The following is a 113,770-nucleotide window of genomic DNA, read 5'->3' as shown; positions in this document are numbered from 1 at the left end:
GGCGCGCTGCTGATCCTCAGCGTGATCATGTCGATCCTGCTGCTCGTCCCGATCAACAACCGGGGCAAGACGTGGACCCCTGACAACCGGCCCGCCGACTGGAAGCAGCAGATGAACCGCTGGGACCGCTTCCACTACGTCCGCGTCGCCGTCATCATCGCCGCCTTCACCCTGCTGGTGACCGCCCTCACCTGAGCCCGCGGGCCGACACCGCGTTGGTGGCGCACAATCCCCACCCCCGGGCAGTGGCGGGCCCACCGAAATCCCACTCCTCCGAGGGACGCGCCGGCCGGCCTTCGACCTGATGAACACCCCCGACGAGGTGACTCACGCGTACCGAAAGACGTTGGGACTGTTCACCCACTACGACCTCGGCGGCAAGCAGCCGCCCGTCGGCCGCACCGCCCCCGACCTCCGCTTCGGGGGCGGCACCCGCCTGGGCAACCTCGAGGCCATGTTCGGCGAGGACGGCCTCGTCCTTGAGACGTGAACCGCTTGGCCACGGTGAGACGGATCAAGGAGCGAGTGGGAAACGGGCATTGAGGGTCATAAAGCTTCACCGCACGGAGCCCCGAGTGCCCGCGCCCACACCGCCAGACGCACAGGGATCAGAAGCAGACACTCAGCTCAGGCCCGGAGCATCAGGACGAGCCCGGAGACCAATGCGAAGACCAGCACGAACAGACGCATCCTGCGGGCGTCCAGACGGTGGTGCACCAGGCGGCTCAGCCACGCGCCGACGGCGATCGCGGGCAGCAGCGCGGCTGCCTGGCCGAGCTCGGTGACCTGCGCCTTCCCTGTCGCGAACAGCAGCGCCAGGGAGGCGACTTCCCCGATGAGGAAGCACGCGGCGACCGTGGAGCGCAGTTCGGCGGGCGGCCGGTGCTGGTAGACCAGCGCGAGCGGAGGCCCGCCGACGCCGGTCGCGGTCTCGGTCAGCCCGGTCACCGCGCCCGCGCCGACGTACGCGGCCCGCCCGGGCGTGAACGCGGGCACGGTCAGGCTCGCGACGGCCGCGAGCACAGTGGCGCCGCCCACGAACAGGCCGAGGCTGCGTTCCGGGATCAGCCAGAGCACCGCAAGACCGGCCGGGGTGGCGGCGAGCCGCGCCCCGGTGATCCAGCCCGCGCCGCGCAGGTCGAGCGAGGACCGTTCGCGCCAGGCGACGTACAGGTTGAGCGGGATCATCGAGGCGAGGACGAAGACCGGGACCAGGCCGGGATCGAGGATTCCGGCCACGGGCGCGACGATCAGCGCGAAGCCCAGTCCACTGCTGCCCTGGACGAACGCGGCGATGGCCACCGTCACGGCAAGGACCGCCAGTATCTGCGTACTCACAGTGCCGTGCTCCGCTCCTGTGATCGGATCAGCGCCCGTGATGCCGTGGAGGTGGGGTGCACCCGGGTGACGTTCGCCCTGGCGACGGCAGCGCGGGCCAGTTCGGCCGCCCGTCTCACCAGCTCGGGCCCGTCCCAGCCGACCGGCAGGCCGTGCCACATACGCAGTCGCCCGGCGACGAAGACGGCGGCGATCTGGTCCCGATTGCCGCGTCGCACGAGTTCCCACGGCAGGTCCCAGGAGAGTGCGAGCTCGGGGGTGTCGACATTGACGAGAAGGAAGTCGGCCGCCATGCCCTGGGCGACGGTGCCGGTGCGGGCGCCGAGCCCGACGGCATCCGCACCGCCCCGGTTGGCGCGCTCCAGCCACGTCCACCCCGCACCGCACGACGAGTCACCGGTCGCCAGACCGTACGCGAGGCGCTGCGCGAACTCGGCGGCCTCCGCGAGCCGGAAACCGTCGCCGCGGGTGCCGTCGGTACCGAGCCCGAAGCGGATACCACGCTCGGCCATGGAGGTCGCGGGCGCGACCGCGTTGCCCTTCCACGCGCTGGCGACGGGGTTGTAGCTGACGGCGGTCCCTGTGTCGGCGAGCAGGGTCAGCTCGCGCGGCGTGAGCATCGTGGCGTGCGCGGCGAGCAGTTGGGGGCCGAGCGCGCCGACGCGGTGCAGGTGTTCGAGGGGCCGCAGCCCGTGTCGTACGAGGGAACGTTCCACGCCGGCGAGGTGCTCGTTGACATGAATCTGGACGACGGCCCCGGCCTCGGCGGCGAGGCGGGCGGTGGCGTGCAGGGTGCGTTCGGTTGCCGCCTCGGGGATGGAGACGGCCAGGGACGGATGGACGAGCGGATCGCCGTCGTAGCGGGCGAGGTGCTTCTCGGCGTGCTCGACAACGGCCGGGGGGTCCGTCGCGTCCTCGTGGTCCGCGTCGTTGCAGACGAGTCCGAGGACGCAGCGGATTCCGGCGTCACGCGCGGCGGACGCGACCACGTCGACGTCGACACCGGCGCGCGTGCCGGCGTCGGTGACGGTGGTGAATCCGCCGCGCAGCGCTTCGAGGGCGGCCAGCTTGGCCGCGGTGTAGGCCGATTCCTCGTCCAGCGCGCCTTCCAGCGGCACCCAGACCCGACGGAAGATCTCGGAGGGCTCCCCGAAGGCGAGTGCGGAGCCGAAGCTCTGGGTGAGGTGGTGGTGGGCGTCGACGAATCCGGGCATCAGCAGATGGCCGGGCAGCCGTACGGCCGGCAACTGCGGGTGCGCGCCCTCCAGTTCGTCCGCCGGTCCGACGGCTTCGAAGCGACCGTCGTCGATCGTGACGGCCCAGCCGTCGGCAGGGCCTTCGGGCAGCAGGACCGCGTCCGGTACGACAAGGAGCGGGCCGGGGCCGGCGAGGAGATCGCGGTCGGATCGGTTCATCGGTCGCCTTCTGCGCGCGCGGTGGTCAGACGGGCGGCGACGCCTGGCCTGACATGGTGGAAGAGGATGTTGAGAACTGCGGCGGTGAACGTGCCGACGGCGACGCCGCTCTCGAGGAGGATGCGGACGTTCGGCGGGAACGCCCCGTACACGCCGGGGACCAGGACGGGCAGGAGCCCCAGTGCGAGAGCGACGGCGCATATGAAGGTGCTGGTGTGCTTGTCGAGGTCGGAGCGGCCGAGCATCTGGATGCCGAGCACGGTGATGACGGCGAAGACGACCATGGCGGTGCCGCCGACGACGGCGGTCGGGATCACGCTGATCGCACGGGTGACGGGTGCGAGGAATCCGATGATGACGAGTACGACTCCGGCCGCGGCGGTGACGAACCGGCTGCGGACGCCGGTGACGCGGACGATGCCGATGTTCTCCCCGCTGGTGACCATGAGTGGCAGGCCGAAGAATCCGCCGAAGAGCGAGGTGAGCGCGTCACCGCGGACGGTCTTCGGCACGTCGGTCCGCTTGTCGATCTTCTTGCCGACGGCCTCGGCGTTGATGACGGTCTGGCCGGTGGCCTCGGCCATGGAGGCCAGGCTGTAGAGCATGAGCGGCAGGGCGGCGACGAGGTTGAACTCGGGTGAGCCGAAGGGCATCAGGTGCGGCAGGTTCACCAGTGCGCCGCCTGTGGCACCTGCGCCGTCGATCGCGCCGACCGTGGCGGCGAGCGCGGTGCCGGCGAACAGGCCGAGCATGACGGCCAGTTGGCGCAGGATGCCGGTGAAGAGCAGGTAGAAGACGACGGTGAACCCGATCGTCGCCATGCCGAGACCGAGGTTGGTGGGATTCGCGAAGCCGGGCGAGCCGGGCTGTCCCGTGACGAGGACCGCGCCGACCTTCACCAGGTTGACGCCGACGATGACGATCATCGTGCCGATGACCAGGGCGGGAAAGTACGCGAGCAGCCGCGAGAAGACTGGCAGCACGACGAAGGAGAACACGGCCGTCAGGACCACCGCACCGGTGGCGATGCGCACGCCGTGCTGCTCGGCGATCGCGAGGAACAGGATGAGCGGAGCCCCGCCCGGCAGCATCACGAAGGGCAGCCGCGGCCCGAACTTCCAGGGCCCGAGCGACTGGATCAGCGATCCCACGCCGGAGAGCACAAAGGCCGCCGAGAGCAGATCGACGGTGAGACCGGCGCTGAGCCCGAGGGTGGCGCTCATCAGGAAGATCGCCGAGATGGGGGTGGCGGCCATCACGAGGACGTGCTGGATCCCGAAGAGCAGGATCCGCCCCAGGGGACGCGACTCGTCCACGGGGTGCACGCCGAGTGGGGCACCTGTGCCGGCCGAGGACCCGGTGGTGTCGGGACGGGCACCCTCGGGACGGGCACCCTCGGGACGGGGGCGCTCATCCGGGTCGACTGGCTGCGTGAGCTGGGAGTTGACGGTCTCGGAGGTCCCGGAGGTGTCGGAGGCCTCGGAGGTGTCGGAGACCTCGGAGGGATGGGCGGTGGGCTCGCCTGCCGGGTGCGTGGCCGCACGACCGGAGGCCGGCGGTTGACCGGCCGGTGGCCGGCTCTGGCGGGGACTGGACATGTTCGGGCTCCGTTCGGGCGTACGGCACGCTCGGATATCAGCCGCGATCCGGCCCTGGACGGAGAGCCAAATCGATTTGGCCAAATCGATTTGGCCGCCAGTATGAGAGCCCTCGGATCCACCGTCAAGAGTGGCGGCACCGAGGGGTTTCGGGACGGTCGGGGCAGTCGGCAGCATGCGGCCCACGACCTCGGAGGGCGTTTCATGAGCCTTCGTCACCCTCGGATGCGCACTCATCTACTGGAGACGCCTGAAGTCATTCCGACAGGAGTTCCAAGAACGGTCAACCATGGTCAACAGCGGTGCGATCCCGCATTCGAGCGCCGCGCCGGAGCTCAAATGGCCAGGTCGGAGGACGTACGCTTCCAGAAGCGCCATCGCTTCCCAAGCTGAGAGCGCGAGTTCGATTCTCGTCACCCGCTCCCAATGAACCCCCAGGTCATGGACTCGGGGGTTGTTCGTTGTCCAGACCGGTGGACGGTGCGCGCCACAACCATCAGGAAGCGGCTGGGACTGGTCCGGGCGGTCACGTGCGAAGGCCGATGCTGAAGGCCGAGGACGGCAGCCGGTCCGGTGGACGGCTCTCGCTCCGAGAGCTTCCCTCCGCACCGAGCAGGGCAGGCCCCCTCGTCCCCTCCTGCGAGTGATCTCGTCACCCGTCCGGTCGGCACGGTGCCGCACATGACTGTGTCCGAGTGCGGAGATACCGGACCGCACTCACGCTGGGACCGTCGGAGTCGTAACCAACGGTGAGGGCCATGATCGTAACGATGGTGTCAATGCCGGAGGCAACCGTCACCCGTACGGACATGTCTGAGGCGCGTGAGCGGCTCGCCGTGGCCCGCTTTCTGATCGTCGACATCGAGCTGCCGGAAGAAGCGCCGGCAGATGGCGAGTCTGTGGCCCGTCAGCTCGGCCTGGAGGCTGACGACCTGGACTGGTTCGGCAGGAAGGACGAGCCCGCGCGGGCCGATTTCCTGGGGCACAAGGCCGGCTTCGTCGTGCCCGTGATCCACGACGAACAGGTCGCCTACATCCACGCGCTGGTGACCGAGCAGTTCCTGGTCACCGTTCACCGTGGCCCGGCGGGCCTGGCGTCGAACATCTCCGCGCAGCTGCGGCACGAGAGGCCCCCCGACGTCGTGGCCGTGCTCTTCCTGCTGCTCCAGGAGGCGCTGGCTACCTTCCGCCGGGCCGCCGTGCAGGACCTGCTGCTGGTGGAGGAACTCGAGGACGACATGTTCCAGGAACGGCGCCCCGAGCAGGTCTACCGCCTGTCAATGCTGCGACGGCGCTCCGCCCTGCTGCACCACTCGCTGCTTCCCTACCTCCAGGTGCTGGACGAGGTCTTCACCCGTCGGATGCTGAACCCCAGGTTCCCGGAAGAGCGGCAAAGACTCGCCCAGGAGTTCCAGCACGCGGCGAGGCTGGTTCTGTCGAACATCGAGTCCCTCCAGGATGCCTCCCGCCGCGCTTTCGCCAGCTACTCCTCCCTCGCCGCGGGCGAGCAGAACGGCGTGATCAACCGGCTGGCCATCGTGTCGACGATCTTCCTGCCGCTGACGTTCCTGAGCGGATTCTTCGGTATGAACTTCACTTTCCTGACCGACGAACTGGAGAGCAAGGTCGTCTTCTGGCTGCTCGCCGTGGGGCTTCAGGTGGCCGTCCTGTTCGTGGCCTTCTACGTACTGCACCGCACCCGCATCTGGCGGCGGCTGCGGGACGAGGACTAGGACTGGGGCCGTCCGGCCGGTCATGTGGCTACTCCGCAGTCTCGCGGCGCACCAAGGTCATCAACTTGCCCACGCAGAGCGGGCTCAGCCCGGTGAACGGGGTTGTCCAGGGGGGCTCCGACGCTGTGATCACACCAGCCACATCAAGATCATGTCACCCGTGACCGGGCGTCGCGGGACAGCTCTTGGCCCCAACTCGGGAGGGAGCAGCAGGGTGTCATCCCTTCTCTTGCGTGGGTATTCCCGGCTTTAGCCGGGGCGGGAAGCGCATCTCGGGGCTGCTGTGACGGGTCATGTGTGCATGGGTGTTCTGTCTGCGGAGGGGTTGTCAGTGGCCTCGGTTATGTTGCTGACAAGAGCCGAAGGGGGTGGGCTGGGTGATTCGTGCGTACAAGTTCCTCATGCGGCCCACCGTGCGGCAGACTCAGGCGCTCGGTGAGATGTTGCGTGATCACTGCTCGCTCTACAACGGTGCGTTGCAGGAGCGCCGTGGCGCTTACCGGCACGCCTCGAAGACGAGCATCAAGTACGGGCAGCAGTCCGTGCAGCTGAAGGACATCCGGGCGTTCGACCCGGAGCGTCAGGGCCGTTGGTCGTTCTCCAGTCAGCAGGCCACGCTCCGGCGGTTGGACAGGGCGTTCGCGGCGTTCTTCCGCCGGGTGAAGTCCGGTGAGAAGCCCGGCTATCCGCGTTTTCGTGGGGTGAACTGGTTCGACACGGTGGAGTTCCCGAAGGACGGGGACGGCTGCCGGTGGGACTCCACGCCGCGCGACCCGGTGACTCGAGTCCGCCTTCAAGGTGTCGGGCACGTCAAGGTGCACCAGCACCGGGCGGTGGCCGGCAGGGTCAAGACTGTCAGCGTCAAGCGTGAGGGCCGTCAGTGGTTCGTCGTGCTGAGTGCCGAACAGGTCCAGCCCGAACCGCTGCCCGCGACGGGTTTGGTCGTCGGGATCGACCTGGGCATAGCCAGCTTCCTCGCTGATTCCAGCGGCGGATTCGTCCCCAACCCGCGCCACGGGGCGAAGAGCGCCGCGAAGCTCGAAGCCGCACAGCAGGCCCTGTCGAGGTTTTTGCGTGTGCGCCGCGACAAGCGGACAGCCAACCACCGGCGTGCGGTCGAGAAGGTCGCGAAGCTGCGCCGCAAGGTCCGCCGCCAGCGCCTGGACCACGCACACAAAACCGCCCTTGATCTCGTATGCGAACACGATTTCATCGCGCACGAAGACCTCAAGATCCGCAACATGGTCCGGCGTGCTGCGCCGAAGCCCGACCCTGACACGTCGGGAGCCTTCCTGCCCAACGGGGCCGGCGCGAAGGCCGGACTCAACCGCTCGATCGCGGATGCCGGATGGGGGGTGTTCCTGACGATCCTGGCCGCCAAGGCTGAAAGCGCCGGACGGGAAGTGATCGCCGTGGACCCCCGCAACACCTCCCGCCAGTGCCCCGAATGCGGGCACACCGGCGCGGAGAACCGGCCCACACAGGAAAAAGTTCCACTGCGTCTCGTGCGGCCACACAGCGCACGCTGACACGGTGGGAGCCACCAACGTTCTACGGGCCGGGCTGGTCCGTCGCGAAGCCGCACCGGCGTAGCGAGAAGCCCCCTCATTCATGAGGGGGAGGAGTCACGTCGACGGATTCCTCGCCCCCGCTCTCGTCCACCGCGGCAGTTCACGTCCGCCGAGTTCGAGGTGGAGGCCAAGATCCTCTCCCACGACGGCGCAGTCCGCCCGCTACCGTGAGGGGCAAGCCGACGGCGAGATGCCCTGGGGGCGGGGCCGCACCTCCAGAAGGTGTTCCGCGTCCGTGGATCTGCACGAGTACCTCGGCCTGCCCACCGACGAGCCCTCGATCAACGTCACCCGCTCCCGCCTGGGACGACCCGTCCACCAAGGACTCCTCGAACAACCAGCACGCGTAATATCGGAGACGGACCCAACGCCCTCTCAGATCGCGTGGCGCTGCCGGCCGACCCCTCTCCGCCGAACGCACGGAAGCCTCCTCAGCGTCCGGATGCCGCAGCCCCAGACGGTCGGCCATTTCCGGTCACAGCAGTGATATCCAGGTCAGTCCTCGTTGCCCATGACATCGGCAACGTGCGGCTTAGAGGCTCCGCCAGTAGGTGCGGATCGAGCTGAGCGCGGGGGCCCTCGGCGGACCAGTCCCTGGACCTCAGTAGGGTCGTGCAGGGGAAGGGGGGACCACATGGGGCGGGCCCGAATCCTGCTGCTGGACGCGGCTCCTGGAGAGTTGCTCGGCCGGGAGCTGGAGCGTCTGCTCGGCCACGGGCTGGACGTCACGCTGAACCTCCGGCGGGTGGCCGATCACGCCGGGGCGCGGGCTGCCTGTGCCGGCCGGGTGGACTTTGCCGACTTTGACGCCTTCGACGAGTCCGCGCTGCTCGCCGAGATCGTCCGGGATGGACTCGGCTACCACGCGGTCAAGTCCCGTGCCGGTGTGCCGCTGCGCGCCGCGTTCCTTGCGGCGGCGACCGACGCCATGCTGGCCAACCGGCTCCGCGTGGTCGGGCGGGCCGGGGCGGGCACCGATCACGTCGAGTTGGCAGCCGCCGCCCGTCACGGGGTCGCGGTCACCCATACCCCGGGGTCCAACGCGAACGCGGTCGCCGAGTTCACCCTGGCCCAGCTACTCGCCCTGATCCGAGATCTCCCGGCACACAACGAGGCCTCGCATGACGGTAATTGGCGCGCACCGGCCGCACCGGCGATGGAGCTGTCGGAGCTGACCCTGGGCATCGTCGGGCTGGGCCGGATCGGCCTAGCACTGGCCGAGCGGGCGACCGTCCTGGGCATGGAAGTCCAGGCCCTCTCGCGGCGTCCGGCCGAGGCGTCGGTGCCCCGGGCCCACTCCCTCACCGCACTGCTAGCGACGAGTGATGTCGTCTCCCTGCACGTGCCACTCACTGCGCAGACCCGAGGGCTGGTCGGGCGGGCGGAGCTGGCGCTGATGCGTCCGGGGTCGATCCTGCTCAATACCGCCCGGGGCGGGATCGTTGACGAGCAGACTCTTGCCGAGGCGCTGCGCGACCCCGCACATCCTCTCGCGGCTGCCGCCATCGACACCTTCGAGCACGAGCACGCCGCCTTCGCCTCGCCGCTTTTCGGCCTGCCGAACGCCCTGCTGACCCCGCATGTCGCCGGGATGACCAGGAGCGCCATGGCCACGGCCGCCCTACGTTGCGCGGACTACATCGGGGCTCTGCTCGCCGAGCGCCCGGACGGCGTACCCGTGGTGACCGTATGACAGTGAGCTCTTTCCAACCTGCCGTGCTGGTCCGGCAGTTGACGTGACAGATAAGTGAAGCCCCTGGTAGACGGGTTCACGACGAAGATCACCCGTTTCAACCAGAGGCTTCACGTGCTTGTCTACCCGTCTGGACTTGACCTGTCCACCTCGCACCTTCGCTTCCTCACCTCCCGCATACGCGACCGCCGCCGCGCGATTGGGAGCCGATGGCGCCGGCTCAGCGCCGGCCGACAAGCCCTGCTCACCCTCGCTCACCTGCGTAACGGGCGCCCCTACGCCCAGCTCGCCGCCGGGTTCGGCATCGGCACGGCCACGGCGTACCGGTACATCACCGAAGCCATCGACCTACTGGCCGCTCTGGCACCCACCCTCGAACAAGCCGTGCGTGACGCATCGAGCAAGGCATTCGTCCTGCTCGACGGCACGCTCCTGACCATCGACCGCATTGCCGCCGACCGGCCCTTCTACTCGGGCAAACACAAGAAGCACGGCATGAACGTCCAAGTCCTCGCCGACCCGGCTGGACGCCTGCTCTGGGCCTCACCCGCCTTGCCTGGGGCCGTTCATGACATCCGCGCCGCACGTGAACACGGCATTCTCGACGTACTTACCGCAGCGGACCTCAACTGCTGGGCGGACAAGGGCTACCAGGGCGCCGGCCGGCTGCCCGCGTCCCCTGCCGAGGCCGCTGGGAGAACCTCTCCGGCGGCCAGCAGGCCGTGAACCGGTCACAGGCCAAGATCCGAGCCCTGGTCGAACCGGCCATCGCCACCCTCAAGACCTGGCGCCTCCTGCGCAAGCTCCGATGCTCGACCACACGCATCACCAGGGTCGTTCAAGCCGTCCTCACTCTTCACCTGACCTGCTCAAACTGAGGATGGAAAAGGCTCAGTCGCCATCAACGCGACGAGGCTCACCGCCCGGCAGAGTCGGGCGACCGGCTGCCCGACTGCGTCCGCCGCGTGGGTCATCGGATGCTGAGGCTCCGAGGGCGAGTGTCCCAGCGGTAGAGGGTCCAGGCGCGTCGGAGCAGGCAGCGGACGATGATGATGGCGCTGGCCAGGGCGATGAAGAATTTGATGGGATCTCTTCGTCGCTCGGTGCATCGGCGGAGCTTGCCGAAGTTGTTCATCCAGGAGTTCGTACGCTCGACCACCCAGCGTCCGCCAGTCTGGCTCGGGGTCTTCGCGCCGCGCGGCGCAATCCGGCCGATGATCCCGCGGGCCTTCAGGCCGAGGTGGACCATGCTGTAGTCGTACCCGGCGTCCAGGCTCAGCCGCGGATGGTCGGGCGGCGGCCCCAGAGAAGCTTCCAGATCGGCGAATTGGTCGAGGGTGGCGGGCAGCAGCATGTGATCGCGGGTGTTGGCCGGTGCCGGTTCGGTGACCAGCGGTATGCCGTATCCGTCGGTCAACTGCGAGCGTTTGATGCCCTGTTCGGCTCGGTCGACGGGACTCTTGCCCGCGCATTCGCCGCCGGAGGGGGCCTTGGCGATGCAGCCGTCGGCGGAGAGCTTGTCGAGTTCAAGACCGATCATCCGGTCATAGCAGGCGAGTACAAGCAGCCTCCGGGTCTCCATCACCCCAGCTGCGATCCACTCATCCCGGCGGCGGCGCAAGGTGGTGGCGGAGCACAGATGATCGGCCACCCGCTCGTATCCGCAGCCGAAGACCAGGACCTGCACCAGGCGGTCGAAGACCACCCGGTCACTGATGCGCGGGTTGTGGCACCCCCATGGATGCCGGTCCTCCCGCACCGGCAACAACACGAGGAACTGGTCACGAATCGGGTCCAGAATGCATGACGGGACGGCAGGCACGGATCCCCCGGTGATCACGAAGCGTAGAGAACTCATGATCGGGTGAACCGTGCCATTGCGGTTACGCTCACTCAGATTTTCGGCACCTACTGGCGGACGCCCTTACTAAAGAGAAAAGACCCCCGACGCCACTCAGAAGCAGGGGAGCACTGACCTGCCCCTCCCCTCGTAGCGTGAAAGCCATGGCGGCAGAAGAAGTTGGGAGTCATGGCGGAGAAGCGACGGAAGCTCGAGCCGGAGTTCCGTGAGGGGCGGCACGGATCGTGGCGGCGGCTGGGAAGTCGATCGCCGAGGTCGCCAAGGACCCGGGGATCAACGAGACGACGCCGGCCACCTCGGTGTCGCGGGCCCGGCAGACCGGGACCGCGCCCGCCGGCGGGAGCGGGCTGCGGCAGTGGGCTCCCCGTGCCCGCCGGGATTGTCCCCCGGCGTCGCGATCGAGGCGGGCGACGATCGCGGTGCTCCCCGTACCCGCGGGGATGGTCCCGGCACCAGATCAACCTCGGACCCCGGCACCAGGTGCATTCTGCCCACGGGCCGGAGCGTCCAAGGCGTGAACATTTCTACCCAATTGGGCAAGCCTGAGGAGGGACTCCCGGCATGGCTCGGCGCCACGCCCCGGAGTGCAAATATCTCTCTCGGTCATACCGCGAGGCCATCACGGCCGCGTCGTCCGGTGAGGCTCCGGAAGGGGCAGCGAAGCCGAATTCGATCTTGGTCTCAGGGCTAGGGTGAGGGCTTCCCGCGACCCCTTCGGAGGTGCCTGCCCGGTGGCTGACAGCTTTGTTCACCTGCACAATCACACCGAATACTCGATGCTTGACGGGGCTCAAAAGCTCAAGCCGATGTTCGGCGAAGTCGAGCGTCAGGGCATGCCCGCAGTCGCGATGAGCGACCACGGCAACATGTTCGGTGCCTACGAGTTCCATCAGGTGTCCAAGGGCTTCGACGGCGTCAAGCCGATCATCGGGATCGAGGCGTACGTCGCCCCGTCCTCGCGTCGCAACCGGAAGCAGGAGTTCTGGGGGCCCGGTGGGCAGCGGGCCATGTCCGACGACGGCGAGGGGTCCAAGGACGTCTCGGGCGGCGGCCGCTTCACGCACATGACGATGTGGGCGCAGAACGTGAGGGGCCTGCGCAACCTCTTCTACCTGTCGACGGAAGCCAGCTATACGGGGCAGTTCCCGGCCGGCAAGCCCCGCATGGACATGGAGCTGATCAGCGAGCACGCCGAAGGGATCATCGCGACGACCGGCTGCCCCTCGGGTGCGGTCCAGACCCGCCTGCGGCTGAAGCAGTACGACGAGGCCCGGCAGGTCGCGGCCTCCTATCAGGACATTTTCGGCCGGGAGAACTACTTCCTCGAGCTGATGGATCACGGCCTGTCCATCGAGCGGGACGTCCGGGACGGGCTGCTGCGCCTGGCCAAGGACCTGAACATTCCGCTCCTGGCCACCAACGATGCGCACTACGTCCACGCGGACCAGGCGGACGCGCACGACAACCTGCTGTGCATCGGCGTCGGCAAGAACAAGGCCGACGAGAAGCGGTTCCGGTTCTCGGGGAACGACTACTACCTCAAGACCGCCGAGCAGATGCGCGGTCTGTTCTCCGAGATGCCCGAGGCGTGTGACAACACCCTGTTGATCGCGGAGCGCGTCGAGTCGTACGGCGAAGTCTTCGACAACATCGACGAGATGCCGCAGTTCCCCGATGTTCCCGACGGGGAGACTCAGGAATCGTGGCTGCGCAAGGAGGTCATGAAGGGCCTCGTCATGCGGTACGGGGACCCCGTCCCGGCCGAGGTCCTGGAGCGGTTCGAGACCGAGATGACGATCATCGGGCCGATGGGCTTCTCCTCCTACTTCCTCGTGGTCGCCGACATCTGCAAGTACGCCCGCGACAACAACGTGCCCGTGGGGCCGGGCCGTGGATCGGCCACCGGTTCGATCGTGGCGTACGCGACCCGCATCACCGAGCTGTGCCCGCTGGAGCACGGCCTGCTGTTCGAGCGGTTCCTGAACCCTGAGCGCATCAACCCTCCGGATGTCGACCTCGACTTCGACGACCGCCAGCGCGACTTCATGGTCCGCTACGTCGTCGACAAGTACGGCGACGAGTACACCGCCATGGTCAACACGTTCGGCAAGATCAAGGCCAAGAACGCGATCAAGGACAGCTCGCGCATCCTGGGCTACCCGTTCCAGCACGGTGAGCGCATCACCAAGGCCCTGCCCGACGACATCATGGGCAAGTCCATCCCGCTGGACGGCATCTTCGACTCGGCTCACCCGCGCTACGGCGAATGTGGCGAGATCCGGGCGCTGTACGAGAACGAGCCCGACGTCAAGAAGGTCATCGACACGGCCAAGGGCGTCGAGGGCCTGACCCGCGGCACCGGAGTGCACGCGGCCGCGGTCATCCTCTCCAAGACCAAGCTGACCGACCGGATCCCGCTGCACATGCGGGCCAAGGACGGCGTCAAGATCACCGGCTTCGACTACCCCAGTTGCGAAAACATGGGGCTGGTCAAGATGGACTTCCTGGGTCTGCGGAACCTGGGCGTCATCGACCACGCCATCCAGAACATCCGTGAGAACCGCGGTATCCATCTGGCCACCGTCGACCCGGGCAACGGCGACGTCACCGACCAGGTCGTCATCCCTCTCGACGACAAGAACACGTACGAACTGCTCGCCTCGGGCGACACCTTCGGCGTCTTCCAGCTCGACGGCGGCGGTATGCGCACACTGCTCAAAGCCATGGAGCCGACCCGGTTCGAGGACATCGCGGCCGCCCTCGCCCTGTACCGCCCCGGCCCGATGGCCGCGAACGCCCACATGAACTACGCGCACCGCAAGACCGGGCGCCAGGAGATCCAGCCCATCCACCCCGAGCTGGAGAAAGCCCTCGAGCCGATCCTCGGGAACACCTTCCATCTGCTCATCTACCAAGAGCAGATCATGGCAATCGCCCGCCAGCTCGCCGGCTACACCCTCGGCGGCGCCGACCTGCTGCGCCGCGCCATGGGCAAGAAGAAGCCCGAGGTCCTGGCCGCCGAGTGGGAGAAGTTCCACGCAGGCATGCAGGGCAACGGCTACTCGGAGGAGTCCATCAAGGCTCTGTGGGACGTCATGCTCCCCTTCTCCGGCTACGCGTTCAACAAGTCCCACACCGCCGGATACGGGCTCGTCTCGTACTGGACCGCGTACCTGAAGGCCAACTACCCGGCCGAGTACATGGCCGCGCTGCTGACCTCCGTCGGCGACGACAAGGACAAGGCCGGCATCTACCTGGCCGACGCCCGCAAAATGGGGGTCACCGTCCTGCAGCCGGACGTCAACGAATCCGTCGCCGAATTCGCGGCCATCGGCGACGACGTCCGTTTCGGCCTGCGCTCCGTCCGCAACGTCGGCGACAACGTCATCGAATCGATCGTCGCAGGCCGCAAGGCGAGCGGTAAGTTCGGCAACTTCGCCGACTTCCTGGACAAGGTCGACCTGCCCGCCCTCAACAAGCGGGCGATCGAATCGCTCATCAAAGCCGGCGCCTTCGACTCACTCGGCCATACCCGCAAGGGCCTCACCGCGGCCCACGAATACGCCATCGACGCGGTCGTACCCGTCAAGAAGGCCGCCGCGTACGGGCAGGACGACTTGTTCGCCGGCCTGGGCGCAGACGAAGGCGACGACGACACTCCGGCCTTCGGTGTCGACATCAAGATCGACGAAGGCGAATGGCCGCGCAAGCAACTCCTGTCGACGGAGCGGGAGATGCTCGGCATGTACGTCTCCGCACACCCCTTGGACGGCACAGAAAGCATCCTGGCGGGCAATCGCGACACCACGATCCCCGACTTGATCGCCTCCGGCCGTACCGAAGGCGTCGTACGGCTGGCCGGACTCATCACCAGCGTGCAGCCGAAGATGACCAAGCAAGGCAACCCGTGGGCCATCGTCAACCTCGCAGACCGAGACGGCCAGCTGGAAGTACTGTTCTTCCCCGCCACCTACCAACTCGTCATGGGAGCACTCGTCCCGGACAGCGTGGTCTCCGTCCTGGGCCGCCTCAACGACCGTGACGGCACCATCAACCTCGCCGGCCAGGAGCTCCAGGTCCTCGACGTGACCTCCGCCGAACGCAGCGGCGCCGCGCCCATCCAACTCCACCTGCCCTACCACCGGGTCAACGATCCCTCAGTACGGGAACTCAAACGCATCCTGCTCGCCCACCCCGGCCCCAACCCGGTCCGCCTGGCCATCCAAGGACCCCGGAAGACCACCGTGTACGTCCTGCAGGAAACGGTCAACGCCGGCACGATCGCGTCCGACATCAAGGGCAGCTTCGGCCAGGACACCTGGCAGGGCATCGCATGACCGCACCGGCTGACGAGAACGACGTCATCATCCAACTCGACGACCTGGACGCGTGCCGGGCCTGCGGTGAACAGAGCCTGCTCAAAGCCAGCTTCGCGCAGACATGGATGAACAAGCGCGGCGAGGCCATGTCCGGACTGCGCGAGGCAGTGCTGTGCCCAGAGTGCGACCGGGGAACCCCGGCCGCGGACGAACTCCTCGCGCTGTTCGCCGTCGACGAGACGCTCGGCATCAACAACATCGAAACGTTCGCCGGTCTCGTCGCGGCCTGGGTCGAATCCGTACGACACCAACGAGTCGACGAGGCGCGACTCGCCGAGGAACACGAGCAGTGGAGCGGTGAGTTGTGAGCCGCTCCCCCACACGCGACTCTCCAGTCCCGCATCTCCGATCTACCTCTGATCTTGGCCAGTGCTCCGCCGTTTACGGCGGGGGTGAAGGCCATCTCAGAGCTGCTCTGACCCGCGCGGTTCGCACGGGTCTGCGGTGTTGTTCTCAGTCGATGGGGCGTTGCTGGTTCTCGATGTACTGCTTGACGACGGTCAGCGGTGCCCCGCCGCAGGATCCGGCGAAGTAGGAGCCGGACCAGAAGTGTCCGCCCCACAGGTAGCGGCGCACGTGTGCGCTGTGTTCCTGGCGGAGCCTGCGGGAGGAGACGCCCTTGAGGGAGTTGACCAGTTTGGAGAGCTGGACCTTGGGCGGGTAGTGCACAAGCAGGTGGACGTGATCCTGTTCGCCGTTGAACTGCTTCAGGTCGGCTTCGAAGTCCGCGCAGACCTCGCGCATGATCTCCTCAGTGCGCGTCAGCATGGCGTCGGTGAATGCCTTGCGCCGGTACTTGGTAACAAAAACCAAGTGGACATGCAGGTTGTAGACGACGTGGCGCCCGGTGCGCACGTCAGGATTCGGGTTCCATCGTGGTGACATAAGCCAACCGTAGTAGGCTGATCGTCATGAGCGAACTCGTGTGGGAGAAGCGGCAGTTCGGGCATCGCGCCCGGCTGGCGCTGACGCCTGCACAGGTCCGGCTCATGGACGACCAGGCGCACGCCGCGCGGGCGATGTGGAATCAGCTCCACGACCTGTGGCGGATGACGCCCAAGTGTCAGCGCTCTGCGACCCGCATGGATCAGACGCTGCGGCAGGCCCGCAAGGAGATCGACTGGTACGCGGTGCTGCCCGCGCAGGCCGCGCAGGCGGTCCTCAAGACGTACTTCCAGGCGTGGCGGAACTGCTGGGACGGGCGTGCGGACGAGCCGAACTTCAAGGCCCGCTTCCGCACCGTCATGTCCGTGGACATCCCGCAGGGCCGGGATCTGCAGATCAAGCGGGTGCACCGCCGGTGGGGCATGGTCAACATCCCCAAGGTGGGCCGCGTCCGCTTCCGCTGGACCAAGGACCTCCCGGTCGGCAAGCACGCCAACAAGGAGAACCGGATCACCGGGGCACGGCTGGTCAAAGACGGACTCGGCTGGCACATCGCCTTCCGCCTCCAGACTCTTGAGGTCAAGCCCGAACCGCACACCGGACTGGAGGTCGGCATCGACGCCGGGGTGAACCTGCCCCTCGCGCTGTCCGACGGCAGCCACCAAGACCACGGACGGCCGCCCCGGCTCCCGGACGGCACCGCCGACCGGGACAAGTGGCTGAACCCGGACGAGAAAGCCAGACTGCTTCGCCTGGAACAGCGGGCCGCGCACCGCAAGTCCTTCCGCAAGCCGAAAGAGCGCAGCTCGAACCGGCTACACCGCACCTACGACCAGATCAAGCAGCTCCGCGCAAGAGCCACGCGCCGAGCCACTAACTGGCAGCACCAGGCCACCACCGCCATCGCCGAGCAGTACGGCACGGTCGTGGTGGAACAGCTCAACATCACGAACATGGTCAAGTCCGCCAAGGGCACTACCGACCAGCCGGGGAAGAACGTCGCGCAGAAGTCCGGTCTGAACCGCTCCATCAGCCAGGAGGCATGGGGTCGCACCGTGACGATGCTGACGTACAAAACTGCCCGCAACGGCGGCACCCTCGCCAAGGTTCCCGCCCCGAACACCTCCCTGCGCTGCTCCGCCCCCGCCCTGCGGTTTCATCACGCCCGGCAGCCGGGAAGACCAGGCCACGTTCGTATGCAAGAACCCCGACTGCGGATGGTCCGGCAACGCCGACTGGAACGCAGCCCGGAACATCTTGCACCTGTACCGGATGGGCCACACGCTCATCCCGGCTGCCGGGAGGGCAGTCGTCAGGCGCACCCGTGGCGCCAAGCCCGCCGCCGCAAGGTAGGCAGGAATCTCCTTCCTGAGCTTGCGAAGGGAGGAGAGCACTTCAAGCAACGCCTCGGCACGGACTCCGACGTCAGCCCTTCTTCCCCCGGGACCGCACCGGCACCTACCTACCGCCTCGCCCCCAAGGTGCGACTGGACCCTGCTCACTCAGCTCGCCGAACGCGGGCTCGCCAGTTGCACAGACGTGGCTGGCCATGTGACGCCCACCCCATCACCGCTCTCCGGGGTCCATCTCATGGCTTCCGTTCGGCTGCATGGTTCGGTTCCTCCTGCTCAGCGCAGTTGCTCGGCCAGTCCGACGATGATGCCCTCCGGGCCGCGGAGGTAGCAGAGCAGGTAGCTGTCCTCGAACCGGGCGATCTCGCCGACGAGTTCGGCGCCGTGAGGGCGCAGGCGGGCAACGGTGTCCTCGATGTCGTCGACGGCGAACATGACGCGGTGCGTGCCCAGAATGTTGTGCGGCCGGTTGCGCGGCCCGGCGCTGATCACCGCGGGGCTGCGGTACTTCGCCAGCTCGAGCCGGCTGTGACCGTCCGGGGTCCGGACCATCGCGATGTCACAGCGGACGCCGTCGAGTCCGGTGCACTGGTCGGCGACGAGGCCCTCGACCTCCGCCCTGCCCTCCAGCTCCATACCGAGTTCCACGAAGAACGCGACGGCGGCATCCATGTCCTCGACGACGATGCCGACGTTGTCCATCCGCTGAATCGCCATGCTGCTTTCTCCTTCTTTCGTCGTGCGGCCGGTGGTGGCCGCTGATGTCCCTGGGACGGAGCCGATGGCACGTTCTCGACATCCCCAGACCGCCGGACTCCGAAAAATCTGGATCGCGCCTCAGGTGAGATTCATCTGGATGCACCAACCCACCGCCGGCACGATGAGAATGGCTCCCACGAAGGGCGCCCGGACGAATTTCCGTTACCGATACTGCGATTCTCGATCGCTGTGCAGAATGCACCCAGCGACGTTCTCACGCCGGCTGCGCGAGATCGACGCCAAGCGACGCATCATCGGCATGTACGCCACCGCTCTGGAGGACCGCGCGGCACTCCGTGTCCGCATGCGGGAGGTCATCGATTCGGACGCCGATGAGTTCGGTCGGCTGCACCTGCCGGAGAGCAGGCTGATCGACGAGGCGCAGGGCTTGAGCCCGGCCGCGCGCTTGCTCGCCCCGCCGTACGCGGACCGGCCCGGCCCGGCCACCACGAGGAGTGGCGGCCGTAACCGCACGCGATCGAGCCCCCGACCAATCTGGACGGGGGCTTCGCCGTGAGGCGTGTGCGGCAGGCGTTCACACGCCACGCTTCGCGCTTCCGTACAGGGATCACCCCTCGCTATCCAGCCCTGAACAGGGCAATCATCAATCCCGTGAACAGTGCAGCCGAAACCACGCTAATTGCGAGGTAAATGATCCTGGACCACCGCTCAGGACTCACTGAGCTCCCCCTCCCCGGACAACCAAGCCCGGTAACTCTAGGGCGGCGTCAGACCAGATGCACGAGCGTCATAAGACGTCGTTTCTTTTGGTGCTTCTCGGGTCGAGCTGTGCGGGGATACTGCTGTGGTGCTGTTGACGTGGATCGCTGAGGTGGCGAACGAGCCTCTGGTGCTGGAGCCGGCTGACCGGCGGGTGGAGTGGGAGACCAACACCTGGTCGCTGGGTGCGGCTGACGAGGACAGGAGTTCGTTGTCTGTCGCCGAGGTGGTGGCTGCCTTCGAGCGGACTGCTGCTGCCATCCGGCAACACATTCGCGACCTGGGCGTTTCTGGGGTGGCGACGTTCTACGTGTGGCACGACGAACAGGCAGGGCAGCTCCGATGCTCCACCGGTTCTGTGCCCCCGGATGCGTTGCCGTTCAGCGGTACCTATGTGGCTTCTGACGACCTCGGTCCGGTCGTCGAGGGATTTCTGGCCGACAGTGAGCCAGGCTTCATCGCGGTCAGACCTGGACGACGCGCGGAGCCTCTCGGAGCGGACCGAGACCGAGCCGGAGATCAGGCCCTTCGGTGTCTGGGTCAGCAGTGTCGGAGCCTCACACTGACTGGTCATGCCCGTCCACACTGACGAGTCGGCGGTGGCAGATGTCGGTGGCGAAGAACGGGGCTGTGCGTTCGGGCAGGACGCCGACTCCCTCTCCACGAAGGCCTTCTCGACCTGGTCCGTGGCGAGTTGCCGGCGCAATTTCGTCGCCGTCCAGTCGGTCACGTACGTACTGCGGTCGCCGGCGAACGGCGGCAGCCACTGCGCCGGATCCTGGTCCGCCTCGGACCGGTTCGTCTTCGCCGACACCGCCGTCAGTGGGCGCGGGTCCCCGAGCGCTGATTCTCAGCCTCGCCGGAGCCGAGCGCTGCGGACGCTCTCAGACGTGCCGCCGTCCGGTCCTGGCAGGTCATGAGAGAGGCATTGAGAGAGGCGTGTCGTGACTCGATGCCCGCCCTGGGCCGCGTCGGCGAAGATGGACCTGTCCACCGTCCACGCCAGCGAGGAGTCCTTGCGCAGATGGCTACTTCCGCCCCCGGCCCGAGGCCGCCGACGATCGCCGATGTCGCGCGCGTCGCCGGCGTTTCGCGCACGACCGTGTCGCACGCCCTGAACGGGCTCGGCAAGGTCGATCCCCGGACGAGGGAGCGCGTCAGGCAGGTCGCGGCGGAGCTGGGCTACCGCCCCAACCTTCGGGCGCAACGGCTGCGGCGTGGACAAGCGAAGGCCATTGCGCTGGCCTCCTCGATGCCGTTCGCGGTCGCGGGCGGGCCGTCCCGGCTCGGCTTCTACATGGAGGTCGCGGCGGCGGCCGCGGAGAGCGCACTCCTTCACGACTACGCACTTGTACTCGTACCGCCCGTGCAGTCAGGTTCCGCGCTGTACTCCGTCGACATCGACGGGGCCATCGTGGTCGAGCCGGAAGTCGATGATGCCGCGGTCGCCCAGCTGCGTGAACGCGGGCTGCCGTACGTGACGCTCGGCAGGCCGGTGTCTGCCGAGGAGGACGCGCCGTACGTCGACCTGCGCGGTGAACTGGTGGTGGAGCTGCTGCTGGCGCACCTGCACGAGCAGGGTGCGGTGAGGCCGGCGCTGATCGTGGGCTCCGGTTCGCGGCATTCATCCGTCGATGCGCTCACCGCGTACGCGCGCGTGGCCGAGCGGCACGGCTGGACGCCGATCGTGGCGAGGGTCCCGGAGTCGGGCGGTGAGCAGGCAGGGTACGAGCGGTGCGCCGAACTGCTCGCCGAGCACCCGGACATCGACGCGGTCTGCGCGCTGGTCGATGCCTTCGCGGTGGGCGCGGTCCGGGCGATCCGGGACAGCGGGCGGACCGTACCGGACGACGTCATGGTCGTCACCCGCTACGACGGCCTGCGCGCCCGCACCTGCGAACCGCCTCTGACGGCGGTCGACCTGCACCTGGACAAGGCGGCGTCCGACGCGGTGGACCTGTTGCTGGGGCGGCTTCGCGGGGACACCGCCACGCCGTCGGTGGCGGTGTCCCCGAACCCGCGGGTGATCGTCCGGGCTTCGTCGGCAAGAGTCGGCCGTAGCTGAACAACGTCATGCCCGGCCGGGTCCAGGTCGGCGGACCCTGCACTGCGGGGCGCGGGCCCCACAGTCGTGCTCGGATACCAGCGGGTTCGCGCACGCTGAACGTCGTAGTTCGTGACCCCCGCGGGCGGGTGGTTCGCTCAGCCCGTACGGGCGAGGTTGTGCAGGCGTGCGATGCCGAGCATCGCGTGGTGCACACCGGCGCCCTCGAGGCGGCAGTCGCGCAGGATCTTCCCGGGACGGCTCCGACGCTGTGATCACACCGGTGCGCACCGAGACCATCTCACCCGTGACCAGGCGTCACAGGGCAGCCCTTAGGGTATGCGGCATGACGCTGCAACTTGTTCAGGTGAACTTCAAGGCCCGGGACGACTCGGCGCTCGGCCAGTTCTGGGCGGAGGCGCTCGGCTGGGGTGTTTCCAGCGAAGGGCCCGGCGTCACCAACCTGGAACCCGTGGGCTTCGACTGGCCGGACCCGTCCGCCGTCTGCGTCGATCTGGTCCGCGTCCCGGACCCGGAGACGGTGAAGTACCGCGTGCACATCGAGCTCGCCACCACCTCCGACGCCCATCAGGCGGAGTTGGTCGCACGTCTGAAGGACCTCGGGGCGACGACCGTGGATGTGGGCCAGGGCGACGTGCCGTGGACGCTGATGGCCGACCCGGAAGGCAACGTGTTCAGCGTCCTGGAGCCCCGAGAGCTCTACCGGGACACCGGGCCGATAGCCGCCGTGGTCGTCGACTGCGCCGAACCACGGGCCATGGTCCGGTTCTGGGGCGAGGCAATCGACTGGACCGTCCACGAACTGACCGACGACCGCGCCCTGCTGCGCTCCGTCAAGGGCGTCGGGCCGTACCTGGAGTTCCGCCGCACGCCGGACGACAAGGTCGTACGGAACCGCATCCACCTCGATGTGATGTCCAACCCGGTCGAGGACCAGGCGCGGGAGGTCACCCGGCTCGAAGGTCTCGGCGCGACACGGGCCGACGTGGGGCAGGGTGACGTCTCCTGGGTCGTCCTGGCCGACCCGGAGGGCAACGAGTTCTGCGTCCTCGGCCGGAGCTGACGCGGAACTCCGTCCGCTCCCTCATGGCGGTGCGGCAGTACGCAGCGCTGACGATCCCGGCGGGCCTTGCGTGTGCTGGTCGCGGCGACTTCGATGAGCTCTCGCATCTGCGCCACCGTGGCGAACCACGCGTTCTCATCGACCTCGGTGCCACCCAGCTCACGCAGCCACGCAGTGACTCCTCCCCCTCATGAATGAGGGGGCTTCTCGCTACGCCGGTGCGGCTTCGCGACGGACCAGCCCGGCCCGTAGAACGTTGGTGGCTCCCACCGTGTCAGCGTGCGCTGTGTGGCCGCACGAGACGCAGTGGAACTTTTTCCTGTGTGGGCCGGTTCTCCGCGCCGGTGTGCCCGCATTCGGGGCACTGGCGGGAGGTGTTGCGGGGGTCCACGGCGATCACTTCCCGTCCGGCGCTTTCAGCCTTGGCGGCCAGGATCGTCAGGAACACCCCCCATCCGGCATCCGCGATCGAGCGGTTGAGTCCGGCCTTCGCGCCGGCCCCGTTGGGCAGGAAGGCTCCCGACGTGTCAGGGTCGGGCTTCGGCGCAGCACGCCGGACCATGTTGCGGATCTTGAGGTCTTCGTGCGCGATGAAATCGTGTTCGCATACGAGATCAAGGGCGGTTTTGTGTGCGTGGTCCAGGCGCTGGCGGCGGACCTTGCGGCGCAGCTTCGCGACCTTCTCGACCGCACGCCGGTGGTTGGCTGTCCGCTTGTCGCGGCGCACACACGGAAACCTCGACAGGGCCTGCTGTGCGGCTTCGAGCTTCGCGGCGCTCTTCGCCCCGTGGCGCGGGTTGGGGACGAATCCGCCGCTGGAATCGGCGAGGAAGCTGGCTATGCCCAGGTCGATCCCGACGACCAAACCCGTCGCGGGCAGCGGTTCGGGCTGGACCTGTTCGGCACTCAGCACGACGAACCACTTCCGGCCCTCACGCTTGACGCTGACAGTCTTGACCCTGCCGGCCACCGCCCGGTGCTGGTGCACCTTGACGTGCCCGACACCTTGAAGGCGGACACGAGTCACCGGATCGCGCGGCGTGGAGTCCCACCGGCAGCCGTCCCCGTCCTTCGGGAACTCCACCGTGTCGAACCAGTTCACCCCACGAAAACGCGGATAGCCGGGCTTCTCACCGGACTTGACCCGGCGGAAGAACGCCGCGAACGCCCTGTCCAACCGCCGGAGCGTGGCCTGCTGACTGGAGAACGACCAACGGCCCTGACGCTCCGGGTCGAACGCCCGGATGTCCTTCAGCTGCACGGACTGCTGCCCGTACTTGATGCTCGTCTTCGAGGCGTGCCGGTAAGCGCCACGGCGCTCCTGCAACGCACCGTTGTAAAGCGAGCAGTGATCACGCAACATCTCACCGAGCGCCTGAGCCTGCCGCACCGTGGGCCGCATGACGAACTTGTACGCACGAATCACCCGGCCCCCCTTCAGCTCTTGTCAGCAACATAACCGAGGCCACTGACAACCCCTCCGCAGACGGAACATCCATGCACACATGACCGGTCAGAGCAGCCCCGAGATGCGTTTCCCGCCCCGGCTGAAGCCGGGGATACCCACACAAGAGAAGGGATGGAAGGGGACGGTGCCGTGCGGGGCGGAGTTGCTGCCGAGCACGGTCACGTCTCTACAGTTGTTGAGTCATACGTCGATCTGCTCGAAGATGTGCGGGTACGACACGATATCGTCGGGGAACTCGGCCGCCATGCGCTGGAACTCCGGGCTGCCGAGCGCCGTGGCGAGCGCCTCGGTCGACTCCCAGACCGCGACGTTCATCAGAAGTTGACTGTCCGCTGTTCCCTTGTGTATCCGCAGGGAGACGAATCCCGGCTGAGCCTTCATGAACTCGGCCTGCTTCTGAAAGAGGGCCAGGAACAATTCAGTCCTCTCCTTCGGGACGAAGAAGGTGTTGGCCAGGACGATGGGCCCGGTCTGCTCCTTGAACTGCGCGAACATCGGCGTGTGCGGGTCGAGACTCTGCAGCTTGGCCATCTTCGGTACTTCCTCTCGCTATCGGTTGTTCCACGGCACCGAGGCCGGCCACCGCCGTACTGGAATCCGGTGACGCTCACGACGCTCGCTTGTCCGTGGGGGTACTGCTTTCTGGGGACCGTTCCATCGTCGCGGCGTAAGCGGGCCGTGAAGTCAGCCGCAGTTCCCGTTCCGATGGGCGACTTCGGTCGGACCGCGTGAAGCCGTGTCATACCTGGGGCTGACACCGGACCCTGAGCGGGCGCGGGCTCGCGGCCGACACGGGCGGAGGTGAAATTCCGTCAATCCGCAGGAGCGCCGCCCCGCATGTGGAAGGGGCTCCGGAAAGTGCGGACAGCCACTGTCGTGGGCTGATGCACCCTCAGAGGGCGTCAGGTCCGTTTCTGATATTGGCCGCGTCAGGGTTGCTCAAGGAGTCCCTGGCGGACAAGCCGTCCCAGGCGGGAGCGGGTGACGTTGGTCGAGGGCTCGTCGGTGGGCAGGCCGAGGTGCTCGTGCAGATCGCGGACGCGGAACACCTTCCCAGGGTGCTCGTTGAACGCGGTCACGATGCGCCGGCAGACGGTGGCGGGTTCCGCGGAGGCCGGTTCGGGGCCGGGCGGGGCGAGGCCGTCGATGACCTTGCGGCTGGCGGCGATTTCGGCCAGGCGGGCCTCGGCCTCGGCGAGGGCGGCGGTGAACTGCTCGATCTGCCCGCGCAGATGGTCGGCACGGGCGACGCTCTCATCGTGCTCGGCCTGCACAGCCGCACGAGTTCGGAGACGTTCACGCGGCCGGCTCCATCTCGTCCCGCCAGGCCGGGCTGGGACTGGTGAGGCGGCGGAGCATGCCGGCGGTGGAGGCCCAGTAGACGCGGGAGGTTATGGAGTTCTCTTTGCTCGGTCGTCACACGGGACGGCCAGGCCGCTCTGCCGTTTTGCGTGCCTGATCCCTCCCAGATGGCAGTGCAGGGTGGGGGCGGCGGAACCTCTGACATCACCAGACGGCCTGGAAGTCCCGGATGGATGCCCGCACCCGGGAACGGCTTCCTGTCGCGGCAATTGATGCGAGGGGCCTGGGTGGTGATGCGCCGGCCGACTCGGCTTCCTCGCTTCCTCGCTCAGTTCGTCCAGGCCCTCCGCAGCGATCAGTTGAAGAAGACGTAGCAGGTCGTGGGCTTCGTCGAGCGTGAGCAATTCCAGACGGTTCGCCCGGGAGATTGCCGCACGCATCCCCTCGGAGAACTGAAGCGCCCGTACTGTGCTGCACCCGCAACGGGCCACAGCGATCAAGCGATCAACGGACCCGCGACCTGGCAGGCGGGCAGAGCACGGCAGGGCCGTGCGAACCACACGCACGCGGTCGTCGCGATGACCCGTGAAAGAGCCCGCCCCGCACCGTAGCGATGTACGTCGCCCACCAGCCCGTCTCCCTGCTGGCCTCGGGGAACCTGACCGTGACGCAGCCTCGCGAGATGGCCGTGTCAGTGGTGGCGGGTGGCGGGTGGCGTCGTTGGGTCGTGGGGGCGGCAGCCCGTGCGGCTGGGCAGGAGCAATGCTCAGGACTTGTGGATCAGAACCTTGCCACGGCCGCCGTCAGGTCAGTCCTCCGCGAGGCGGATGGCCTGGGCCGGGCAGGCCGACCGGGCCTCCTCGAGGGCGCCCTCGTCAGGCCCCTCCTCGGATCCGGCGCCGGCCCGGACCCGGCTCAGCCCCTCCTCGTCCTGTTCGAACACCTCGGGTGCGTTCCAGGCGCAGAGCCCCGCGCCGATGCACGCCTCGCGATCGACCTCGATCCTCGCCATCTCCCTCGTCCCTCCTCACCGCTGTCCTTCGCCGGGATCCGTCACCATGTGACCGGGAACTCGATCAGGCCCTGGATGGTGTTCCCCGGCTTGATCGGCAGCTCGTCCGCATCGATGGCCGACCGCAGTTGCGGCAGCCGCCGGAACAGGCTTCCGAGCGCCACTTCGAGTTCCAGCCGCGCCAGGTTCTGCCCCAGGCACTGGTGCACTCCGAATCCGAACGCCACGTGGTGCTGCCCGCTCCGGTCCAGGCGCAGCGCGTCCGGCTCCGGGAAGTGGCCCTCGTCGCGGTTGATCATCGAGGTGTTGAAGACCACGCCTTCGCCCGCCCGGATCACCTGTGCGCCGCAGGGGATGTCCTCGGTGGCCACCCGCAACAGCTCGTCCACGACCGAGAGATGGCGCAGCAGTTCATCGACCGTCTGCGGCAGCAGGCCCGGATCGGCGCGCAGTGCGGCCAGCCGGTCCGGACGCTTCAGGAGCAGCAGCGTCCCGAGCGAGATCATGTTGGTGGTGGTCTCGTGCCCGGCCACCAGCAGGTTGAGCGCGAGCCTGGCCACCTCCTCGCGATCCGTCTGGCCGGGAAGCAGTCGGTCCCGCACGAGTTCGTCCAGCAGCCCGAAATGCGGGCCGGGTTCGGGCTCGGGCCGGTGACGCTGATGCTGCTCCTTGTCGAGGAGGAGCCCCTCCAGGTACGCCAGCATCTTGGCCCGTGCGGCAGCGGACTCTTCCGGCCCGGACCCTCGCATGACCAGCCGCGACAGCTCCTCGAAGGACGTGTGATCCTCGTACGGCACCCCGAGCAGCAGGCTGATCGCCATCGACGGCACGGGCAGAGCGAATGCCGAGACCAGTTCGGCGGGCGGGCCCTGCTCGACCATCGCGTCCAGCAGCTGATCGACGTTCTGCTGTATCCGGGGCCGTAGCGCCTTGATGCGCGGCACGCCGAATCCGGGGATCAGCATCCGGCGCTGCCGGCCGTGCTCCGGCTCGTCCGCGTTGAACAGCAAGGGGGGCAAGTAGCGCAGAGCCGTCAGCGCATGGCTCGTCATGGGGAAGCCGGGCTTTCGCCGGTCGGCCGACAGCCGGGGGTCGCCGAGCAGCCTCCGGGCCTCGGGGTGGCCGGTCACCGCCCACGCGGTGCTGCCGTCGTAGAGCGTGATGCGGGCCAGCGGGCCCTCCTGCCGCAGGGACTGGTAGCCGGCGGGTGGTTCATAGGGACAGGAGCGGTCCTGAGGGAAAGTGGTCGGACGGGTCACCGGGCCTCCTCTGGTGTGGTGGGGGTTCTTCGTTGTGAGCCGGCCGGGATGGACGGCGATGCCGTCCGGCAGCCCCCTCAGCGCCCGCGGTGCGTGCGGCAGGTGACGACCGTGCGGTGCGTCCAGGGCCCGCTGCCCGCCAGGGCACGGGCGGCGTGCGGCGCAGCGCCGATGGAGAACGCCGGCCGACAGCCCCCGGTGCCGGGCGCGGGCCGAGACCGCCTGCGCCGCGTCCTCGTACCCTGCCGCGACGACTTGTCGCTTCGGGACACGTCGGTGCCCGGGTCGATGTGCAAGAGAGGTGTATGGCGCACCGGTTCATCCGGGGAAGGTCTCGGTGATGTGCGATGCGCCGTGCTGTCCAGGCAACCGTGCACCGATGGAGGGGTACCGGATTCTCGATGGACCGGGGGCGTCGGGACCGGGCCCGGCCTCGCTGCCGGCCCCGGTGGTCCGCGCGATGACGCCGGCCGGCCACGACTCGCTCACGGCGGCGGCCGAGTGGTGCTGCGGGGCGATTCTTGAACACACGGGCACCACACGGGGGTGGTGGCACGGGCCGCCCAGGTCGGCGGGCACCTCTGCGCGTGCCACCCTCCACAGCCCGGCCGTTGCACGTTGGATCGAGGCTGAATCGAGCGGCTGCGCGGATAGTGCTCCCCGGCAGGAAGAGCGGGCGTCACTCCGGTCGACCGGCAGCCGGGCATCGTACGCGGTTCTGCCGGATTGCCGAGTGCTGCGCCGGGTAATGCGCCGCCGGCTCTCCGATGGCAGACCGGACCCAACGCTGCCCATTTGGCGCCGATATCAGTGAGGTCCGATTCACCGACTCCGACCAGGGGGTGTATATGGCTCCGATGCCTTCAGGCACGCAAGGTCTGAACGAGGCCGGACCGGTCGCACCGGACGCACTGCGATCTGTCTGCGGAAACTTCGTTACCGGCGTTGCCGTCATTACCAGTGGACGCGGGGAGGAAGCGGTCGGCACCACAGTCAATTCTTTTACGTCGGTGTCGCTCGAACCACCGCTTGTACTGTTCTGCTTGCACACCAAATCCCGTCTGCTCCCCGTGGTGCAGAAATACCAGGCTTATGCGGTCAACATCCTCTCCTCACAACAGGAAGAGCTGGCCTGGACCTTCGCCTGCAAGGACACCGCTGGACTCGACGGCGTGGCTCACCGGTCCTCGGTGACGGGCGTGCCCGTACTCGACGGCACCCTGGCCTCTCTTTCCTGCCGACTCGTCAACTCTTTCGAGAGCGGTGACCACACGGTGTTCGTGGGCGAGGTGGTCGAGGCCGACCAGTCCAGCCCGAGACGGAATGCACTGGTCTTCTTCCGCGGCGAGATGGGATCGATCGGTCACGTGACCGCACGTGTCCGGGAAACCGCCGGGGTGACGTCATGACCCGGGCATCGGGTGTGGTGGCGGCGATTCCGTCCCATGCCCTGATCGTCCTGTTCCTGCAGGTGGGGGTGCTGCTCCTGCTGGCGATGGTGCTCGGCCGGCTCGCGGTGCGCTGCGGCATGCCACCGGTCGCGGGCGAGCTGACCGCGGGGGTCGTCGTCGGGCCGTCACTGCTGGCCCACATCGCTCCCGGTCCGGGTGGCTGGCTGTTTCCGCAGGAGCCTTCGCAGATGCACCTGCTCGACTCCCTCGGTCAGCTCGGGATCATCTTGATGCTCGGATTCACCGGCATGCACCTGGACCTGAAGCTGCTGCGCCGGAAGGGAGCACGCGCGGCGCGGATCAGCGCATCGGGCCTGGTTCTGCCGCTGGCCCTCGGTGTCTGGCTCGGCTTCCTGCTCCCCGCGAAGCTGCGCGCCCCGGGGGCCGACGCCACCGTCTTCGCGCTCTTCGTCGGCGTCGCGATGTGCGTCAGCGCCGTACCGGTGATCGCCAGGACGCTCCTCGACATGCGGCTCATCCACCGTGATGTCGGTCAGATGATCGTGATCGCGGGCACCGTCGACGACGCCGTGGGGTGGCTCCTGGTCTCGCTCATCACCGCGATGGGCACCACCGGGCTGCACACCGGTGACGTCTCCCTCGCGCTGGCCCGGATGGCGCTTCTCCTGGTCTTCACGGCGACCATCGGCCGCGCCGTGGTGGGCATGGCGATGCGGGCGGCCGCCCGCGCTGCGACCCCGGGACTCCCGGCGGTGACTGCGGTGGTGCTGATGCTCCTTGGCGCGGCCGGCGCCGGCGCGCTCCAATTCGAGCCCGTCTTCGGTGCCTTCCTGTGCGGCATCGTCATCGGGACCGCGAAGAGCGTCGACACCCGGGCACTGTCACCGCTCAACACGACGGTCATGACGGTCCTGGCGCCGTTGTTCTTCGCCACCGCCGGCCTGCGGATGGATCTCACCGCGCTGGCCGACCCGCAGGTCGCCCTGTGGGGCCTCGTGGTTTTCGGCCTCGCGGTCTTCGGAAAGTTTCTCGGCGCCTTCGTGGGAGGGCTCACCAGCCGGATGACGCGCTGGGAGTCGCTTGCTCTGGGCGCCGGCATGAACGCCCGCGGAGTGATCGAAGTGATCATCGCGATGGTCGGCGTCCGGATCGGCCTGCTCACCGTGGAGATGTACTCCATCGTCGTGCTGGTCGCCGTCCTCACCTCCCTGATGGCCCCGCCCCTGCTGCGTTTGGCCATGAACCGCGTCGAACTCACGGCTGAGGAAGCGATGCGAAAGACGCGCATGCTCACGCACCAGGACACCGCGGACGGCGTACGAGACGCCGTCGGCGACGGCAGTCCCTCCCCTCTCCCCGAGCCCAGCGGCCCGGTTCTGCACTCCTGAAAGGTGACCACAATCATGAACAAGTCCGACGAAGTGCTGCGGAGCGGCAAGCCCGCGGACCGCTATGACGTGGCCATACTCGGCGCCGGCATGGCCGGCGGTGTGCTGGCGGCCGTGCTTGCCCGAAACGGTGTGAAGGTCCTGCTCATCGACGCGGGTCTGCATCCCCGCTTCGCCGTGGGCGAGTCCACGATCCCGTACACCTCGGTGATGACCAGGCTGATAGCCGAGCGCTACGACGTACCGGAGCTTGCCGCGCTGGCGTCCTTCCGCGGCATCCAGGACAAGATCTCCCCGATGAGCGGCCGCAAGCAGAACTTCGGCTTCGTCTACCACCGCGAGGGGCAGCCGCAGAACCCCGAGGAGATCAACCAGCTGGTGATTCCCGAGTGGCAACGCACCGAGAGCCACCTGTTCCGCCAGGACACCGACGCCTACCTCTTCAATCTCGCCGTCAGCCACGGCACGGAGTCGCGTCTGAACACCCGGATCCAGGACATCGAGACCGGCCCCGAGGGTGTGGTGCTCCGCTCCGAGCGCGGCGAGGAGTTCCACGCCGCGTACTTGGTCGACGGCAGCGGCTTCCGCTCCCCGGTCGCCGACAAGTTCGGTCTGCGCGATCAGCCGACCCGGGCTCGCCACCACTCCCGCACGCTGTTCACGCACATGGTGGGTGTCACGCCGTTCGACGATGCCGAAGCGGCCTCGGCGCACAAGAATCCCAGTCCCTGGCACAACGGCACTTTGCACCACGTCTTCGACGGCGGCTGGCTGTGGGTCATCCCCTTCGACAACCACGAGGGCGCTCTCAGCCCGCTGTGCAGCGTGGGACTCACCTTCGACGAGCGGGTCTTCCCCAAGCCCGACGGCGTTTCCCCGCAGGAGGAGTTCGAGGAGTTCCTGCGCCGCTACCCGCAGATCGCCGAGCAGTTCACCAATGCCAGGGCAGTCAGGCCGTGGGTCGGCACCGGCCGGCTCCAGTACTCGGCGACGGACACGGTCGGCGAGCGGTACTGCCTGACGGCGCACGCGGCCGGGTTCATCGACGCGCTCTACTCACGCGGCCTCACCAACACCTTCGAGGTCGTCAACTCCCTGGCGTGGCGGCTCATCGAGGCATCGCGCGACGGGGACTGGTCCACCGAGCGGTTCGCCTACATCGACAGCCTCCAGCAGGGGCTGTTCAGCGTGCACGACGACCTGGTCTACAGCTCCTTCGTGGGCTTCCGTGACTACGACCTCTGGAATGCCGTGTCGCGCGTGTGGAAGGCGACGAGCATCATGCCCACCATGACGCTGGAGCGGGCCTACCGCACCTATGTCGAGACGCGCGACGACCAGGTCCTGCGCGACCTGGAGAAGACCGACACACCTGGCCTGCCGGCCCCTGTAGGGGAGGAGATCAGTGCCCTGCTGACCTTCACCAGGGAGACCTGTGAAGCGGTGGAGGCCGGCACCGTCCCGGCGGCGCAGGCGGCGCAGCAGATCATGGCCCGGATACGCGACACCGAGTCGCTGCCCGCGCCGTTCGCGCTCGGCGACCCCGACAACCGCTGCTTCGACGCGACCGCCGAGCTGATGAAGCAGACGGCGGTGTGGGCGAAGACCGAGGCACCCGAGCACATCAAACCGCTGTTCGGCGGCTGATTTCCTGAGCCGGCCGAGCCCTTGAGCGGGAGATCCGGTGGCCGGTGGCGGCCCGCCACCGGCCACCGGATCTCCGAGCCGGGGGCCAGCGGGGGCTGTCGCGTCTGCGGGTTGTTCGACCAGGAGGGTCCGTAGCGGCAGCACGCCGTCCACCACGTAGGAGGAGCCGCGCTCCTCCGGCGGCGCAGGCGTCACCGCTGCAATGACGCCGCAATCAGCTCACGGCACACATGGTTGGCGGGGCCCATCATCGTGACCGCACGGGCGTCGGCGAGCAGCGTGCCGAGCCGATGATCGGTCACATGGCCGACCGGTCCCAGCAGTCGGGAGGCGTCGAGGGCGATCTGCTCGGCGGCCTGGGAGGCGAACAGCTTGCTGTGCAGGGTGGTGGTCCCGGGCCCGGCGGATCCCCGGCGGCCGGCGCTGGCCACCACGGCCCGGGCGGCCTCCACCGAGGTGGCCAGCTCCACCAGGCGGGCGGCCCGCGGGGACCCGGCGGGCAGTCCGGCGCGCCCGAAGTGGGCGAGGGCGAGGTCCAGCACCGCGCGGGCGATCCCGGCGGAGACGGCCCCGAGGGTCGACCCGGTCTCCCGGACCCCGGCGATGATCTCGGTGGCTCCGCCGAGCGGGCCCAGCCGGTCCCCGTCCGCCACTCGGCAGCCGTTCAGGGCGACGCAGCCGGTCGCCGAGCCGCGCATTCCGGTCGGGTCCGGGCTCGGCTCGGGCGTCAGTCCGGGATTGTCCGCGGGGACCAGGAAGAAGGTCTGCCCCCGGGAACCGCGGCGGGCGCTGCCGTCCTCGGCCTCGGAGGTCTGGACGAGCACCAGGTAGAGGTCGGCGATGCCGGCCCCGGTGGTGAAGGACCCCACCCCGTCCAGCGTCCATGACCCGTCCGCGCCGGCCCGCGCGGTGGCGGCGAGCCGCTCTTTCGCCGCCCCGGCTCCGGTCTCGCTCCAGGCCGAGGCGGCCAGCACCCAGCCGGCGGCCATCCGCGGCAACAGCCGCGCCTGCTGAGCGGGGGTGCCCCACTCGCCGATCCGGGCGCTCACGGCGAAGTGCTGGAAGAGGACGGTCGCCATCGACGGATCGACCCGGGCGACCTCCTCGAGCACGGCGTTGACGGTCGCGGCGCTCCCGCCGGCGCCGCCGAAGCCGACCGGCACCGCGAGTCCCAGCAGACCGGAGGCACGCACCGCCCGCAGCGCCGCCTCGTCGGCGCGCCCGGTACGCGCGGTGCGGACGGAAGCCTCCCGCAGGACGTCGAGCAGGGCGGAGTCGAGCGCTGGTTCCATATCTGCTCGGGGAGTTTCGACCGACACGGTCACTCGGGGACCCCTCTTTGCGTCTTTGAATAGCGGCGGGTGAGGAATTGAGTTGCGCGCGTATTCTGCAATTCGGCCCTCCAGGATGCCTGATGGCAGTAGCGGCGCACTGGAGGCGAAACGGAGGCGCGGTAGAGAATTGCCGGACGGAAATCGGGCGTTGACATTCCGACAGGCTCGGTGCCACCCTCATTCACAGCAGGACCGGTGTGCCCGATGTATTCGAATTCCTCGAATTGATGGCGCTGTCCTTCCGTAATTACCCGCAGCATCGTCGCTGCCCGCACCACCACCTTTCCTGTCCGCGGCTGCCTGCCGCGATTCCCGCCTGCCAAGGAGGCGCCATGGACGCTCCGGTGATCATCGTCGGCGCGGGCCCCGTGGGGCTCGTGCTGGCCGCGGAACTGCGCCTCGGCGGAGTCGAGGTGCTCGTCCTGGACCAGCTGGAGCAGCCCTCGGGTGAGTCCCGGAGCCTGGGCTTCACCGCCCGCGCGGTGGAACTGTTCGACCAGCGCGGCCTGCTCCCGCGCTTCGGCGATCTGGGGATCAGCGCGTCGGGGCACTTCGGCGGAATCCCGCTCGACTACAGCGTCCTGGCGGACGCCCACTTCGGGGCGCGGAGTGTCCCGCAGGCCCGCACCGAGCAGGTGCTCGGGGCGTGGGCGACGGAGCTCGGCGTCGACATCCGGCGTGGCTGGACCGTGGTCGGCCTGCACGACGACGGCGACAGCGTGCGGGTCGAGGCCGAGACCCCCGACGGGCCGCGCCTGCTGCGCTGCCGCTACCTGGCCGGCTGCGACGGCGGGCACAGCTTTGTGCGCGGCGCCGCCGGGTTCGAGTTCGCCGGGACCCCGTCGACCCGGGAGATGTTCATCGCCGATGTGGCCGGGTGCGCCCTGCGCCCGCGCCGGATCGGCGAGCGGGTTCCGTCCGGGATGGTGATGTCCGTCCCGATCGGCGGTGGCGTCGACCGCATCGTGGCGTGCGAGCACGGCCGCCCGCCGCGGCGGCGCACCCGGCCGCCGGAGTTCGCCGAGCTGGCGGACGCCTGGGAGCGTCTGACGGGGGAGGACCTGCGCGGCGGCACCGCGCAATGGATCAGTTCCTTCGGCGACGCGACGCGCCAGGCCACCGAGTACCGCAGGGGTTCCGTGCTGCTGGCCGGCGACGCCGCCCACACTCATCTCCCGGTGGGCGGGCAGGGACTGAGCGTCGGTGTGCAGGACGCCATGAACCTCGGCTGGAAGCTTGCCGCCGTCGTGCGCGGCACCGCCGGGCCGGATCTGCTCGACTCCTACCACGCCGAGCGCCACCCCGTCGGCGCCCGGCTCCTGCTCAACACGCTCGCCCAGGGCGTGATCTACCTGAGCGGAGCGGAGGGCGAGCCGCTGCGCGAGGTGATCGCGGACCTGATGGAACTTCCCGAGGTCCGCCGCCATCTGGCCGCCATGGTCAGCGGTCTCGACATCAGCTACGACGTCGGCCCCGGCACGCACCCGCTGCTCGGCGCCCGCATCCCCAAGCGGGAGCTCCTCGGACCGGACGGCCCGACGACCACCGTCGCCGGGCTGCGGACCGGCCGCGGGGTGCTGCTGGACCTGGCGGACGATCCGGAGCTGCGCCGCACCGCGGCACCGTGGGCCGACCGGGTCGACCTCGTGACGGCGGCCCCGCACCGCCTGCCCGACGGGTGCCCGCTCGCCGGGACGTCCGCCGTGCTGCTTCGCCCCGACGGCCATGTCGCATGGGCGACACCCGGATGCGGGCCGCTGCCCGACGCGCTGGCCCGCTGGTTCGGGACGAGGCGTCTCGCGACGGCCGGTCAGTAACCGCAGTCGAATGAGGAGAAGGACTGATGCACAGCACCTTGATCGTTGCTCGTATGGACCCGGCGTCGCAGGGCGAGGTCTCTCGCATCTTCGGGGAGTTCGACACCACTGAGATGCCGGGGCTCATGGGCACCCGCCGCCGTCAGCTGTTCAGCTATCGCGGCCTCTACTTCCATCTCCAGGACTTCGACTCCGACGATGGCGGCGCGGCTATCGAGGAGGCCAAGAACCACCCGCTCTTCACGAACGTCAGCGCTGATCTGAAGCCGTTCATCGACGCCTACGACCCGGCCACCTGGCGGTCGCCCGCCGACGCGATGGCCGAGCGTTTCTACCACTGGAACGCTCGATGAACGAGCGGCGGGTCGTGATCACCGGCATCGGGGTCATCGCGCCCGGTGGGATCGGCACCAAGGGCTTCTGGAGCCTGCTGAGCGAGGGCCGCACCGCGACGCGCGAGATCAGCCTCTTCGACGCGAGCGCGTTCCGGTCCCGGGTGGCGGCGGAGGCCGACTTCGACCCGGGGGAGCACGGCCTGACCCCGCAGCAGATACGGCGGATGGACCGGGCGGAGCAGTTCGCCGTCGTCACGGCGGCGGAGGCGATGGCCGACAGCGGCCTGGAGTCCGATGGCCTGGATCCGTATCGCACGGGTGTCACCGTCGGCAGCGCGGTGGGCGCCACCATGTCCCTGGACCGCGAGTACGAGGTCGTCAGCGACGGCGGCCGGCTGGAGGCCGTCGACCACGAGTACGCCGTGCCCCATCTGTACGACTACTTCGTGCCCAGCTCCTTCGCGGCCGAGGTGGCCCGGTCGGTGGGCGCCGAGGGGCCGGCCGCGGTCGTCTCCACCGGCTGCACCTCCGGCCTCGACTCCGTGGGCCATGCCGCCGGACTGATTCGCGAGGGCGGCGTGGACGTGATGATCGCGGGCGCCGCCGAGGCGCCGATCTCCCCGATCACCGTGGCCTGCTTCGACGCGATCCGGGCCACCACGCCGCGCAACGACGACCCGGAGCACGCCTCCCGGCCGTTCGACCGCAGCCGCAACGGCTTCGTCCTCGGCGAGGGCGCGGCGATGCTGGTCCTGGAGGAGTACGAGCACGCCAGGCGGCGCGGCGCCCGCATCCATGCGGAGGTCAAGGGCTTCGCCACCCGGTGCAACGCCTTCCACATGACCGGGCTGAAGGCCGACGGCCGGGAGATGGCGCAGGCCATCGCCGGCGCCATGGACGAGGCGCGGATCAACCCGGAGGCCGTCGGCTACATCAACGCGCACGGCTCGGGCACCCCGCAGAACGACCGCCACGAGACCGCGGCCTTCAAGCTCGCTCTGGGCGAGCACGCCTACCGGACCCCGGTGAGCTCCATCAAGTCGATGATCGGCCACTCGCTCGGCGCGATCGGCGCCCTGGAGATCGCGGCCACCGTCCTGGCCATCGAGAACGACCTGGTCCCGCCCACCGCCAACCTGCGGGAGGCCGACCCCGACTGCGACCTCGACTACGTGCCCCTGGAAGCCAGGCCGCACCGGATCGACACCGCGTTGACGGTCGGCAGCGGTTTCGGCGGCTTCCAGAGCGCGATGATCCTCGGGAGGGTGTCATGACCGGCTCCGTCGTCGTCACCGGGCTCGGGATCACCGCGCCCAACGGCCTCGGTACGGAGGACTACTGGCAGGCGACGCTGGCCGGGAAGAGCGGCATCGCCGAGATCACCAGGTTCGACGCCGACCGCTACCCGGCCAAGCTCGCCGGCGAGGTGCCGGGCTTCGTCGCCGAGGACCACCTGCCGAGCCGGCTGATCCCACAGACCGACCACATGACCCGGCTGGCCCTGGTCGCCGCCGACTGGGCGCTGGCGGACGCCGACGTGGTGCCGAAGGACTGGGAGTCCTTCGACATGGGCGTGGTGACGGCCAGTTCTGCCGGCGGCTTCGAGTTCGGCGAACGCGAACTGCGGAACCTGTGGGGCCAGGGCGGCGGCTATGTGAGCGCCTATCAGTCCTTCGCCTGGTTCTACGCGGTGAACACCGGCCAGATCTCGATCCGCAACGGGATGCGCGGGCCGTCCGGCGTGCTGGTGGCCGACCAGGCCGGCGGCCTCGACGCGCTCGCCCAGGCGCGCCGCCAGATCCGCAGGGGCACCCGGCTCGTCGTCGCGGGCGGCGTCGACGGGTCGATCTGCTCCTGGGGCCATGTGGCACGGCTGGCCGGCGGCGCGCTGAGCACCGTCTCCGACCGGGACCGCGCCTATCTGCCCTTCGACACCGCCGCGTCCGGCCATGTCCCGGGCGAGGGGGGCGCGCTGCTGGTCATGGAGTCGGCCGCCACGGCCCGCGCCCGCGGCGCCCGCCCGTACGGCGAGATCGCCGGGTGCGCGTCGACCTTCGACCCGAGGCCCGGCAGCGGCCGCCCGCCGGGCCTGGAGCGGACCATCCGGCTCGCCCTGGACGACGCCCGCATCGCCCCGGGCGCGGTCGACGTGGTCTTCGCGGACGCCGCCGCCGTGCCGGAGGCGGACCGCATCGAGGCCGACGCCCTCTGCGCGGTGTTCGGACCGGGCGCCGTCCCGGTCACCGCCCCCAAGACCATGACCGGACGGCTGCTGTCCGGCGCGGCACCACTGGATGTGGCGTCGGCGCTGCTGGCCATCCGGGACGGACTGATCCCGCCCACCGTCAACGTCGCACCTTCTCCGGGCTACGGCCTCGACCTGGTGTGCGACGAACCGCGGGAGGCACCCGTCCGGACCGCCCTCGTGCTGGCACGCGGACACGGCGGCTTCAACTCCGCCGCGGTCGTCCGCCGTGCCGTCGACCCGTCAACTGAATCGGGAGATTCGTGATGATCAGCCAAGAGTTCACCCTGGACCACATCCGAGAGATTCTGCGCCAGTGCGCCGGCGAGCCGGAGCACCTCCCTCTCGACAGCGAGATCGCCGTGCGCACCTTCGAGGAGATCGGCTACGACTCGCTGGCCCGGCTGGAGGTATGCGGCCGCATCGAGCGCGAGTACGGCGTGCGCCTCGACACGGAGCTGCTCAGCGGCACCTCGACCCCGGCGGACCTGATAGCGGCCGTCAACGGCCAACTCGCCGAGCGCCTCGCGGCCTGAGCCCGACCGATCCCACCAACGGAAGGAGAAGTGGCATGACCGAACACGACGGCCGGGTCGCGCTGATCACCGGCGCCACCTCGGGGATCGGACGCGCGACGGCCAGGTGCCTGGCGGAGCAGGGGCACCGGGTCTTCATCTGCGCGCGCTCCGCCGAGAACGTGACCACGGTGGTGAAGGAGCTGCAGGACGACGGCTTCGAGGCCGACGGCATCGCCTGCGACGTGACGGACCCCGAGCAGATCCGCACCTTCGTCGCGGCGGCGGTGGAGCGGTACGGCCCCGTCGACGTCCTGGTCAACAACGTGGGCCGGAGCGGCGGCGGCATCACCGCCGACATCGCCGACGAGCTGTGGTTCGACGTCATCAACACCAACCTGAACAGCGTGTTCCTGATGACCCGGGAGGTGTTGAACGCGGGCGGCATGCGGCGCGCCGAGCGCGGACGGATCATCAACATCGCCTCCACCGCCGGCAAGCAGGGCGTCGTCCTGGGCGCCCCGTACTCGGCCTCCAAGCACGGCGTCGTCGGCTTCACCAAGGCACTCGGCAATGAGCTGGCGCCCACCGGGATCACCGTCAACGCGGTGTGCCCCGGCTATGTGGAGACGCCCATGGCGGAGCGCGTGCGGCAGGGGTACGCAGCGGCCTACCGGACCAGCGAGCAGGCCGTCCTGGAGAAGTTCCAGGCCAAGATCCCGCTCGGCCGCTACTCCACCCCCGACGAGGTGGCGGGGCTGGTCGGCTATCTGGCCTCCGACCGGGCCGCCTCGATCACCGCCCAGGCGATGAACGTCTGCGGCGGGCTCGGCAACTTCTGAGGACTCGACAACTTCTGAGGCCCGATCGGGGCCTCCGTCCACAACGGACCGAACCGGGAGGAGATCCGGCGATGACGAAGCCGGGCCACCGCGAGGTGGAGCACGAGATCACGGTGGGCGCGCCCGCCGACGCTGTCTACCAACTGATCGAGAAGGTCGCGAACTGGCCCCGGCTGTTCCCGCCGACCGTCCATGTCGAGCAGGTCGAGCTGGACGGCTCCGCGGAGCGGATACGCATCTGGGCCACCGCCAACGGGAGCGCCAAGAGCTGGACCTCGCGCCGCGAGCTCGACCCGCAGGGGCGGCGCATCACCTTCCGCCAGGAGGTGTCCGCCCCGCCCGTGGCGGCCATGGGCGGCACCTGGCTGATCGAGCCGCTGTCCGACACGGAGTCCCGGGTGCGGCTGCTGCACGACTACCGTGCCGTCGACGACGACCCGGACGGCCTCGCCTGGATCGAGGCCGCGGTCGACCGCAACAGCACCGCCGAACTGGCGGCGCTGAAGGCGAACGTCGAGCTGGCCACCGCCCCCACGGACCGCGACGACGGGCTGGTGCTCTCCTTCGAGGACTCGGTGCGCATCGCCGGCACGGGCAAGGACGTCTACGACTTCCTCAACGAGGCCGACCGCTGGCCGGAGCGGCTGCCCCACGTCGCGGCCACGACGCTGACCGAGGACGACCCCGGCCTGCAGGTGCTGCGGATGGACACCCGCACCAAGGACGGCGCCACCCACACCACCGAGTCGATCCGGGTGTGCGTCCCGCACAGCAGGATCCTCTACAAGCAGATCACGTTGCCGAAGCTGATGACCCTGCACACCGGCTGCTGGACGCTCACCGAGGTCGACGGCGGGGTGGAGGCCACGTCCCAGCACACCGTCGTCCTCAACCCCGCCACCGTCGAGGAGGTCCTCGGAGCCGGCGCGGGGCTGCCGGAGGCCCGGACGTACGTCAGGAACGCCCTGAGCGGCAACAGCCGCGCCACCCTGGGGTACGCCAAGGAATACGCCGAAGGCCGGGGCTGACATGGGCAGTCGGGTCATCGTCGTCGGTGCCGGGCCCGTCGGGCTGGCGCTCGCCGGTGAACTGCGCGTCGGCGGGGCCGAGGTGACGGTGCTGGAGCGGCTGGCCGCACCGACGACGGAGTCCAGGGCCACCACCCTGGACGCCCGCACCATGGAGCTCCTGGACGAGCGCGGCCTGCTGGCGCCGCTCGGCACCGTGCCCCGTGAGCCCCGGGGGCACTTCGGTGGTCTGCCCCTCGACCTGGACGGCCAGCCCTCCCCGTTCGCGGGCCAGTGGAAGGTGCCGCAGGCGCGGGTCGAGGCACTGCTCGGCGACCGGGCGCGCGAGCTCGGCGCGGACATCCGGCGCGAGCACGAGGTCCGCGCGCTGCATCCGGCTGCGGACGGAGTGGCCGTCGACGCCGTCGTGCGCTCCGGGCGGCGCGTGCGGCTGACCGCCGAGTACGTGGTGGGCTGCGACGGCGAGGAGAGCACCGTCGGCGCCCTGGCCGGCTTCGAGTTCCCCGGCCGGGACGCCCGCCGCGAGTTGCTGCGCTGCGACGTCCGCGGGGTGGACATCCCCGACCGCCGCTTCCAGCGGCTGCCCGGCGGCTTCGCGGTCGCCGCGACCCGGGAGGGACTGACCCGGGTCATGGTGCACGAGTACGGGCGCACGCCCGCGGTGCGTACCGCCGCACCCGGCTTCGACGAGGTCGCGCAGGCGTGGTCGCGGGTGACCGGGGAGGACATCAGCGGCGGCACCCCGGTGTGGGTGAACGCCTTCGGCGATGTCAGCCGCCAGGCCGCGCACTACCGCCGGGGGCGGGTGCTGCTGGCCGGAGATGCCGCCCACCGCCACCTGCCGGTCGGCGGACAGGCCATCAACCTCGGCCTGCAGGACGCCTTCGACCTGGGCTGGAAGCTCGCCGCCGAGGTCGCGGGCACCGCGCCGGCCGGGCTGCTGGACTCGTACCACGAGGAGCGGCACCGGGCCGGCCACCGCGCCATGGCGATCATCGACGCCCAGACCCTCATCATGCTCGGCGGCCCGGAGATCGAGCCGGTGCGCTCCTTGTTCCGGGAACTCCTCGGCCACCGGGCGGTGCGCGAGCTGCTGGCCTCCCGGCTCGGCGGTCTGGACGCCGACATCAGGGGCCTGCCCGAACCGGCCGGACCGGCCGGGACACCGAACCGCAGAGAGGAAGTCCCCTCATGATCACCCGTCGGGCGCTGCTCGGGGCCGGTGCGGCGGGGGCCGCCGCCGCGGCGGCGGCCCCCGCCACCCGTGCCCTGGGTCTGGGCGCCGTTCCCTGGAGCCGACTGGGCGGGCACCTGACCGGGGACCTGGTGCTCCCCTCCGATGCCCGGTACGCGACCGCCAAGCAGCTGGGCCTGATGCAGTTCGACGCCATCGCCCCGCAGGCCGTCGCCTACTGCGCAGATGCGCGGGACGCGGCGCTGTGCCTCGACTTCGCACAGCAGAACGGACTGGCTCCGGCGGTGCGCAGCGGCGGCCACAGCGCCGCGGGGTACTCCACCGGCACCGGCCTGGTGGTGGACATGTCCCGGCTGGACTCGGTGCGGGTCGGCGGCGGTTCGGTGACGCTGGGCCCGGGCGCACAGCACGTCGACGTGCTGAACACGCTGGCCGACTCGGGTCTGGTTCTCACCGGTGGCGCGTGCCCGACCGTCGCCGCCGGCGGGTTCGTCCAGGGCGGCGGCCTGGGGTTCCTCACCCGGACGCTCGGTATGGCCTGCGACGCACTGACCTCCGCGACGGTGGTGCTGGCGAGCGGACAGATCGTCACGGCCTCCGCGCAGGAGTACCCGGACCTGTTCTGGGCGCTGCGTGGGGGCGGAGGCGGCAACTTCGGCATCGTCACGTCCTACACGCTGACGCCGACCGCCCTGTCGCAGGTGGCCACGGCGCAACTCGGCTATACCTACGACCAGGCACTCGACATGCTCGACGGCTACTCCCGGTGGCTGGCCGAGTGTCCCCGCACGATCGGCTCGGCGGCGGTGGTCACCCTCGCCGACGCGGCACCGGGCAATGTCCCGACCCCGTCGGTCATCGTGGTCTCCACCGGAACCCCGGCCGAACTCGACGCGGAGCTGGCCCGGTTGGACTCCCTGACAGGCAGGCCGGCCTCGCGGCAGACCTCGGTGCTGCCCTACCGCGACCTGATGACGGGGATCTTCGGCTGTGCGGAGAAGACCACCGAGGAATGCCACCGGTCGGGCGCCTTCCCGCGGGGGCAGCTTCCCCGGACCGCGTTCGCGCTGGAGCGCAGCCGCCTGATCCGTGATGCCGTGCCCCGGGACGGCTGGGCGCGGATCCTGGCGCTCTTCGACGACGAGCGGGTGTCCGGCGGCCAGACGCACGGGCTCCAGGTGCTGCCGATCGACGGCGCTGCCCGGGACCTGGACCGCACCGCGACGGCGTTCGTGCACCGCGACAGCCGCTTCTCCGTGAACTTCCAGGGCTTCATGGCGCAGGGGCCGGTCACCGACGAGCTCCGGACCGCCGCGAAGGTGTGGGTCGACGCGGGCTTCGCGGCCATCGACCCGCTCTCCTCGGGCGAGACCTACCAGAACTTCATCGACCCGGAACTGGCGGATTGGAAGACCTCCTATTACGCGGAGAACTATCCGCGGTTGGTGAAGGCCAAGAACAGGTACGACCCGAACGGCCTCTTCAGCTTCGCGCAAGGCATAGGCCGACGCGAAGCGGCCTGATGGGGCGCCATTGAATCAATATCGAGAGGAAGAGTAAAAAATGGCCAAGCAGGAGAACCTGGACCCGACCACGTCGATGTTCGCGCAGTTCAAGGAGAAGACCGGGCCCATCGTCCTGGCCAACACCTTCATCGTCCCGAAGGACAAGTCCGAGTCGTTCCTGGCCCGCTGGAAGATGCATGCCGAGTTCATGAAGGCGCAGCCGGGATTCGTCTCACTGCAGATGCACCAGGGCACGGCGGGGAGCCAGTTGTTCATGAACGTCGCGATCTGGGAGTCGACCGAGGACCTCGCCAAGGCGCTCGGCAACCCGCAGTTCCAGGCCATGTCCGTCGGGGTCCCCGACGACATCGTGTCGTATGCGCACATCTTCGAGAAGATCGCCGTCGAGGGCCTCTGCGAGGCCTGACCCGGGGATCTCGTTCCGCAGAAAACCCGGCGAGCCCGGCGCCCCCTCCGGAGGCGCTGTGCTCGGCCTCCTCCTCGGCGTCCTCTCCGCCGCCACGAAACACGCGGTCAACCCCTCGCCGTCCTACGCGACGCCTTCACCGGCACCAGCTGGCACCCACCCGCCGCCGCACTCGCCTGACCGCACGCCCCCGCACCGCCGCTGACCAACAGTCATATCGACGAATCGGGCTATGAGTTCACGTTCTTTTTCTGACATGATTCTTCTTCTTTCACCACTGCCCTTGGCGTGTCAGCGTGGTTGAAGGGTCGTTTCGGGTAACTCCAGCTGCGCTCCGGCCGAACTCCCGCCCCGTTCAACCCCCGCTCAATTCATTTTCTATTTCCACCCCGGTGCCCGACAGGAAGATAGACGGTAGGGCGGACCGCGTTCCTCCCTCGCGGGGAGGGAATTCTCACCTCCCCTTTCGAGGGGGAGGTGCCATATGCCGGAAGCTGCTACGGTCCGTCAAAATCGCTCTATGAATGGGGACTTCACAATGGATGTGGGACTTCTCTTCGACCTGCGGAACCCGGAGGGTTGGAAGCGCCCCTGGGCCGACCACTATGCGCGGAGCCTGGAATTCTGCGAGGAAGCGGACCGGCGGGGCGCGGGCGGGCTGTGGTTCACCGAGCACCACCTCTTCGAGGACGGCTATCTGCCGCAGCCACTGACCTTCGCCGCCGCCGCCGCGGCCCGCACCCGCCGCGCCCGGATCTGCACCTCGGTGGTGCTGCCCGCGCTGCGCAAGCCCGCCCAGCTCGCGGAGGAGGCGGCGATCGTCGACCTCGTGAGCGGCGGACGCCTCGAGCTGGGCATGGGCGCCGGCTACCGGGTTCCCGAATACGACCTGATGGGCGCGGACTTCACGCGGCGTTTCCGGCGGACCGAGGAGCACATCCGCGAGGTCCGCCGGCTCTGGGAGGAGGGCGGCGTCACCCCGGGCCCGATCCAGGACCCCGTTCCGCTGTGGGGCGGCTTCTACGGACCCCGCGGCGCGCGGATCGCCGGCCGGCTCGGCATCGGGCTGCTGCACATATCCCACGAGCTGTTCCCGCACTACCGCGAGGGACTGGTCGAGGGCGGCCACGACCCGGCGACCGCCCGGGTCTCCGGCCTGCTGCCGATCATCCTCGCCGACGACCCGGAGGAGGCCTGGGCGCGCGTCGCGCCCTGCCTCGCCCACCAGATGAACAGCTACCGGCAGTCTTCCGTGGAGGGCACCGACAAGCCCCGGCCGCCGATCATCCACCCCGACGAGTTCCGCAACCGGACCTCCAACGCCCCCTGGGGCGCCTTGAAGATCCTCACCCCCGCGGACGCCGCCGCCCAGATCAAGGAGACGACCGAGGGGCTGCCGGTGGAACACCTCATCTTCTGGGCGAGCATCGCCGGCATGCCGGACGACCTGACCGCCCGGAACATCGAACTGGTCAGTGAGGAGCTGCCGCCGCTGCTGGGCCCATGACGGCCGCCCGGCGTCAGCCGCTCGGCCGCGCGGGGATCAGCGAGCGCCTCGATCGTCTCCGTGTCGTGCGCCCGTAAGGCCCCAAGAACCTTGCTGAGGGAGTCGTAGGAGTTCGAGACCAGCATTTCCCGGCCCTCCTCGCCCGGACCGAGAAATACCGGAACCACCAAAGCAGCGAGCTCTCCCTCACCAGGCCGAATACGCAGAGCACGCCCAACCATCTGCACGATGTCCACCATCGAACCCCGCGCACCCACAAAAGCGACCGCATCACAGCGAGCCGTCTCGACCCCTTCCCCCAGCACCCCTGCATGGGCACGTCCGCACCTTCGCCGTGATCCGGGACGAATAGGCGCGATCCGGCAGGACGACCGCAGGGCGGGTTCCTGGCCTCCCGAGTCCGCTGCGTGGGATCCGGATCCTGGCCATGACCGCCTCAAAGGCCGGTGCGTCACCGGCCTGACCGGCGGTGACATGGATGCCCGGAGGCCGAGCCCGGCTGCCAATGGCCAAGTGGACCTTCGTGCTCAGGCCGCCGCGGGAGCGTCCGAGCGCGTGATCCTCGGGCTCGGACCGGTCAGGCGCCCCCTTTTCCTGGCTCCGGCCGCATGCTGGTGAGCCCGGCAGACGGTGGAGTCCACCGAGACTGTCCGGCCCACATCGTCACCATCATCCGCCGCAGTAAGAACGGGCGCGAGGATGCGTTCCCACGTGCCGTCCACGGCCCACCTGATCAGGCGCTTGTAAGCGGTCTGAAAATCCCCCCGTCTCAGGCCCGCAGGGCGTAGAAGACGAGGTCACGGGAGTCAGTCCAGCGCTGGACCAGTTCCGACCTGCGGTCGAGCCGGGCGGAGATGTGCTGGGTGCCGAAGAAGGTGGCAAGCAGAGTGTGCGCCGCGGCCTCGGGCCTGATGCCGGCGCGCAGCTCCCCAGCTTCCTGGGCCTCCGTCAGCAACTGTCGCAGCAGGTCGATCCAGCCGACGTAGGGCGTGGGGAGGGTGCCCGGCGGCAGCGGCTGTTCCATCTGCAGCCGGGCACCGCCCCGGACGATCGGATCGTCCTGGAAGGCGACCGCGGTCTGGTCGAGCAGGTCGATGAGGGTGTCGAGCGAGCCGAGCCCCTTGCTCTGTGAGGCCTTCAGCAGACTGGGCCAGCGGGCGTAGTGCGCCTCGACGACCGCGATGGTGAGCGCTTCCTTCGTGGGGTAGTGAAAGTAGACCGCGCCCTTGGTCATGCCCACCTGCTCGGCGACGTTCTTGATGGACGTGCCCGCGTATCCGCGCTGGTCGAACAGGGTCGCCGCAGCCTCCAGGACCTGCAGGCGGGTCTGGACGGCACGCTCCTGGTGCAGTTCCGGACTGCGTCCGGCGCGGGCGGCCTCGGCGGTGGAGCGTTCCGCCTGCGGGAACGCTGCCCGGCTCTTCCTGTGCTCCATGTTGCTCGGTGTGTTCACTGGTGAGCCTCCTCGCAGCTCTCGCCGACTGGGCGGATCAGTGCTGCCCGGGCTCCGAACAGCCATTGCAATATACCTTCCCGTAGGTATATTTTCGACCTGCCAAGTAGTCGGTGATCAAGAGAGTTGCAGGTCACCAGCTTCTTACAGGGAGGGGAAAGACGTGCAAGACGTTGCCAAGCGGGTGCGTGTCCCACGAAGAATGGTGCACAAGTCCGCGGACCACGAGGTACTGCTGGAGTCCGCCACGCGCATCGGCGAGGATCGCTTCGCCGTGGGGATGCACTGGCCGGACAATCACCTGCTCCACCACCGCCGCGCCGACGGGACCCGGGATTCCCTGCTCGTCGCAGAGACGATGCGGCAGTCCGGGATCTACCTCTCGCACCGCTTCCACGACGTACCCGCCGACTACGCGTTCGTCCTGCACCGCTTCGACTTCCAGCTGAACGAGCCGGTCCGGGACCGCGAAGAGGGCGCCGACGCCATCCTCGACATCCAAGTGCGCCGGGAGCCGGGCAACCCGAACCGCTTCCGGATGGCGTCCTTCGCGACGCTCGAGATCGCCGGCCGCCGCATCGGCCGCGCCGCGATGCGCTGGGACGCTTACGCGCCCCGGCAGTACGCCAGCATCCGGCGGCGTGGGGCCCGCCCGGACACCGAGCAGCCCGTCACGCCGGCCTCGGCCGGGCACATCGCGCTGCCCGCAGCCCTCGTGGGCCGGGATCGCGACGATGCCGTGCTCCTCGCCGACGGCCCGGCCGCCTCGCAGGGCTGGCGGCTGCTCATGGATACCGGGCACCCCGCCCTGTTCGACCACGCCAGTGACCACGTCCCGGGGATGGTCATGGTCGAGGCGTTCCGGCAGGCCGTCCTCGTCCGGATGGCCCCGCAGGCCGCCGCCGGCTGGATGATCCGTCAGATGGACACGTCCTTCCACAGGTTCGGCGACCTCGGCCTGCCCGTCACCATCACCGCCGAGCCCGTGGGGGAGGGCGCGTTCCAGCTGGTCGCCCGGCAGCGAACGCAGCCGCTGGCCACGGCCCGCGTGGCCGGCTGCGCCGACGAGGCCGGCCCGGTGCCCGCCCTGGCCGGTGCTGCCCGATGCTGAACGACCTGCAGCGCACGCTGAGCACCGCCCGGGCGGACCACGACCTGCTCGAGCAGTCGCGCCGGCTCACCGACCGGGTCGCCGACGCCCTGGTCGTCGACGGCTTCGCCCGGCACTTCGTGCCCGAACGCTGGAAGGGCTGCGCCGGTACGTTCACCGCGCTGCTCGACGCGGCCTCCAGCGTGGCGGAGACCTGCGCGTCCACCGCGTGGTGCGCGTCTTTGTACGCCGCTCACGGCCGCCTCGCCTCCTATCTCCCCGAAGCCGGACAGCGCGAACTGTGGGGCCGTACCCCGGATGTGTGCGTGGCCGCCTCCGTGGTGCCGCCACAGGGGAACGCCGAGCGCGTCGACGGCGGCTGGCGGGTCTTCGGCGAGTGGACGATGGCCAGCGGCGTCGACCACGCGGACTGGGTGCTGCTCGCCTCGTGGGGCGAGGGAACCGACGGCGCAGCGCGCGAGAGCCGCGTCTTCGCCGTACGGCGCCTGGACGTCAAGGTGCGCGACACGTGGCACCCGGTCGGCCTGCGGGGCACCGGTAGCAACACGGTCGAGGCCGACGTGTTCGTCCCCGGGCATCTGTCCTTCACCGTCCGCGACCTCGCCCGCGCACAGCCCCATGCGGCCCGCTGTCACACGGTGCCGTATCCGCTGGTGGCCGGCCTGGTCTTCGCCGCGCCCGTGCTGGGCGCCGCTGAAGGAACACTGCGCCACTGGTGGAGCCAGCAGTGCCTGCGGGTCCGCCCCGATGGCAGCACGGCGGCCGAACAGCCGCCCCAGCAAAGGGTGTTGGCGAAGGTGTCGGCGAACATCCAGTCGGCCCGGCTGCTCCTGGAGCGGGCCGCGCAGCGGGCCGACACCGCGCCGATCACGCCGCTCCTCGCCGCCGAGAACCAGCGCGATGTCGCCGCGGCCGTGGAGCTGTGCGGCACGGCCGCCGACGAGATGCTGCACTCCGCCGGCGCGCGGGCCCTGGAGGACACCAACCCGTTGCAACGCAGCTGGCGGGACATCACGGCGGCGCGCGCCCACGGCACCCTCAACTTCGAGGCGGCCGCGACCACTTACGCCCGGGCCCGGCTCGCCGCCCGCACGGTCGACCTCGAAGGAGCCCGATGACACGGCGTATCGCGTTCTTCGACGTGGACGAGACGCTGCTGACCGAGAAGAGCATGCTCGACTTCTGGCGTCACTGGTCCGCCCAACTGGCCCGGAAGGGACGGGAGCCGCAGGCCCCGCTCACCACCGGAGCCGACCGGGAGACGCTGAACCGTGCCTACTTCGCACACTTCGCCGGCGTCCAGCGGGCCGTGCTCGCCGAGTCCGCCGACCGCTGGTACGCCCGCTACCGGCGCGGCCGTCGCGCCTTTCTCCTCGACACGCTGCACTGCCTGCACATGCACTGCTCGTACGGTGACGAGATCGCCCTGGTCACCGGCTCCGGCGAGCTGCTCGTCCAGCCGGTCGCCGACGACCTCGGCGTCCACCATGTGCTGGCCACCGAGCAGTTGACCGACGCGACGGGCAGGCTCACCGGCGAGGTGTCCCGGCCCGTGATCGGCGACGGCAAGGGGGAGGCGGTGGCCGCGCTCCTGCAGCGCCTCGGCGTCCGGGCCCAGGACTGCTACGCCTACGGCGATCACAGCACCGACCTGGCGATGCTGTCCCTGGTGGGTCATCCCGTCGTGGTCGGTGATGACCCCGTCCTCACCGACCACGGGGTCGCGCACGGCTGGCGCTTCCTCAAGAAGATCCCCGGTCCGCGCCTGGCATCGGCCGAGGTGATGCGCGTCAGTTGACCCGTCTGGCCCCGGACGGCCATGTGGCCTCTGTGGGCCAGACACATCGGCAGAAAAAATACCTTCGGGAGGGTATTTTGTTGTCATGCAGCAATCACCGCACCGGTGCGGCAGAGCGGACACGAGGGCGAGGTTTCCGCGATGAGTCAGGCGCGCGCAGAGCGCACCCGACGGCGGCTCCTGCGCGCTGCGGCCCAGGAGTTCGCCGCGGTCGGCTACTCCGGGGCCCGGCTGGCGGACGTGGTCGACCGGATAGGCATGACCAAGGGCGCCCTGTACGGCCACTTCGCTTCCAAGCAGGCCCTGGCCACCGCCGTCCGCGACGAAGCCGCACGCCGCTGGGCGACCCTCCGCACAGACGTGGAGGGCACCTGTCCCGACGCGCTCGGCCGACTCCGCGCGCTGGCCGAGCGGCTGGTGCACTGCATGGAGCGCGACCCGCACTTCCGCGCCGCGATCAGGTTCGCCGGCGACGGACGTCCCGGCCCAGGGGAGCGGGACCTGCTCACGGCCGTCGCGGCCCATGTCACCGCCCTGGTGCAGCAGGCGGAGGACGACGGGCAAATGGCGCTGGCTCTCCCCTCCCGCACCTTCGCCGACCTGCTCGTCGCCACCGTCTTCGCGGGCGAGCAGTCCGGCTCCGATCGCCGTACGCGGCTCAGCGGGCTCTGGGACCTGCTGGGGCCACACCCGATGGCACAGGACCACCCCCTCACCCCAGGTATCGATGCGCCCGACCCCACAGGCGCGGAAAGGCAGCGGACGGTATGAGCTCCCCGACCCTAGGACCCCAGGCCCTGCGACTGTTCGAATACGCCTCGACGCGCAGCAACTGGACCGTGCGCAGTGCCTGCGAGCAGCTCGACACCACTGTCGACGAGTTGGAGCCCGCCCGGCAGGAACTGCTCCGCCTCGGGCTGCTCATCGAGGGCCCGGACAACGATGCCGTCGGCGGCGAGCCGACCGCCCGGGCCACCGCACCCGAGGCCGCCCTGCTGCGCCTGCTCACCTCGCAGGAGACGGCGGCGGCACGGCTGACCGAGCAGATCCGCAGCACCCGCGAACAGATCGACGTGATGCGCGAGGTGTTCCTGCCGCTGCACACCGCGCGCAGCAGCGGCCTCGACAGCGAGGTCGTCACCGACCCCGACCGGATCGCCCGCGTCCTCAGCGACACCGCCGACATCGCGACCTCCGAGATCCTGAGCATGCACCCCGGCCCCGTGATGGCGCCGGAGGCTCTGGCCCAGGGGCTGCGTCGGGACCTGTGCGTGCTCGACCGCGGGGTCACCATGCGCAGCATCCACCTGCGGCCCATGACCCGCATCATCCACTCGATGAACCACCTGCAGGAGCTGCAGGCGGCGGGCGCCCAGGTGCGCATCGCCCACATCGTCCCGTTCCGGTTCATCCTCGTCGACCGGGTCCAGGCCCTGGTGCCCGCCCTGCACACCAACTCCCGGAACGCGATGATGGTGCTGCGCGGCGAGGCCGTCACCGCCCTGCTCGTCAAGGTGTTCGAGATGTGCTGGGCCTCCGCCGCTCCGCTGTCCGTGGCCGCCAGCACCCCGCAAGCCGGTCTGACCTCCCAGCAGCTGTGGGTCCTGCGCCTGATGTCCACCGGCCGCAAGGACGAGGCGATAGCCCGCGAACTCGGCGTCTCCGTGCGCACGTTGCGCCGCGTCATGGCCGATCTGATGGCGCGGCTCGGAGTGGAGAGCCGCTTCCAGGCCGGCATCACCGCGGCCAAGCTGGGGCTGCTCGACCAGGGCACGTCCGACGGACCGCGCTGACCACAACCGGACACGCCGCACGGTGCCGTGCCGGTGACCTGGCGGCGCCGCCGGGCCACTGACCAAGATGGGGCTCCGCCACCACGGCAGCCACAGGAGCCCACGTGTTCGACCCCGCACTCCTTCGATCCCTCACGGGCACCCCGCTGCGCGTGGAGTGCGACATCCTGCACGCCCGGCCGCTCCACCCGGCCCTGTGGCCCGGTGCCTGGTCCGTCGTGCGGATCACCGCGCGCAACGCGGGCAGCACCGGCCGGGGCGAGGCCACCCTCAGACCCGGGGTCGCCGCCCACGCTCTGCGCTCCCAACTGGCCGGGGCGCGCCCCGGCCTGCTGCGGATGCTCAGCCCCACCGAACTGCCCGCACTGCTTCCGGCCGGACCGCTGCGCAGCGCGGTGGACACCGCCCTGTGGGACCTGCTGGCCAAGCGCACCGGACAGCCCGTGTGGGATCTCGTGGGTGCCCCGCGGCCCCGGGCCGTGCCGCTCGTCCACACCGTCGGACGCAGCCAACTGGCCGATCTGGAACGTGAGTTGGAGGAGAGCGCCGACTTCGGCTCGTTGCGGGTGAAGCTCGGCGCCCGGGCCGTCGAGGACGACCTCGCCCGGCTCGACGCGGTGCGCCGGCACCGCCCCGACGCGTGGCTGATGGCCGCCGCCGACGGGGCCTGGGACGTGGACCGGCTGCGGGCCATGCTGCCCGTCCTGCGGGACCACGGGGTGCGGCTGCTCGAACAGCCCCTGCCGGAGACCGAGTCCGGCGTGCTCACCACGCTGCCCCGGCCCTTCCCGATCATCGCGGGGACGGTGTACGGGGACGACCGCGACGTGGCACGCCTGGTGTCCCGCTACGACGGGATGCGCCTCACGCTGGACGCAGTGGGTGGTCTCACCACAGCCCTGCGTCTCATGGAACAGGCCGACCAGCGCGGCCTGTTGGTCGTGCTGGGCTCGCCACCGGCGACCGCGCGCGCCTGGGCCGCGGCGCTGCAGGCCGCGCCGGGCGCGCACTACGTGAGCTTCACGCCCGGCCTCACCCTGCGGGACGGGTCCGCCCCGGTGCGGCCGACGGGCGGGGCACTGGCCCCGGTCCCCGCGCCGCTGTGGGGCTGACCCGGACGATCAGCCCCAGATCAGATCGCCGGGAGCGGCGGGTGCCGCGCTCGGGCGCGCCTGTGCGGCGGGAGCGGACTGCGCGGCGAAGGCCGTGCCCGACAGCGCGGCGACGACGGCCCCCACGGCGCACAGACGGACCAGCTTGCCGACGAGGCCTGCGGTGTTCGGGCGGGACATACGCATGGGAGAAATCCTTCTTCCGGTACGACGAGGAACGGGAAAGGCAGCGCCTTCGGAGGAACTTTCGCATTCCACCTCCACCTTTCGGCAATGGGTTGATCTGACCCAACGGTGCCGTGTCCCAGACGTGCCACTGCCGCTGTATCTCCTATTCAAGAATTCCTGCGGGACCCATCAGGGACATGGCCTCGGTCGGCCACGGCCACGGCACCTGACACCTGCTCAAAGGTGCCTAGCCTCAGCAGAGTCCAGCTGCACGAGCAGCGCCTGCCATGAAAGGGAAGCGATGTCAGGGACAGCAGCATCACGTCGGGTATCGATTTTCGACACGACGCTCCGGGACGGCGAACAAGCCCCCGGGAACGCGATGAACCCACAGCAGAAGCTCGACATGGCCCTGCGTATAGAAGCCCTTGGCGCGGATTACATCGAAGCCGGTTTTCCCGCCTCGTCGCCCAGCGAGTTCGAGGCCACCGAGCTCATATCCAGAAAACTCACGTCGGCCAGGTTCACCACCTTCTGCCGGGCGGTGCGCGCCGACGTGGACACCGCCGTGGCGGCCGGCGGCACCGACCGCCACCAGGTGCAGGTCATGGCGACCGGAAGCGACATGCACCTGAAGCACAAGCGGGGCATCAGCCGCGCGCAGGCCGTCGACGAGGTCGCCGAAACCGTCGCCCACGCCCGCGCCCTCGGCGTGGAATCGGTGTCCGTGGGCATCGAGGACGCCAGCCGCGGCGAGGAGGAACTGCTGCGCGCCATCACGCTCGGCGCGGTCGAGGCGGGCGCCACCTGCTTCGCCGTCGCCGACACCTCCGGCTGCAACCTGCCGCAGGAGTACGCCGCCCTCATCGCGGCGTTCCGCTCCTGGCTGCCCGACACGATCCGCATCGCCACTCACTGCCACGACGACTTCGGCCTGTCGCTGGCCAACGCCGTCGCCGGTCTCCAGGCCGGGGCCGACGAGGTGCAGGCGACCCTCGGCGGCATCGGCGAGCGCGCCGGCAACACGCCCCTGGAGGAGCTCGCCGCGCTGCTGTCGTACAAGGGCGACGTCCTCGGCATGCACACCGACATCGACGTGTCCGCCATGTACGAGGCGTACACCGCGATGCGCGGCCACATCCGCCTGGAGGAGCCCCGCAACAAGGCGATCTTCGGGACGTACGCCTTCGGCACCGCGGCCGGGATCCACCAGCAGGGCATGCTGCGCAACCCCGCCACCTACGAGTACGTGGAGCCCGCCCGGTTCGGCCGCGAGCGCTCGATGCTGATCGGCCGGCACTCGGGCCGGGCCGTGCTGCGGCACATCCTCGACGAGCTGCGCATCGAGGTGAGCGCCGAGGAGCTGGCCGAGCTGTACCGGGTGCACATCGCCGAACGCGAGGGCGGGGACTGCGAGGACATCTCCGTCCTCAAGCAGCGCCTCGCCGGGGAGCTCCTGAACCAGCGGCAGCTCACCGCCGCCTGAGCACGCCGGACGGCCGGGACCGACCGTGGTCGGTCCCGGCCGCAGCCGTGGGACACATGCCCGAGGAGCTCAGGAGAGCCGCAATGGAGTTGACCGTACGCAAGGCCGGTGACGGGCAGATCCTGCTGTGCGCCGCGGAGCCTTCCGAGGTGTCCGTCCTGCTGGCGGACACCGACCCGGTGTCCCGGCACGTCCTGGCCGGGGCCCTCGCCGGGGCCGACCGGATCACGGTCGTGGGCACGGCCGACAGCGCGCAGCCGCTGCACCGCTGGCCGCTGGGCGAGGCCGACGTCGTCGTGCTGGCCGGCCCGGCCACGCCTCGACCGGCGCCCGTGGTCGCGGAGTTGCTGCGCAAGGGGGTGCGGGTCGTGCTGCTCGACACCCGGTGGACGAGGGCCTCGCTCTCGGCCGCGCTGTCCGCGGGCTGCGGCGGCGTCCTGGTCAAGGACCACGAGGTGGGCCGGCTCGCCGCGGCGGTCCGCGCGGTGGCGGCCGGGCACACGGTCGTGTCGCCGCAGCTCGTCGGCCTGTGGTCGGCGGCGCAGCGGACCGAGGGGCCCGCGCGGCCGCCGCGTCCTCAGGACCGCTCGGCGGGCCTTCGGCTGCGCACCCTGACCGAGCGGGAACGCGCGGTGCTGACGTGTCTGGCCGAGGGACTGTCCACGCGGGAGACGGCCGGGCGCCTGAAGGTCACCGCGGCCACGGTCAAGAGCCATGTCTCGCACGCTCTGGCCAAGCTCGCGGTCCGCAACCGCCTGGAGGCGGTCCTGCTCATGCGCCAGGCCCTGGACGAGGATCTGCCGCCCTGGTTGTGACGGCCGTGCGGGACGCCCGGTGGGACGTCCCGCACGCGGTGCCGGCCGGCGGCGACGGCGGGGGAACGAAGCCGCCGCCGACCGGAGTTCAGTCGCCGACCCGGCCGCGCACCCCGTCGAGCCACCGGTCCGAGTGCCGCTGCGCGGCCGCCTCGTCGCGGAACGCGTACGTCTTCAGGAGCCAGCGCTGACGGGCCGCGGCCGCGTCGTTGATCTCCATCTTGTCGCGGCTGTGCAGGCCGTCCTGGTTGGCGAAGGTGAACAGGTCGCCGGTGCGGATGCGGTGGCGGGTCTTGTCCGCGCGCACGACGGCGTTCTTCAGCGCGAGCAGCGCGTCCTTCGCCGCCACGGGGGCGTCGGGCGCCGCCGTCGTGCAGGTGTCCAGGTAGCGGAAACTGTGGTGGTTCTCCAGGATCGGGTGGACCTCGGAGACCGTCAGGTCCTTGTTGTTGTCCCGGGAGAAGACGTCGAACGGCGTGATGAACTGCGCCGTGCGCAGCTCGGCCTGCTCCTCGTCGGTGAGGTGCGCGAGGAGGTCGCGCCCGTCCACGAAGCCGGTGTAGATGTACTCGCCCTCGGGGCAGTGCATGCCGAGCAGCGAGATGAAGTCCGCGCGGACCGGGTGGGCGGTGCGGTCGTTGTGGTAGACCAGCTCGCTGTCGCTGAAGCCCGTCTGCATCCCGCTGTAGCGGTTGATGGCGACGACGTCGGTGAAGAAGTCCCCGTTGAAACGGGTCGCGTAGGACAGCAGCGGGGTCTTCACCAGCTGGGCGAAGAGTTCGAGGAAGGCCTCGCCGACGAAGGTCCGCTTCTTCGCGTGCTTGTCCGCGACCGGGTCGTCGAGGTCGAGCAGCGGAATCTCCGCGTCGAGCGGGCAGTTGCGGAGCGCGTGCGCGTCCGACGCGCCGCTGGAGCGGTCCGCGTGGATGCGGGCACAGATGTCGGTGAAGAAGGCGGGGACCTCACCGCGGGCAATCACGTCGCCGACGGCCTGCGAAAAGTCCTCGTAGTTCTCGTACGGGCTCTTGGCCACGGACTCGAGCACGGCGGTCAGCTGCTCACGCTCGGGGTCGGAGAGTACGTAGATGGGTTCCATGCCGTGATCCTCACGGCCGGCCCCCCGGTCGCGCATCGGCTGTCGGAGGAGCCGTCCACGGCGCCCGTACGCCATCGGCGAGGCACGCCTCCGCCAAAGTGGAGATGACCCCTTCAGCCCGCGAGTTCCAGGCCGAGGGACTGGCGCAGCCCCGCGGCGCCCTCGTCCGTCAGATGGACGACCCGGGGGCTCACCCCCCAGCGCACCCAGCCCAGCGTGAACAGATGCGCCGTCAGCGCCGCCCCGAGCCCGCCGGCCAGGTGGTGCTGCTGCTCGCTCCAGTCGACGCAGTACAGGACGGCGGGGCGGCGCGGCGGCAGCCGGTCCGTGTCCACGCCGAGGCCGGCGAGCTGCCGGTGTCCCTCGTCGGTGATCCGGTACTGGATGTCGCGTCCGTAGGACGAAGGGCGGTCCCGCACCGCCTCCTTGGGGCGGTGGATGCCGTCGTGCCCGCCGAGCACACCGCGCTCCAGCAGCGCCCGCATGAGGGCGACGCCGAGCTGTCCGGCCAGGTGGTCGTAGCAGGTGCGCGAGCGGTGCAGGGCGTTGGTGCGGCTGCTCTGCTTCAGGGAGGTGATGGCCAGGGGCGGAGCGATCAGGGCGAGGGACTCCAGGGCGGCGCTCACGTCCGGCCCGGCCAGCCGGTAGTAGCGGTGGCGGCCCTGCTGCTCGACGGTGACGAACTCGCCCTCCACGAGCTTGGCCAGGTGCACACTGGCCGTGGCCGGGCTGATCCCGGCCTCGCCCGCGAGCGCACCCGCCGGCAGCGCGCGGCCGTCTGCCAGGCACTTGAGGATGCGGGCCCGCGAGGGATCGGCGATCAGGGCCGCGGCGCGTGCGATGTCGGTCTGGTGCTTGAGCGGCTCGCCCTCCCGCTCGGCGGGGGAGGGGGCATGGGGGCGGGAAGAGGCCGGGCCACGGCTCGCGTTCGGCATGGTCACAGCCTATGACAACGACACTTCGTCGTGCAGCGAAACAACTGGCACCGAAGCTCGTGCCATGACCACAACGGAGATCACCCCCAGCCCCGGCCCCACGACACCACCGCAGGCCGCCGCCCCCGCCGCCGCAAGCAGGCCCGCGCTCGCCCTGGGGCCGCTGATCGCGCTCAGCCTCGGCTACTTCCTGGTGATGCTCGACGTCACCGTCGTCAACGTCGCCATCCCCGACATCCGCGCCTCGCTCGACACCGGCGCCTCCGCGATGCAGTGGATCGTCGACGGCTACAGCACGGTCTTCGCCGGCCTCCTCCTGCTCGGCGGCGGACTCGCCGACCGCCTCGGACACCGCCGGATGTTCCTGACCGGCCTCGGCGTCTTCACCTTCGCCTCACTGGCCTGCGGCTTCGCCGCCACCCCCGGCGTGCTGATCGCCGGACGGCTCGGCCAGGGCGCCGGCGCCGCGCTGCTCGTGCCCGCCTCGCTCGCCCTGCTGCAGGCCACCTACCCCGATCGTGCGCTGCGTGCCCGGGCCATCGCCATCTGGGGTGCGGTCGCCTCCGTCGCCTTCGGCGCGGGACCGGCCGTCGGCGGACTGCTGGTCTCCGGGTTCGACTGGCGCTCCGTGTTCTGGCTGAACCTGCCGGTCGGCGCCCTCGCCGTCTTCCTGACGCTCCGTCACGTCCCGGCCTCCGCCCGCAAGTCGAACGCCCGCCGGATGGACCCTCTGGGTCAGGTCCTCGGCATCGTCGGTCTCGTCGCCCTGGCCGGCGGCCTCAACGAGGCCGGCTCCCACGGCTGGACGTCCCCGCTGGTCCTGTCGGCCTTCGGCCTCGGCACCGCCGCACTGATCGCCTTCGCGGTGCTCGAGCGCACCCTCGAAGCACGCGAGGCGGCCGGCCGCACCGAGCGCGCCCCGCTGCTGCCGCCGTCCCTGTTCCGCTCCGGCGCCTTCACCTCGACCGCGGCCATCGGCCTGCTGATCAGCCTCGGCTACTACGGCATGCTCTTCCTGACCACCCTCTACTTCCAGCAGGAGCGCGGCTACACCGTCCTGACCACCGGCCTCGCCCTGCTGCCCTCGGTCTGCATGGGCCTGATCGCCGCCCCGCTGTTCAGCCGGATCACCGCCCGCACCGGCCCGTACGTCCCGATGGCCGCGGGTCTCGCCCTGGGCGCCGCCGGATTCCTCGGCTGGGTCCTGGCCGGCCCCCAAACCCCCTACCCCGTGCTGCTGTTCGCCCTGATCGCCACCGGACTCGGCCAGACGATGACCGCCCTCGCCGCCACCGCCGCCATCATCGAGGCCGCGCCCGCCTCCGGCGCCGGCATCGCCTCCGCCGTCTTCAACGTCTCCCGGCAGGTCGGCAGCGCCGTCGGCGTGGCCCTGTTCGGCACCTTCGTCGCAGCCTCCGGCAGCTTCACCTCCGGACTGCGCCTGTCCGCCGGGATCGCCGCCGCCGCCTTCGCCACCGGCACCCTGCTCGCCCTGTCGGTCCGGCGCCGGGCGGCCCGGCAGAATGCCTGATGGCAGGGCATCGAAAAGCCTGATCGGGTATCCCGTAGAAGCCTTGGCCGCCCCCGGCGGCCCGTGGATAGAGTGCCGCCATGTCGAGTGCAGAACGCCTGATCGAAGCCACCCGGGAGCTGCTGTGGGAGCGCGGCTACGCCGGCACCAGTCCCAAGGCCATCCAGGCGCGCTCCGGTGTCGGAGTCGGCAGCATGTACCACCACTTCGACGGCAAGGCGGGGCTCGCGCTCGCCGCGATGCGGCGCAGCGCGCAGGAACTCAAGGAAATGGCCGAGGCCCACTTCTCGAGGCCCGGCCCGGCCGGCCGGCGCATCGCCTCCTATCTGCAGCGGGAGCGCGACGTGCTGCGCGGCTGCCCCATCGGGCGCCTGACCATGGACTTCGACGTCGTCAACAACAGCGACCTGCGGGCGCCGCTGGACGAGGTGTTCGCCTGGCTGCGCTCCCGTCTCGCCGACCTGGTCGCCGAAGGCCAGGAGAGCGGCGAGTTCCGTGCGGAACTCGACCCCCAGGCCGTGGGCGCGATGCTCGCCGCCGTGGTGCAGGGCGGCTATGTGATGGCCCGGTCCGCGGACACCGCGGAACCCTTCGACGCGGCGGCCCGCGGCGCCCTGAGCCTGCTCGGCCTGCGGGTCCCGCAGCACGCCTAGGGCGTGCATGCCAGACGCCGCGGGGCAGGCGGGACAAGCCCTGGTGGCCTGCGCCGGAGATCCGTCGTCAGTTTGTGTATGACTGCTTCTTCAGCGGGTTCTTGCGAGGAACCCCGGGCGTTCACGCCCGGGAGGAATCGCATCCACGGGGTGCGACGCGGCGCGTCGCCGCCCTGCCCACACAGCTGAGACGTTCCCTCACCTGGGACCAGGGCGTCGAAATGGGCGCCCACCACGCCTTCACCGTCGCCACCGGCGTCCCGGTCTGCTTCTGCGATCCGGCCAGTCCCCGGCAGCGCGGATCGAACGAGAACACCTATCGGTGCAGCGTTGGCGGGCCGGGCCTCTTCGAGGGGAGAGGTCCGGCGGGACCGTCGGGTGACTCGGAGAACACGTGCCGAAAGGCTGTCCGTTGAGATGTCCACGGCGGTCCACAGGGCGAGAGCCCTGGCCGGGAGTGACTTGATGGAACAGCACTTCCCCAAGAGCGCCGACCTGGCCGTCCACACCCGCGACCACCTGGACGCTGTCGCCGCCGAACTCAACAGCCGCCCACGTAAAACGCTCGGCTGGTAACCCCAGCCGAGCGCCTGGCTGAGCTCCTGGAGACAGCCAGTTGATCACTGTGTTGCGACAACCCCTTGAACTCGCCGTATCGCCTGGGGCCCTGGTGCATGCGAATCGCGACGTCCTAGGCCCGTTCGGCCAGCGCCCGGCCGATCCGCTCGCACGCCGCCCGGAGCACCTCGGGTGACGTCGCGAACGACAGCCGGACGAAGCCCTCGCCGCCCGGCCCGAAGGCCGAGCCCGGCATCAGCGCGACACCGGTGCGCTCCAGCACCCACTGGGCGAAGGACGCCGCGTCGGCGAACCCCGTGCCGCGGATGTCGGCGAACGCGTAGAACGCCCCGTCGGGCGCTGAACAGGCCACGCCCGGAAGGGAGTCGAGCTCGCGCACCACCAGCGCACGGCGCCGCGCGTACTGCTCGACCATTTCCCGCACCGGCTCCTGCGCCCCGGTCAGCGCGGCGATCCCCCCGCGCTGCACGAACGAGCCGGTACAGCCCACGGTGTGCTGCTGCACCTTGAGCATCTGCGCCATCAGATCCGTCGGCCCGGCCGCGTACCCCAGGCGCCAGCCCGTCATCGCGTAGCCCTTGGAGAAGCCGTTCACCGTGATGGTGCGGTCGGCGCAGCACGCCAGGGCGCCCAGGCTCAGGTGCTCGCGCCCGTCATAGACGATCTTCTCGTAGATCTCGTCCGAGATCAGGAGGATGTCGTGCTCGGCCGCGAACCGGCTGATCGCCCGCGCCTCGTCGTGCGTCAGGCAGTGGCCGGTCGGGTTGTTGGGGGAGTTGACCAGCAGTGCCTTCGTGCGCGGTGAGACGTGCTCCTCGAGCAGCTCCCGGGTGATCCGGAAGCCGTTCGCACCGTCGAGGGCGATCTGCACCGGGAGCGCCCCGATCAGCCGGGCCATCGCCGTGTAGCTGACCCAGCTCGGCGTCGGCACCAGCAGTTCGTCACCGGGGTCGAGCACGGTCACCAGCGCCGCGAACAGCGCGTGCTTGGCCGACGGTGTGACGATGACATCGGTGGCGGGGTCGACCGTGATGCCGTTGTCCTTGGCCAGTTTCGTGGCGATCGCGTCGAGGAGGTCGGGCAGTCCGCGGCTGGGCGTGTAGTGCGTGAAGCCGTCCCGCAGCGCGTTCACCGCCTCGTCGACGACGTGGGCCGGAGTGTCGAAGTCCGGTTCGCCGCCGCCCAGATCCAGTACCTCGACACCTTGCGCGCGCATCTGCGCCACCATGTCGAACACCGCGTAGGTCGCCGACTTCTGCACGCCGCCGAAGCGGGCCGCGGCTCGGTTGCTCATGTCGTGGCTCCTCGCCGTCATGCGGCCGGCGCGGGCAGGGCGTCGGCGACCGTGGTGACGGTGGAGATCCGGGACAGCACCTTCAGCGCCGCCTCATGGATCTCGCTGTCACCGGCCAGCGTCGCGTCCTCCAGGACCTGCACGCGGTAGTCCCGGTCGTGCGCCGCCTGGGCGGTGGTCAGGACCACGAGCTCTGTGGAGACACCGGTGAGCAGCAGGGTGTCGATGCCCTGGGTGCGCAGCAGCACCTCGAGGTTCGTGCCGTGGAAGGGGCTGATGCGGTGCTTGGCGACCACCGGCTCACCGGGCAGCGGCGCGAGCGCGTCGTGCACCTGCGTGGCCCAACTCCCGAGCAGCAGACGCTCGTCGGACCTGGCCTTCTCGAAGACCGGTGAGACCGCGGGCCACTGCGGATAGCCCTCCGTGAAGCCGACCACGACATAGATGACCGGTATCCCCGCGGCGCGGGCGCGCGCGATCGCCTCGGCCGTGCGCTCGATGACGCCCCGCTCCACCGCCTGCGCGTGGTAGCCGTCGGCCGCGTACTTGCCGTCCGGGTGCACGATCTCGTTGATGAGATCGAGTACGAGGAGTGCCCTGCTCATTTCTCCGCCTTCCTGCTCCGCCGACGGTGCGGCGGAATTCCATGAACAACTCTCATGCGAAGCATCAATAAAGCTGTCTTGAACAGTAGATACAGCGACTCCTATCTTTTGGGTACAGCGAGAAGGAAAGCCCCGGACGAGCGGGGCATGAACCCGCTTATCGAAAGGTGTCGGACATGAAGGTGGCAATCGTCGGGAGCGGTCCACGGGGACTCTCGATCCTGGAGCGCATGGCGGCCCGCGTCGCGGAGCAGCCCCTTCGCGACGCCACCGACATCTATCTCATCGACTCGCACGAGATCGGCACCGGCCGCGTATGGCGTACCGACCAGCCGAAATGGTTTCTGATGAACACGGTCGCCGACGAGGTCTCCGCCTTCTCGGGACAGCCGGACGGCGGCCCCGCGAGACCCGGCGCGGGCCCGTCCCTCGCCCAGTGGTGGAAGTCCGTCGACCCCGCGTACCCGGGCCCCAACAGTTATGCCCCGCGCGCTCTGCACGGACGCTACATGCAATTCATCCTCAAAACAATCGAGGAAAGTCTGCCGGAAAATGTGCGGCTGATTCCCGTAAAGGCGACCGTCGATCGGCTCGAACGCTCCGCGGACCGATATCGCCTGACGTTCCGGGAAGGCGCGCACCTCACCGTGGACCGCGTCGTCCTCACGACCGGCCACGCCACCCCGAGCCCCTCCGGGAACCAGAGCAGGCTCGCCGAATTCGCCGACGGGCAGGCCGCGTTGCGCTACATCGCCGGTGACTCGGCGGCCGACATGCCCCTCGACGCCATCCCGGCCGGCAGCCCCGTCGGCGTGCTCGGCCTCGGCCTGTCCTTCTACGACGTCATGGCCGCCCTCACCGAGGGGCGCGGCGGCCGCTTCGAGGACGACGGCCGCGGCGGTCTCGTCTACCGGCCCAGCGGCACCGAGCCGGTGCTCGTGGCCGGCTCGCGCAGCGCCATGCCCCTGCCGGCCCGCGGACGCAACCAGAAGCACCACGACCACCGGTACGACCACGTCCTGTTCACCACCGAACGGATCCTCGCCCACCGCGCCCACGGCGAGATCTCCTTCGCCGAGGATGCCCTGCCCTGGCTGATGGCCGAGGTCGAACTCGTCTACTACGCCACGACGTTGGACGCCCGCCACGGCCCCGGCAAGTCCGCGGCCTTCGCGGCCGAGGTGGTCGCGGCCGCCGAGGACGGGGTACCCGACGTCGTCGCCATCGCCACCGGATACGGCCTCGGCGACGTGCCCCGCATCGACCTGGACGAACAGGCCCGCCCCTTCACCGGCCGCCACTTCGACAGCCCCGAGGACTTCGCCGCCGCGCTGACCGGGGCGCTCGCCGACGACCTCGCACACGCGGAGGCCGGCAACGTCGACGACCCGCTCAAGGCCGCCCTCGACGTCATCCGCGACTCGCGCGCCGTCATCCGCTCGCTCGTCGACTTCGCCGGACTCACCCCGACCTCGCACCGCGAGGACTTCCTGGGCTGGTACGTGCCCCGCAGCTCCTTCCTCGCGGCCGGCCCGCCGCGGGCGCGCCTGCAGCAGGTCATGGCGCTCCTGGCGTGCGGACTGCTGCGCATCGCGGGCCCCGACACGCGCTTCGTGCCCGACCCCGCCTCCGGCCGGTTCGCCGTGCACTCGCCGTACGTCGCCGGGTCCAGGGTGCTCGTCGACACCGTCGTCGACGCCCGCATCCCCACGCCCGACGTGCGCACCGACCCGCACCCGCTCACCCGGAACCTGTGCGCGCAGGGCATCTGGACGTCGTACGTCAACCGGGGCGCGGACGGCGACCGCTTCGACACCGGCGGCGTGGCCGTCACCGAGGCCCCCTTCCACCCGCTCGACCGGGACGGCGAGGCCGACCGGAACCTGTACGTCCTGGGCATCCCCACCGAGCACGCCCGGTGGTTCATGCAGGGCGGAAGCAGCCGGCCGGGCTTCTGGACGGACTTCGTGCAGAACGCCGACGCCATCGCGGTCGACATCGTCACGCCGCTGCGGACCGCCGCCCCGGCCACGTCCGCAGCCCTCAGCATCCAGGCCGTGTCCGCGACCTAGGCCGTGTCCGCGGCGTCCCGCCCACCGAACCGCCCCTCTTCTCGACCCGCAGAGAAAGCGAGCACCGTCATGTCTCTCGTCACCGCCCAGGCCACCGCCCCGGCACCGTCCGCCACCGACGCGCAGCCCCGTCCCGTCACCGTCGTGCGCGACATCTTCGACCCCATCGGCCTCGACGCGCTGTCCTGGGAGAGCTGGGCCGAGCCCGGCCGGGCCGGCGTCGACGTCCACCGCCTGTACGTCACCGACGACGCCGCGAACGGCGCCGCGATGATCACCCGCATGGCACCGGGAGCCCACGGCGACCTGCACGAGCACCTCGGCCACGAGCTCATCGTCGTTCTGGACGGCGAGCTGCGGAACAGCAACGGGGACCGCTACCGGCCCGGCGACCTGGTGATCGAGGAGCCCGGCAGCGTCCACCAGGTCAGTACCGAGACGGGCTGCACCGTGCTCGGCATCCGCCACGCCCCGACGCGCCCGGTGGCATGACACCTCAGCGCACCGCAACGGGCCGCCTCCCCTGGTCACTGCGCAGCGCCAGCGGCCGCGCCGCCTCGACGAACGCCTCCACCGCCGGGGAGCCCTGGGAACCCAGCCGCATCCCGAGTCCCAGATGCCGCACGACCGGAGGCGACAGCGGCACCAGCCGCACGTCGGGCAGCACCAGCGGCAGGGCCAGCCGCGGCAGGACCGTCACCCCCAGACCGGCGCCGACCATCGCGAGCAGCGCGTTGATGTCCCGCACGTGGTGGCCGACCCCGGGTTCGAGACCCACCGTGCGAAACGCCGCACGCACCAGAACCTCGACACCTCCGACCGGCATCAGGAACGGATCCGTCGCCAGCTGGTCGATGCGCAACGGGGGCCGCCCGGCCTCGGGATGATCGGTCGGCACCACCGCGACCAGCTCGTCCTGCAGCAGCGGAACGGTCGTCAGGCCCCGCTTGGGCAGGGTGACGATCCCGACGTCGACGCCGTTGCCGCGCAGCCACTGGGTGATCTGGGTGTCGCTTCCCTCTCGCAGATTGATCTCCAGCAGGGGGTAGCGCACGTGCAGTTCGGACATCACCGCGGGCAGCAGCCGGGCCGCGAAGCTCTGGCTGGTGCCGATCCGCAAAGGCCCCTCGGGCTCGGCTCCGGCGCCGCGGACGACCTGGCGGACCCGCTCGGCCTGCACCACCATGACGCGCGACGGTTCCAGGGCACGCAGCCCCGCGTCGGTGAGCCGGACCCCGGCACGGTCGCGCTCCATCAGCGTCGCGCCCAGCGCCGCCTCGAGACCCGCGATCGCGTGGCTGACCGCGGACTGGCTGATGCCCAGTGCCCGGGCTGCGTTGGTGAACGACCCGGTGTCGGCGATGGCGACGAAGGCGGCACACTGCGACAGCTTCATCAGCGCACCGGCACGGGGGTCCGCGTCACCGGAAGCGCAGGCCGGCGCCCCGCCTCGTACCGGGTGATGTCCGCCGCGAAACGCAGGGTGTCGTCGATGGCGTCCAGGCCGCCGAGCAGCCGGCGCCGTACGTCCTCGTCGATGGTGAACGGCTGCACGAGCTGTCCGCACCGCACCTGCTGCTCCTGAAGGTCGACGGTGACCTCCAGCGACGGGTCGGCCTCCGTCAGCTCCCACAGACGCTCCACCACGGACCCGGGCACCACGACCGTCAGCAGCCCGTTCATCAGGGAGTTGCCGCGGAAGATGTCGCCGAAGCGGGGCGCGATCACGGCCCGGAAGCCGTAGTCCTGCAGCGCCCAGACCGCGTACTCGCGCGAGGACCCGGTGCCGAAGTCGTTGCCCGCGACGAGGATGTCCGCACCCCGCAGTTCGGGCCGGTTCAGCACGAAGTCGGCCTCGGAGCGCCAGTCGGCGAACAGCGCGTCGGCGTGTCCGCTGCGGCTGGTGCTCGCACAGAACCGAACCGGGATGATCTGGTCGGTGTCGACGTCGGTGCGGCGCAGCGGCACCACCCTGCCGGTGTGCCGGGTGAATTTCTCCATGACGTAAGGCTCCGTCTCACAGATCGGCGGGCGAGGACAGGCGTCCGGTGACGGCCGTCGCGGCGGCCACGGTGGGCGAGACGATGTGGGTGCGCGACCCGCGGCCCTGCCGGCCCTCGAAGTTGCGGTTGTTGGTGGACGCGGCGCGCTGACCCGGCAGCAGCCGGTCCTCGTTGAGCGCTGCGCACATCGAGCAGCCCGCGCCCGCCCGGAAGTCGGCGCCCGCCTCGGCGAACACCCGGTCCAGGCCCTCCTCGACGGCCCGCAGGCGCACCTGTGCGGAGCCGGGCACGATCATCATGTGCAGCCCGTCAGCGACCTTCCGGCCGCGCAGCACGTCGGCCGCCGCCCGCAGGTCCTCGATGCGGCTGTTGGTGCACGAGCCGAGGAACACCGTGTCGACGGCGACGTCGCGCATCGCGGTGCCCGGCTTCAGGTCCATGTAGGTCAGGGCCCGTTCGGCGGCGGCCCGCTCCTCGGCGGTCGCGAAGTCCGTGGCCGCGGGCACCTGCCCGTCCAGCGGGACGCTCTGCGCCGGGTTGGTGCCCCAGGACACGTACGGGCTCAGTCCGGCCGCGTCGAGGACGACCTCCTTGTCGAACCGCGCGTCCGGGTCACTGACCAGGCTGCGCCAGTACGTCACTTCGGCGTCCCACGCCGCGCCCTCGGGCATACCGGGGCACTGGGAGAGGTAGGCGAACGTCGTTTCGTCCGGGGCGACCATCCCGGCCCGCGACCCCGCCTCCACCGACATGTTGCACAGCGTCATCCGGGCTTCCATCGACAGCGCCCGTACGCCTTCGCCGCGGTACTCGATGATGTGGCCCTGGCCGCCGGCCGTCCCGATCCGGGCGATGAGCGCCAGCACGAGATCCTTGGCGCTGACCCCTTCGGGCAGCGTCCCGCGGACGTCGACGGCCATGGTCCTCAGCGGCCGCATGGGCAGTGTCTGGGTGGCCAGCACGTGCTCGACCTGGCTGGCGCCGATGCCGAAGGCGAGCGCGCCGAACGCGCCGAGTGTGGTGGTGTGCGAGTCGCAGCACACGACGGTCATGCCGGGCCGGATCAGGCCGAGTTCGGGCGCGATGACGTGGACGATGCCCTGCCCGGGGTCGCCGAACCGGTGCAGCGGGATGCCGAACTCGGCGCAGTTGGCCCGCATCAGCTCGGCCTGCCGGCGCCCCTCGCGGTCCTTGATGACCCGGTCGAGGGCGAGCGTCGGCGTGTTGTGGTCCTCGGTGCCGACCGTCAGGTCGGGGCGGCGTACCGTGCGGCCCGCCGCGCGCAACCGGTCGAAGGCCTGAGGGGTGTTCACCTCGTGGAGCAACTGCATATCCACGTACAGCAGGTCGTCGCCGCCGCTCCCGCGCCGTACGACATGGGCGTCCCATGTCTTGCGCGCCAGTGTCGTACCCATGGTCTCCCTCGTATCGCTGCCGCGTGATTGCGGGTATGTAGATCATGGGTCGCCGAGCAGGCGGTGGGACGGTTCCGCGCCTGGCCCCCAGAGGCATGACCGGTCGAGGCCACCGCGCCACGACACACGAAGGCCCCGTTCCGGGCCCGGGGATCGCCCGGGACCGGAACGGGGCGGCTGCGCGGGGGCAACGGATCAGTAGTGCACCCGGCGGTTGTCGTCCGTGACGCGGTAGCGCACGTTCCACAGGCTGCGCCGCACGTAGGTGCGCTGCAGCCAGCGGTCCTGGCCGTCATAGCGCGCGCTGAACGTCGAACGGGCGTGCACCCCCTTGCGGTTGTTGATCAGAAGGGCTTGGCCGGGCTGGAGCCGAACGCTGTGCGCGACCTTCCCGCAGACCTCCTGGAGGGTGTCCAGGGCCTCGCGGGCGCCGCTGGTGAGCGGGTGCACGCCGTTGGCGGAGATCGCGATCTCGGGGTACGAGGTGTGGCCGCCGATCATCGGCACCGGGTCGGAGAGGACCTCCTGGCCGTCGGCCACGTCGCGGACGTAGCTGCCGGGTGCGTTGAGCCGGAACAGGGGGCTGCGCAGCGTCTCCAGAGTCGCCGCAGGCAGTGCGGCCGAGATGTCACGGGCGTCGGCGTAGAAGGTGCCGGCGATCCCTTCGTGATCCGGACGCAGGCAACTGAGCACCAGGAAGTCGGGATTGGCGACGTCATATCGGCCGATGACGTCGTGCATGATGTCGCTGTGGAAGTTGAGGAAGACCTCTGACCCCTGGTTCGTCTGGGTCATCGAACCGCCAGGCACCGGGATCACGTCGTGGACCAGTTGCCCGGCCTTCTCCGTCAGTACGCCCATCGGCTCGCCGAGCAGACCGCTCAGCCCGAGCAGCACGCCCTCGGCCACGAACGAGGCCTTGTCGACACTGGGGCCGCCGTCCGAGGGGGTGTCGGGCAGGACGGAATCCACGGGAAGGTTGCTCACGAGTGAGACGCCCGGAGTGTCGATGTGCCGGCCGAAGTCCAGTATCTGCTGCAGCAGTTCGGTCGGCAGCGTCGCGAAGATCTGCAGCAGCCTGGCCATCGAACGGTCGATGTCGATGTCGGGATCGGGCAGGGTTTCCAGCTGCTCTCCCAGACCGTCGCGCACGGCGTCCGGCAGTGCGATCTCGGTAAAGGTCTGCACGATGTGGGGTGCGGTGGCCGGGACGCCGTGGTCGGTGGTCGCGGTCATGTCTTTAGACTCCTTGCATCTCGAGCAGGGGTGCGTTGGGGTCCGCGCTCGGGCGGTTCACGTAGTCGTGCAGTCGTTGAGACAGGTGCAGGGCGTCCTCCTCGTCCCTGGCCAGCTGGGTCGCCACCTGGCTGCCGCGCACCGCGGTCACCGGGACACCCGCGTACTCGCCGGGGGTGATCCCGTTGCGCCGCTGGAACTCCGGCAGGTCCACGAAACCGCCGGTGATCGCCACCAGCGGCCCCGAGGTCAGGCGGACCACGTCGATGTTGGCGCCGTGGAAGACCGCGTACGCCTGGTCGGCGAGTTCGTCGCTCTCGTAACGCAGCGCCGCGGAGCGCTGGTTCAGGACGACGGCGGCCACCGACGAGCCGGCGCTGCCGATCACCGATCCGATGGTGAAGGGGTCCCGGTTGTAGCGGCACACGATCTCGATCTTGTTGCGCTGGGCGAGCCGCACCGCCCTTCGGTGCAGCACCTTCGCGCCGTACAGCGACATCAGCGCCGCCGTGTTGTACGACACCTCGCCCAGCAGCTGCGCACCCGTGATCAGGTGCGGGTCGCAGCTGTAGATGCCGTCGACGTCCGAGTGGACCTCGCAGCGGGGCGCGCCCACGGCCGCCGCCACCGCCACGGCCGACAGGTCCGAACTGTTCTTGCCCAGCCAGGTCGGCCGGCCCTCCTTGTCGGCGGCCTGACCGCCGGGCACCACCACGACCTCGTTCTCCCGCAGCGCGGTGCGCAGCGGCTCGGGATCTGTGTGCTCCAAGCGGGCCCACATGAACGCCGAGTCGGTGGTCAGTCCCAACTGGTGGCCGGCGAGCACGGCCGCGCTGCGACCCGCCCGGTGCAGCGCCGTCGCGAGGAGTTGCGCACCCACCGTGTCGGCGAGCGTCAGCAGACCCGCGACGGTCTCGTCCTCGGGATGGGAGTTGACCTGGCTGAGCCGCTCACGGAACTGCTCCGTCTCGCCCGGCTGGCCGCTCACCACGACCACCAGGCGTACGTTCTCCTCCTGCACTCTGCGCGAGAGCGCCTCGGCCAGCTGCCCGTACGCGGCCAGCGTCCGGAAGCTGGAGCCGCCGAACTTCAGCACCACGGGCGGCTTGACGTGCGCCGCGGGCGCCCCGGTCGTCACACCGTCTCCCGGGCTATGAGTTCCTCGGCGATCTGGATCGCGTTCAGGGCGGCTCCGATGGTGAGATTGTCGGCGACCAGCCAGAGCCAGAAGGCGCGCGGGTTGTTGGGGTTGACCCGCACCCGGCCGACGTGGACCCGGTTCGGGTCGTTGATCGTGGTCGGCGTCGGGAACTCGCGCACCGACTCACGGTCGTGCACGGTCACCTCGGGCAGGGAGGCGAGGACCTCGACCAGCTCGGCACGGTCCACGACGCCCTGGGCCTCGATCCAGACGGCCTCCGAGTGCCCGGTGACCACGGGGACCCGGACACAGGTGGTGGTGACGTCCAGATGCGGGATCCCGAGGATCTTGCGGGACTCCTGGAGCATCTTCTGCTCCTCGAGCGTGAAGCCGGTGTCGAGGAAACGGTCGATCTTCGGAATGACGTTGAAGGCCAGCGAAGGTGTGAACTCCTTGCTGGGGTAAGCCTCGTCGGGCTCATCCAGCGCCGCCCGGCTGGCGTCCTTGAGCTCCTCCACGCCGGGGTGGCCCAGACCCGACGCAGCCTGGTAGGTGCTGACGACGGCCTGCCGCATGCCCCACCGCTGCTCGATGCCCTTCAGGAGCCGGACCAGTGGGATCGTCGAGCAGTTCGGGTTGGCGATCACGCCCGACTTCGGCCGCTCGTCCAGCTCGTGCGCGTTGACCTGCGGAACCACCAGCGGCGTGTCCGGGTCCATGCGGTAGGCGATCGTGTTGTCGATGACGACGGCGCCGGCCGCGGTGGCCTTCGGCACCCACTGCTGGCTGGCCTCCGTACCGGCCGAGAAGAACGCCAGGTCCACGGAGGAGAAGTCGAACTCGTCCACGGCCTGCACCGGGTAAGAAGCCCCGTCGACGCTCAGCTCGGTACCGGCCGAGCGGGCCGAGGCGACCAGTTGGATGTCGCGATAGCGCAGCCCGCGCTGCTCGATCAGGTCGATCAGTGTGTTGCCGACGGCTCCGGTGGCCCCGACGATGGCGATGCGCGGCGCGCGGGAATCGTTTACGAGGGTCATCGCGTGCCTCCGGCCGTGATCTCGACGTTCGTGTCGTCCGCGGCGGCCGGCACCGCCGGGGCCTTCGCCGCCTGCCGCTTGAAGGACCAGCCCAGGTTGATGCCCAGGCTCGCGGCCACGATCAGCGGGATGCCGAGCGCCTGCAGCAGGCTCACGCTGTGCCCGTACACCGCCCAGTCCATGAGCATCGCCATGGCCGGGTACACGAAGGCGAGCACGGCGATCTTCGGCGTGGGGAGCTTCTGGTACGCCGAGTACATGAGGACGTACATCACGCAGGTGTGGATCAGCCCGAGGCCGACCAGCCAGCCCCAGTCGCTGCCCATGCCCTTCATCTCGCCCAGCGAGGTGAACGGCAGCAGGAGGAAGATGCCGAGCACCAACTGCACCAGGGCGACCAGGTGCGGGCGAACTCCTGTGACCCGCTTGGTGATGACCGTGGAGATGGCGTAGAAGACCGCGGCGAGCAGTGCGTATCCGAGCCCCGTCAGGTAGGAGCTGTCCCCGCTGCCTGTCAGGTCGGACGCGGACACGCCCGCGACCAGGATCAGACCGATGAACGCGACGGCGAGCCAGCCGAACTTGGTCGCCGTGAGCTTGTCGCGGAACAGCAGTGCCCCCAGGAGCACCACGTAGAACGGCTGCGTGTGATAGACGACCGTCGCCACCGAGATCGACGTTCCCTCGTAACTCTCGAAGAGGAAAGCCCAGTTGAACACGATGAAGACGCCGCCGAGCGCGGCGAGACCGAGCTTCTTCGCGGTGAAACCGTGATTCTTGAAGAACCCGCGTACCAGGCAGTACAGGCCGAGAGCGGCGGTGCCGAACAGGCAGCGGAAGAAGACCACGTTGAACGGGGATGCGCCCGATTCGATGACGAAGACGCCAAGGGTGCCCGAGAGCACCATGGCGAGGGTCAGCTCGATCGCTCCCTTCTTCTCGGTGCCCGGTGCCCGGGTGTCGGTACTCATGATGAAGATGCCTTTCGCAGAGGGAAGTGGGGAAAGATGCGTGCTGCGGGAGGAGCCCGCACCACGGGCGTCAGTGCAGGGGCACGGCGTACTGCAGACCGCCGCGGGTGTACAGCTCGTTGAGGCCGCGCGGCACGGCCAGGCCGCAGTGCGCGCCGAGGTTGCGCTCGTAGACGTCCGCGTAGGTGCCGACCGCGTCCAGGACCCGCACCGCCCAGTCCTTGTCGAGGCCGACGGCCGGGCCATGGGCCCCCGCCGCCTCGGCGGCCTGCGCGAGCGCCTTCTCCCGGTCGCCGGCCTCGTCGACGTGGAGCTCAGCGGACACCAGCAGCTGCAGCACCCAGCGGCACAGCCGGAACCAGGCGGCGTCGTCGTCGCGGACAGCGGCGGCCATCGGCTCACGGGAGATGGCCGCGTCCAGAATCCGGTGCGCCCCGGGATCGTCGAGCGCCGCGCGCTCACCGGCCAGCGCCACCCGGTCGAGTACGTAGGCCGCGCACGCGCCGCTCGCGTAACCGGCCAGTGTCAGCGCCGGCGTCGGATGGGCGACGGGCTCGACCGCAAGACCCCGACTCCCGTACCAGGAAGCGAGGTTGGCCGCGCTCGTCGTGCCCGCCTGGACCGCGACCCGGCGGCCGGCCAGCTCCTCGGGCCGTGTGATGCCGCTGTCCGCGCGGATGAGGAAACCCTCGCCGTCGTAGCACGTCACCCCGGCGAACAGCACCGGCGACGAAGCCTCACGGCCCAGGGTCCAGCTCACGTTCGCGACGGTCAGCTCCGCATCGCCGGCCGCGAGCGTGGACAGCCGGTCCGCGGGATCGGACGGAACCCACTCGACGGCCTCCGCGTCACCGACCGCGGCCGCGGCCACCGCGCGCGCCACATCGGTGTCGAGACCCGACCAGCGGCCGTCGTCGCCACGCATCGACAGGCCGCGGATACCACGGCTCACCACCGCACGCAGAGCGCCGCGACGACGCACCGCGTCGAGCGTAGGTGTACTCACGACATGCTCCTCGAATAGGAACCAACCTTGGGAAAAGAGGTGTTGCGTACCGTCATGCCAGCTCCCGGGGGTGCGTGCGGTCCGCGTACTGCACGCTGCGCAGATGACTGTGTGTGAGCTGCTCCCGGTCGAACCGGCGCTCGTTGAAACCGAGCATGGTCAGCAGACCGTTCGCGCTCACCGGCCGAGCCGTCCCGCGCACCACGTTCAACGGCATCCGCCCCGGTTCCGCCCACTGCAACATGCCGCCCGCGTCCACATAGGCGCGCGACTTGTTGGCGTTGTCTTGGTGCAGGCAGTACGGCACGTCCAGAAAGCCCCGCTCGAACGCCCGGATCAGCGCCTCGCCCACCGTCGGCGCGAGCTCCAGCGTGCTGTCGATCAGCCGCCGCGCCTCCTCGTAGATCCCGGAGTCGGTCGCGGCGATCTCGGCGCCACGCGCCGCCTCGTCGCGGGCGATGGACGCCGCGAACTCCAGCGCGTCGACGTTCTCCGCGATCGTCGGAATACGGTGCGCCTCCGCCGGCGTCTTCACGATCAGCCGCTCGCTGCCACTGCGGACCGCGAGGCGCACGCTCTCCTCGAGGATCCGGAAGGACCCGGTGGGCGTCCGCGGAAACACACCCATGAATGTGTAGAGCACGACATGCCAGGTGGCCGATCCGAGCCGCTCGCCGGCGAACCGGCGCAGCGCCGCGATCGCCTCCAGGTCCTGCCCCGGATGCGTCTGCTGCGCGTAGCTCAACGAGATGTCGCTCAGCCCGTGCTCACGGAAGAACAAAGCCTCCAGGACACTCAGCGCCACCAACAGGCTCGGCGGGCACAACTGACCCAGCATGCAGCCGCCGAAGCTTTCCAGATGCATCGGCTCGGACTGCTCGGCGATGAGCTCACAGCACCGCGCCCACGCCTCGACCGCTTGGCTGATCGGCGCGCGGCTGTACGGCAGGCAGTACGAGACGGGTCCGCCCTCGGTGGCGTCGACCCCCGCCTCGACCATGGCTTCGAACAGCGGGTACGGCAGAGCCGAGCCGTGGCGGACCTGAACGGGAAAGTCCGGACCCGACACCGAATCCAGCAGCGCCCGCGTCGTGCCAGCCCCGTGGGCGACCAGCGGGAACCCGTTCAACTCCGCGCCCGTACGCAGCGCCTGGCGCGCCGAGTCGTGGTCGTTGACCCGCGTGTAGCTGTCCAGGGTGATCGTGCCGGTGGCCGTGGCGTCGGCGCCGCGCACACCGAGCAGCCCCTCGCGCATCGTGGCCAGGTCCGCGAAGCCCATGCGTGGCTGGACCACGAGCCGGCCCTGTGCGTGTGCCTCGTGTACGTAGCGGGAGAACCGCCCGCCCTGCCGCGGCCGGTCCACGAAGGCCCCGGACAGCGATGCGTGCGACAACTCGCTCATGCCGCCGCCCCCGAAGAAACAAGAGCCGGCCGCGCGGAGTTGCTGTCGAGCGTGCCGAGGAACTCCTGGAAGCCCTCGATACCACCATCGGCCTCGAATACCGCGTCGTATCCACTGAGGGCCAATTCTTCGGCGAACACAATGTTCTCGGCGCCACGCACTCCGAGCTTTCCTCCAATCACCACGCGCAGATCGGACAATTCAGGGCGGTCTCGTATTCGGCGGATCAGTCGCAGCCCGTCGAGGTGCCCGTGCCCGTTGACCGTGCTGATGACCAGGGCGTCCGGCCTCGACCGGAGGCACTCCTCGATGATGAGGTCATCGGGGACGCAGGCCCCCAAGTTCGTTACCTGGGCTCCTTGTTCCTCGAGCAGCAGCTGCAGGAAAACGAGATTCCACATGTGGGCGTCGGAGGACACGCTCGACACGACAAAGCGCTTGGACGGAAGCATGACCTGGGACATATTGATTCCCCCTGGTGTGTAGCTGGGACTCTAAAAGTCTCTGCGGCGCCTGGCCGAAAGTCCAGGATTCCCATTCGGTGAAACAGATAGCTGTTATCGTCTGAATCGATCGATAAAGCTAATCCATTCATGCGCAGCATGAAGAAATCGCATGGAATTCTGGCCGGACTCCTGCGCGCCGGGGGCGGAGCACTGATCAGGGCACCTGCTGCTCCTGGTACTCCCGGCTCAGGAAGTCGATGACCTTCTCCACGAACACCTGCCGTTCACGGGAGAGTTGAGCCCCCTTGCGCCACGCCACCTGCGTGTACAGCTCGAAGGGGACCTCCCAGGCCAGCGGCACGAGCGAGCCCGCGGTCAGCTCGTCCAGCACGGTCATGCGGGGCAGCAGGCTGACCCCGAGCCCGGCGCCGACGCCACGCTTGATCGCTTCGATGTTGCCGAACTCCAGGAACGGCACCGGCTCTCCGGTGCCGTCGTTCAGCTCCGCCTCCAGCAGCTCCCGGTAGGCACACCCGGCCTCCGGCGCAAGGACCGACTCGAGACGCAGGTCGTCCGTGGCCACCTTCGACTCACCGGCCAGCCGATGCCCGGGCGCGGCCACGACGACCAGCCGCTCCGCCCCGAGCACCTCACTGTGCACACCGGAGTGCTGTGTCTCGGCCTCCATCAGGAAGCCCGCGTCGAACACCCCCTGGCGCAGAGAGTGCAGTGTCTCGGCGCACAGACTGGGCCGGAGAGCGATCTGCAGCCGCGGGTAGCGGTGGTGGAAGTACTCGAGAACCGCCGGCATCCGATAGGAGGTGATGCTCTCCATCGTCCCGATCGTCAGCACGCCCTCGGGCTGGGCGTCGGGGGAGGTCGCCCCGCGTGCCTCGTCGGCCAGCGAGAGCATCTGGCCCGCGTAGGGCAGCAGACGCGTACCGGCCGGTGTGAGCTTCACCTTGCCGCCGACCCGCTCGAACAGATCACTGCCCAGAGACACTTCCAGACTCTTGATCTGAGCCGTCACACTGGATTGCGCGTAGTTCAGCTCGGCTGCGGCTCGCGTGAAACTCCCCAACTCGGCCACGCGGTGGAAAGTACGGAGTTGCCGGATATCCATTGAGTTCTCCCGGTGTGCTACGTGGAGTTGGTCCACGATGGACGAGACACCGAGCCTGCCGACCCGCACCCGTCGCCGGGAAGTACCGGCGGATGGCACACACTGACCACGACAGGTATGTGCCGGACCGACGTCACCGGCCAGTACCGTCCGGGCGCCACCTCCCTCACGCGCACCGCGGCGATCCGGCCGACCTGCACCGTGTCGGGCTTGCCGCCCAGCTCCAGGTCTTCGGCCCGCGGGTAGAAAGCGGCGAGTTCGCCCTGCGATCCTTCGCCGGCGCGCAGGAACGCGGCGACGTACATCTCCGCGAACCCGCCGGGGCCCGTCGTGTCGCCGCTGGAGAACTGCACCACCGGGGCGGGGTGAGCATCCGCGGCCAGCTGCGACACGATCGCCCAACCACCCAGCAGCGGGCCGGAGATCAGCAGGGCCCATGCCAGACGCCGCACGACGTTGGTCGCCACCGCGACCGACCCCGTCGACGGCGACGCCCACCAACCGCTCCGCTCGTCCGGTTCCTGGTCCACCGCGACATCGGCGCCGGACTTTCGGGCACGCTCCTTTCGGCCCCGGGTCTGCGGATTCGTTGATCACGCAGACCACGACGCGTCCCACAACATCGCCCACCGTGGGTGGCACATGTGGGTCTGCGGGGCCCGGTCAACGGCCGCTGAACTCACCCTCATCACGTGAGAACTGGACGCAGCCGAACCCATCACAGCCAGTGATGACTCAAGTAGCAAGCCCGGTCGTTCACGACCGGGTAGCTGACATGAGGGCCATGGCGAGTACGGCCTGGTCGTCTCCCTCGGAGGTGGCCGACCAGTTCCTGGTGTCGGTCTCCAGGAACGCCACGACCGCCTCCGGATCCGTCCTCTGTGTGCCGCGGAAGTGTTCGGTGAGCCGTTCCAGGACGGGGTAGAAGTCGCCGTCGGAGTTGCGGGCCTCGCTGATGCCGTCCGTGTAGAGGACGAGGACTTCGCCGGGCTGCAGCCTGTGCAAGGTCGTCAGCCCCGGGACGGGAGAGAGCTCCTTGAGTCCGAGGGGGAGTGCGGGGGCTGTCGCCAGGATGCGGGCGCCGTGGGGGCCGACGGCGATCGGGGGCGGGTGGCCGTGGTCCATGATGCGTACGGTGTCCTGGTCGAGTTCCAGGAGCAGTGCGGTCACGAACAGCTCGGGGTCGCCGACCGTTGTGCGTGTCACGTTGCGGTCGATGCTCAGCTCCAGCCGGTCCGCCAGGAGGGCGAGATCTTTCCATTCGTGCGCGGACACCCGGAAACCGCCCAGGACCGCGGCCACCGCCTGCACCGCGTCCAGTCCCTTGCCCCGCACGTCGCCGATGATCGCCCGTACTCCGAACGGCGTCTCACACACGTCGTAGAGATCACCACCGACCAGCGTGCCTCCCTCCCCGGCTGTGTAGTGGGCGGCGGCGCGCACATGCCCGATCCGGGGCGGTACGGGCCGCAGCAGGGTCCGCTGCAAGGCCTCCGCCACCGAATTCGCCCGGATCAGATGCCTCTGCGCGCGCTCCCGCTGCACAGAGAGCAGGACGCTGACCACGCCGATGAGGAACGTCGCCACATACAGCGCCACGTGGTGCTGCTCGCCGAAGTGGCCCGGACGTCGCCACGCCATCAGCATCTGCAGTCCTAGACACACCACCACCGAAACGGCGGTGCCCCTGGGCCCGCGCGTCGCGGCGACCAGCGGGGGAACACCCGTGAGCAGGAAACTGACCGGCTCCCGCCCGCCCAGGGCGGCCTCCGAGATCAAGTCCAGGGCCACCGCCGCGAACGGCAGCCACCACACCCACCCGCGGCTCCCCACAGACAGCCGCCCACCCGGCGAAGAGGATTCCAAGGACACCTGCGCACTGTAGAACCACACCACCCGCCCCACCGCCCCGGCACGCGTGGCTGTATCAGCCGGCTGAGGCCTGTTGTCCGCGCCGGGAGGCGACGCTCATCGGCCGGAGCCGGTGGTGCCGGGCGGCGGAGGGCCGCTGGTAGACCCAGAGCTGCGCACCGCTGCCGCCGGAGTCGACCGCCACTGACCCAGGCAGCAGGTCCCACGCCTCCTCGATGGCGGCCGCGGCGTTGTTGATGTCCTCGCTGGTCGGCCGGTCACGAGCGGCACGTGCCCGACCCAGCCGTCGTGGTGCTCCAGCACATCGAGCACCACGCCCGGCAGCGGCCCGTTGGGGGAGGCGATCTCACGGTCCCAGATACCCTGCGCTCCCTTGGCTTGCTGGAGGAACTGCCCCCGCCTGCGCTGCTGTTCGTGGTCCGTCATTGGCCACGCTTCCTGTAGATCGGCCCTGAACCTTTCGTTGTACCGACCGCTGGCACAGATGGACGGCGGAGGGATTTTTGGGCTGAGGTAGCCGCTTCGGTGCCGTGAGGGCAACGTGGTCGCCTGGTTGGCTGGATCAGGGGTCGCTGTGGGGGACGCCACTCACTCAAACCGGGCAAAATGTGCGACTCTGTGAATTGTGCAATCTTCAACTATCGCTCGCCGGCAAGGCCGGGTGCCGTCATTGCTGGGCCCGCGGCTTCTGCTGTCGCGAATCGTTGGGACGACCCGTCCGGGCTGGGGACGGCATGCCCTGGTGCACGGCACCAAGAATCTGCTCGCGGCGCTGCTTGCTTGGGAGGCCGCCACTCTCTGGATCCCGGGAGAGTCGTCGTATGTGGCTGTCGCCACCGCGCTGCTCATGGTCAATGCCGCGACGGTGTACCGCTCTGTGACGCAGGCTGTTCGGAGCGTTGCCACCCGGGCGATGGGAGTGCTGTTGGCGCTTGGCACCGTGTGGTTGCTGGGATCCACCGCCGGAAGCATCGCGGGCATCGTGGGGATCGCCCTGGTCGCGGCTGGGCGTCGAGCCTCCGACGAGCGGCTTCAGGTCGCATCGACGGCGGTTCTCACGCTCGCCACTGCGGCCGCCGCACCGGTCGGGAACGTCGTCTTCACGGCGATTGCGGCGCTGAGCGGCGCCGTGGTGGGTGTTGCGGTGAACGCGCTGGTCCTGCCACCAATGCATCTGGAGGAATCCGATGACGCGGTTCGAGACCTCGCCCGAGTCATGGGGGCATTGCTGCGCGATATGGGCCACGGGCTGCGAGAGCGGCAGCATGCCGCCCGCGCGCATGGCTGGGTGCAGGACGGCAGAGGCCTGGGGCGGCGGGTCGCGGATGCGCGCGAGCACGTGCAGCAAGGGCAGGAGAGCCTGCGCTGGAATACCTGCTGGGTGGTGCGTCCGCGACACCGGCCTGTGACTTACGGTGACATGCTCAACACATTGCACGGAGTATCACTCCAGGTACGCGGAATCGCTCGAACGCTGGCCGACAACGTGTACGACGATCACACCGACCACCACCTGGGACAGCAGTTCCTCGATCGGTACGCCGAGATGCTCAAGTTGGCAGGGCAGGCAGTCGAGGCGTTCGTCGAGGCCGAGGCCGAGAGCGCAGCCCGCCCGGCGGAAGCCCGCGAGGGACTGCGCGAAGCGATCGACGGTGCCCGGGCGTGGCACGAGACCATGACCGACCTCATCGGCCGGGGCGCGTTGGTCAAGCCGGGTGCCTGGCATGTCTACGGATCCCTCATGACCGACGTGGAGCGCCTCCTGGCCGATCTGGACCACGCCGACAGGCTCTGACTCCGAGTGCGCTGCGCGAAGGCGCGGCCACGGCGCCAGGTGGCTTGTGGATGCAGCGGCCGAGCATGTGGCATACCAGCTCGTGCTGCTCTACCTCTGATCTTGGCCAGTGCTCCGCCGTTTACGGCGGGGGTGAAGGCCATCTCAGAGCTGCTCTGACCCGCGCGGTTCGCACGGGTCTGCGGTGTTGTTCTCAGCCGATGGGGCGTTGCTGGTTCTCGATGTACTGCTTGACGACGGTCAGCGGTGCCCCGCCGCAGGATCCGGCGAAGTAGGAGCCGGACCAGAAGTGTCCGCCCCACAGGTAGCGGCGCACGTGTGCGCTGTGTTCCTGGCGGAGCCTGCGGGAGGAGACGCCCTTGAGGGAGTTGACCAGTTTGGAGAGCTGGACCTTGGGCGGGTAGTGCACAAGCAGGTGGACGTGATCCTGTTCGCCGTTGAACTGCTTCAGGTCGGCTTCGAAGTCCGCGCAGACCTCGCGCATGATCTCCTCAGTGCGCGTCAGCATGGCGTCGGTGAATGCCTTGCGCCGGTACTTGGTAACAAAAACCAAGTGGACATGCAGGTTGTAGACGACGTGGCGCCCGGTGCGCACGTCAGGATTCGGGTTCCATCGTGGTGACATAAGCCAACTTTAGTAGGCTGATCGTCATGAGCGAACTCGTGTGGGAGAAGCGGCAGTTCGGGCATCGCGCCCGGCTGGCGCTGACGCCTGCACAGGTCCGGCTCATGGACGACCAGGCGCACGCCGCGCGGGCGATGTGGAATCAGCTCCACGACCTGTGGCGGATGACGCCCAAGTGTCAGCGCTCCCTGACGCGCTTGGATCAGACGCTGCGGCAGGCCCGCAAGGAGATCGACTGGTACGCGGTGCTGCCCGCGCAGGCCGCGCAGGCGGTCCTCAAGACGTACTTCCAGGCGTGGCGGAACTGCTGGGACGGGCGTGCGGACGAGCCGAACTTCAAGGCCCGCTTCCGCACCGTCATGTCCGTGGACATCCCGCAGGGCCGGGATCTGCAGATCAAGCGGGTGCACCGCCGGTGGGGCATGGTCAACATCCCCAAGGTGGGCCGCGTCCGCTTCCGCTGGACCAAGGACCTCCCGGTCGGCAAGCACGCCAACAAGGAGAACCGGATCACCGGGGCACGGCTGGTCAAAGACGGACTCGGCTGGCACATCGCCTTCCGCGTCCAGACTCTTGAGGTCAAGCCCGAACCGCACACCGGACTGGAGGTCGGCATCGACGCCGGGGTGAACCTGCCCCTCGCGCTGTCCGACGGCAGCCACCAAGACCACGGACGGCCGCCCCGGCTCCCGGACGGCACCGCCGACCGGGACAAGTGGCTGAACCCGGACGAGAAAGCCAGACTGCTTCGCCTGGAACAGCGGGCCGCGCACCGCAAGTCCTTCCGCAAGCCGAAAGAGCGCAGCTCGAACCGGCTACACCGCACCTACGACCAGATCAAGCAGCTCCGCGCAAGAGCCACGCGCCGAGCCATTGACTGGCAGCACCAGGCCACCACCGCCATCGCCGAGCAGTACGGCACGGTCGTGGTGGAACAGCTCAACATCACGAACATGGTCAAGTCCGCCAAGGGCACTACCGACCAGCCGGGGAAGAACGTCGCGCAGAAGTCCGGTCTGAACCGCTCCATCAGCCAGGAGGCATGGGGTCGCACCGTGACGATGCTGACGTACAAAACTGCCCGCAACGGCGGCACCCTCGCCAAGGTTCCCGCCCCGAACACCTCCCTGCGCTGCTCCGCCTGCGGTTTCATCACGCCCGGCAGCCGGGAAGACCAGGCCACGTTCGTATGCAAGAACCCCGACTGCGGATGGTCCGGCAACGCCGACTGGAACGCAGCCCGGAACATCTTGCACCTGTACCGGATGGGCCACACGCTCATCCCGGCTGCCGGGAGGGCAGTCGTCAGGCGCACCCGTGGCGCCAAGCCCGCCGCCGCAAGGTAGGCAGGAATCTCCTTCCTGAGCTTGCGAAGGGAGGAGAGCACTTCAAATACGACACAGCCATGCGCATTGGGTCTAGCCCAACCGACAGCTCCCGCTGGTAGTCGCGTTCCAGTTCGTCCTCGACTATCTGAACCGCGGTATCTCGCTCAATCACTCGGTCAGCATCCCGTAGGGACACCGAGGGCGACCACCAGGTCTCTGCTCGATACAAGTGCGAGCAGACAACGGTGGACGCTTGCGACGGCACCGACGGGTGCTGCTGATTCTCCGAGCGCTGGAGTAACGATGATCACTAACGGTGACAGCTTCACAGAAGCTGAGCCAGAACCCGAGTTTTGACAGCACCGGGCTACTTGCCAGGGCAGCATCGAGATGCTCTTGGTGAAAGGCCCTGGTCATGCCGCAGATGTCGAAGGTCGAGCTGTACGCCGCGATCCCGAGCCGAGAACACCGCCAGCTGACCTTCCCAGTCGTTCAGCCGGTCGTGCCGTCGAGCATCTCGCCGGGGAGGCGTTGTTGGGCCGTGCCTCTTTTCCCGGGCGCCCGGGGGGCATCCCTGCGGGGCTCCCTGCGGCGTGCTGGTGAGTTCGGCAGGAGGCCGAGTCGACGCTCACCGTGGACCGGTCGATCCGGCACTCCGCGTCACTGTGCGCCGGGACGGGAACGAAGATCTTGTCCCATGTGCTGTTTGCCGGCCGGGGTCTGTGCCGTTCGGGGCACGGTCTTCCACGGATCGAAACACGCAGGCGGATCCCGCCATGGCAGCAGGGTGTGCTGCCGGCACAGGAGTGCGTTGATGACCCTGCGGTGGCTGATCCAACGGCCGCTGCGCTGCCCGGACTTCGGCAGATGCGAACCAACCATCACCCGCACAGACAAATGCTCCAGGGCAGTGCGCCTGGCGCAGATGCCGCTGGTGCAGGGGCCTGTTACCCGTGCTTGTAGATGTTGATGCTGTTGTTGATGTCGCCGACGGAGAAGTTGATCAGTCCGCCGCAGGCCAGGAGACAGAATCCGGGGGTCGGGCCGGGGGGCGTCGGGGCGGACGTGACCTGGACGGTTGTGCTGTTGTCGGAGTGATCGCACTGCGTGTTGCCGTTGTAGGAAGCGATGATGGTGTGCGTGCCGGGGGTGGAGAACGTGGCGGAGATGCTGACCTGGCCGTTGGCGTTCACGTCCATGGTCTTGAGCTCGACATTGTTGTCGAAGAATGTCACGCCGAGCCCGCCTGTGGGGTCGGCAGGACAGTCGACCGTGGCCGCCAGCTGCACCGTAGCGCCCACCTGGGTGGACTGCGGGGTGGCCGTCACCGTGGTGCTCGACCCTGCGGCCCAGGCGGGTGAGGCCAGTCCCAGCACGGCGGCCAGGGCTGTGGTGACGACGAGTCTTGTCCTGCGTGGTGTGATCCTCACCGGTTCGGCTCCTTGTTGTGTCGCCGGGCCCGCGGTTGCGGGCGCCTGGGAGCTTCACGCTATGGCGGTGCTTCTTGCCTTCCAGGGAGGCGGCGCCCATAAGTAACCTGGTTGGATCATCGGTTGAGAGGGTCGTCGGGCGGCCGAGTGGCACCGCGGTACGACGGGCTGTACGAGGTGGGTGCGGCGGGTCCTTTTCTTGGCGTCGGGGTGTCAGATGCCGGGCGGGGCGATGCGGGTGTAGGTCAGGCCGGGGCTGGTGCCGCCTGCCGTCGTGACGGTCACCGTGACCGCACCCGCGGGTCCCGCGGGTGCGACCGCCGTGATCTGTGTGTCCGACACGACGGTGAATGAGACGGCCGTCGCCCCGAAGATGACGGCCGAGGCGGTGGCCAGGTTCGTGCCGGTGAGGGTGACCACGGCGCCTGCGGACGTCGGACCGCTGCTGGGCACCACTGCGGTCAGGGTGGGCGTGGCGACATAGCTGAAGGCGACGGGGTTGCTCGTGCCGCCCGGGGTGATCACTGTGATCGGTGAACTCCCCGTCCCCGGCGGGGCGGTGGCCGTGATCTGCGTCGCCGACAGCACGGTGAAAGAGGCGGCGTTGGTGCTGCCGAACCGTACGGCACTGGCGTTGAGCAGATTGCTTCCGGTCAGGGTGACCACCGTGCCGCCGGCTGCCGGGCCGAGGGCGGGGCTGGCACTGTTGAGGACGGGAGGCAAGGCGTAGAAGAAGAAGGCATCCGGGGCGCTGGTGCCCCCCGGTGTCGTGACGCTCACCACCGCGGCCCCGGCGCTTGCGGCCGGCGTCACGGCGGTGATCTGGGTGGCCGAGTTCACCACGAACGACGTCGCCGGGACCCCGGCGAAGGTGACCGCCGTGGCCCCGGTGAACCCGGTTCCCGTGAGGATGACACTGGTGCCGCCCGACGTCGGACCGCTACTGGGCGCAACCCCCGTGACCACCGGCACCTGCGCCACCACATAGGTGAACGTCACCGCGTTGCTGTTGCCGGTCGGATGGACGACGATCACCGCCGCCGCACCCGCGGCGTGCGGCGGGCTCACCGCGGTGATCTGGGTGGCCGAGTTGACGATGAAGGAGGTCGCGTTGGTGCTGCCGAACCGTACGGAGGTGGACCCCGTCATCCCAGTGCCGGTGAGGGTGACGCTGGTACCCCCGGTGGTGGGCCCTTGCGAGGGATTGATGGTGCTGATCGTGGGCGGCATGAAGATGCTCCTATGGCAGCCTGGGCGAAGCCCAAGGTGACGCGGATGTCCGCTCCAGGTCCGGGGGAACTGCCCGGTCTGGGGCTTGGGCGTATGAGGGCCGTCCGCCCACGGGGGATCACGTGGCCGGACGGCACAGGGCGGGAACTGCCGTCGGGCAGCGGTGGTCAAGGAGAGCTGCCGCCCGGTGAAGACCGGGCGGCAGCGGGGCTGACGGTCAGATGCCGGGAGGCGCGACGTAGGTGAACGCACCGGCGGCCGTGTCGGAGCCGGCCGGGTTGGTCACCACGACGTCGACCGCGCCGGCGGTGCCGGGCGGGGTCACTGCCGAGACCGTGGTGGAGTTCACCAGGGAGAACGGCGCCGGGTTGCCGTCGAAGGTGACCGACTCGGTGCTGCCGAGGTTGGTGCCGGTGATGGTCACTCCGGTACCACCGGACGCCGGCCCGGCAGTGGGCGTCACCGCGGTCACGGTGGGCACGTCCACGTAGGTATAGGACAGACCGTTGTTCGTGCCGCCCGCGGTGGTCACACTCACTCCTACGGGACCTGGCGCCGCGCCTGCCGGCACGACGACGGTGAGCTGGGTGTCGGAGACGACCGTCGGTACGGCGGAGTTGGCGCCGAACGACACACTGGTGGCCGTCGCCAGACCGACACCGTTGATCGTGACCGTGTTGGTGCCCGCCAGGGGGCCGGATGTCGGCCCGAGCGAGGACTTGAACGGGGCTCCGACGTAGAAGAACGCAAGCGGGTTGCTCGTTCCGCCCGGGGTGGTCACGGTCACCCCGACGCTGCCGGCGCCCGAGGGCGACACGGCTGTGACCTGGGTCGGCGTGACGTTGGTGAAGCTGGCGGCCGGCTTGGTGCCGAACGTGACGGCGGTGGTGCCGGACAGGTTCGTACCGGTGATCGTCACCAGCGTGCCACCGCCGGTGGATCCCTGGTTCGGAGATATGGGCATGGAGAGACTCCTTGCTGACAGGACAGGTACACACAGGACACGGCGGAACCTGGGGACCGCCGGGCATCCTTCGCGGAAGGCCCTTACGGCAGGAGGGACGGCTGAACCGTGCAGCCGGTCAATGGAGTTCCCTCATGAACGCACAAAGGAAGAACCGGCAGATGCTGCCCTTTACCGTGATCCCCGGTCGTGGGATGGGCAGCCCACCGGTTCGCTGCTTCAAGTACCCCACAAGGATGAATCTCTGACAAGGTGCCAGCCACAGCACGTGGATGCTTGAGGGGGCGTCTGCGTACCACCGGCGTGCACCACCGATCTTCGCCTGGTCCGCACAAAAAAAGACCAGCCGGCACCGCGTAAGCGGCACCGACTGGCGTTCCAACCCCACTTGGGTGCCCATCGCGACCCCGGCGGACCTGTTCCTTCCCACGTGTGAAGGGACAGGCCACCCCAGCACCACGCATCCCGAGTGGTACGGGCTGCCCATTAGTTGGAATATGTTCAGTAACGCAGGATCCTGGCATATGCGGCAAGTTCCTGGTGGCCAGTTCACCCGATTGGCCTAGAACGTGTCTCTTTGATGGGTTGGTCAGTTGATCGGATGCGCCTGTCTGGTTAGTGATCACTGACGCGATGTGGGTCCGGATCGAGCCGCTCATGCCGGCCGATCCGGTCCGTGGCCGACGGTGGGCCGACCACCGTCGGACCCTTGAGGCCATCGCGTGGAAGTACCGCACCTGCTCCCCGTGGCGGGACCTGCCCTGTGAGCTCGGGTCGTTCCAGACCGCACATAAACGCCTGCTCAAGATGGGCCGTTGACGGCAACTGGGAACGGATTCTCTCAGCGATCCTCGCCTCGGCGGACGCCGGTGACGACGTGGGCTGGACGGTGTCGGTGGACAACCATCTGCCGGGCCCACCAACACGCTGCCGGAGCCGGGAAAAGGGGGCACCCGACCGTTCAGAACCTCACGATCACGCACTCGGACGCTCCCGCGGCGGCCTGAGTACGAAAGTCCACCTGGCCAGTGACAGTCGAGCGCGACCATTAGCTCTGCACGTCACCGCTGGCCCAGGCCGGTGACGCCCCGGCCTTCGAGGCAGTCATGGCCAGAATCCGGGTTCCACGAACGGGACTTGGGAGACCAAGGACTCGACCGGCACTCGTCCTCGCCGACCGGGCGTACTCCTCCCGCGCGATCCGCGCATCTCCGCCGGCGCGGCATCCGAGCTGTCATCCCGCAGCCCGCCGACCAGATCGGTCACCGCCTCCGGCGAGGCCGTGCCGGAGGCCGCCCGCCGGGCTTCGACGGCGAGGCATACAAAGAACGCAACACCGTCGAACGCTGCATCGCCCGACTCAAACAGTGGCGGGGCCTGGCCATGCGAACCGACAAACTCGCCCTTGCCTACCAGGCCGCACTCCACCTCGCCGCCATCCTCATTTGGACCAGCAGCTGACCACGAAGACGATTACGGGCACGCCTCACAGAGGCGAAGGGCCGCGCGCGAAGATGAGCGCATGGACGACCTCCTGAAGTTCCTCCGCGCTCGCATCGAGGAGGACAACCACGCCTACGCCTACGTTGCCCAGACGTTCGGCAGAGACGCCCTGCTCGACAGCCACCTGCCCATGCTCCATCTGATCGACATGCTGGCACGGGACTACACGGCCATGGACCCTGCAGACTCGCGTCACGCGGGCCTCCACCACGCGATTCGTGTCCTTGCCCAGTTGTATGCCGAGCATCCCGCCTACCAGCAGGAATGGCGCTCCTAGAAGTCTCCAGAGAGACAGGCTCTAGTCCGATTCACTGATCGACCGGCCTGTCCCGGCTCGGCCGTCGGAGCCCCGGGTGCGTCCCGCAGGGATCCGTCAGGAGGTGGTTGCCGGGTGCGGGTTGCCGAGGTACGGGAACCGGTCCAGGGTGTCGGTGTGCGGCGTCAGACCGGTGGGCGGCGCCTCGTTCTTGGTGAGGAACGCGACGCGGATGTCGATGACGTCTTCCGCGAATGTCCGGCCATTCGGGTACGCGGCAGGCTTGGACGGGTCGAAGTGCAGCACGTCCGGCAGGAGGCCGTGCTCGTCGAGCGCGGTGATCGCCTCCTCACGCGAGTAGCCGCCGGTGTGGCCCAACAGGTGGACGAACTGATCCGTCCACCTGGCCCGGTCGTTAACCGGCTCGCTGGCGTTGTACTCCTCCTTCGTGTCGTCGGTGTTGAAGAAGCTGCTCATTGAGGGGTGCCCGGCCCGGTCCGCGTGGACGAGTTCGCCGTCGCGCAGGACGCTGCACCGGCCCCAGATGTGCAGCTCGGGCTTGGGGGCCAGCTCCGCGGTCGGCAGTTCGATGGCCATGGAGAAGACGTTGGCCGTGCTGTTGGAGTCGACGCCGGTCCACGGGGACTTTCCACCCAGATGGGGCGCGGTGAAATTCCGGTTGCCGCTGGTATCGAACAGATTCTTGATGCCGTCGAAGTCGAAGAAAAAGGCATCACTGCGGCTGCCGGCGGCCACCTTGTAGTCGCCGCTGCTGACCACCTTGGCCTGAGGGCCGAAAGAGACGTCGGCGTTCGACACGATCTTGGTGCCGACCGCCTCGGGCATACAGGACTCCGCACCGGTTGCCATGAAGACGCTGTAGGTCTGGGAGCCGTCGGATGCCGGCGGGCTGAAGACCCAGCTGAAGGCGATGTCGGTCAGGTAATCGCCGTCGTTGTCGATGTTCAGTCGGTATACGGCGTCGGGGTGCAGGGCATCGGCATTGGGATTGGCATTGAGGATGAGAACGGTCCTGCTCGGATCGCCGGGTGCCCCGAAGGCGTACAGGTCGCACAGATCGAGCCGCTGGTCGCCCAGCGGTGGCCCAAGGCTGAGGCCGGTGAAGTGGTTGGACATGTCAGGCCCTTCCATTGCTCGCAGGTCGGAGAACCGCTACCGCCTGAACGGCCGTTCTGCGGCGAGTGAGGTACACCCGCACCTGGACGGTGCGTCCACGCTAGCCGCCACAGCAGTCCGACCATCGAGGGCGAACGCGCAGCCGCCAAACAACGCTCGGATGGGTCACCGACAGGCGGGAGGCGATCGTCTCGCGCTCCGAGAGCACGCCTTCAGGGGGTCGCCGATCAGTTGATCAACTCATAAAGAGACACGCTCCAGGCGGCCTTCTCGTCGTCGACGGTGTTCACCGGATTCCTCCGAGGATGCCCCGGCCTTTGGGCCGGGGAGGAATTGGACTCCTGGGGAGCAGGGCAGAGAAAGCCGGATCGTCGTCAGGGCGATCCGGCGTCCGCCCCGCGTGATGATGAGGAACCCCAGCGAGATCAGTTGTTCTCAACTGTCAGTCCTCCCAGATAGGTTGTGCTTCATGACGACCGGAGCGTTGACGGCAGGTGGCGGGCACGCCCGCTACACGTTCCGGCTGCGCCTGTCGTCCACGGCCATCCGCGCGCTGGAAGCGGAATGGGCGCGCTGCCGCTGGGTGTGGAACGAGTCGGTGGCCAAGTCGAGGGCCGTGCATCTGCACAACAAGGCCACCGGCGAGAAGACAACGTGCGGTCCGGCGCAGCTCGACAAGATGCTGACCGCGGCCCGTACCGCGAACGCGTGGCTGCGTGAGGGCTCCAGCGTTGTGCAGCAGCAGTTGATACGGGACTTCGCGAAGTCCCGCGCGAAGGCACTGAAAGACATCAAGGCCCGGTTGCCGATGCGGCAGCGGGCCGGTATGCCGAAGTACAAGAAGAAGCATCAGGCCGGCCCGAGCCTGAACTACACCCAGCGCGGTTTCCGGGTGAAAGACGGCCGTCTGCATCTCGCCGGCGGCATCGCGGCGACGGTCGTGTGGTCGCGTGAGCTGCCCGAGCCGCCGTCCAGCGTGCGCGTCTACCGCGACAGTCTCGGCCACTGGTACGCCTCGTTCGTGGTCGCCACCAGCACCCAGGCGCTTGTCGAAACCGGCTGCGTGATCGGCATCGACTGGGGTGTGAAGGAGACCGCGACCACCACATCCGACGACTACGACCTTCCCCATCCCGAGCATGGCCACCAGGCCGCGCAGCGCCTCGCCCGCTACCAGCGGATGATGGCCCGCAGGAAGCCGAAGAAGCAGCCCTGTTCGAACGGCTACAAGGGCGCCAAGAAGCAGGCGGCGAAGCTGCACAAGAAGGTGGCCCGGCAGCGCCAGGACACCGCCCGCAAGTGGGCCAAGCGTGTGGTCCGCGACCACGACGCCTTGGCGGTAGAGGACTTCCGCCCGAAGTTCCTGGCGAAGTCGACGATGGCCCGCAAGGCCGCTGACGCTGCGATCGGCGCGACCAAGAGCGCCCTGGTCGAGATGGCCCGTAAACACGGCCGCGCCGTGCACCTCGTCAATCCCGCGCACACCACCATGGACTGTGCGCACTGCGGTGCGAGAGCCAAGCATCGCCTACCTCTCTCCGAGAGAACGTATACGTGCACCGGGTGCGGAACCGTGTCCCCCAGGGACAAGAACTCCGCCCGCGTGATGCTCGTCCGGGCTGGTCTCAACCCGGCTAGTGCTGATCTTGTAAGCCCTGCCACCTGCTAGGTGCCAGGCAAAGTGAGCTAGGAATCCCCCTGCTTCAGCGGGGGGAGGACGTCAAGAGAACAGTAGGCATCCCCCCCCGCCCCCGCCCCGCCCCGGGCAGGCGTGTCCCGAAGCGGAAGCCGACAGGGCATAGCGCGGTCGAGATGTCGTCGGGCCCGGTCTGCCTCCTGGGCCTCAACTGCCGCCCAGAGGGCTGAACCGGTGAAGAACGTGCTCCGTGAGTCGGAGGCCCGGGACCGTGCGGCGTTCATCAAGCTGCTGGCGTCGCCGGAGGTCCATACCTACCTCGGCGGCGCCCGGCCGCGTGAGGAGCTTGAGCGCGAGATGTCCGGGGTGCCTGAGCGGTGGCCCGGGAGCTCTGTCGTTGATCTCGACGGGGTCGATGATCGGGCAGATCCTGCTGCGGAGAGCAACGCGGCATCGTCGCCCGGCTGCCGCGGGGAAGGTCGATCTGGGCTACCTGTTCCTGCCACGGGCGTGGGGATTTGGGTACGCCGCCGAGGCGTGCGCGGCGGCACTCGGCCGGCTCGCCGGCGCGCTTCCTGGTGAGCCGATGGTGCTCACCACTCAGAGCGCCAACTCGCGCACCACGGGGGTCTTGCGCGGCTCGGCGTAGAGCGGACCACCATGACTCAGACCAGCATCTGGAAGCAGATCCTCGACCCCTCCCACCGTGCCGACCCGCGTCGCCGCAGCAATCGAGCGGTTCGGCCGTATCGACACGCTTGGAGGGCGTCTGGTCGCACGTGAAGCGGTCGTTGGCCAACCTCACCAAACACGGCCTCGACCAGCTCACCGCGCTTGTGAAGACCCCGGCTCAAACGGATGAAGTACCGATCCGGCCTCATCGACGGCCTCACCGCCAAGACCGGCCTCGACTTCCAGCCGCCGCAACCTCAGCCATTGAAGATCTGGCCGGCCACTCTGAGCGTCGCAGTTGGCTGGCTCAACGATCCCGCTGCTGGTCAGCAGCTGATTGGGGGGTTACCGGACGCGACTCGGCAGAAGTCCGATCCGAGTCCACCGTCGACGGTGCCGGCGTTCGGGCCGACGAAGATGAAGTCGCCGTCGGAGCCGCCGAGGATCCTGCCGTTCGCCGTGGTGCCGGCGTTGGCCGTGATGGAGTCGCCTCCGGCGCCGCCGGCGACGGTGCCGGCAACGATGCCGTTGATGACGATGTAGTCGCTCCCGCCCGAGCCGTCGACGCTATCGCCCAAGGCAAGAGCGCCGCAGCTGATGTAGTCGGGGCCGGCAGTACCACTGACGGTCGTGCCGGACACGGGACGGCCGTTGACCGTACATGAAGTCAGGGCTTGTGCAGGCGTCGCAGTCAGGACGACGGGAGCGGCCACGAGGGTGGCGGCGCAGAGCGTACGCATCGCGTGTCTGGTCATGCAATGAGTGCTTCATGATGACCTCATGATCGCAATTCTGCTCCATCGGTGACTCCGCCGTTCGGGGCAGTTTGCCGCCCGGACGGGTCACTGGGGCTGACGGTCCGATGACCGGGATTGCGACGGGTGTCCGAGGCGGGAGTCCGGGGCCCATCCCGCAGGTTCCCAATCTGCGAGCCTGCGGGAACCACCCACACCCACGACGCCGCCGACGTATGGAAGCTCGCCGACTTCCAGCAGACGGACGGGCCCAAGCCCACCGACGCCGGCGCCAAGTTCGGCACGGCTAGCCAGCTGTAGCGCGCGGACACCGTGCCCCGGGCCCACCCTCATCGTCCGATTCCTTCGTGCGGCGTGCGGCGTGCGGCGTGCATTGCGGGCACGCGTCTTGGTGGCGGGCGCTGTGTGTTCTGGCAGGGGCAGGGGCAGGGGCAGGGGCAGGGGCAGGGGCAGGGTCCGTGAAGAGTGTTGCCGCCCACTGAGTGCCCCAGGCTATGACCTCGTGTCGTTGACCTTGAGCTTGTCTCCGGTGTTGGAGACGAAGACGACCCGGAGCTTGGCGGCCTTGGTCCGGCTAGTGTTCTCGGTGAGGACGTGGTGGGCGCCCGGCTGCTCGACCCAGTTCTCGCCCTGGTGGTAGGTGGGCACGGGCTTGCCGTCACGCTTGCTGCGCTTCACGGCGCGCACGGTCTTGCACCACGGCCGGCCTCCCGAGGTAGTTGGCCAACTGTCAAGCAACCAGAGGGCGGGACTGTCAGCCCCTTCGGCGAAGGTGCGGGACACGGTGGCCATCGAGGCCTCCGCCCGTCATCAGGACGGTGAAGGCGTCTGCACCCTCAGGCACCGTCTTGGGCTTCCTCAACGAGGCGGCACAGCTGCCGCAGCTGGCGTCCCAGGGCCTACCCCTTCCCGGCCCGCAGTCCCGGTGCAGCTTCGACCAGGCTGTCGAAGCCCGATGGCGGGCGGCCCAGGAGTTCCGTCACATCGTTGGTGCTCCGGTCATAGCGGTTCTCCCTGTGCAGTCGGGCCATCGTGGAGACGTGGTCAAAGACATGCGGCGTCAGGCCCAGCGGCTTGAGGTCGCGCTCAACCCATTCGTCGTACGGCACGTCGAGGTACGTCACGGTGCGTCCCAGCGCATCGGAGAACTCGGCGGCGATCATGGTCATGTCGCGGGAGGCGGCGCCGGTCAGTTCGTAGACCCGGCCGACCGGTGGTGAAGGGTCGAGCAGCAGTCGGGTGACCACCTCGGCCACGTCGCGGGTGGCCACCGGCGAGGTGCGTGCGGCGCCGAAAGGGAGGCGGATGGTGTTGTCGCGTTGGATGGAGGCCACGGCGAGCATGCCGAAGAGTGGGTTCTCCATGAACACCGTCGGCCGGATGTGGACGACGGGCAGCCCGGACCAGTTGAGGACGTGTTCGGAGAGCCAGTGCAGCCGCTGCTGGCGCGACTCCGTGCTGCTGGCGAGGTTCATCTGAGAAACGGTCATCTGTGAGATGTTCACCAGCAGTTCGAGCCGGCCGCTCTCAAGGCCCGCTGCCGCCACGGTTGCCGTGGCCTCCAGATAGTCGGCCGAAGGACTCATCCCGAAGTAGGCCCTGCGGCATCCCTCCAGGGCCGCCACCACGTCCGCTCCACGCGTGAGATCACCAACCACCACCTCGACGCCGCTGATGGCCCGCAGAGCGGCGGCACGGTCGTCGTCGTGGTGCACCAGGGCTCGCACCGGCACCCCGTGTTCGCGCAACTCCCTGACGACCTTCCCACCCACACCCCCGATGCCACCGGCGGCACCGGTGACCAGGATCGGATCAGCACTCGGCAAGGTGCCCTCCCACAGCCGACAACTCGTTCCGTCTATCTATGGCACGCGGACCGCCCCCCTGCGCGCCCCGGCCGCGGGGGCCACCCGTCAGGAGTAGCCGCCTTGGGCGGTCGGCGCCGCAGATGTCAGTCCTCCCGGATAGGTTGCTGTTCATGACGACCGCGGCGCAGGAAACGGCAGGTGACGGGCACGCCCGCTACACCTTCCGCCTTCGCGTGTCGTCCACCGCAACGGGCGCCCTCGAAGCGGAATGGGCGCGGTGCCGGTGGCTGTGGAATGAGTGCTGCGCCCGCTCGAAGAAGGCGCACGCCGAGAACGAGAAGTGCGGTCCGGCTCGGCTGGACAAGATGCTGACCGAGGCGCGTACCTGCATGGGCTGGCTGCGCGAAGGCTCCAGCGTTCCTCAGCAGCAGTTGCTACGCGATTTCGCGAAGTCGAGGGCGAAGGCGCTGAAGGACATCAAGGCCGCTTTGCCGATGCGGCGGCGGGCCGGGATGCCCAAGTACAAGAAGAAGCACCAGGACGACTTGTCGCTGAACTACACCCAGCGGGGTTTTCGGCTCAAGGACGGCCGCCTGCACTTGGCAGGCGGCATCGCCGTGACGGTCGTGTGGTCGCGGGCCCTTTCCAAGCCACCCTCCAGCGTCCGCGTCTACCGTGACAGCACCGGAGTTTGGTACGCGTCGTTCGTCGTCCCGAGCATGACCGAGACGCTGCCGGGAACCGGCCGGGTGATCGGGATCGACTGGGGTGTGAAAGAGACCGCGACCACCACCAGCGACGACCACGACCTTGCCCACCCGCAGCACGGGAAGAACGCCGCCCAGCGCTTGGCGCACTATCAGCGGATGATGTCCCGGCGTAAGCCGAAGCGTGGACACGCCCAATCGAAGGGCTACCGCGAGGCGAAGCGGCAGACGGCGAAGCTGCACAAGAAGGTGGCCCGGCAGCGTCAGGACACCGCCCGCAGGTGGGCCAAGAAGGTCGTCCGCGACCATGACGCCCTGGCCGTGGAGGACTTCCGGCCGAAGTTCCTCGCGAAGTCCACCATGGCCAAGAAGGCCGCTGACGCGGCGATCGGCGCGACCAAGACAGCCCTGGTCGAGATGGGCCGTAAGCATGGCCGGTCCGTGCACCTGGTGCACCCGGCGCACACCACGATGGACTGCGCAGACTGCGGAGCGAGAACCAAGCACGCGCTGCCTCTCTCAGAACGAACGTATACGTGCACCACGTGCGGAGTGGCCCGGCCTCGGGACAAAAACTCAGCCCGTGTGATGCTCGTCCGGGCTGGTCTCTGTCCCGGCTAGTGCTGATCGTGTAAGACCTGTATCTCCGCCGGGGATCAGGCGACGTGAGCTAGGAATCCCCCTGATTTAGCTGGGGGAGGTTTCAAGTACGCCTGGGCCCACACCCCGCTCGCCGACCGCCTGCTGACACTCGTCGTCCGGGCCACGATACGACGCGCCAACCGGACGGTCATGCGACGCCTGGCCACCGAGTTGGCTCGCCACGCGTCCGCTGCCGGATCCTGACGTCAGTACATGTCGGCTCTTCTGCCCGACGAAGCTGCGCACAGATGTCGCATGAGACATGGCTCAGTCTGGAGAACGACGGTGACCACGCCGCGGTGTGGCGGTCGGCGTCGAGGGTGCGGTGCAGTCGCGGAGCGGGCGGGACGACGATCGCTTCCGATCAACGGGACAGCCGGGGGCTGCTTGCCCGTCAGCGTTGTGTCGGTGGGGGTCGAGTGCAGGTTCCGGGAGTTGGTCTGGCCAACCGGCTGAAGGAGTTGTTGTTCCCGTCTATCGCTGACATGGGTTGGCTACATGCTGGATGGCCAAGATCCTGGTCATCCAGCGTGTAGCCACCGGGCTGGCCGCGGGCACCACCTCTACTTGGTCGTGTGCGTGGGGTAGACCTGAACGTCGGTGTAGGCGCCCTTGATCGCTCCCGCGCCCGCGGGCCACTTCAGGGTCACGGTGTGGGTCTCGTTCGGGGGCGTCACCAGGATGTTGGTCGGGTGCGAGAGGCTGTTGCCGGTGTTGTCGATGTTGTAGGCGAGGTTGAAGACAGCGGCGTCGCCGGGCTTCAGGGTGGTGACACGCGGCTGGGCGTTGCCGCGCTCGATGGGGTTCGAGGTGTTGTCGGTGTCCTTGATGTCGACGCCCGCGAAGCCCGTCGCCGAGCAGGTGGTCGAACCCCGGTTGATCATGGTGATGTTGATCCTGCCGGACTCTTCGTCGGGCGCTGCATCTGTGGCGTCGATGGCCAGGTCTTCCGTCTTGCAGAAGGTGACCTTGCGGCCGGTCTCTGTCGCGCCGTTCGCGGTTGCCTCTGCCCCGGTGTTTTCACTGGAGCCCGACTTCGCGTTGCTGGCCTGCGAGCCGCCGGAGCCCGAGCCGCCCTTCGACTTCGAGCCACCGTCCGAGGACGAAGAAGACGAGGACGAGGAGCCCTTGGAGGACGAGTCCTTCCCGGAGTCGTCGCCGCCACAGGCGGTGAGCGAGAGGGTGGCGGCGACGCCGATGGCGGCGAGAGCAGTGATGCGGGTGTACTTCACGGTGTTCCCCCGGGAGTAGCGCGGTGCATGCGGTCGGAAGTATTTGTATCTCGCACCGAGTTACAGGTGGTCCTCTGTGACGTCTTCGTTCTGTCACAGGCGTATCGACCTCACGGTCCGTCAAGGCGTCACCGTACGGTCGGTCTCTGACACGCTCAGGATCAGCCCCGCTCTCGCAGTCCCGGTGACGGGGGATCCCGGTCGCCGGGGGTAAGCGTCGGGCCGCCGGCCTGCGCGGGGTTTGTCGCTCACTGGCCACACCCGGGCGTAGCGGCCGTGCGCCCTCTGGCAGTGGAGGGACCCTCAAGCCCGGCCTACTACGACGGCACTTGGGCAGCGCGCCCTCATGGTCGTGAGCCGATTTCTCTGGGGGTGACCGTGTGGCGCGAGGCGAGTGGAGAACACTTTGTGCAGCTCAGCGCCGGTGTGATCGACAGTATCGTGTGCAACACCTGTGGCGCTATTTGTGATTGGAGCGGCTGTCCGAGTTCCTGAAGAGTAGACCGCGGTCACCCGGCCCAGCACGAACGGTCTGAGCTTCACCGTTGTGCCGAGTGCATGTTCAGGTGGTGCGGCACAGGGCGTGGTCGATCAGATTGCGCAGCGCGTCTTCCTGGCGGGCCGCGGTCTGCGGGTCCGCGGAGCGGCTGTGCGCGGAGACAGTGATGGTGCGCCGACCGTCCATGGTTGTCGCTGCCCGGATGACATATCCGAAGCCGCTTCCTCCATGCCCGAGGTAGCCGCCGCCGCAGGACAGGGGTGTGAAGAACAGGCCCAGGCCGTCCCGGGTGCCTTCCGGGTGACCGCTGTTCTGCGGCACCGGCACAGTGTTCTGCATGGCAGCGAGTTCGGCGGGCTTCAGCAGCTGTCCACTTGCCAGTGCAGCGAAGAAGCGGTTGAGGTCGCGGGCCGTGCCGGTCATCGAGCCGTCGGCCCCGCTGTCGAAGGGACGGTAGGGGATCGTGGTGTCGACCATCGGGCCGTCCACGGTGAACTGCTGATAGTTGGCCGTGTGCGGATACGGGAGGAAGGGCCAGGTGCCGGGAGTGTCGGTGTGCTGCAGGCCGAGCGGGCGCAGGATGCGGTCGTGGACCTGCTGTTCCCAGGTGCGGCCTGTGATCTTCTCAATGATCATTCCGGCGAGCACGTAATTCGTGTTGGAGTACGCCCAGCGGGTGCCTGCGGGGAAGGCAGGTTCATGGCGCATCGCCAGGTCCACCAGCTCTTCGGGCTTGTAGGCACGCCACCGATTGGCGAAGTAGGTCTGGGTGCTGGGGTCGGGGAAGACGTCATAGATGTAGTCGGACAGGCCACTGGTGTGCTGCAGCAGGTCGCGGACGGTGATGGTCCGGCCGTCGTTTCCAGCGCCGGACACGACCCCGGGCAGCAGCTGCTCCACCGTCTGGTGGAGCGAGATCCGCTTTTCGCTCACCAGTTGCATCATGACGGTGGCGACGAACGTCTTGGTGGTGCTGCCCAGACGCAGGTAGCCGTCCGCCGCCACCGGGCGGCGAGTGACCAGGTCCCCCACCCCGGATCGGGCTGTGACCGTCCCGCGTGGGGTTTCGAGGCGGACGGCCACCCCGGTGACCCCGGTATCCCGCAGCGCGTCGGCGTCACGCTGCACCGACCACGCCGTGCCGGATGGGCGTGGCGCGGCTGAAGCCGCAACGGAGGGCAGAGATGACACAGCCAGCGCCAGCACCGCAGCTGATAACCACGAACGACGAAAGATCATGATGCGAGGTTAGGAACTGCAAGGGTCACCAGCCATCCGGCATACGCCCCATCTCGAACGGGTGCCAGCCGGATGGACATCACGCCAGGGATCCAGCGCAACTACTGGCCTCCCCTGTCTGGTCATGCTCCTGAACAGCAGAAAGACGTTCGACTCAGCCGTTGACTCAGCCGCGTTGGTTCAGTGCTCTGGTCAGGTCCCGGTTGGCCTCCCTCGCGGCATCGAGATCGGATCGGGCCTCCTCCAACGCGGAGGTCGGCTCGACGTTGTGCTGCTCCAGTCTCGTGATCTTCCGTTGGAGTTCGTCGATGCCCGCCGGGGCTCCCAGCCCTGACTCCTGCCATGCCTGAGCACCCAACGCCTGCGACAGCCGCTTCTCCAGCTGCTGAACGCGAGCCGCCAGGCGGGTGTTGCGGGCCTGGGCGTTGGCGAGGTCGGCCTGGAGCGAGGCCCGGTTCACCGGCGATCCGCCGGCCGGGTCCTGGGCTGCCGGTTCGAGTTCGGCGGCGTGGACGATTTCGAGCAGGTCGCGGTGACGGTAGAGGAAGCTGCGGTCTACTCCGGCTTGCCGGGCGATGGCCGAGACGCTGATCGCGGTGCCGTTCTTCGCGGCGTTCTTGACCGCTGTGGTCACCCGCTCGGACACGGTGAAGGGCGGCACGCTCTCCACCAACCTCTCCAAGCTCGGCATCACGTACAAGAACGGTCAGCACACCTCGGAGCGTTGGTGGGGCGGCCCGCTGGGCGCCACCGGCCAGGCGGCGCTGATCGGCGACAACCTCAAGACGAACATGCAGGACCTGACCGACTCCGACGGTCACCTCGGCACCTACGGCGAGTTCACCTCCCCGCAGGTCGGCACGGGCGGCATGCGCCTCTACCGCAACGGTGTCGCGCTCACCTCGGCCGGAGGCAACACCGCGGTCGACGGCTCGACCGAAGCCTCGTACCGCATCGAGCGCGCCTACGACGCGCAGAACGTCTTCCCGAGCGGCGGACGCTTCTCGTCCGTCTGGGAGACCGAACCGGTGAAGGCCAACGCAGACGGCACCCCGGCCCTCCTGCCTCTGGCCAACCTGGTCTGGAGCGCCCGCAGCCTGGACCTGTCCGGTCGACTGACCGCCGGCCGCAGCGCCGCCCTGGACGTGCAGGCCACCAGCACCGCCCCGGACCCGACCGACCGGCGCTTCACCGGGGCACTGGCCACCTACACCCTCGACGGCGGCAAGACCTGGAGGCCGGTCAAGGCCCACGCCCTCGACGCCCGGGGCCCCTACCGCCTCACCGTCCCCGGCACCGGCCTGACTGCCGGAACCTGGCTCGGAGTACGGTTCACCACCCAGGACCGTGCCGGGAACTCCGTGTCCCAGACACTGCTGCGAGCCGCCCCGGTCCGCTGACGCACGGATGATCGCCAAGGGGCCGGCCCCGGGAACCTTTCCCGCGGCCGGCCCCTTGCACCATGCCCAGGGCAAAGACGAGCCGGCGCACGCCGAAGGGCACCGCGGGGTCGCCGCCTGTATCCCCTCCTCCTGGTCCACCTGGCGCGCCTGTCCACAGGCCGGAAGGCCGCCGCGTGAAACCACTGACAGTGCGTGTGGACACCTCCAGCCCCGTCCCCCCCCGTACGAACAAGTGCGGCTGCAGCTGGCCGACCTCATCCTCGGCGGGCACCTTGCGGAGAACGACCGGCTCCCGGCCGTGCGACAGCTAGCAGCCGACCTGGGACTGGCGGCAGGAACGATCGCCCGCGCCTACCGGGAACTCGAATCCGCCAACCTGGTCATCAGCCGAATGTCGTCATCGGTGACCGGCGAGGACGACCGCGGTGTCGGGACAGCGGGGGCGGGGGCGGACGCCCGGGGATCCTTCTGCGGGCAGTGCCGCCACAGGAGGGTTCTGTTGCTGACGTTGCCGGTGCGCGGCTTGTCGGCAGACCGTGCTGCAGTACTTCTGCGGGCGACCGAGTTTGGGCCCCCTACGTATGCGAGCGGTTCTCTGCACTGCTCACAACGGTCACTCATGGGCGTCTGTTCCTGTCACGAAAAGCGTTCAGCCGGGTTCTTTCGTCACGGATCCAGGAGAACTCAGCCGGATTTCGTCGCGGCTTCTCCCCGGCGCATCGCGCTTCGTTGATTTCGTCGCACAGTGCATGCACAGGTGCTTACGGAGCCACTTGCATCACTGCCTGCGTACGCCGCCGCCTCACGTCGCGTTCAGAGCCACCGTCGGGTGGAGACGAGCGGCGCGGATCGCCGGATAGAGACCCGCCGCCACGCCGATCAGGAGGGTGGCGACCAGCCCGCCCGCCAGGGACCAGGGCGGGACCACCGCGGTCCACCCCTGGACGTGCGCGAAGCCGTACGTCGCCGCCGCTCCCAGCAGCGCGCCCGCCGCCCCGCCAAGCGCCGACAGCAACAGCGACTCGGTGAGGAACTGGAGCCGGATCGCGTTGCGGGTCGCGCCCAGCGAGCGGCGCAGGCCGATTTCCTGGCGGCGCTCCAGGACGGAGATGACCATGGTGTTGGCGACGCCCACACCGCCGACCAGGAGGGCCACCGCGCCCAGGCCGAGCATCAGGTTCGTCAGGCCCTTGTCGGTGGCGGCCTTGGCGGCCAGCGCGTCCGAGGGGCGGGATACTTTGACGCCCGACGCGTTGCCGGGGCTGATGGTGCGGGCCAGGATCGCCTGTACGTCCTCCACCGAGGCGTCCGTGGAGCGCTCGAAGATGGTGGTGGGGTGGCCGTCGAAGCCGAAGTAGCGCTCGGCGGCGGGGAATCCGACCATGGCAACCCGGTCTAGGGTGGGGACCAGTTCGAGCGGTTTGAGGATGCCGACGACGACCACGCGCGTGTCGTTCATCATGATCGTCTCGCCGGTGTGGGTGATGCCGAGGCGGTCCGCCGCCACCGCGCCGAGGACCGTCGTCGGGAGGCGTTCGCTGACGGGATTAAGCCAGGCGCCCTTGTCGACCTCGCCGCCGAGCGCGGACAGCAGGTCGATGCGGGCCGCCTGGGTGGTGACGCCGGCGGTGCGCTCCTCGGGGACCACGTCGCTGCGGCGGATGCGGGCGTCGACTTCGGCGGTGGCCGTCGCGTGCTGCACCGGGCCGACGCGCTCGACCATCGCGACTGCGTTCTTGGGGAGCTTGATCGGCTTGCCCAAGGGGTCCTCACCCGCCTCGGCGGTGAGGAGGTTCGTGCCGAGGCGGTCGAGCTGGGCCATCAGGTCCGCGCGGCTCGACTCGGACAGGCCGACGACCGCGACCATGGTCGCGATACCGATGGCGATGCCGAGCGTCGAGAGCACCACGCGCGCGCGACGCGCGCGAAGGCCGACCGCACCGACGCGGAGGATGTCGCGGAGGGAGAGGCGGGAGGGCCTGAGGCTGTTCTTCATGAGCCGACCTCTTCCGTACGGGAGGCGGAGCGCGCGCCGGAACGCGCGTCCGAGACGATCTCGCCGTCCTTGAAGCGGACCCGGCGCGGCAGCGAGTCCGCGATCTCGTTGTCGTGGGTGATCACACAGATGGTGGTGCCGGAGGCGTTCAGCTCGTGCAGCAGCTCCATGACGATCTCGCCGGACGCGGTGTCCAGCGCCCCGGTCGGTTCGTCCGCCAGCAGCAGCCGGGGGTCTCCCACCAGGGCGCGGGCGATGGCGACGCGCTGCTTCTCGCCGCCGGACAGCTCGTTCGGCGTGTGCGAGTAGCGGTGGTCCAGTCGCACCTTGGCGAGTGCTTCCCGCGCACGCGCGCGCCGTTCCCTCAGCCGTACGCCCGCGTACAGCAGTCCGTCGGCGACGTTGTCCACCGCGTCGCGCCCGGCCGCCAGGTGGAAGTGCTGGAACACGAAGCCGATGTGGCGGGCGCGCAGTGCGGAGAGCCGGGAGTCGGAGAGCTCGGACACGTCGTACCCGGCGACCCGGACGGTGCCCGTGGTGGGCTTGTCGAGGGTGCCCATGACGTTGAGCATCGTGGACTTGCCGGAACCGGACGGGCCGACGACAGCGACCAGTTCTCCCGCTTCGACGGTGAGGTTCACTTCGCGCAGGGCGTGGACGCCGCCGGGGTAGGACTTGCCGGCGTCCCGCAGTTCGATCACCGGGGCAGACGTCATGACTTCGCCACTCCGACCTTCATGCCCTCGCGCACGTCCGGGCCGCTGACCTCGATCTGTCCGTCGGTGGTCATGCCCGTCTCCACCCGCACCATCTTCGAGGTGGCGCCCTGGACGACTTGGAGGCCGTAGCCGCCGTTCTCGCCGCGCAGGGCGACGACAGCCTCGACGGGGACCGCGAGGACTCCCTTGCGCGCCTCGCTGACGAACTTCACGCTCGCCGACGCCTTGGCGTTCTCGCCCGACGCGGCGCTTGCCCCGCCGTCCAGGACGACCTCGACGGTGATGCCCTCCTGGGCGCCCGCACCGCCCGCGGAGGCGGCCTCCTCGGGGCGCACCGTCCCGGCGACCCGGCCGACCACGGTCTTCCCGCTCGGCAGGGTGACCTCGACCTTGGTGCCTCTTGAGGTGAGCGGGCCGTCGGTCTGCTCCAGTTGCGCCCGTACGACGGGCCTGGTGGAGGCGATCGTCAGGACCGGCTGGTCCGGGCCGACCTGGTCGGCGAGCGCCGCGTCGGCGGACATCACCTTGACCTGGCCGGGCTGGAAGACGACGTCGCCCTTGCCGACCCTGCCGGTGCTGTCGCGGTTCAGGGACTTCTGCCACTGCTTGACGGCGGCCTCGGTGTCCTCGTCGTACTGCGTGTCGACGTACAGATTCGACCCGTACCCCAAGTCGCGCAGATTGCGCTCCAGCTGGAGTACGTCACTGCCCCGGTCGCCCGCCTTCATCTCGCGGAACATCGGGACCGGCCCGTAGAGGAGGGTGACAGGCTTGTCGTTCAGCTCGTACAGTGCCTGCCCCATGGTCAGCGTCTTCCCTTCGGAAGCGGCCACCGTGACGGTTCCCTCGACGGCGGACTTGACGGCACGGCGCTGCGCGAAGTCGAGCTTGCCGTCGACCGTCTTGGACTGCACGAGGTCGGTGCGTACGACGGTTGCGGTGGCGGGCGGCAGGTCGCTGCCTCTCCCGGAGGCGCCCGCGTCGCCGCCGTCGCCGAGGAACTGGACTCCCCCGGTGACGGCGGCGGCGACGACGGTCACCGCGCCGAGCGCGAGGAAGCCGGTGCGTCCCTTCACTGCCTGCCTTCCAGACCGTCGAGCAGCTTCGTCTTGCACGCCTCGCGGGCCTGCTTGTACGCCGGCGACTTCCGGCCGATGGACGGGGACGCCGGGTTCGGGTCGCCGCCGGGGATCGCGTTGCCACCGCTCATGGTCGGGTTGGTGAACTTGGAGATGCCGTTGTCCCGCATGCACTGGGCGTGCGCGAGCATCGACTCGTAGTCCCTCTGCTGGTCGCGCTTGGGCTCGGCCATCATGGCGGCCTGATACAGGGGAAAGCAGACTGTGTCCTTGCTTCCTTTGGTGCTGCCCGGCATGTGGCCGAGCCGGGAGGCGAGCTCTTCGATCTTCGTGATGTCGAGATACCCGCTGAGTTTGGGGTCGGGGAAGTCCTTGTAGCCGGCCTTGGCACGCATGCACTGGACGTACTTCATCTGTGCGTCGTAGAAGGCGCTCTTGCCCGCGAGCCGGGTGCTCGGCTCGCTCCCGCCCTTCGCGGCGCTCGCGGTCGGCGCGTCCGGTACGTCGGCGGTCGCGTCGTCCTTCTTCGCTCCGCCGGCGTTGTCGTCACCGCCGCCGCAGGCGACGGAGAGGGCGAGTACGGGCACGGCCACGAGCGCGGCCATGCGCAGCCGGGCGGTGGTTCGGGGGTTCGTTCTGAGGAAGCTCATGGGCTTCACGTTCGACGCCGTAGATCATGGCCCGTCCATGGCCACATGATGGGAACGTAACAATGCCCCCGACCTGCGCGTCCACCATCCGGGCGGGGTAGGCGGATACGGTCCCGGCGTGCTCATAATCGCCCCCATGCCGCATGTACTGCTCATCGAGGACGATGTGTCCGTAAGGGACGGAATGGAGCTCGTGCTGCGCCGTCACGGATACGGCGTGGACACCGCCGCCACCGGCGAGCAGGCCCTCGCCCTGCTGGCCGGGGAGCGGGGCGCACGGGTCGAACTGGCCGTACTGGACCTGATGCTGCCCGGCATGAACGGCTTCGAGGTGTGCCGCCGCATCCGCGCCCGCTCGACGACCCTGCCGGTCATCATGCTGACCGCGCGCGGCGACGACTCGGACATCGTGACCGGCCTGGAGGCGGGCGCCGACGACTACGTCGTCAAGCCGGTCACCGCGCCCGTCCTGGAGGCCCGCATCCGGGCCGCCCTGCGGCGCGTGGAACCGTCCGCACGACAGCGTTCGGACGCCGATCTCGCCGGGCTGGTGATCGACCGCGCCGGACTGACCGTCACCAAGAACGGCACACCGGTCCCGCTGCCGCCCACCGAACTGCGCCTGCTGCTGGAGCTGTCGGCCTCCCCCGGCCGTGTCCTCAGCCGCGAGCAGCTCCTCGAATCCATCTGGGACCACACCTTCCTGGGCGACTCCCGGCTGGTGGACGCGGCGGTCGGCCGGCTGCGGGCCAAGCTCGAGGACGTACCGGCCAAGCCGCGGTACGTACAGACGGTGCGGGGCTTCGGCTACCGCTTCGGGCCGCTGTGAACCGTACGGACAAAGGCAGGCGCGGCGCCGCCTCGAAGAGGCGCTCCCAGCGGCTCGTCGGCGGACTGCGCACCCGGCTCGTCGTCGCCCTCATCAGCGCGGTGACCGCGACCGCCCTCGCCTACCGGGACGCCCGCACCGCCGTCCTCCAGCGCACCCAGAACACCGCCGTGAACGACCTGCGGGAGCGGGTCACCGCGGTCGCCGCCGACTTCGACGTACCGCCCGACCAGCAGTCGCTGTCCCGGTTCGCGGCGAAGGTCTCGGACGGCATCGGCACCCGCATCGTGGTCGCCCGTTACCAGGACCTCGTCGCGGCCTCCGACTCGCTCACCGAGACGGAGGACCGGATCACCACCGAGCTGCGCACTGCCGTGCGCACGGGGGACGGGGCCCGGTTCCAGCGGGTGATGTGGCGGGGAGAGCCCTATCTGGCCGTCGGCATGCCCGTGACGTACGCCGACGGGGACCACCGCACCTCCGGCCTGGAGGTCTTCGCGATCACCGATCTGCGGGCCGAGCGCGACGACACGGCCGCCCTGCTGGACTCCGTACGGAAGGGCATCGTGCCGGTGGTACTGCTGGCCGCCGTCCTGGCCCTGCTGGCCGCGGGGACGGTCCTTCGTCCGGTACGGAAGCTGGGCCGGGCCACCCGCGAGCTCGCTGCCGGAGACCTCGGCAGCCGAGTAGCCGTCACCGGGCACGACGAACTCGCCGACCTGGCAACGACGTTCAACGAGACCGCCGACGCGCTCCAGGCTTCCGACGCGGAACTGCGCGAGCAGGAGGCGAAGGCACGCCGCTTCGTGGCGGACGTGTCACACGAACTGCGCACGCCCCTCGCGGCGATGACGATGGTGGCAACCGTCCTGGAGGAGGACGCCGACCAGCTGCCGCCGGACACGGCGCGGGCGGCCCGTACCGTCGGCGCAGAGACGGCACGGCTGTCCCGGCTGGTCGAGGACCTGATGGAGATCTCCCGCTTTGACGCCAAGGCGGTACGGCTGAACGCGGCCGAGACGGACCTCGCCGACACCGTACGGGCATCGCTGGCGCTGCGCGGCTGGACGGACCGGGTGCAGACGCATCTCCATGAAGGTGTACGGGCGGTGGTCGACCGGCGCCGCATCGACGTGATCGTCGCGAACCTGGTGGGCAACGCGCTGCGGCACGGATCACCGCCGGTCACCGTGACTCTTAGGACGGCCCTCGAGGCGGACGGGGAGTGGGTGACGCTGGAGGTCGTCGACCACGGTCCCGGGCTGCTGCCGAGGGCTCGGGAGCGGGTCTTCGACCGGTTCTACAAGGCGGACGCGGCCCGCACGCGTGGCGCGGCCGACGACAGCGGACAGGGCAGCGGCCTCGGCATGGCGATCGCACTGGAGAACGCACGGCTTCATGGCGGCACGATCGACGTGGCCGATGGACCGCAGCGCGGCGCGGTGTTCACGCTGCGGCTGCCCCTGCGGCGTACAGGAGAGGGGACGGAGTGAAGGTCCGGCAGGGTGTCGTGGTCGCCGCGCTGGGGCTCGCCCTCATGGGCTGCGGCGTCCAGCCGACCGGAGTGATAGGCGCGGGCGAGCCCGCGTCCGGGCTGACGCGCGAGATGCGGCTGTACTTCGCGTCCGACAACGGACTGCGCGGGGTGCCCCTGCCCGACAAGGAGGTGAAGAGCCTCGACGAGGTGCTGAAGCTGCTCACCACGGGGCCTTCGCCCGCCGAGCAGCGCGACGGGCTCACCTCTCTCGTCGATCAGCTCCTCGCCTACTCGGTGACCGGAACGGGCACCCGCGTCACGGTGCACCTCGACGGCCCCTATGTGGAGTCGGGGCGCGGGCAGGGCACCGGGCAGCTGGTGTGCACGCTGGCGCGCGCCCAGTCCGTACTCGAGCGGAAGGTCAGGGCCGACGACGTCGAGGTCACCCTGCGGCCGTCCGAAGGCGCCGCGCTGGGCCCCTACCGGTGTGCGGATTTCCTCAACACGTGAGGCGGGCATCGTCAGTGCTGCCCGGTGCGGACGGCCTGAAGGTCCCCAGCAGTGTGGCTGTCATCCGCTACGGGTCCACACTGGCGATCTACAAGGCCATTTCCGACAGCCCCCGGGCGCCGGCGAGCATCCCGAGCGACCTCGTCAACGCCCAGTCGAAAGTGCTGGACGCCGCCGTTCAAACCACCACTTCGTAGTCATACCCCATCCAACGGCCTCAGCGACGGTTGTCGCACAGGATAGGAAGCTTGTTGTCAAGTTCGCACGTAGCTGCCGTTGTTGCTGACATCACCGCCCAGGCGTGATGCGTGCTCGGATCTCGGACAGGGGGCCGGGTGAACGTCGAAGGGCGCGACCATCCATGATCACGTTGATACCACTCAGCATGATCGAGAAGGCCGCGCCCGCATGCCATCCTGCCCGGCCCTGCCCACCTCCCGTCAACTCGCCAAACAACTCGACCTCGTCGGCGAGGAGTTGTGCACGCCCGAATGCCTCCCCTCGCTGCTCGAGGCCGTCCGGTCGGTGCCCGACCCGCGCACTCCGCACCTGGTCACGCACCCCTTGCCGATGCTGCTCGGCCTGGTCGCCTGCGCCCTGCTGTGCGGGGTCCGCTCGGTGCGCGGCGTGATCCGCTGGGCCCACGGCCAGGGCGCCGGCGTCCTTGCCGCCCTCGAGGTCCCCGACGGCGACCCCGGCCAGCTGCCGGTGGCCACCACCCTTACCCGCACGCTCGCCCGCGTCGACGCCGATGCGCTCGACGCCGCCGTCGGCACCTTCGTCCAGGCCCACGCCGCCGACCCACTCGCGGGTTTTCCCGCGGTCGGCCCCCTTGCATCATGCCCAGGGCCCCGCATGATGGCGAGGTCGGTCATGGTGACTGCTCCTCAGAGGGTGTGGGTGGTCAGAGGCTGCGGGCGGTGATGTCGCCGTGGGCGGTGGTGGCGTGGATGTCGAGGCCGGCGCCGTCGGTGTTCTTGAGCGTGTTGTGGATCCGGCCGTAGGTGGTACCGGCGTCGAGCGAGGCGGAGACTCCGCGGGCCGCGCCGATGGACACGTCGCCCGACAGGGTGCGTAGTTCGACGGTGCCGCTGGTGGCTTCGGTGATGTTCAGGTCGCCCTTTTGCGTGCTGATCTGGGAGGGGCCGTTCAGGCGGCCGACGAAGACGTCACCGGCCTGGAGGGTGAGGCGGGCGCTCGCGGTCTCGTCGATCTTGATCGAACCCTGCGCGCCTTCGAAGGTGATGTCGCCGAGCCGTCCGACGCCGCGGAGTTCGGCGGCGGCGGCCTTGGCCTCGACCCGGGAGCCGGCGGGCAGTTGGACGGTCACCTCGACGGATCCGGAGTTGCCGAGGATCCGGTTCTTCGCGGTGGCTGCTTCGATGCGCAGGACGCCGTCGGCGTAGGCGACCGTGACTTGCTCGGCGGCCTTTATGTCGCGGCTCTTGGACTTGTCGGCGGGCAGGACCTCGACCGTGGTGTCGGCGCGGTCGGCGGCGATGAACTGGATGCGTCCCGCGGGGATGTCCAGGACGGCGAGGACGGCGGCGGGGGTGTCGAACTTCTGCATGGTGTTTTCCTTCGATCCGTCGTTTCTGATGAGTGAAACGCTACGTTGCATTCAAGGATCGGGCAACACCCTTGTTGCGCAAGAACCCTATAAGCGCAGGTAGTTGCAGGGATTTCATTGCAATGATCTGGGCTCTAATGCAACGAACCCACTCCCGGTCGTTGCAATGGCATGGAGGTGAACGCTATAGTCGAGGCGTCGGACCTCAGACACGAACGCCGGATGCCGGACACCGGGCACGGACACCACAGGCCGGCGCATCGCCGCGAAGGAGAAGGAGACCGCAATGCCGGGAGGCAGACTCACTCAGCCGGAACGCCAGCAGATCGCGCTGGGACTGGCCGACGGCCTCGCCTACGCCGAGATCGCCAGAACCCTGGACCGCCCGACGTCGACGATCACCCGCGAAGTGATGCGCAACGGCGGCCCCACCGCCTACCGCGCGGATCTGGCCCACCGCGCCACCGAACACCGGGCCCGCCGCAAGCAGTCGACGCCCCGCGACCCGGGCACGCCGGCGCAGCCCCACGGACGCGACGCCGAAGCGGTGCGCGCGTACGAGGAGACGTTCACAACCGTCCTCATACAGTCGGGCACGCCCAAGATGATGGCCCGGGTGATGGCCTGCCTCACCCTCACCGACACCGGCAGCCTCACCGCGGCCGAACTCGTCCAGCGTCTCCAGGTCAGCCCGGCATCCATCTCCAAGGCGGTCGCGTTCCTGGAGAGTCAGGGGATGGTCCGCAGGGAGCGCGACGAACGCCGCCGTGAGCGCTATGTCGTGGACAACGACATCATGTACCAGTCGATGATGGCCTCCGCCCGTTCCACCGCCCACGTCGTCGACATCGCACGACAAGGCGTCGGCGTCCTCGGTTTTGGCACCCCCGCCGCCACCCGCCTCGAAAACATCGCCCGTTTCCTCGACTTCGTCTCCGAAAGCATCGCCCGCGCCGCGGAACAGGCCCGCGACATCCTCCACACCCAGCCCGAACCGCCCCAGGACCACACCACCTGAGCCCCCTCGAGCCGCGTACCGACATCGTCTTCACCGTCACGGCCCGTGCTTCCCGACCGTCATGCAGGCCGTGCTGCGTGCTGCGCACCGCTGAACATCAGGGGGTCAAGTGAATCGACTGCCGGAGCAGTGCCCGCCCCCCTCATCAGGGCCACCTCCGCCGCTCGCCCGGATGGTGTGCAGCGGAAACCGGGGAAGGCCCGTACACACCGTGCGCGAGAGGAGCAACCACATGGGCGACACATCCACCACCGCTGCGGCCCTCCAAGGGCGCCGCGAACGCAACAGACTCCGGGTCAAGAACCGCATCTGCGAAACTGCGCTGCTCCTGTTCACACGGCAGGGATACGACCAGACCACCGTCGATGAAATCACCGAAGCGGCCGACGTGGCCCGCGGTACCTTCTTCAACCACTTCCAGCGCAAGGAAGACCCCATCGCCGAATGGGGCGAACAGCGGCGCGAACTGCTGCGCCAGGGGCTGAGGGCCGAAGGCCTCGAACACCCCCACGGCAAGGACACCCGACACACACTCTCCCGCTGCATGAGCATCCTCGCCGGCAGCAGCCAGGAGAACCCGGCACAGACCAAAGCCGTCCTCACCGCCTGGGTGCGTGCGGGCTTCCCGCTCCACGAACAGCCCTACGTCAGCGGCATGTTCACCGATTTCATCAAGGCCGAACATGGCACGGGGCAGGTTCCCGACACCGTCGACACCCAGCTCACGGGATACCTGATGCGCGATATCTGCCTCGGCACGCTCTACCGGTGGTCACAGTCCCCCCAGTGACCACGGCAACGCGACCTGCACCCTCACGCCGTCCGGTTGATCGCTCACTGTCCCGCGATGGCCTGACTCAAAACGGCGACCGTCACGAATTTAATGTATGTCACTGAAAGTGGTATCGTCTGGAGTGTGTCAGAGGTGGATGACGAGCGTGAACTCGCCGATGCAGTCGAGGTGTTGAAGGACGCCGAGGGTCGCGTCGCCGATGCGCTGCGCGTGTATCTGGCCCGTGATCCGGTCACCGGGCGGCCGGTGCACGGCCGGATCGGGCGGGCGGCACAGATCACCGGGTGGGGTGAGCAGCGGGTCAAGGAGACGGCCACCCCGGCCCTGGCCGAGCGCCGCCGCGCCAGGCGCTCGGACAAGGGGGCGGGTCAGTGATGAGCGAGTTCGACGCGATCGACTCCCTGCTCGCCTCGCTCACCCCGCAGGAGGAGCTTCCCGACACCGAGGTACGCCGGAGTCTGCGCGAGCAGGCGGGACTGTCGAAGGCGCAGGTGGCCCGGGCACTCGGCGTGAGCCCGTCCACCGTCACCGGGTGGGAATCGGGGCGTGACCCGGCGGGGGAGACGCGCGCGAAGTACGCCTACCTCCTGGACGGCCTGGCCGCGAAGTTCGCACCGCCCACCGAGCCCGACTCCGAGCCCGAGGCGGGGCCTGAGCCCGAGGCGGGGCCTGAGCCCGAGGCGGGGCCTGAGCCCGAGCCCGAGGCGGGCGAGGTGGCACCGGCCCCGGTTGCCGCGCCCGACGCGACCGAACCCTCACCGGCCGACGACAGGGACGACGCGGACGACGTCGAAACTCTGGCCACGCCCGAGCCGTGCGTCCTGTGCGCCAGCCCGGCCCGACAGCGCGTGGCCGGCTTTCCCCAGCACCTGGACCCTGCCGACTGCCGGCCCACCACCGGCGCCACGACAGCGGCTCTCACGGCTACGGATCCGAGCGCTCCGCAGGCCCAGACGGCACGTACGGCACGCCCGACACACGCGGCGCATGGTGCGCAGCGGCCGAAGAAGCCGGCCCCGCGTGGGCGGGCGTTCCAGGAGCCCTCCGGTCCGGCCGACCTGATCCACGAAGCCGTTCAAGCCGCGCTCGCCGCCCACGAGGGCGACGTCGAAGCCGCGAGTGCCGCGCTGCTGAAGCGGGCGATCCCGGACGCGATGGCGTTGCTGGACGAGACCCGTAAGGGCGCCCGCTACGACGTGATCGCCCACCCCTGGATCCCCGACATCCTGAAGAAACAGACCGCGAAGGGCGCCGACCGGATCTGGGAGGCCCGCCCCAAGTGGACCCGCCACGAGCTCCCGCCCGGTGAACACGAGGTGACCGCGCTCGACATCAACGGCGCCTACCTGTCCGCCCTCAAGACCCACCTTCCGCTCGGGCAGCTGGAGCACTCCACCGGCTTCGACCACGACCGGCGCCGCGCAGGCGTCCACCTGATCACCCCACCGCACTGGGAACACGAAGCGGTGCTGCCGAACCCGATCGGAAACCGGGACGAACCCGGCCCCCTGTGGGTCACCGAGCCCACCCTGCGCCTCCTGCTACGCCTGTCCGGCCCGAAGTACGGCCTGTGCGACCCCCCACAGATCCACGAGTCGTACACCTCCGGCGCCACCGAGAACCTCCTGGAGAAGTTCCGCATCGCCCTCAAGGATGCCCGCGAGCGGGCGATCGGCGAGGAGGACGAGGTGACGCTGGAGTACGTGAAGGCGATGTACTCCAAGTTCGTGTCCACGATGGGGGAGTCGAACTACAACCGGGAGCTGTACCGCCCGGACTGGATGCACCTCATCCGCTCCCAGGCCTTCGCCAACCTCTGGACGAAGGCCTACAAGGCCCACGAGGAGGGCCTGACCGTGGTGCGTGCGATGGGCACCGACGAACTCCACGTCATCGGTGACTGGCACAGTGTCTTCCCTGAGGGCCGTGGCGTTACCGAGGTCAAGGTGAAGGACACCTACACCGCCAAAGCCGCCGCCGACGACGCCCTGCAGGCGGGGGAGGGGGAGTAAGTGCCCGACAGGAATCTGGAGTTCGGCAAGTTCGGCGCCCGTGGGATCAAGGGCTACGAAGCCGCGGCCCGTCAGCTCGACCAGCTGGCCGCCTTCATCGCCAGCCCCGCAACCACCCGCCGTGGCATGCTGGCCCGCCTGCACTACCTCACCCGCACCGACCATGCGCGCGCGGCCGCACGTGAGGCCGGCCTCACCGTCACCGACCGCACGCTGAAACGCTGGGCCGAGGGCAAGGCCTCACCGTCGAAGACGAGCCTGGCACAGCTGGAAGCCGCCTACCGGCAGGTCCGCCGCCACAACGTCGCCCGGCACCTGCTGGCCCGCCTCAACCGGCAAGGCCGGGGCACCCGCGTCGAGTTCCATCCCCTCAACCAAGCCCAGGTCCCCCGACCGCTCCAGCGTGACGTTTCCTTCCGCACCCTCAACGTGCGGCACTGGGACCGGATGGTGCAGGCCTGGGCAGCCGATGACGACGAGGCCATGGACGAGGCATGGTTCGACGGCATCACCGTCGACCTCGGCTCCGACTACGGCGCCTACGAGTACGTCATGAACATCGGCTTCGCCGCCTAAGCGTGCACCCGCGGGCCTTGGCCGTTCCGCGCCCCAACACCCATACCAACCTCACCCCCAAGGCCCCGCGCACCGCTGAAAGCGGCCTGTGGGCACGCAGCGCGGGCCAGTGCGCCACCTACGCCGAGTGGGAAGCCTTGTGCACCGCGCGGGAGGCCCGATGAGCGCGATTGAGAACAGGCCTGCGCCGCAGTCGACTTGGACACCGCTGGAGCAGAGAGCCCCTGCGACTGGCCGAGAACCAGATATGACGGCTGGCTGGCGGCGTGGAAGCTGGCGGAAGAGGACAGCCGGCACAGCCGCCGTGTGAACCCTGGACACCCGTCCGCGGGAATGGGGGTGGACGCCCCCCGAGCTGAGAAAACACGCTGCTAGATTCGCCCACCATGCGATCACGTGACTACGACCTCGACTTCCGCGACAGGGCCGGGCGGATACGCGCCTGGGGCATAGGCCTGTTGGTTGTGGCGGCGCTGCAGTGGGCATGGTGTGCTCTGCTGCTGCTCACGCCATACTCGGTCGATCGCGAGCCAGACGACCAGTACCCCGCGGAGTGCGAGTCACGGTTGCTGACCGAACGCGGTACCGCCAACAACGGCCTGCAAAGCAGTGATTGGTGCCAGAACGAACGCGACTGGCCCGAAGCCCTGGCTGTGCTCGGGCTGTCCTTGCCGGTGTCGGTCGCTGGTGTGGCGCTCTTCACCAGCGGCAGCTTGAGCATCCGGATGAGCGCCCACGCAGAGGCGATGCGCGAATTGGACAAGCGCGCCGACGTACGGAACGCCTAGTGCTCCGACCGGGAAGGTTCGCCGGGTTCGCGGGTGGGTGGATGGCAAGTGACGACTTCCGGCTCCACCTGACACGCGCGCCGCGCGGGTAGGACGGCTCATGCCGCGCCGTGCCTGCCGTGGCGATGGTCAGGCCCCACCGGTCGGCGGCGATCCGGGCCGCGGCCGCGAGCTGGGAAGCGCCCCGCTCGCCCCAGCCCAGCAGTTCGGCTGCGTCCACCGGTGACACCAGCACTCGTCCGTAGGCGCGGCCTGTGTAGGGGGTGCGATGGGGTCCGCCTTCTCCAGGAGAGCGGCATAGCGGACCTGGACGTACAGGTCGCGTCCGTCTTCACTCACCAGCTGGTAGCCCACCGGGGCCCAGTCAGCGAGGACGAGTTGGCTCCCCTCGCCACCTCTCGGCGCAGCGTCGCCACCGAGTCTGCGTTGTCCTTCGGCTCAGGCGTTCTATGGTTGACACCTGCGGGCCTTGGTGACCTGGCCGTTGTGGGATGGCAAGGCACGTTGGTTGTCACCGAGCTCTGGTCAGTTGATGTCGAACTCGTTCCCTTCGGGGTCCTTCATTCCGACCGCGTAGTGGTCGATTCCTTCCTCGTACATGACAACCGTGATGAGGGCGCCCAAGCCCATCAGGCGGCCGGCTTCGGCGTCCACTCGCCTCTTCCGCGTCTCGATCGGGTCTGTGCGGTCGCCGCTGGCGTGGATGTCGATGTGCAGCCGGTTCTTCACGGCCTTCGCGTCCGGGACCACATGGAACCAGATGGCCGGTCCACCGCCCTGCGGGTCGCTGATCCGGTCCGCGCCGCCGGTCAACGCTTCTTCGGGCAGCCCCAGGTCACGGTAGTAGTTGTCCCATGTGGCGAAACCGGATGGGGGCGGTGCGAGTTCATAGCCCAGTGCGGCGGCCCAGAAATGGGCCTGGCGGTCGGGGTCGGCGCAGTCGATCACCAGTTGGTAGCGAGCGGACATCGGGATTCCTTTCAAAGCCGCACAACTCAACCCGCCATCCTGCCAGTCGCGAGACAAGAGCCGCGGCCCTGGAGAACCACGCGCCGACGCGAAGTGACAACAAGCCCGCCCAACTGCCCCGCACCGCACGTACGGTGGCGATGCGACCCCTCTGTAGGACCTGATGAGCGCGCAGCCCGAGGAAGCCCCCGCCGCCGCCCAGCTGCTCCAGGAGCTGCGCGCCGACCGGCGCTCGGAGACCTGGGTGTCCGCGTTCGAGCAGGACTGGTGCGCGCGTTGGACGACGCCCGGCACCCCTTCAGCCTCGCCCCAGTCCAGGACGTCGTCCGCACCTGGCGGGCCCGCCTCGCCGCGGCTCCGGCCGTTGACGAGTTCCTACTGGCCGGAGGCTGTGACGACTCCGACGGCATCGACCTGGACCAGGCCCTCGGAGCCCGCACGTGAGCGACGCACAACCGCCCTGGCCCGCCCGCCTGTCGCCTCAGGCAGCAGGTACCGCAGCAGAGTTGCCCGACCCGCCCGGTGATCAGATATGCGAGTCAGCGTCGGCCCCGAGATCGCCCAAACTCTTCCATCAAGGCTGTTTCTGACGAACCATCAGAGGAGGTGCCCCACGTCGAGCCCATCACCTATCTGCCATTACGGGCTCCCGTGACTGATGTGCTCGGCAGGGGCCAAGGCCACTGAATGATGTCGCCGATTAGTGAATGCTTGGCGACGTATATCAGGGCCAGCAGGGGCAGTCGGTGGTAAGCATCCAGGCCATAATCTAGCCAACTTGCCATAATGACACACACGCGGCTTGGGAGATTCTCGCCTTGTCCGATTCCGACCAGAAGCATGACGGATCGTCAAGGGCCTGCGCCACCACAGACGCACCGCCACATCCACGACCCGCCCGCGTAGCCAGCTGCTTTTGGCGGGACCGCGCGGAGCGTGGGCCTGCTAGGCCGGATCGCGGAGCGATCCGAGCCGTCAGCAGCGCGAAGCGGTGCTGACATGGCGTCACGGAGTGACGCCAACTCCCCGACGAAGTCGGGGAGTTCTTTCCGCGCGAAGCGCGGGAACCGCCGCGTAGCGGCGGCGCGTCGTGTCTGCGG

The 113,770-nt window shown here is 69.1% G+C and carries 101 protein-coding genes and 12 pseudogenes (1 of these 113 cut by a window edge); 62 read left to right on the top strand and 51 right to left on the bottom strand.

Translation table 11 applies throughout. From position 1 onward, the window contains the following. Together OG698_RS48295 and OG698_RS48290 are read left to right on the top strand one after the other, a co-directional pair. Window positions 1-195, top strand: partial view of a DUF1772 domain-containing protein gene (locus OG698_RS48295; RefSeq protein ID WP_331729389.1) — the 3' portion only. It extends 252 nt beyond the left edge of the window; the window shows 195 of its 447 coding nt (coding positions 253-447); its start codon lies beyond the left edge, outside the window; the stop codon is at window positions 193-195. Between the two features lie 109 nt (window positions 196-304). Then, on the top strand, window positions 305-490 hold the full coding sequence (locus OG698_RS48290; RefSeq protein ID WP_331729386.1) for a hypothetical protein: 186 nt from the start codon (window positions 305-307) through the stop codon (window positions 488-490). Window positions 491-627: 137 nt separating this feature from the next. Here OG698_RS48290 and OG698_RS48285 read toward each other — a convergent pair whose 3' ends face one another. The 3 genes from OG698_RS48285 to OG698_RS48275 are packed head-to-tail and all read right to left on the bottom strand — an operon-like array spanning window position 628 to window position 4,009. Further along, window positions 628-1,338, bottom strand: coding sequence for a sulfite exporter TauE/SafE family protein (locus OG698_RS48285; RefSeq protein ID WP_331729383.1), 711 nt, complete (start codon window positions 1,336-1,338; stop codon window positions 628-630). Further along, entirely contained in the window at window positions 1,335-2,753 is a 1,419-nt protein-coding gene (locus OG698_RS48280; protein ID WP_331729380.1) for an amidohydrolase family protein, read from the bottom strand. Before OG698_RS48280 ends, OG698_RS48285 begins: the two co-directional genes overlap by 4 nt. Further along, window positions 2,750-4,009: a uracil-xanthine permease family protein gene (locus OG698_RS48275; RefSeq protein WP_406111936.1), complete on the bottom strand. Its 1,260-nt coding sequence runs from the start codon at window positions 4,007-4,009 to the stop codon at window positions 2,750-2,752. Before OG698_RS48275 ends, OG698_RS48280 begins: the two co-directional genes overlap by 4 nt. 1,121 nt (window positions 4,010-5,130) lie before the next feature. Here OG698_RS48275 and OG698_RS48270 point away from each other — a divergent pair. Then, the gene (locus OG698_RS48270; protein ID WP_406111880.1) at window positions 5,131-6,084 is read left to right on the top strand and encodes a CorA family divalent cation transporter; all 954 of its coding nucleotides are present in this window, start codon (window positions 5,131-5,133) and stop codon (window positions 6,082-6,084) included. A gap of 31 nt (window positions 6,085-6,115) precedes the next feature. Here OG698_RS48270 and OG698_RS48265 read toward each other — a convergent pair. Then, window positions 6,116-6,226, bottom strand: a pseudogene (locus OG698_RS48265) (IS5/IS1182 family transposase); the annotation flags it as partial. Between the two features lie 235 nt (window positions 6,227-6,461). Between OG698_RS48265 and OG698_RS48260 the strand changes: the two are divergent. From OG698_RS48260 to OG698_RS48250, 3 genes and pseudogenes are all read left to right on the top strand, one after another. Continuing rightward, window positions 6,462-7,677 (top strand): annotated as a pseudogene (locus tag OG698_RS48260) (RNA-guided endonuclease InsQ/TnpB family protein). A 612-nt stretch (window positions 7,678-8,289) separates the two neighbouring features. Continuing rightward, window positions 8,290-9,348: an NAD(P)-dependent oxidoreductase gene (locus tag OG698_RS48255; protein WP_331729369.1), complete on the top strand. Its 1,059-nt coding sequence runs from the start codon at window positions 8,290-8,292 to the stop codon at window positions 9,346-9,348. A gap of 114 nt (window positions 9,349-9,462) precedes the next feature. Further along, window positions 9,463-10,226: pseudogene (locus OG698_RS48250) on the top strand (IS5 family transposase). Between the two features lie 92 nt (window positions 10,227-10,318). On the opposite strand, the gene OG698_RS48245 reads toward OG698_RS48250, so the two are convergent. Then, window positions 10,319-11,170: an IS5 family transposase gene (locus tag OG698_RS48245; protein ID WP_331729579.1), complete on the bottom strand. Its 852-nt coding sequence runs from the start codon at window positions 11,168-11,170 to the stop codon at window positions 10,319-10,321. A 770-nt stretch (window positions 11,171-11,940) separates the two neighbouring features. On the opposite strand from OG698_RS48245, the gene dnaE reads away from it, so the two are divergent. Both dnaE and OG698_RS48235 read left to right on the top strand, forming a co-directional pair. Beyond that, window positions 11,941-15,546, top strand: coding sequence for a DNA polymerase III subunit alpha (gene dnaE, locus OG698_RS48240; protein WP_331729366.1), 3,606 nt, complete (start codon window positions 11,941-11,943; stop codon window positions 15,544-15,546). Next, complete coding sequence (locus OG698_RS48235) at window positions 15,543-15,896, top strand: DUF6300 family protein (RefSeq protein WP_331729363.1); 354 nt, start codon at window positions 15,543-15,545, stop codon at window positions 15,894-15,896. The genes dnaE and OG698_RS48235 overlap by 4 nt, the downstream gene beginning before the upstream one ends. A gap of 145 nt (window positions 15,897-16,041) precedes the next feature. On the opposite strand, the gene tnpA (OG698_RS48230) is transcribed toward OG698_RS48235, so the two are convergent. Beyond that, window positions 16,042-16,473 (bottom strand): IS200/IS605 family transposase, encoded by a 432-nt coding sequence (tnpA, locus tag OG698_RS48230; protein WP_331729360.1) that lies wholly within the window; start codon window positions 16,471-16,473, stop codon window positions 16,042-16,044. Window positions 16,474-16,499: 26 nt separating this feature from the next. Between tnpA (OG698_RS48230) and OG698_RS48225 the strand changes: the two are divergent. Next, window positions 16,500-17,826, top strand: a pseudogene (locus tag OG698_RS48225) (RNA-guided endonuclease InsQ/TnpB family protein). A 275-nt stretch (window positions 17,827-18,101) separates the two neighbouring features. Here the strand turns inward: OG698_RS48225 and OG698_RS48220 are convergent. Beyond that, a complete protein-coding gene (locus OG698_RS48220; protein ID WP_331729357.1) occupies window positions 18,102-18,542 on the bottom strand; it encodes a VOC family protein in 441 nt (146 codons plus the stop codon). Between OG698_RS48220 and OG698_RS48215 the strand changes: the two genes are divergently transcribed. Together OG698_RS48215 and OG698_RS48210 are read left to right on the top strand one after the other, a co-directional pair. Then, on the top strand, window positions 18,541-19,101 hold the full coding sequence (locus tag OG698_RS48215) for a DUF6221 family protein (RefSeq protein ID WP_331729354.1): 561 nt from the start codon (window positions 18,541-18,543) through the stop codon (window positions 19,099-19,101). The genes OG698_RS48220 and OG698_RS48215 overlap by 2 nt on opposite strands. Window positions 19,102-20,328: 1,227 nt before the next feature. Further along, window positions 20,329-21,369: a substrate-binding domain-containing protein gene (locus tag OG698_RS48210; protein WP_331729348.1), complete on the top strand. Its 1,041-nt coding sequence runs from the start codon at window positions 20,329-20,331 to the stop codon at window positions 21,367-21,369. 137 nt (window positions 21,370-21,506) lie between these two features. Here OG698_RS48210 and OG698_RS48205 read toward each other — a convergent pair. Further along, window positions 21,507-21,614, bottom strand: a pseudogene (locus OG698_RS48205) (IS5/IS1182 family transposase); the annotation flags it as partial. Between the two features lie 80 nt (window positions 21,615-21,694). On the opposite strand from OG698_RS48205, the gene OG698_RS48200 reads away from it, so the two are divergent. Continuing rightward, window positions 21,695-22,432: a VOC family protein gene (locus OG698_RS48200; protein WP_331729344.1), complete on the top strand. Its 738-nt coding sequence runs from the start codon at window positions 21,695-21,697 to the stop codon at window positions 22,430-22,432. 210 nt (window positions 22,433-22,642) lie between these two features. Here OG698_RS48200 and OG698_RS48195 read toward each other — a convergent pair. The 5 genes and pseudogenes from OG698_RS48195 to OG698_RS48175 all read right to left on the bottom strand — a co-directional run bounded on the left by OG698_RS48195 (window position 22,643) and on the right by OG698_RS48175 (window position 27,473). Beyond that, a pseudogene (locus OG698_RS48195) lies at window positions 22,643-23,795 on the bottom strand (RNA-guided endonuclease InsQ/TnpB family protein). A gap of 285 nt (window positions 23,796-24,080) precedes the next feature. Then, window positions 24,081-24,431, bottom strand: a complete 351-nt coding sequence (locus OG698_RS48190) for an antibiotic biosynthesis monooxygenase family protein (protein ID WP_331729341.1) — start codon at window positions 24,429-24,431, stop codon at window positions 24,081-24,083. Between the two features lie 398 nt (window positions 24,432-24,829). Beyond that, entirely contained in the window at window positions 24,830-25,174 is a 345-nt protein-coding gene (locus tag OG698_RS48185; RefSeq protein WP_331729338.1) for a hypothetical protein, read from the bottom strand. An 836-nt stretch (window positions 25,175-26,010) separates the two neighbouring features. Next, window positions 26,011-26,214 (bottom strand): ferredoxin, encoded by a 204-nt coding sequence (locus OG698_RS48180; RefSeq protein ID WP_331729334.1) that lies wholly within the window; start codon window positions 26,212-26,214, stop codon window positions 26,011-26,013. Window positions 26,215-26,255: 41 nt separating this feature from the next. Next, window positions 26,256-27,473, bottom strand: coding sequence for a cytochrome P450 (locus OG698_RS48175; RefSeq protein ID WP_331729331.1), 1,218 nt, complete (start codon window positions 27,471-27,473; stop codon window positions 26,256-26,258). A gap of 848 nt (window positions 27,474-28,321) precedes the next feature. Here OG698_RS48175 and OG698_RS48170 point away from each other — a divergent pair. The 3 genes from OG698_RS48170 to OG698_RS48160 are packed head-to-tail and all read left to right on the top strand — an operon-like array spanning window position 28,322 to window position 31,920. Further along, entirely contained in the window at window positions 28,322-28,882 is a 561-nt protein-coding gene (locus OG698_RS48170; protein ID WP_406111874.1) for a flavin reductase family protein, read from the top strand. Further along, a complete protein-coding gene (locus tag OG698_RS48165; RefSeq protein WP_331729325.1) occupies window positions 28,879-30,273 on the top strand; it encodes a cation:proton antiporter in 1,395 nt (464 codons plus the stop codon). Before OG698_RS48170 ends, OG698_RS48165 begins: the two co-directional genes overlap by 4 nt. A 15-nt stretch (window positions 30,274-30,288) precedes the next feature. After that, window positions 30,289-31,920, top strand: a complete 1,632-nt coding sequence (locus tag OG698_RS48160; protein ID WP_331729322.1) for a tryptophan 7-halogenase — start codon at window positions 30,289-30,291, stop codon at window positions 31,918-31,920. Between the two features lie 191 nt (window positions 31,921-32,111). On the opposite strand, the gene OG698_RS48155 is transcribed toward OG698_RS48160, so the two are convergent. Then, the gene (locus OG698_RS48155) at window positions 32,112-33,212 is read right to left on the bottom strand and encodes an acyl-CoA dehydrogenase family protein (RefSeq protein ID WP_331729319.1); all 1,101 of its coding nucleotides are present in this window, start codon (window positions 33,210-33,212) and stop codon (window positions 32,112-32,114) included. A 374-nt stretch (window positions 33,213-33,586) separates the two neighbouring features. Here OG698_RS48155 and OG698_RS48150 point away from each other — a divergent pair, with 374 nt between their 5' ends. The 11 genes from OG698_RS48150 (at window position 33,587) to OG698_RS48100 (ending at window position 44,670) form a co-directional block, all read left to right on the top strand. Beyond that, complete coding sequence (locus OG698_RS48150) at window positions 33,587-35,071, top strand: FAD-dependent monooxygenase (protein WP_331729578.1); 1,485 nt, start codon at window positions 33,587-33,589, stop codon at window positions 35,069-35,071. A gap of 26 nt (window positions 35,072-35,097) precedes the next feature. Further along, entirely contained in the window at window positions 35,098-35,424 is a 327-nt protein-coding gene (locus OG698_RS48145) for a TcmI family type II polyketide cyclase (protein WP_331729316.1), read from the top strand. Further along, the gene (locus OG698_RS48140) at window positions 35,421-36,680 is read left to right on the top strand and encodes a beta-ketoacyl-[acyl-carrier-protein] synthase family protein (RefSeq protein WP_331729313.1); all 1,260 of its coding nucleotides are present in this window, start codon (window positions 35,421-35,423) and stop codon (window positions 36,678-36,680) included. The genes OG698_RS48145 and OG698_RS48140 overlap by 4 nt, the downstream gene beginning before the upstream one ends. Further along, on the top strand, window positions 36,677-37,918 hold the full coding sequence (locus OG698_RS48135; protein WP_331729310.1) for a ketosynthase chain-length factor: 1,242 nt from the start codon (window positions 36,677-36,679) through the stop codon (window positions 37,916-37,918). Before OG698_RS48140 ends, OG698_RS48135 begins: the two co-directional genes overlap by 4 nt. Further along, window positions 37,918-38,187: an acyl carrier protein gene (locus tag OG698_RS48130; protein ID WP_331729308.1), complete on the top strand. Its 270-nt coding sequence runs from the start codon at window positions 37,918-37,920 to the stop codon at window positions 38,185-38,187. Before OG698_RS48135 ends, OG698_RS48130 begins: the two co-directional genes overlap by 1 nt. A gap of 35 nt (window positions 38,188-38,222) precedes the next feature. Continuing rightward, complete coding sequence (fabG, locus tag OG698_RS48125) at window positions 38,223-39,008, top strand: 3-oxoacyl-ACP reductase FabG (RefSeq protein ID WP_331729305.1); 786 nt, start codon at window positions 38,223-38,225, stop codon at window positions 39,006-39,008. Between the two features lie 71 nt (window positions 39,009-39,079). Further along, on the top strand, window positions 39,080-40,036 hold the full coding sequence (locus OG698_RS48120) for an aromatase/cyclase (protein ID WP_331729301.1): 957 nt from the start codon (window positions 39,080-39,082) through the stop codon (window positions 40,034-40,036). 1 nt (window position 40,037) lies between these two features. Further along, on the top strand, window positions 40,038-41,231 hold the full coding sequence (locus tag OG698_RS48115) for an FAD-dependent monooxygenase (protein ID WP_331729298.1): 1,194 nt from the start codon (window positions 40,038-40,040) through the stop codon (window positions 41,229-41,231). Continuing rightward, on the top strand, window positions 41,228-42,754 hold the full coding sequence (locus OG698_RS48110) for an FAD-binding protein (RefSeq protein WP_331729295.1): 1,527 nt from the start codon (window positions 41,228-41,230) through the stop codon (window positions 42,752-42,754). The genes OG698_RS48115 and OG698_RS48110 overlap by 4 nt, the downstream gene beginning before the upstream one ends. Before the next feature lie 40 nt (window positions 42,755-42,794). Next, window positions 42,795-43,163: an antibiotic biosynthesis monooxygenase family protein gene (locus OG698_RS48105; RefSeq protein ID WP_331729292.1), complete on the top strand. Its 369-nt coding sequence runs from the start codon at window positions 42,795-42,797 to the stop codon at window positions 43,161-43,163. Between the two features lie 538 nt (window positions 43,164-43,701). Then, window positions 43,702-44,670 (top strand): LLM class flavin-dependent oxidoreductase, encoded by a 969-nt coding sequence (locus OG698_RS48100; RefSeq protein ID WP_331729289.1) that lies wholly within the window; start codon window positions 43,702-43,704, stop codon window positions 44,668-44,670. A gap of 339 nt (window positions 44,671-45,009) precedes the next feature. On the opposite strand, the pseudogene OG698_RS48095 reads toward OG698_RS48100, so the two are convergent. Then, window positions 45,010-45,434 (bottom strand): annotated as a pseudogene (locus tag OG698_RS48095) (transposase); the annotation flags it as partial. A gap of 5 nt (window positions 45,435-45,439) precedes the next feature. Next, window positions 45,440-46,123 carry a ScbR family autoregulator-binding transcription factor gene (locus OG698_RS48090; RefSeq protein WP_331729285.1) on the bottom strand — a complete coding sequence of 228 codons (684 nt, stop codon included), beginning with the start codon at window positions 46,121-46,123 and terminating at the stop codon, window positions 45,440-45,442. 202 nt (window positions 46,124-46,325) lie between these two features. Here OG698_RS48090 and OG698_RS48085 point away from each other — a divergent pair, with 202 nt between their 5' ends. The 6 genes from OG698_RS48085 (at window position 46,326) to OG698_RS48060 (ending at window position 51,937) form a co-directional block, all read left to right on the top strand. Continuing rightward, on the top strand, window positions 46,326-47,234 hold the full coding sequence (locus tag OG698_RS48085) for a ScbA/BarX family gamma-butyrolactone biosynthesis protein (protein ID WP_406111868.1): 909 nt from the start codon (window positions 46,326-46,328) through the stop codon (window positions 47,232-47,234). Then, window positions 47,228-48,352, top strand: coding sequence for an acyl-CoA dehydrogenase family protein (locus tag OG698_RS48080; protein ID WP_331729279.1), 1,125 nt, complete (start codon window positions 47,228-47,230; stop codon window positions 48,350-48,352). Before OG698_RS48085 ends, OG698_RS48080 begins: the two co-directional genes overlap by 7 nt. Continuing rightward, window positions 48,349-49,032, top strand: a complete 684-nt coding sequence (locus tag OG698_RS48075; protein ID WP_331729276.1) for an HAD-IB family hydrolase — start codon at window positions 48,349-48,351, stop codon at window positions 49,030-49,032. The genes OG698_RS48080 and OG698_RS48075 overlap by 4 nt, the downstream gene beginning before the upstream one ends. Window positions 49,033-49,173: 141 nt before the next feature. After that, window positions 49,174-49,803 carry a TetR/AcrR family transcriptional regulator gene (locus tag OG698_RS48070; protein ID WP_331729273.1) on the top strand — a complete coding sequence of 210 codons (630 nt, stop codon included), beginning with the start codon at window positions 49,174-49,176 and terminating at the stop codon, window positions 49,801-49,803. Beyond that, window positions 49,800-50,825 (top strand): helix-turn-helix transcriptional regulator, encoded by a 1,026-nt coding sequence (locus tag OG698_RS48065; RefSeq protein ID WP_331729270.1) that lies wholly within the window; start codon window positions 49,800-49,802, stop codon window positions 50,823-50,825. The genes OG698_RS48070 and OG698_RS48065 overlap by 4 nt, the downstream gene beginning before the upstream one ends. 104 nt (window positions 50,826-50,929) lie before the next feature. Further along, window positions 50,930-51,937, top strand: coding sequence for an enolase C-terminal domain-like protein (locus OG698_RS48060; RefSeq protein ID WP_331729266.1), 1,008 nt, complete (start codon window positions 50,930-50,932; stop codon window positions 51,935-51,937). A 9-nt stretch (window positions 51,938-51,946) separates the two neighbouring features. Here the strand turns inward: OG698_RS48060 and OG698_RS48055 are convergent, their stop codons facing one another. Continuing rightward, window positions 51,947-52,123, bottom strand: a complete 177-nt coding sequence (locus OG698_RS48055; RefSeq protein ID WP_399977400.1) for a hypothetical protein — start codon at window positions 52,121-52,123, stop codon at window positions 51,947-51,949. 283 nt (window positions 52,124-52,406) lie between these two features. Here OG698_RS48055 and OG698_RS48050 point away from each other — a divergent pair, with 283 nt between their 5' ends. Continuing rightward, on the top strand, window positions 52,407-53,591 hold the full coding sequence (locus tag OG698_RS48050) for a pyruvate carboxyltransferase (RefSeq protein WP_331729259.1): 1,185 nt from the start codon (window positions 52,407-52,409) through the stop codon (window positions 53,589-53,591). An 83-nt stretch (window positions 53,592-53,674) separates the two neighbouring features. Then, entirely contained in the window at window positions 53,675-54,406 is a 732-nt protein-coding gene (locus OG698_RS48045) for a response regulator transcription factor (protein ID WP_331729256.1), read from the top strand. Between the two features lie 88 nt (window positions 54,407-54,494). Here OG698_RS48045 and OG698_RS48040 read toward each other — a convergent pair whose 3' ends face one another. Together OG698_RS48040 and OG698_RS48035 are read right to left on the bottom strand one after the other, a co-directional pair. Then, window positions 54,495-55,502 carry a TauD/TfdA family dioxygenase gene (locus OG698_RS48040; RefSeq protein ID WP_331729252.1) on the bottom strand — a complete coding sequence of 336 codons (1,008 nt, stop codon included), beginning with the start codon at window positions 55,500-55,502 and terminating at the stop codon, window positions 54,495-54,497. 113 nt (window positions 55,503-55,615) lie between these two features. Next, window positions 55,616-56,437 (bottom strand): helix-turn-helix transcriptional regulator, encoded by an 822-nt coding sequence (locus OG698_RS48035; protein ID WP_331729249.1) that lies wholly within the window; start codon window positions 56,435-56,437, stop codon window positions 55,616-55,618. A gap of 64 nt (window positions 56,438-56,501) precedes the next feature. On the opposite strand from OG698_RS48035, the gene OG698_RS48030 reads away from it, so the two are divergent. From OG698_RS48030 to OG698_RS48015, 4 genes and pseudogenes are all read left to right on the top strand, one after another. Further along, window positions 56,502-57,968 (top strand): DHA2 family efflux MFS transporter permease subunit, encoded by a 1,467-nt coding sequence (locus OG698_RS48030; RefSeq protein WP_331729247.1) that lies wholly within the window; start codon window positions 56,502-56,504, stop codon window positions 57,966-57,968. 80 nt (window positions 57,969-58,048) lie between these two features. Then, complete coding sequence (locus OG698_RS48025; RefSeq protein WP_331729243.1) at window positions 58,049-58,621, top strand: TetR/AcrR family transcriptional regulator; 573 nt, start codon at window positions 58,049-58,051, stop codon at window positions 58,619-58,621. A gap of 164 nt (window positions 58,622-58,785) precedes the next feature. Continuing rightward, window positions 58,786-58,945: pseudogene (locus OG698_RS48020) on the top strand (IS30 family transposase); the annotation flags it as partial. Window positions 58,946-59,083: 138 nt separating this feature from the next. Next, a pseudogene (locus OG698_RS48015) lies at window positions 59,084-59,241 on the top strand (IS30 family transposase); the annotation flags it as partial. Window positions 59,242-59,312: 71 nt separating this feature from the next. Here the strand turns inward: OG698_RS48015 and OG698_RS48010 are convergent. Then, on the bottom strand, window positions 59,313-60,494 hold the full coding sequence (locus tag OG698_RS48010) for a pyridoxal phosphate-dependent aminotransferase (RefSeq protein WP_331729239.1): 1,182 nt from the start codon (window positions 60,492-60,494) through the stop codon (window positions 59,313-59,315). 17 nt (window positions 60,495-60,511) lie between these two features. After that, window positions 60,512-61,099, bottom strand: coding sequence for an isochorismatase family cysteine hydrolase (locus tag OG698_RS48005; protein ID WP_331729236.1), 588 nt, complete (start codon window positions 61,097-61,099; stop codon window positions 60,512-60,514). Between the two features lie 176 nt (window positions 61,100-61,275). On the opposite strand from OG698_RS48005, the gene OG698_RS48000 reads away from it, so the two are divergent. Together OG698_RS48000 and OG698_RS47995 are read left to right on the top strand one after the other, a co-directional pair. Further along, window positions 61,276-63,171: an FAD/NAD(P)-binding protein gene (locus tag OG698_RS48000; protein ID WP_331729233.1), complete on the top strand. Its 1,896-nt coding sequence runs from the start codon at window positions 61,276-61,278 to the stop codon at window positions 63,169-63,171. A 69-nt stretch (window positions 63,172-63,240) separates the two neighbouring features. Then, complete coding sequence (locus OG698_RS47995) at window positions 63,241-63,663, top strand: cupin domain-containing protein (protein WP_331729230.1); 423 nt, start codon at window positions 63,241-63,243, stop codon at window positions 63,661-63,663. Window positions 63,664-63,667: 4 nt separating this feature from the next. On the opposite strand, the gene OG698_RS47990 is transcribed toward OG698_RS47995, so the two are convergent. The 13 genes from OG698_RS47990 to OG698_RS47930 all read right to left on the bottom strand — a co-directional run bounded on the left by OG698_RS47990 (window position 63,668) and on the right by OG698_RS47930 (window position 76,823). Beyond that, window positions 63,668-64,567 (bottom strand): LysR family transcriptional regulator, encoded by a 900-nt coding sequence (locus OG698_RS47990; RefSeq protein ID WP_331729227.1) that lies wholly within the window; start codon window positions 64,565-64,567, stop codon window positions 63,668-63,670. Beyond that, window positions 64,567-65,172, bottom strand: a complete 606-nt coding sequence (leuD, locus tag OG698_RS47985) for a 3-isopropylmalate dehydratase small subunit (RefSeq protein WP_331729224.1) — start codon at window positions 65,170-65,172, stop codon at window positions 64,567-64,569. Before leuD ends, OG698_RS47990 begins: the two co-directional genes overlap by 1 nt. A 16-nt stretch (window positions 65,173-65,188) precedes the next feature. Beyond that, on the bottom strand, window positions 65,189-66,589 hold the full coding sequence (gene leuC, locus OG698_RS47980; protein ID WP_331729221.1) for a 3-isopropylmalate dehydratase large subunit: 1,401 nt from the start codon (window positions 66,587-66,589) through the stop codon (window positions 65,189-65,191). A gap of 195 nt (window positions 66,590-66,784) precedes the next feature. After that, window positions 66,785-67,825: a TauD/TfdA family dioxygenase gene (locus OG698_RS47975; protein ID WP_331729218.1), complete on the bottom strand. Its 1,041-nt coding sequence runs from the start codon at window positions 67,823-67,825 to the stop codon at window positions 66,785-66,787. A gap of 4 nt (window positions 67,826-67,829) precedes the next feature. Then, complete coding sequence (locus OG698_RS47970) at window positions 67,830-68,963, bottom strand: aspartate kinase (RefSeq protein WP_331729215.1); 1,134 nt, start codon at window positions 68,961-68,963, stop codon at window positions 67,830-67,832. Then, the gene (locus tag OG698_RS47965) at window positions 68,960-70,003 is read right to left on the bottom strand and encodes an aspartate-semialdehyde dehydrogenase (RefSeq protein ID WP_331729212.1); all 1,044 of its coding nucleotides are present in this window, start codon (window positions 70,001-70,003) and stop codon (window positions 68,960-68,962) included. The genes OG698_RS47970 and OG698_RS47965 overlap by 4 nt, the downstream gene beginning before the upstream one ends. Next, window positions 70,000-70,974 (bottom strand): DMT family transporter, encoded by a 975-nt coding sequence (locus OG698_RS47960; protein WP_331729209.1) that lies wholly within the window; start codon window positions 70,972-70,974, stop codon window positions 70,000-70,002. The genes OG698_RS47965 and OG698_RS47960 overlap by 4 nt, the downstream gene beginning before the upstream one ends. A gap of 70 nt (window positions 70,975-71,044) precedes the next feature. After that, the gene (locus tag OG698_RS47955; RefSeq protein ID WP_331729206.1) at window positions 71,045-71,980 is read right to left on the bottom strand and encodes a transporter substrate-binding domain-containing protein; all 936 of its coding nucleotides are present in this window, start codon (window positions 71,978-71,980) and stop codon (window positions 71,045-71,047) included. A gap of 52 nt (window positions 71,981-72,032) precedes the next feature. After that, complete coding sequence (locus OG698_RS47950) at window positions 72,033-73,382, bottom strand: methylaspartate mutase (RefSeq protein WP_331729203.1); 1,350 nt, start codon at window positions 73,380-73,382, stop codon at window positions 72,033-72,035. Next, complete coding sequence (locus OG698_RS47945) at window positions 73,379-73,846, bottom strand: cobalamin-dependent protein (protein ID WP_331729200.1); 468 nt, start codon at window positions 73,844-73,846, stop codon at window positions 73,379-73,381. Before OG698_RS47945 ends, OG698_RS47950 begins: the two co-directional genes overlap by 4 nt. A gap of 196 nt (window positions 73,847-74,042) precedes the next feature. Next, window positions 74,043-74,951, bottom strand: coding sequence for a LysR family transcriptional regulator (locus OG698_RS47940; protein ID WP_331729197.1), 909 nt, complete (start codon window positions 74,949-74,951; stop codon window positions 74,043-74,045). A gap of 17 nt (window positions 74,952-74,968) precedes the next feature. Next, window positions 74,969-75,481 carry a hypothetical protein gene (locus tag OG698_RS47935; protein WP_331729193.1) on the bottom strand — a complete coding sequence of 171 codons (513 nt, stop codon included), beginning with the start codon at window positions 75,479-75,481 and terminating at the stop codon, window positions 74,969-74,971. 226 nt (window positions 75,482-75,707) lie between these two features. Continuing rightward, window positions 75,708-76,823 (bottom strand): PP2C family protein-serine/threonine phosphatase, encoded by a 1,116-nt coding sequence (locus OG698_RS47930; RefSeq protein ID WP_406111857.1) that lies wholly within the window; start codon window positions 76,821-76,823, stop codon window positions 75,708-75,710. Between the two features lie 742 nt (window positions 76,824-77,565). Here OG698_RS47930 and OG698_RS47925 point away from each other — a divergent pair. Next, window positions 77,566-78,618, top strand: a complete 1,053-nt coding sequence (locus tag OG698_RS47925; RefSeq protein WP_331729187.1) for a hypothetical protein — start codon at window positions 77,566-77,568, stop codon at window positions 78,616-78,618. Window positions 78,619-78,811: 193 nt separating this feature from the next. Here the strand turns inward: OG698_RS47925 and tnpA (OG698_RS47920) are convergent, their stop codons facing one another. Next, window positions 78,812-79,243: an IS200/IS605 family transposase gene (tnpA, locus tag OG698_RS47920; protein ID WP_100599321.1), complete on the bottom strand. Its 432-nt coding sequence runs from the start codon at window positions 79,241-79,243 to the stop codon at window positions 78,812-78,814. 26 nt (window positions 79,244-79,269) lie between these two features. Here tnpA (OG698_RS47920) and OG698_RS47915 point away from each other — a divergent pair, with 26 nt between their 5' ends. Continuing rightward, a complete protein-coding gene (locus tag OG698_RS47915) occupies window positions 79,270-80,589 on the top strand; it encodes a transposase (protein WP_331729178.1) in 1,320 nt (439 codons plus the stop codon). 929 nt (window positions 80,590-81,518) lie between these two features. On the opposite strand, the gene OG698_RS47910 is transcribed toward OG698_RS47915, so the two are convergent. The 3 genes from OG698_RS47910 to OG698_RS47900 all read right to left on the bottom strand — a co-directional run bounded on the left by OG698_RS47910 (window position 81,519) and on the right by OG698_RS47900 (window position 84,195). Beyond that, complete coding sequence (locus OG698_RS47910; RefSeq protein WP_331729175.1) at window positions 81,519-82,001, bottom strand: Ig-like domain-containing protein; 483 nt, start codon at window positions 81,999-82,001, stop codon at window positions 81,519-81,521. 213 nt (window positions 82,002-82,214) lie between these two features. Continuing rightward, window positions 82,215-83,231: an IPT/TIG domain-containing protein gene (locus tag OG698_RS47905; protein WP_331729173.1), complete on the bottom strand. Its 1,017-nt coding sequence runs from the start codon at window positions 83,229-83,231 to the stop codon at window positions 82,215-82,217. Between the two features lie 217 nt (window positions 83,232-83,448). After that, window positions 83,449-84,195 carry an IPT/TIG domain-containing protein gene (locus tag OG698_RS47900; RefSeq protein ID WP_331729170.1) on the bottom strand — a complete coding sequence of 249 codons (747 nt, stop codon included), beginning with the start codon at window positions 84,193-84,195 and terminating at the stop codon, window positions 83,449-83,451. Between the two features lie 633 nt (window positions 84,196-84,828). Between OG698_RS47900 and OG698_RS47895 the strand changes: the two are divergent. Both OG698_RS47895 and OG698_RS47890 read left to right on the top strand, forming a co-directional pair. Then, window positions 84,829-85,656, top strand: a pseudogene (locus OG698_RS47895) (IS5 family transposase). A gap of 61 nt (window positions 85,657-85,717) precedes the next feature. Further along, window positions 85,718-85,975 carry a DUF6221 family protein gene (locus OG698_RS47890; RefSeq protein ID WP_331729167.1) on the top strand — a complete coding sequence of 86 codons (258 nt, stop codon included), beginning with the start codon at window positions 85,718-85,720 and terminating at the stop codon, window positions 85,973-85,975. A 96-nt stretch (window positions 85,976-86,071) separates the two neighbouring features. Here the strand turns inward: OG698_RS47890 and OG698_RS47885 are convergent, their stop codons facing one another. Continuing rightward, a complete protein-coding gene (locus OG698_RS47885) occupies window positions 86,072-87,091 on the bottom strand; it encodes a DUF4331 family protein (protein WP_331729164.1) in 1,020 nt (339 codons plus the stop codon). Window positions 87,092-87,560: 469 nt separating this feature from the next. Between OG698_RS47885 and OG698_RS47880 the strand changes: the two genes are divergently transcribed. Together OG698_RS47880 and OG698_RS47875 are read left to right on the top strand one after the other, a co-directional pair. Next, window positions 87,561-88,760 (top strand): transposase, encoded by a 1,200-nt coding sequence (locus tag OG698_RS47880; RefSeq protein WP_331729161.1) that lies wholly within the window; start codon window positions 87,561-87,563, stop codon window positions 88,758-88,760. Between the two features lie 201 nt (window positions 88,761-88,961). Further along, window positions 88,962-89,340 (top strand): annotated as a pseudogene (locus OG698_RS47875) (GNAT family N-acetyltransferase); the annotation flags it as partial. A gap of 385 nt (window positions 89,341-89,725) precedes the next feature. Here the strand turns inward: OG698_RS47875 and OG698_RS47870 are convergent. Further along, on the bottom strand, window positions 89,726-90,040 hold the full coding sequence (locus OG698_RS47870; RefSeq protein WP_406111853.1) for a hypothetical protein: 315 nt from the start codon (window positions 90,038-90,040) through the stop codon (window positions 89,726-89,728). Between the two features lie 240 nt (window positions 90,041-90,280). On the opposite strand from OG698_RS47870, the gene OG698_RS47865 reads away from it, so the two are divergent. Further along, window positions 90,281-90,454 carry a hypothetical protein gene (locus OG698_RS47865; protein ID WP_331729155.1) on the top strand — a complete coding sequence of 58 codons (174 nt, stop codon included), beginning with the start codon at window positions 90,281-90,283 and terminating at the stop codon, window positions 90,452-90,454. Window positions 90,455-90,646: 192 nt separating this feature from the next. Here the strand turns inward: OG698_RS47865 and OG698_RS47860 are convergent, their stop codons facing one another. Further along, window positions 90,647-90,832: a hypothetical protein gene (locus OG698_RS47860; protein WP_331729152.1), complete on the bottom strand. Its 186-nt coding sequence runs from the start codon at window positions 90,830-90,832 to the stop codon at window positions 90,647-90,649. A gap of 221 nt (window positions 90,833-91,053) precedes the next feature. After that, on the bottom strand, window positions 91,054-91,980 hold the full coding sequence (locus OG698_RS47855) for an NAD(P)H-binding protein (protein ID WP_331729149.1): 927 nt from the start codon (window positions 91,978-91,980) through the stop codon (window positions 91,054-91,056). A gap of 152 nt (window positions 91,981-92,132) precedes the next feature. On the opposite strand from OG698_RS47855, the pseudogene OG698_RS47850 reads away from it, so the two are divergent. Continuing rightward, window positions 92,133-93,360: pseudogene (locus OG698_RS47850) on the top strand (RNA-guided endonuclease InsQ/TnpB family protein). Window positions 93,361-93,874: 514 nt separating this feature from the next. Here OG698_RS47850 and OG698_RS47845 read toward each other — a convergent pair. The 3 genes from OG698_RS47845 to OG698_RS47835 all read right to left on the bottom strand — a co-directional run bounded on the left by OG698_RS47845 (window position 93,875) and on the right by OG698_RS47835 (window position 96,915). Then, window positions 93,875-94,543, bottom strand: coding sequence for a DUF4232 domain-containing protein (locus tag OG698_RS47845; RefSeq protein WP_331729146.1), 669 nt, complete (start codon window positions 94,541-94,543; stop codon window positions 93,875-93,877). A gap of 562 nt (window positions 94,544-95,105) precedes the next feature. Beyond that, window positions 95,106-96,281 (bottom strand): serine hydrolase domain-containing protein, encoded by a 1,176-nt coding sequence (locus OG698_RS47840; protein ID WP_331729143.1) that lies wholly within the window; start codon window positions 96,279-96,281, stop codon window positions 95,106-95,108. Window positions 96,282-96,447: 166 nt separating this feature from the next. Further along, window positions 96,448-96,915, bottom strand: coding sequence for a DUF6262 family protein (locus tag OG698_RS47835; RefSeq protein ID WP_331729140.1), 468 nt, complete (start codon window positions 96,913-96,915; stop codon window positions 96,448-96,450). On the opposite strand from OG698_RS47835, the gene OG698_RS47830 reads away from it, so the two are divergent. Together OG698_RS47830 and OG698_RS47825 are read left to right on the top strand one after the other, a co-directional pair. After that, entirely contained in the window at window positions 96,899-97,681 is a 783-nt protein-coding gene (locus OG698_RS47830) for a hypothetical protein (protein ID WP_331729137.1), read from the top strand. The two genes, OG698_RS47835 and OG698_RS47830, sit on opposite strands and share 17 nt — an antisense overlap. A 7-nt stretch (window positions 97,682-97,688) precedes the next feature. Next, window positions 97,689-98,417, top strand: coding sequence for a GntR family transcriptional regulator (locus tag OG698_RS47825; RefSeq protein ID WP_406111849.1), 729 nt, complete (start codon window positions 97,689-97,691; stop codon window positions 98,415-98,417). A 69-nt stretch (window positions 98,418-98,486) separates the two neighbouring features. Here OG698_RS47825 and OG698_RS47820 read toward each other — a convergent pair whose 3' ends face one another. From OG698_RS47820 to OG698_RS47805, 4 genes are read right to left on the bottom strand one after another with little or no spacing between them, the layout of a single operon-like run. Then, window positions 98,487-99,680 carry an ABC transporter permease gene (locus OG698_RS47820; protein ID WP_331729134.1) on the bottom strand — a complete coding sequence of 398 codons (1,194 nt, stop codon included), beginning with the start codon at window positions 99,678-99,680 and terminating at the stop codon, window positions 98,487-98,489. After that, window positions 99,677-100,396 (bottom strand): ABC transporter ATP-binding protein, encoded by a 720-nt coding sequence (locus tag OG698_RS47815; RefSeq protein WP_331729131.1) that lies wholly within the window; start codon window positions 100,394-100,396, stop codon window positions 99,677-99,679. The genes OG698_RS47820 and OG698_RS47815 overlap by 4 nt, the downstream gene beginning before the upstream one ends. Then, window positions 100,393-101,475, bottom strand: coding sequence for a peptidoglycan-binding domain-containing protein (locus OG698_RS47810; protein ID WP_331729128.1), 1,083 nt, complete (start codon window positions 101,473-101,475; stop codon window positions 100,393-100,395). Before OG698_RS47810 ends, OG698_RS47815 begins: the two co-directional genes overlap by 4 nt. Continuing rightward, complete coding sequence (locus OG698_RS47805) at window positions 101,472-102,128, bottom strand: hypothetical protein (protein WP_331729125.1); 657 nt, start codon at window positions 102,126-102,128, stop codon at window positions 101,472-101,474. Before OG698_RS47805 ends, OG698_RS47810 begins: the two co-directional genes overlap by 4 nt. 136 nt (window positions 102,129-102,264) lie before the next feature. On the opposite strand from OG698_RS47805, the gene OG698_RS47800 reads away from it, so the two are divergent. The 5 genes from OG698_RS47800 to OG698_RS47780 all read left to right on the top strand — a co-directional run bounded on the left by OG698_RS47800 (window position 102,265) and on the right by OG698_RS47780 (window position 105,868). Beyond that, entirely contained in the window at window positions 102,265-102,957 is a 693-nt protein-coding gene (locus tag OG698_RS47800) for a response regulator transcription factor (RefSeq protein WP_331729122.1), read from the top strand. Continuing rightward, window positions 102,954-104,450: a HAMP domain-containing sensor histidine kinase gene (locus OG698_RS47795; protein ID WP_331729119.1), complete on the top strand. Its 1,497-nt coding sequence runs from the start codon at window positions 102,954-102,956 to the stop codon at window positions 104,448-104,450. The genes OG698_RS47800 and OG698_RS47795 overlap by 4 nt, the downstream gene beginning before the upstream one ends. Next, window positions 104,447-104,944 carry a hypothetical protein gene (locus tag OG698_RS47790; protein ID WP_331729116.1) on the top strand — a complete coding sequence of 166 codons (498 nt, stop codon included), beginning with the start codon at window positions 104,447-104,449 and terminating at the stop codon, window positions 104,942-104,944. Before OG698_RS47795 ends, OG698_RS47790 begins: the two co-directional genes overlap by 4 nt. Window positions 104,945-104,997: 53 nt before the next feature. Next, complete coding sequence (locus tag OG698_RS47785; protein WP_406111845.1) at window positions 104,998-105,141, top strand: hypothetical protein; 144 nt, start codon at window positions 104,998-105,000, stop codon at window positions 105,139-105,141. A gap of 211 nt (window positions 105,142-105,352) precedes the next feature. Beyond that, window positions 105,353-105,868, top strand: a complete 516-nt coding sequence (locus OG698_RS47780) for a transposase family protein (protein ID WP_331729114.1) — start codon at window positions 105,353-105,355, stop codon at window positions 105,866-105,868. Here OG698_RS47780 and OG698_RS47775 read toward each other — a convergent pair. Beyond that, entirely contained in the window at window positions 105,849-106,514 is a 666-nt protein-coding gene (locus tag OG698_RS47775) for a DUF4097 family beta strand repeat-containing protein (RefSeq protein ID WP_331729577.1), read from the bottom strand. The genes OG698_RS47780 and OG698_RS47775 overlap by 20 nt on opposite strands. A 286-nt stretch (window positions 106,515-106,800) precedes the next feature. Here OG698_RS47775 and OG698_RS47770 point away from each other — a divergent pair, with 286 nt between their 5' ends. From OG698_RS47770 to OG698_RS47745, 6 genes are all read left to right on the top strand, one after another. After that, window positions 106,801-107,532: a helix-turn-helix domain-containing protein gene (locus tag OG698_RS47770; protein ID WP_331729111.1), complete on the top strand. Its 732-nt coding sequence runs from the start codon at window positions 106,801-106,803 to the stop codon at window positions 107,530-107,532. Window positions 107,533-107,764: 232 nt separating this feature from the next. Further along, window positions 107,765-108,322 carry a TetR/AcrR family transcriptional regulator gene (locus OG698_RS47765; RefSeq protein WP_331729108.1) on the top strand — a complete coding sequence of 186 codons (558 nt, stop codon included), beginning with the start codon at window positions 107,765-107,767 and terminating at the stop codon, window positions 108,320-108,322. Window positions 108,323-108,448: 126 nt separating this feature from the next. Beyond that, entirely contained in the window at window positions 108,449-108,700 is a 252-nt protein-coding gene (locus OG698_RS47760; protein WP_406111842.1) for a hypothetical protein, read from the top strand. Next, entirely contained in the window at window positions 108,700-110,337 is a 1,638-nt protein-coding gene (locus OG698_RS47755; RefSeq protein ID WP_331729102.1) for a helix-turn-helix transcriptional regulator, read from the top strand. Before OG698_RS47760 ends, OG698_RS47755 begins: the two co-directional genes overlap by 1 nt. Beyond that, window positions 110,338-110,913: a transcriptional regulator gene (locus tag OG698_RS47750; protein WP_331729099.1), complete on the top strand. Its 576-nt coding sequence runs from the start codon at window positions 110,338-110,340 to the stop codon at window positions 110,911-110,913. Between the two features lie 386 nt (window positions 110,914-111,299). Further along, complete coding sequence (locus OG698_RS47745) at window positions 111,300-111,701, top strand: hypothetical protein (RefSeq protein ID WP_329580749.1); 402 nt, start codon at window positions 111,300-111,302, stop codon at window positions 111,699-111,701. Window positions 111,702-112,226: 525 nt separating this feature from the next. Here OG698_RS47745 and OG698_RS47740 read toward each other — a convergent pair. Beyond that, window positions 112,227-112,670, bottom strand: coding sequence for a VOC family protein (locus tag OG698_RS47740; protein ID WP_331729090.1), 444 nt, complete (start codon window positions 112,668-112,670; stop codon window positions 112,227-112,229). Window positions 112,671-112,937: 267 nt separating this feature from the next. Here OG698_RS47740 and OG698_RS47735 point away from each other — a divergent pair, with 267 nt between their 5' ends. Beyond that, entirely contained in the window at window positions 112,938-113,114 is a 177-nt protein-coding gene (locus OG698_RS47735) for a DUF6247 family protein (RefSeq protein WP_406111839.1), read from the top strand. The last annotated feature ends 656 nt before the right edge of the window (window positions 113,115-113,770 follow it).

It is taken from the genome of Streptomyces sp. NBC_01003, from assembly GCF_045162695.1.
GTDB lineage: Bacteria > Actinomycetota > Actinomycetes > Streptomycetales > Streptomycetaceae > Streptomyces.
This window is presented reverse-complemented; position numbering and strand designations above follow the sequence as displayed.

Excerpts from the sequence above, each read along its gene's own strand:
- OG698_RS48290 (WP_331729386.1), top strand. The coding sequence starts at position 305 with ATGAACACCCCCGACGAGGTGACTCACGCGTACCGAAAGACGTTGGGA.
- OG698_RS48280 (WP_331729380.1), bottom strand. The coding sequence starts at position 2,753 with ATGAACCGATCCGACCGCGATCTCCTCGCCGGCCCCGGCCCGCTCCTT.
- OG698_RS48275 (WP_406111936.1), bottom strand. The coding sequence starts at position 4,009 with ATGGCCGCCACCCCCATCTCGGCGATCTTCCTGATGAGCGCCACCCTC.
- OG698_RS48270 (WP_406111880.1), top strand. The coding sequence starts at position 5,131 with ATGCCGGAGGCAACCGTCACCCGTACGGACATGTCTGAGGCGCGTGAG.
- OG698_RS48255 (WP_331729369.1), top strand. The coding sequence starts at position 8,290 with ATGGGGCGGGCCCGAATCCTGCTGCTGGACGCGGCTCCTGGAGAGTTG.
- OG698_RS48235 (WP_331729363.1), top strand. The coding sequence starts at position 15,543 with ATGACCGCACCGGCTGACGAGAACGACGTCATCATCCAACTCGACGAC.
- tnpA (WP_331729360.1), bottom strand. The coding sequence starts at position 16,473 with ATGTCACCACGATGGAACCCGAATCCTGACGTGCGCACCGGGCGCCAC.
- OG698_RS48215 (WP_331729354.1), top strand. The coding sequence starts at position 18,541 with ATGCTGCTTTCTCCTTCTTTCGTCGTGCGGCCGGTGGTGGCCGCTGAT.
- OG698_RS48220 (WP_331729357.1), bottom strand. The coding sequence starts at position 18,542 with ATGGCGATTCAGCGGATGGACAACGTCGGCATCGTCGTCGAGGACATG.
- OG698_RS48210 (WP_331729348.1), top strand. The coding sequence starts at position 20,329 with ATGGCTACTTCCGCCCCCGGCCCGAGGCCGCCGACGATCGCCGATGTC.
- OG698_RS48200 (WP_331729344.1), top strand. The coding sequence starts at position 21,695 with ATGACGCTGCAACTTGTTCAGGTGAACTTCAAGGCCCGGGACGACTCG.
- OG698_RS48190 (WP_331729341.1), bottom strand. The coding sequence starts at position 24,431 with ATGGCCAAGCTGCAGAGTCTCGACCCGCACACGCCGATGTTCGCGCAG.
- OG698_RS48180 (WP_331729334.1), bottom strand. The coding sequence starts at position 26,214 with ATGGCGAGGATCGAGGTCGATCGCGAGGCGTGCATCGGCGCGGGGCTC.
- OG698_RS48170 (WP_406111874.1), top strand. The coding sequence starts at position 28,322 with ATGGCTCCGATGCCTTCAGGCACGCAAGGTCTGAACGAGGCCGGACCG.
- OG698_RS48165 (WP_331729325.1), top strand. The coding sequence starts at position 28,879 with ATGACCCGGGCATCGGGTGTGGTGGCGGCGATTCCGTCCCATGCCCTG.
- OG698_RS48160 (WP_331729322.1), top strand. The coding sequence starts at position 30,289 with ATGAACAAGTCCGACGAAGTGCTGCGGAGCGGCAAGCCCGCGGACCGC.
- OG698_RS48155 (WP_331729319.1), bottom strand. The coding sequence starts at position 33,212 with ATGGAACCAGCGCTCGACTCCGCCCTGCTCGACGTCCTGCGGGAGGCT.
- OG698_RS48150 (WP_331729578.1), top strand. The coding sequence starts at position 33,587 with ATGGACGCTCCGGTGATCATCGTCGGCGCGGGCCCCGTGGGGCTCGTG.
- OG698_RS48145 (WP_331729316.1), top strand. The coding sequence starts at position 35,098 with ATGCACAGCACCTTGATCGTTGCTCGTATGGACCCGGCGTCGCAGGGC.
- OG698_RS48140 (WP_331729313.1), top strand. The coding sequence starts at position 35,421 with ATGAACGAGCGGCGGGTCGTGATCACCGGCATCGGGGTCATCGCGCCC.
- OG698_RS48135 (WP_331729310.1), top strand. The coding sequence starts at position 36,677 with ATGACCGGCTCCGTCGTCGTCACCGGGCTCGGGATCACCGCGCCCAAC.
- OG698_RS48130 (WP_331729308.1), top strand. The coding sequence starts at position 37,918 with ATGATCAGCCAAGAGTTCACCCTGGACCACATCCGAGAGATTCTGCGC.
- fabG (WP_331729305.1), top strand. The coding sequence starts at position 38,223 with ATGACCGAACACGACGGCCGGGTCGCGCTGATCACCGGCGCCACCTCG.
- OG698_RS48120 (WP_331729301.1), top strand. The coding sequence starts at position 39,080 with ATGACGAAGCCGGGCCACCGCGAGGTGGAGCACGAGATCACGGTGGGC.
- OG698_RS48115 (WP_331729298.1), top strand. The coding sequence starts at position 40,038 with ATGGGCAGTCGGGTCATCGTCGTCGGTGCCGGGCCCGTCGGGCTGGCG.
- OG698_RS48110 (WP_331729295.1), top strand. The coding sequence starts at position 41,228 with ATGATCACCCGTCGGGCGCTGCTCGGGGCCGGTGCGGCGGGGGCCGCC.
- OG698_RS48105 (WP_331729292.1), top strand. The coding sequence starts at position 42,795 with ATGGCCAAGCAGGAGAACCTGGACCCGACCACGTCGATGTTCGCGCAG.
- OG698_RS48100 (WP_331729289.1), top strand. The coding sequence starts at position 43,702 with ATGGATGTGGGACTTCTCTTCGACCTGCGGAACCCGGAGGGTTGGAAG.
- OG698_RS48085 (WP_406111868.1), top strand. The coding sequence starts at position 46,326 with ATGGTGCACAAGTCCGCGGACCACGAGGTACTGCTGGAGTCCGCCACG.
- OG698_RS48080 (WP_331729279.1), top strand. The coding sequence starts at position 47,228 with ATGCTGAACGACCTGCAGCGCACGCTGAGCACCGCCCGGGCGGACCAC.
- OG698_RS48075 (WP_331729276.1), top strand. The coding sequence starts at position 48,349 with ATGACACGGCGTATCGCGTTCTTCGACGTGGACGAGACGCTGCTGACC.
- OG698_RS48070 (WP_331729273.1), top strand. The coding sequence starts at position 49,174 with ATGAGTCAGGCGCGCGCAGAGCGCACCCGACGGCGGCTCCTGCGCGCT.
- OG698_RS48065 (WP_331729270.1), top strand. The coding sequence starts at position 49,800 with ATGAGCTCCCCGACCCTAGGACCCCAGGCCCTGCGACTGTTCGAATAC.
- OG698_RS48055 (WP_399977400.1), bottom strand. The coding sequence starts at position 52,123 with ATGCGTATGTCCCGCCCGAACACCGCAGGCCTCGTCGGCAAGCTGGTC.
- OG698_RS48050 (WP_331729259.1), top strand. The coding sequence starts at position 52,407 with ATGTCAGGGACAGCAGCATCACGTCGGGTATCGATTTTCGACACGACG.
- OG698_RS48045 (WP_331729256.1), top strand. The coding sequence starts at position 53,675 with ATGGAGTTGACCGTACGCAAGGCCGGTGACGGGCAGATCCTGCTGTGC.
- OG698_RS48040 (WP_331729252.1), bottom strand. The coding sequence starts at position 55,502 with ATGGAACCCATCTACGTACTCTCCGACCCCGAGCGTGAGCAGCTGACC.
- OG698_RS48035 (WP_331729249.1), bottom strand. The coding sequence starts at position 56,437 with ATGCCGAACGCGAGCCGTGGCCCGGCCTCTTCCCGCCCCCATGCCCCC.
- OG698_RS48030 (WP_331729247.1), top strand. The coding sequence starts at position 56,502 with ATGACCACAACGGAGATCACCCCCAGCCCCGGCCCCACGACACCACCG.
- OG698_RS48025 (WP_331729243.1), top strand. The coding sequence starts at position 58,049 with ATGTCGAGTGCAGAACGCCTGATCGAAGCCACCCGGGAGCTGCTGTGG.
- OG698_RS48010 (WP_331729239.1), bottom strand. The coding sequence starts at position 60,494 with ATGAGCAACCGAGCCGCGGCCCGCTTCGGCGGCGTGCAGAAGTCGGCG.
- OG698_RS48005 (WP_331729236.1), bottom strand. The coding sequence starts at position 61,099 with ATGAGCAGGGCACTCCTCGTACTCGATCTCATCAACGAGATCGTGCAC.
- OG698_RS48000 (WP_331729233.1), top strand. The coding sequence starts at position 61,276 with ATGAAGGTGGCAATCGTCGGGAGCGGTCCACGGGGACTCTCGATCCTG.
- OG698_RS47995 (WP_331729230.1), top strand. The coding sequence starts at position 63,241 with ATGTCTCTCGTCACCGCCCAGGCCACCGCCCCGGCACCGTCCGCCACC.
- OG698_RS47990 (WP_331729227.1), bottom strand. The coding sequence starts at position 64,567 with ATGAAGCTGTCGCAGTGTGCCGCCTTCGTCGCCATCGCCGACACCGGG.
- leuD (WP_331729224.1), bottom strand. The coding sequence starts at position 65,172 with ATGGAGAAATTCACCCGGCACACCGGCAGGGTGGTGCCGCTGCGCCGC.
- leuC (WP_331729221.1), bottom strand. The coding sequence starts at position 66,589 with ATGGGTACGACACTGGCGCGCAAGACATGGGACGCCCATGTCGTACGG.
- OG698_RS47975 (WP_331729218.1), bottom strand. The coding sequence starts at position 67,825 with ATGACCGCGACCACCGACCACGGCGTCCCGGCCACCGCACCCCACATC.
- OG698_RS47965 (WP_331729212.1), bottom strand. The coding sequence starts at position 70,003 with ATGACCCTCGTAAACGATTCCCGCGCGCCGCGCATCGCCATCGTCGGG.
- OG698_RS47960 (WP_331729209.1), bottom strand. The coding sequence starts at position 70,974 with ATGAGTACCGACACCCGGGCACCGGGCACCGAGAAGAAGGGAGCGATC.
- OG698_RS47950 (WP_331729203.1), bottom strand. The coding sequence starts at position 73,382 with ATGAGCGAGTTGTCGCACGCATCGCTGTCCGGGGCCTTCGTGGACCGG.
- OG698_RS47945 (WP_331729200.1), bottom strand. The coding sequence starts at position 73,846 with ATGTCCCAGGTCATGCTTCCGTCCAAGCGCTTTGTCGTGTCGAGCGTG.
- OG698_RS47940 (WP_331729197.1), bottom strand. The coding sequence starts at position 74,951 with ATGGATATCCGGCAACTCCGTACTTTCCACCGCGTGGCCGAGTTGGGG.
- tnpA (WP_100599321.1), bottom strand. The coding sequence starts at position 79,243 with ATGTCACCACGATGGAACCCGAATCCTGACGTGCGCACCGGGCGCCAC.
- OG698_RS47915 (WP_331729178.1), top strand. The coding sequence starts at position 79,270 with ATGAGCGAACTCGTGTGGGAGAAGCGGCAGTTCGGGCATCGCGCCCGG.
- OG698_RS47905 (WP_331729173.1), bottom strand. The coding sequence starts at position 83,231 with ATGCCGCCCACGATCAGCACCATCAATCCCTCGCAAGGGCCCACCACC.
- OG698_RS47900 (WP_331729170.1), bottom strand. The coding sequence starts at position 84,195 with ATGCCCATATCTCCGAACCAGGGATCCACCGGCGGTGGCACGCTGGTG.
- OG698_RS47890 (WP_331729167.1), top strand. The coding sequence starts at position 85,718 with ATGGACGACCTCCTGAAGTTCCTCCGCGCTCGCATCGAGGAGGACAAC.
- OG698_RS47885 (WP_331729164.1), bottom strand. The coding sequence starts at position 87,091 with ATGTCCAACCACTTCACCGGCCTCAGCCTTGGGCCACCGCTGGGCGAC.
- OG698_RS47880 (WP_331729161.1), top strand. The coding sequence starts at position 87,561 with ATGACGACCGGAGCGTTGACGGCAGGTGGCGGGCACGCCCGCTACACG.
- OG698_RS47840 (WP_331729143.1), bottom strand. The coding sequence starts at position 96,281 with ATGATCTTTCGTCGTTCGTGGTTATCAGCTGCGGTGCTGGCGCTGGCT.
- OG698_RS47825 (WP_406111849.1), top strand. The coding sequence starts at position 97,689 with ATGATCGCCAAGGGGCCGGCCCCGGGAACCTTTCCCGCGGCCGGCCCC.
- OG698_RS47820 (WP_331729134.1), bottom strand. The coding sequence starts at position 99,680 with ATGAAGAACAGCCTCAGGCCCTCCCGCCTCTCCCTCCGCGACATCCTC.
- OG698_RS47815 (WP_331729131.1), bottom strand. The coding sequence starts at position 100,396 with ATGACGTCTGCCCCGGTGATCGAACTGCGGGACGCCGGCAAGTCCTAC.
- OG698_RS47805 (WP_331729125.1), bottom strand. The coding sequence starts at position 102,128 with ATGAGCTTCCTCAGAACGAACCCCCGAACCACCGCCCGGCTGCGCATG.
- OG698_RS47800 (WP_331729122.1), top strand. The coding sequence starts at position 102,265 with ATGCCGCATGTACTGCTCATCGAGGACGATGTGTCCGTAAGGGACGGA.
- OG698_RS47780 (WP_331729114.1), top strand. The coding sequence starts at position 105,353 with ATGCCATCCTGCCCGGCCCTGCCCACCTCCCGTCAACTCGCCAAACAA.
- OG698_RS47775 (WP_331729577.1), bottom strand. The coding sequence starts at position 106,514 with ATGCAGAAGTTCGACACCCCCGCCGCCGTCCTCGCCGTCCTGGACATC.
- OG698_RS47770 (WP_331729111.1), top strand. The coding sequence starts at position 106,801 with ATGCCGGGAGGCAGACTCACTCAGCCGGAACGCCAGCAGATCGCGCTG.
- OG698_RS47765 (WP_331729108.1), top strand. The coding sequence starts at position 107,765 with ATGGGCGACACATCCACCACCGCTGCGGCCCTCCAAGGGCGCCGCGAA.
- OG698_RS47755 (WP_331729102.1), top strand. The coding sequence starts at position 108,700 with ATGAGCGAGTTCGACGCGATCGACTCCCTGCTCGCCTCGCTCACCCCG.
- OG698_RS47745 (WP_329580749.1), top strand. The coding sequence starts at position 111,300 with ATGCGATCACGTGACTACGACCTCGACTTCCGCGACAGGGCCGGGCGG.
- OG698_RS47740 (WP_331729090.1), bottom strand. The coding sequence starts at position 112,670 with ATGTCCGCTCGCTACCAACTGGTGATCGACTGCGCCGACCCCGACCGC.